Raw genomic sequence first — 114388 nt, 5'->3', positions numbered from 1 at the left:
CCTTCCAGCAGCGCCAGACCGAGCGTCTTGCATGAGCCTTCGTTCTGCCCGGCCGCGTTTTCCACGCCACCGTTGTTGAACGCCTGAGGCTGGTAGTCGTAGCCGGCGGCGATGAAGGACAAGGTGTCGGCAAAAACGTGTTCGCCGCTCTTGAGGCTGGCGCGCAGGGTGTTCAGATCACTCATGGGGTTTTCCTTTGGCGAACGCCGCTTGTTGTTCGGCGCTGGCTTCTTGCTGGTATTGGGCTTTCCACTCGGCGTACGGCATGCCGTAAACCACTTCGCGGGCGTCATCGAGGCTGACCTCGATCTGGCGCTCGTCGGCTTCGGCCTTGTACCACTTCGACAGGCAGTTGCGGCAGAAGCCGGCGAGGTTCATCAGGTCGATGTTCTGCACGTCCTTGCGGCTGTCCAGGTGGGCGACCAGTCGGCGGAAGGCGGCGGCTTCGAGTTCGAGGCGTTGTTGCTCGGTCATGGGAGTCTCTGCGAGACAGCTTCAAGCGACGAGCTTCAAGCTGCAGGATGGGTGGCGGTGATACGAAGTTTACAGCGTGCCGCTGGAAGCTTGAAGCTAGCGGCTCGCTGCAAGCGTTATGGACACCGATTCAGCAAAGCGCAGGGCGTGCGGCTTGTCCACCTCGACCTCGGCATAGAGCACCGAGGCGTTGCTCATCACCAGGTCCAGCAGCTCCTGGGTCAGGCGTTCGAGCAGCGCGAAGCGGTTGCCTTCGACGTGGGCGATGATCGCCTTGGTGATGGTGCGGTAGTTCAAGGCGTGATCGATGTCGTTGTCACGCACCGCTTCCTGCGCCGCGTACAGAATGGTCAGGTTGATCAGCACATCCTGCTTGTTGAGGATTTCGTCCTCGTTGATCCCGATAAAGGTGCGCAGGCGCAGATCCTTGACCCGGATGCGCGCCATTCCCGGTTGAAGTTGTGGCATTTACTTGCTCCGTCCAATCAATTGCAGGAACTCCTGGCGGGTGTTGCTCGACTCGCGGAAGGCGCCGAGCATGACCGAGGTGTTCATCGTCGAATTCTGTTTTTCGACACCGCGCATCATCATGCACATGTGTCGGGCTTCTATCACCACTGCCACGCCGGCGGCAGCGGTGACCTGCTGGACCGCCTCGGCGATCTGCCGGGTGAGGTTTTCCTGAATCTGCAGGCGTCTGGCGAACATGTCCACCAGCCGTGCGATCTTCGACAGCCCCAGCACCTTGCCCGTCGGAATATAAGCCACATGGGCCTTGCCGATGAAGGGCAGCAGGTGATGCTCGCACAACGAATACAACTCGATGTCGGCGACGATGATCATTTCATCACTGTCAGAGGCAAACAGCGCGCCATTGACGATCTCGTCGACGCTCTGCGCGTAGCCGTGACACAGGTATTGCATGGCCTTGGCCGCACGCAGCGGGGTGTCGAGCAAGCCCTCGCGGTCGGGATCTTCACCGAGGCCGATGAGGATCTGACGGTAGTTGTCGGGCAGGGACAGTGGCATGGCGCATCCTCGCGGGGCGGGGTTATTTGACGTGTCGCCCGCCGTTGACGGTCAGGGTAGTGCCGGTGACATAAGGGTTGTCGAGCAGATAACGCAGGCTCTGGTAGATCACTTCGCTGCCGGGCTCGATGCCCAGCGCGGATTTCGCCAGTGCCTTGGCGCGGTACGCCGCGTCGTCGTCGGGATTGAACAATAGCAGGGCCGGGGCGATGCCGTTGACCTTGATCGCCGGCGCATAGCGGGCGGCGAACGACAGGGTCAGGCTGTCGAGCCCGGCCTTGCTGGCGCAATAGCCGATATGCCGGCTGCTGCCCTTGCGCGTGACGTCGTCGCTGATATGAATGATGTCCGCGGGCGTCGAGCGCTGGAGCAGGTCGGCGCAGTGCAGGTTGATCAGGTACGGCGCGAGCATGTGCACGTTGAACATGCGCAAAAAGGCGTCGGCCTCGGTGTCCGCGGTTTCCGCCAGCCATTCGGAAGCATTGTGGACGATGGCGCGCAGGCTGTCGGTGTGGGTTTTCAGCTCATCGATGAAGGTGAGGATGCCGGCTTCGCTGGAAAAGTCCGCGAACACCGCGACAGCGCCCAGATCGCGCAGGGCTTGCACGCCCGGGCGTTCGCTGCGGTAGGTGAAGATGACCCGATGGCCGTCTTCAAGCAAACGCTGCGCGCAGTGCAGACCGACACGCTGGCCGGCACCGGTGATGAGGATCGGGGCGGAGGAAAGGGTCATGAACGGCTCGCGTCGCGGTGGGAGCAAAAACTATAACAGCGACGCGGCTTGCCCACCTATTACCGGCTCGCCCTGACAGGTGAAAGCGAGCCTGCTCGCGAAGGCGCACTGACAGCCAACAGGCATGTCGACCGGTGCCACGCGTTCGCGAGCAGGCTCCTTCCCCCGCGGGATTAGCGGTTTTGCGTAGAAGGCGTTGCAGGCAAGGGACGTGGCGCAACGCTGTTCAACCAACCCGCGAGCAACCGCGTCGACAGCGGAATAAAGAAGTACACCATCAGCGGCGTCAGGCATGCCGTGCTGATCAGCACCCGGGGCAGCAGACTCAACTCGCCGAGCCATGGCCCGAGGACGAAGTTGAACAGCAGCGACACCGGGAAAAACGCCAGCCAGATCGCCACGGCCTGTTTCCAGCGCGGTGGTCGCTGGCCGGCCGCGCCGAACCAGCCTTCGATGCCGCTGACCCGATGCTCCTTGGGGTGCGCGAACAGATCGCTGCCCCGCGCCAGCCACGCGGTGCGTGAGGCCGAGTGCTCCCAGGCGTGCAGGGTGTGCTCGTCGACGAAACGGAAGATGATCTGGAATTCATCGTCGCCGGGCGGTGGTGCGAGTACGCCGGAGCCGAGATAGCCGGGAAAGTCGGTGGCCAGTTGTTCGCCTTCGCGCAGCCAGGCGATCAGGTCCTGATAGCGGCCAGCAGCGACACGACGCGCAACCATCAGCGTGACGGGGGAAGTAGACATTGTGTATCTCCGAATTGCTTTGCGTTGCTCCGGGTAGGAGTTTCGCCAGACGCAGCGCCGGGGTAGTGGGCTGCGTTTATCGACAAGCAAGGATTATTCCTGATTATCGTGAATAAACCAGCGACATTCGTCGCAGTTCATCACTTGAATCGTCACCGGGCATCAGGAGTAGAATGGGATCCAACTACGCCACCGATGGACGTGTACACACCTATGCCAGTCATTGCAGATGTTCAGCCAGGTTCACCGACATCTGTTGCCCTTGAGCGCGAGGAGCTTTTTCCCATTCGCGAGGTTTCTCGGCTGACGGGTGTGAACCCGGTGACCCTGCGTGCCTGGGAACGCCGCTACGGCTTGATCCAGCCGACGCGCACCGAAAGTGGGCACCGCTTGTATTCGATGACCGATATCGAGCGTGTGCGCAGCATCGTCGACTGGATCGACCGCGGCGTGGCGGTGAGCAAGATCGGCAAGATCCTGGCCAAGACCGAGCCGCTGAAAGTGCTGGCGCACTTCATCTCCGACGACCAGGTGCAGGCCGATTACCAGCAATGGCAGGATCAGGTGCAGCGCGCGGTCAGCTCGTTCGATGACCAGGAGCTGGATCGCGTCTATGGCCAGATCTTCTCGTCCTACGCCTTGCCGGTGGTGTTCCAGGACATCCTGATGCCGTTGTGGCTGCGGATGCTGCAACGCCAGGACGCCTTCGGCCAGACCAGCGAATGGCTGTTTTTCGATGGGTTCCTGCGCGCGCGGGTGTTGCAGCGGATCGTCATGCTGCGCGGTTCACAGCCGCGCCGGGTGGTGGTCAGTGCCCTGGCCGGGCAGTGCCGCGAGCTGGAGCTGCTGGTGGCGGCGCTGTTTCTCAGTGGCAATGATGCCGGCGTGCGGGTGCTGACCAGCGGCCAGCCGTTCGATGAACTGACCCTGGTCTGCGAAAAGATCAAGCCGCAGGCGCTGGTGTTGTTTTCCAATCATGCGCCGAGCGCCGAATTGCCGCGGCGCCTCAACCGCCTGGCGCTGAGTCTCGATTGTCAGTTGATGCTGGCGGGGGATGCGGCCGATCTGGCCCAGGACAGCCTCGCCGGATCATCGGTCGCGTGCCTGGGCAATGAAGCGGTGACCATGCGCCAGCGGATGCTGCAGTTCATGGCGGGAACGCTGGATACCTGAAGACTCAGGTGTGCAGGGCAGGGTGGGTCAGGCGATGTTGCTGCAGGATGAACTGGCGCAGGCGCTCGGTTTCGTCGGCGTCGGTCTGACTCAGTTCATAGGCGAAGAATCCGCTTTCGGTCTCGCGTTCGAAATTGCCGCGCAGGGCAATCCGCTCATAGCCTGAAGGGCTGAACCACAAGGCAAAGTGCTTGGGTGGTTTGGTCTTGTTGCGCACTTCCAGCAGCACGCCTTTGTGCGACACCTCATGCACCCAGAACGTACCCGGCTGGCCCTTGGCGTTTTCCAGGGCGACCGGTTCTTCCAGGGTCAGGCGCCACGGGCGCACCATCGGCCCGTCTTCGTAGATGCTTGGCACCCCCAGACGCAAATGCAGGGCGTGGAATTCGTCCTCGACCAGGTGCAGCGGGAATGTCATCTGCTGGTTTTCGAAGTTTGCCTGGATCGTCACCTGTTCATGCGCGGCGAGGCGCGTGAGCAGGTCGCGGATCTGCGAACCGCCATTAACCAGCAGACTCGACGTCGCATCCCGCACATTGAGTTGCGGGTTGTGCTGCATGGTCTGGATGAAATCCAGCTCATCCTGAGTGAGGAGGGCGTCGCGTTGCATGGTTAACTCGTAAGAAATAGTTACAAAGTCATTGGTGATTGTAGTTACTGACACTTAGTTCGCAGTTTTGTTTGCGCCGTTCGTCGCTTTCAGCGCCGCGAGCTCTGCCTGCAGGGCGGCGACCTGGGCTTCGAGCTGCGTCACGCGTTGTTGCGCCTTGACCTGGACGCTGACGTCTTTCTGTACACCGATGAAATACGTCTGGCCATCTTCGGCATTTTTTATCGTCGATATCGACAGCTCGTTCCAGAACGGCGTGCCGTCCTTGCGGTAATTGCGCAGGATTTCGCGGCACGCACCACCGTCCCTCAGGACCTGGCGAATCCGCTCCAGGCTTTGCTGATCACGGTCACCGGCCTGCAGGAAGCGGCAGTCCTGATAGAGGATCTCTTCGCTGCTGTAACCGGTCAGGCGTTCGAACGCGGGGTTCACGTAGATCAGGATGGTGTCCTGGTCGCCTTCCTTTTCCGTCACCACGATGCCGTCGTTGGAGGCGTTGATCACCATTTGCAGCAGGCTGGCTTTGATCATCTCTGAATCCGTCCGGGGCTTTCGGTGGCTGGCATTCTAGAAGATCGCCCGCCGCTGTCTACTGGCCATCAAGGCCAAACGCGAGCCAATCGCAGCTTTGCGCTGGCGGCTGCTACTATCGTTGCTCTTTTTTTCAGTTTTCAGGATCAGATTGATGAAAGTCGCCATTCTTTCCGGCTCGGTCTACGGCACGGCCGAGGAAGTCGCTCGTCACGCCCAGAGCCTGTTGCAGGCCGCCGGTCACGAAACGTTCTACAGCCCGCGTGCAACCCTGGCCGATCTCCAGGGCTTCGCCCCCGAGGCGCTTCTGGCCGTGACGTCGACCACCGGCATGGGCGAACTGCCGGACAACCTGCAACCGCTGTACTCGACCATCCGCGATCAACTGCCCGCCGCCTGGCGCGGCCTGCCGGGTGCGGTCATCGCCCTGGGTGACGCCAGCTACGGCGACACATTCTGCGGCGGCGGCGAGCAGATGCGCGAACTGTTCGCCGAACTGGGCCTGCGCGAAGTGCAGCCGATGCTGCGTCTCGATGCCAGCGAAAGCGTCACCCCGGAAGCCGATGCCGAGCCTTGGCTGGCGCAACTGATTGACGCCCTCAAGGGCTGATCGGGCGTTCGCGCAGCAGGGCCAGCCAGGCCTGTGCAGCCTTCGACAGATAGGCGCCGTGGCGCCAGATGAACGCGATGTCCCAGCGCAAGTAATCCGGCGCCTGCAAGGTCAGGCGCACCACGCCCGGCCGCACCAGCCCGCGCGCGACCACACTCGGTAACAGCACCACGCCCTGTCCCGCCGCCACCAGTGCGGCGAGGAAATCCGCCTGCCCGCTGCGGCCGCCTTCCTTCGGCGTGAAGCCCATCTGTTGGCAGGCCTGGAGCAGGCGGTCGTTGAGCACGAAGCTGCGCTGATAAAGCAGGAAGGGCGTGTCCGCCAGTTCCCGCAGGCTGATCACGCCCCGGCCCGCCAGCGGATGATCCACCGGCAGCAGCGCATCCAGCGGTTCATCACAGAACGGCTGGCAGTCGAACTGCGGGTCTTTCGGCAACAGACTGCCGCCGAGTTCCAGTTCGCCACTGAGCACCGCCTGCTCGATGTTGCGACTGCCCCCCTCAAGCAACTGAATGCTGATATTCGGATAGCGTCGGCGGTACTCGGCGAACAGCCCGGCGAACAGCGCATCGCTGCCCAGCAGCGGCAGGCCGAGGCGCAACTCGCCGCGTGCCAGTTGGCTGAGGTCGTCGAGTTCGCTGAGCAATTCATTGCGCAAGCGCAACATGCCCTCGGCGCGTTGCAGGACCACGCTGCCGGCCGCGGTGAGACGCAGTTGCGAGCCAAGCCGTTCCAGCAGCGGCGTGCCCAGGCTCTGCTCCAGCTGGGCGACTTGCTTGCTCACGGCGGACTGGCTGATGTGCAGGGTTTTCGCAGCCTGCGTGAAGCCGCCCTGATGCATGACTTCGACGAAGCTGCGCAGTTGTCGGAATTCCATGGTGATGATTCCAGATTGGAATGGCTGCGAGTCTAACAATTCGCTTCGGAGATAGCAGGTCGCTTCGTAAAATGGACGCCTGTCTGGAGTCCGTAATGAAACCCTCAATGCTCAAACATCTGTCCCGCCTGTGCAGCGAACTGGCCGTGCTGCTCGGCCTGTATCTGTTCGGCTGCCAGCTGTCCGCGTGGCTGGCGTGGCCGATCCCCGGCGGGGTGATCGGCATGGCGCTGTTGTTGCTGGCGTTCGCCGCAGGCTGGGTCAAACCGGCAGCGTTGCAACTGGGCGCCGGACTGTTGATGGCGGAGATGCTGCTGTTCTTTATTCCGGCACTGATGAGCCTGCTGGATTACGGCGCGCTGCTGCGCAATGACGGCTGGCGGATCATGCTGGTGATCGCCGCCAGCACCCTGATGGTGATGCTGGTGACGGCGTTCACCGTGGAACTGGCGGTGCGCCTGAGGCGGTCCCGTGAAGCTTGAGCTGATGCCGATGTTCTGGCTGACCTTCACCCTCCTGGCGTACCTGTTCAGCCGCTGGTTGTACCGGCGCAGCGGGCGTTACTTGCTGTCGCCGCTGATCCTGGTGCCGGCGCTGCTGCTGGCCGTGGCGGTGCCGCTGCACACCGCCTACGCCGAATACGCGAGCAACACTCATTGGCTGATGCAGGTGCTGGGCCCGGTGACGGTGGCGTTTGCCGTTCCGATCTGGCAGCAGCGGCGCCTGCTGGTACGGCATTGGTCCGCGCTGCTGTTGGGCATGCTTGCCGGCAGCGCGGCGTCGGTTGGCACCTCGTTCGGCCTGGCCAGGCTGCTGGCGCTGGACAGCGCGGTGACGCTGTCGCTGCTGCCGCGCTCGATCACCACTCCGTTCGCCATGCCGCTGGCGCAGGATCTCGGCGGCGTGCCGGAACTGACCGCGGTGTTCGTGATGTTCACCGGGGTCTTCGGCGCCATGCTCGGTGGCGTCCTGCTCAAGTGGCTGCCGCTGCGCAGTGCCCTGGCGCGAGGTGCGTTGTTCGGTGTCGGCGCCCACGGTGCCGGGGTCAGCCGGGCCCATGAAGTCGGCGGCGAGGAGGGCTCGGTCGCGGGCCTGGTGATGGTGCTGACCGGGCTGCTCAACCTGTTTGCCGCGCCTTTGTTGGCGTCGATGCTTTGACATGGATCCAAAGAGTTTGCCCTGCTGACTCGTTCAGTCATCAAGCTGGCTGCCAATGCAACTACGTGAATTCCTGGGCCTGACTAGACTGCTGACACATGCCCAAGAACAAGAACGCAGAGGTGCATACAGTGAGCGTAGCCCCCGTCCAGTCGTCCCTCGATGTGAAAAACCAGGTCAGTGCCGCGGAGTGGCAGACCCGGGTCGATCTTGCCGCCTGTTATCGCCTGGTCGCGCTGCATGGCTGGGATGACCTGATCTTCACCCACATTTCCGCCAAGGTCCCCGGCACCGAGGATTTCCTGATCAATCCGTTCGGCCTGATGTTTCACGAGATCAGCGCTTCGAGCCTGGTCAAGGTCGATCAGGCCGGCAACAAGCTGATGGACAGTCCCTACGAGATCAACCCTGCCGGCTACACCATTCACAGTGCGGTGCACGAAGTGCGCCACGATGTGGCGTGTGTGCTGCACACCCATACCGCTTCCGGTGTCGCCGTGTCGGCGCAGAAACAGGGGGTGTTGCCGATCAGTCAGCAGTCGCTGTTCGTGCTGTCGAGCCTGGCCTATCACGCCTACGAAGGGGTGGCACTCAACCACGAGGAAAAGGCCCGCCTGCAGGCCGACCTCGGCGACTGCAATTTCCTCATGCTGCACAACCACGGTCTGCTGACCTGCGGCGGTACCATCGCCGACACGTTCCTGATGATGTTCACCTTCCAGCGGGCCTGCGACATCCAGGTGATGGCGCAAACCGGCGGTGCCGAACTCATCGCCATCGAACCGCAGATCCTGGCGGGCGCCAAGGCGATGATCGCCGGCGTCACCAAGAGTGCCCAGGGCATGGGCGGCGCGCTGGCCTGGCCGGCGCTGCTGCGCAAGCTCGATAAACAGGACGGGGGGTACAGACTCTAATGCCGCTCTCCGAGATTCCTCTGAGTGTCTGGCGCAAGCGCGGCCAGACGTTTGTCTTCCGTGGCCAGGCGATCCGCTACTGGACGGCCGGGCAGGGCGAGCCGCTGCTGCTGATCCATGGCTTCCCGACGGCCAGTTGGGACTGGCACTACCTGTGGCAGCCACTGGCGCAACGCTACCGGGTGATTGCCTGCGACATGCTCGGCTTCGGCGATTCGGCGAAACCGCTGAACCACGATTACAGCCTGCTCGAGCAGGCCGATCTGCAGCAGGCATTGCTCGCGCACCTGCAGGTCGAGCAGCCGCTGCATGTGCTGGCCCACGACTACGGCGACAGCGTCGCCCAGGAACTGCTCGCCCGGCACTACGACGGCCTGATCGATGTCGCCAGTTGCGTGTTCCTCAACGGCGGGCTGTTTCCCGAAACCCACCGTCCGGTGCTGACGCAGAAATTGTTGCTCAGCCCGCTGGGCTGGATGATCGGCCGCGCCTTCAGCCGCGATCGCCTGGTGAAAAGTTTCCGGCAGATTTTCGGCCCCGACACCGGTCCCAGCGAAAGTGAACTGGATGATTTCTGGAGCCTGATCGACAGCAACCGCGGACCTCGGATCCTGCACAAACTGATCGCCTACATCCCCGAGCGTCGGGTCCAGCGTGATCGCTGGGTCGCCGCGATGCAGCGCGGCGAAATTCCGCTGCGGGTCATCGATGGCGCGGTCGATCCGATTTCCGGCGTGCACATGGTCGAGCGTTATCGCGAACTGATTGCCGACGCCGATACCGTGCTGTTGCCAGGCATCGGCCACTATCCGCAGACCGAGGCGCCGGTGCAGGTGCTCAAGCATTATTTGCAGTTTCGCGATCAATTCGTGCTGCCACCGCGCAAGGTGGCCTGCTCCTGACACGATCGCCGCCTGCGGGCTGCGATCGTCGCCTGGGCCACTTCATCATCCCCCAGCCTTATCGCGCACCATTCAGCCTCAGCCGTGTTCGTTGTGACTGAAAGCGCCGTGCCTGACACTCCGAGCACTGTCCCTCAGGCCTGCTGGAGTTCCCCGATGAATGAGTCTGTGCGTTTCGAAGATAAAGTCGTGATCGTCACCGGAGCCGGCGGTGGTCTGGGCCGGGCCCATGCGCTGCTGTTCGCCCGGCATGGCGCCAGAGTGCTGGTCAACGACCTCGGCGGCTCGACTCAGGGCGAAGGCGCCAACGCCTCTGCCGCCGACCGCGTGGTCGCCGAAATTCGCGCCGCCGGCGGTATCGCCGAAGCCAACCACGACTCGGTCACCGACGGCGACAAACTGGTGCAGAACGCCCTCGATGCGTTCGGCCGGGTCGACGTGGTGGTCAACAACGCCGGGATCCTGCGCGACAAGACCTTCCACAAGATGGACGACGCCGACTGGGACCTGGTCTACCGGGTCCACGTCGAAGGTGCCTACAAAGTGACTCGCGCCGCCTGGCCGCACCTGCGGGAGCAGAACTACGGGCGGGTGATCTTTACTGCGTCGACCTCGGGCATCTACGGCAACTTCGGCCAGTCCAACTACGGCATGGCCAAGCTCGGTTTGTATGGCCTGACCCGCACCCTGGCCATCGAAGGACGCAAGAACAACATCCTGGTCAATGCCATCGCCCCCACGGGCGGCACGCGCATGACTGAAGGCCTGATCCCGCCGCAAGTCTTCGAGCAGCTGAAACCGGAACTGGTCAGCCCGCTGGTGGTGTATCTGGCCAGCGCGCAATGCGCGGAAACCGCGGGCCTGTTCGAAGTCGGTGGCGGCTGGATGGGCAAGGTGCGCTGGGAGCGCAGCCTCGGCGCCGGCTTCGATCCGCGCAGCGGTTTCAGCCCCGAAGATGTCGCGGCGCACTGGCAGCAGATCTGCGATTTCGACGGCGCGGCGCATCCGCAGGACAACATCGAAGCGCTCAAGGAAATGATGGCGAATCTGCAGAAGTATTCCTTGTGACGCCTTGCGGCAAAGTCAGCGGGCTGACTTTGCCTTGCAGGCTTCAGGGAAAGTATTTGCTGACCAGCGCAGCGAGATTCGCCGCCGTCTGTGCGTCCATCTCGCCGTCGTAATTCTCCGGGCGAAAGTGCAGCTGAAAGGCGCGTACCAACTGTCGATAGCCGGCATCGTCAGTGGCTTTCGAGGTGTCGTAGCCGTAGGCCTTGAACAGCTTCAGCAGTTCGCTGCGCGGCGGCATGCCGCAGGCGTTGTAGCCCTGCAACAACTCATCGCGAGTGGCGTCTTCATACCAGGCGCCAATGCCTTGCAGAGACAGCGCCTGCCAGGGAAACATCGGCCCGGGATCGCTCTTGCGGCCGATGGCGATATCCGAATGGCCGAGGACCTGGGTCGGGCCGATATCGGGATACCGCGCGAGGATGTTCAACGCCAGTTCGCCGATCACCCGGATCTGTTCGGGGTGATACGGCGGGAAGTTGAACACACCGTCCTTGAAGGTCGCCCGGTTGACGATTTCCACGCCGATGGACGTGTCGTTGAGGCTGTTGCGATTGCCCCACTGACTGACGCCCGCATGCCAGGCCCGTTGGGTTTCATCCACCAGGTTGAAGACTTCCTGCGCGGTATGACCGGCCTGTTGATAACTCGGATCGGAGATGTCCGGCACCAGGTAATGCGCGCTGGCGCTGGGGCCGGTGAGGGTCGCCAGCGAACCGGCAAATCCGCCGGCGGTGTAGTGGAAAATCAGAAAGCGCACGCGGCTGTTGAAGCTTTTGCTGGCGCGGTAAGGGGTGTAGTTGATGGTCTTCACGCGGTAATCCTTCCAATGGATAAAGTTCGAGCCGGCCCTGTGAGAGGGCTGGCCAGGCATCGATCCTAATGGACAGGTGACTTCGCAAAATTACAGAAGCGTGTAGGCGCATTCGGCAAGTTATGTAGGCCTGGAATTTGTTCGCCGGGCGTGCCGGTGCCGTGGTCGCTACCGCGCAGCCGGCCAGCGCCGCCGAATCGCGCCCATAAAAAAGGCCGCTGCAAACGCAGCGGCCAAGGTAAGACGTTGGATCAAGGAGCTACAAATCAACGTCAGTGAACAGCGGGGCGATAAACCGAACGCGTCGATTCATCCGAATCTTTGGCAACCGACTGCGAGGTTCAGCCGCCGTGCTTGCCTGTCTGACGGCGTGTGCCGTGACAGCCCGCTCAGAATAAGGGCTTGAGCCACAAGGAAAAATAGCGATTCCGGACATGCACTGTTACGGGGCATGTAACAGTGCGCTGCCCGGCGTGGCCATCATGCGCTGCGCTGATTGTCGTTCATCCAGCTGGTGCATGACCGGCGTCAGGCCCCGTACCGTGCGGGCATTCATCCTTTCGAGCGACAGCGCGAATACCTCCTTGGTGCGCTTATCGACCCGCGTCGGCGGCAGTAGGGTGGGGCCTTCTGTCACTCACCGGGGAAGACGCATGACAAAAACAACAATGCGCGCCATCTTCACACCGCAGGCGCTGGCGGCTGCCGTGGCCTTGGGTTGCTGTGCCCAGGCGCATGCGGTTGCGTTCAATATCGGCGAAATCGAAGGCACGTTCGATTCGTCACTGTCGGTCGGGGCCAGCTGGGGCATGCGCGATGCCGACAAGTCGCTGGTCGGCACGGTCAATGGCGGTACGGGCCAGTCTTCGACCGGTGATGACGGGCGCCTGAATTTCAAGAAGGGCGAGACGTTCTCGAAGATCTTCAAGGGTATCCACGACCTTGAATTGAAGTACGGCGACACCGGGGTGTTCGTGCGCGGCAAGTACTGGTACGACTTCGAACTCAAGGATGAAGACCGCGAGTTCAAGCCGATCAGCGACAAGGGCCGCAAGGAAGGTGCGAAGTCCTCCGGCGCGCAGATTCTCGACGCCTTCATCTATCACAACTACAACATCGCCGACCTGCCGGGCACCGTGCGCGCCGGCAAGCAAGTGGTCAGCTGGGGTGAAAGCACCTTCATCGGCAACTCGATCAACAGCATCAACCCGATCGACGTCTCGGCATTCCGCCGGCCCGGCGCGGAGATCAAGGAAGGCCTGATTCCGGTGAATATGCTGTTCGCCTCCCAGGGCCTGACCGATCAGTTGACCGTCGAGGGCTTCTATCAGCTGGAGTGGGACCAGACCGTTCTCGACAACTGCGGCACCTTCTTCGGCGTCGACGTGGCGGCGGACGGCTGCAACAACGGCTACACCGTCGGCAGCCCGGCGATTGCGCCGTTGGCACCGTTGGCGGCGGCGTTTGGCCAGCCGATCCAGGTGACGCGCGAAGGCGTCATCGTGCCCCGGGGCGGCGACCGCGATGCGCGGGATTCCGGCCAGTGGGGCACGGCGCTGCGCTGGCTCGGCGATGACACTGAGTACGGCCTGTACTTCATGAACTACCACAGCCGCACGCCGACGGTGGGCACCACCACGGCCGGCCTGTCGACCCTGGCGAGCCTGCCGGGCATGGTCGGTATTGCCAACGGCCTGGCCCCTGGCAGCGGTGCCGGGCTGGCGCAGAGCGTGATGCTCGGACGCGGCCAGTACTACCTCGAATACCCCGAAGACATTCGTCTGTACGGCGCCAGCTTCTCCACCACGCTGCCCACCGGCACCGCCTGGACCGGCGAAATCAGCTACCGGCCCAACGCTCCGGTGCAGGTCAACACCAACGACTTGACCCTGGCCCTGCTCAACCCGATCGCCGGCGGCGCGGCGTCGCCACTGGTGACCGCGCCCGGCGCCGACAACAAGGGCTACCGGCGCAAGGAAGTGACCCAGGTGCAGAGCACCCTCACGCACTTCTTCGACCAGGTGCTGGGTGCCGAACGCCTGACGGTGGTCGGTGAAGCGGCGGTGGTGCGGGTCGGTGGCCTGGAGTCGCGCAGCAAGCTGCGCTACGGCCGCGATTCGGTGTACGGCCAATACGGTTTCGGCGGTGACACCGACGGCTTCGTCACCTCGACCTCGTGGGGCTACCGCGCCCGGGCCATCCTCGATTACGCCAACGTGATCGGCGGGATCAACCTCAAGCCCAACCTGTCCTGGTCCCACGATGTCGCCGGCTACGGCCCCAACGGCCTGTTCAACGAAGGCGCCAAGGCGATCAGCGTCGGGGTCGATGCCGATTACCGCAATACCTACACCGCGAGCCTCAGCTACACCGACTTTTTCGGCGGCGACTACAACGTCCTCGAAGACCGTGACTTCGTCGCCCTGAGCTTCGGCGTGAACTTCTGATCTGCCCGAGAAGGATGCAACCAATGCGCAAAATGATTCTGCAATGCGGTGCCCTGGCCCTCAGCCTGCTGGCCGCCAACGTGATCGCGGCGGTGTCGCCGGAAGAAGCCAACAAGCTTGGCACCAGTCTCACGCCGCTGGGCGCGGAGAAGGCCGGCAATGCCGACGGCTCGATTCCGGCGTGGACCGGCGGCATCCCGAAAAATGCCGGGGCGGTGGACAGCAAGGGCTTCCTCGCCGACCCGTTCGCCAATGAAAAACCGCTGTTCACCATCACCGCGGCCAACGTCGACAAGTACAAGGACAAGCTCTCCGACGGCCAGGTGGCGATGTTCAAGCGCTACCCGGAAACCTACAAGATCCCGGTCTATCCGACCCACCGCACCGTCGCCGTACCCGCGGAAATCTACGAGTCGGCCAAGCGCAGCGCACTCAACGTGACCAGCATCAACGACGGCAACGGCCTGGCCAACTTCACCGGCAATCGCTACTACGCGTTCCCGATTCCGAAGAACGGCGTCGAGGTGCTGTGGAACCACATCACCCGCTATCACGGCGGCAATCTGCGCCGCATCATCACCCAGGTGACGCCGCAGACCAACGGCAGCTACACGCCGATCCGCTTCGAGGAAGAGATCGCCGTGCCGCAACTGATGAAGGATCTCGATCCGGAAAAAGCCGCCAACGTGCTGACGTTCTTCAAACAGTCGGTGACCGCGCCGGCCCGCCTGGCCGGCAACGTGCTGCTGGTCCACGAAACCCTCGACCAGGTCAAGGAACCGCGCCTGGCGTGGATCTACAACGCCGGCCAGCGCCGCGTGCGCCGCGCCCCGCAAGTGGCCTACGACGGCCCGGGCACCGCCGCCGACGGCCTGCGCACGTCGGACAACTTCGACATGTTCTCCGGTGCGCCGGATCGCTACGACTGGAAACTGATCGGCAAGAAGGAAATGTACATTCCGTACAACAGCTACAAGCTCGACTCGCCGAGCCTCAAGTACGACGACATCGTCAAGGCCGGGCACATCAACCAGGACCTGACCCGCTATGAACTGCACCGGGTCTGGGAGGTGGTCGGCACGGTCAAGCCGAGCGAGCGGCACATCTATGCCAAGCGGCACATGTACATCGACGAGGACAGCTGGCAGGTGGCGCTGGCTGACCACTACGACGGTCGCGGCCAGTTGTGGCGCGTCGCCGAGGGGCATGCCCAGTACTACTACGATCACCAGGCCCAGGCCTATACCCTCGAAGCGCTCTACGACATCATCGCCGGCCGCTACATCGCCCTGGGGATGAAAAACGAAGAGAAGCACAGCTTCGAATTCGGCTTCGAGGCCAAGGCGGCCGACTACACGCCGTCAGCGCTGCGCGCCGAGGGCGTTCGCTAAACGTCCGATGGCCCGGGCAAGACAAAAGGCGACCGCTCGGTCGCCTTTTTTATGGGCGTTGATCAGCGTGCTGAATACTCGTCAACAAGCCGCCTGCGCAGGGCTAGGGTGGACGCACAATGATAAAAAGGCCTCGCGCAATGACTGCCAAGCTGCCCTGTCCGGAACGCCCTTCATGCTTGCCCCGACTGTCCGCCCATCACCAGTTGCGTGGGCGTTTGAGTGAGCCGTTGCTGGCTTCGCCGGCGCGGGTGAAATTGCTCTGCGCACCCGCCGGCAGTGGCAAGAGCGCGCTGCTCGCCGAATGCCTGGCGCAGGCGCCGGCGCACGTTGCGGTGCATTGGCTGCCGCTTGGTGGAGCGTCCTTGACGGTTGCGCACTTGTGTCAGCGCCTGGCCCGGGCGCTGGCGCTGGAGGAGGCCAGCGAAGCGGCGCTGCTGGCGGCACTCGCCAGTCACAGCGCACCGACCTGGCTGTTTCTCGATGATTACTGCCGCCTGCCCGAGCCGGCGCTCGACGCCTTGCTCGATCGGCTGCTGGCGGTGAGCAATCCGGCGTTGATCTGGTGGCTGGGCACTCGCCGACGCCCGCAGTGCAACTGGCCACGGCTGTTGCTCGACGATGAACTGTACGAATGCGCAGCGTCGACGCTGGCGCTGGACGCCGCGGAAATCGCCCGGTTGTTGCAGCATCTGCCGGCGGAGCAGGCCGACAGCGTTGCCGGCCGCCTGCTGCGCGGCACGGGCGGTTGGTGCGCCGGCGTGCGCATGGCGCTGCTGCAAAAGTGCGACTGGTCGCAGAAGAACCAGCCCCAGCAGCGCGTCGACACGTTGCTCGATTACCTCGACCACGAACTGTTCGCCAGCCTGACTCCGGAACTGGCCGAGGTCTGGCGGGTGCTCGCGCACATGCCGCGTTTCAATGCCGAACTCTGCGAACACCTGTTCGGGGCCGGCGAAGGCGCGCAGCACCTGCGCCTGCTGCAGACCCTCGGCTGCTTCATCGAGCCCTGGCACGATTCGCCCGACTGGTTGCAGGTCTATCCGGCGCTGGCGCGGCTGATGCAGGACGAACACTGGCCGGTGGGTCGCTCCTGGCATCGGCGGGCTTGCCAGTGGTTCACCGTGCGCGAGGACTGGAAGTCGGCGTTCGAGCAGGCCTTGCTCGCCGAAGAATTCGAGGTGGCCGTCAGCCTGTTGCAGCATTTCAGCATCGAGCATCTGTTCGAGGATCAAATGGTGCTGCTGTTGCTGCGCCTGCATGAACAGCAGGGGGCGGAACTGACCCTCGGCTCGCCGCAGCGGGTCGGGCTGATTACGGCTGCGCTGTTGTTCGCCGGGCGTTTCGAGCAGGCGGCGACCTGCATCGAACAGCTGTCGCGGTTTTTTCCCCAGCCGTCGGCGCACCAGCAGCGGCAGTTGCTCGCCCGCTGGCAGGCGCAGCAGGGCTGGCTCTTGCATTTGCAGGGGCGGATGGCGCCGGCCTGCGAGCATTTCTGCCAGGCCCTGGCCGAACTGGATGGCGATGCCTGGCCGGTGCGCTTGCTGTGCCTGTCCGGGCAGACCCAGCAAGCGCTGCTGTGCGGCGACCTGGAACAGGCCCAGGCGATCAACCGCGAGGCGCTGTGCCTGGCCCGTGCTCGCGATTCGCTGCTGTTCGAAGGGCTGCTGGAACTCGATCATGCGCAACTGCTGGAACAGCGCGGTGCGCCCGCGCGCGCCGACGTGCTGCTGGCCGACATGCATGAGTTGTTGTGTCAGCGCGCCCACCGTCCGGTGCCACTGCTCGGCCGCATCGCCCTGCGGCGCGGACGGCTGGCGCTGAGCATGGGCCTGGAAGAACAGGCGACGAAGCTGTTTCAGCGCGGCCTCGATGAGTGCCTGCGCAGCCACGACAAACGCGTGTTGTACGGCTATTTGGGCCTGGCGCAACTGGCTGCCGGGCAGGACGATTATGCCCAGGCCTTCGTACGCCTGCGCGAGGCCGAGCGCCTGATGCAACAGCGGCAGATTCCGGACACGGTGTATCGCGGCGTGCTGTTGCAGGTCAGCAGTCAATTCTGGCTGCAACAGGGCCGCCCGGAGCTGGCGCAGGAAGCGTTGAGCCGGGTGCTCCGGCACTATCGCGGCCCGCAGGCGCGGCAAGCGCCACCGGCCACGCTGGAGTTGATTGCGCGGATCGAATATCTGCTGATCCTCGCGCAGATCCGTCTGGGCCAGGCGCAGCAGCCGTTGGAGCAGCTGCAGCAGTTGCTCGACCAGGCCCACGCCCGGCGCATGCTCAGCCTCGAGGCCGAGTTGCTGCTGGCGAGTGCCGAAGCCGCCGCACTGCTGAATGAGCAGGAGCGCGCCCGGCAATTCTTCAGTCGTGGCCAGGAGTTGGCGACGGCCTGCCATTTGCCGCTGTTGCTCAGGCAGTTTGCTAAAAGTTGCCCGACCCTTATCGGTGAGGCGGCAAATGAGGCGAGTGCCAAGACTGCAGAGGAACATTCGCTGAGTTTGCGCGAATCGCAAGTTCTGCAACTGGTGGCGTCGGGTAATTCCAATCAGCAAATAGCCGAGAAATTGTTCATCTCATTGCACACGGTTAAAACTCATGTCAGGCGAATTCATGCAAAGTTGGGCGTCGAACGCCGCACGCATGCCGTGGCACGGGCGAGAATGCTGGGGTTGTGCGGTTAATCTGGATTTAATAACTTTCGAAGTTGTTTTCCAGTTGGCCGATTTTTAATTTCTTGCAAAGGGTGGTGGGTGTTTTTATTGGTTTTTATCGCGCTAAGTTAATTGCACGTTTCAGGCGTTAATTAATGGCCTGATTTATCAAGTGTATTAATGGAAGTGTGTATGAATACCAAACAAACATTGTCGGTTCAGCGACAACTGGGCAAAGTCAGTGAAGGACTTGTTGCCCTGGAACAGGTGCTGAACGATACGCCGGCCTTCAAATCGATCGTGCAGGATATTCTGCTCGAAGAACTGCAGCGGATTGCGCCCCAGGCGTACATCAGCCGAACGTTCATCAATGCCCGCCAGCCCGCCATGGTCGATCCCGAGCCGACGGGCGCGTTGCTCGACGTGTTCATGCAGTGCCTGGCACGCGGCCGGGCACCGCAGTACGAGCCGAGCCTTTATGGCGTCTACGATTGGCGCGACTCCACGCAAGAGCAGGACCGTATCGCCGAACTGGATGTGGAAACGCTCGGTCTGTTGATTGGCGAAGTCATGGCTTCGCTGGCGCAACGTTACCCGCGAGTCATCGATCGCCACTGGGCGGCATCGCCCGGCAAGGATGCCCGCGGGCGTGAACTGGCGCCGCGAATCACTGCGTTGCGCCATGTCTACGCCGAGTTGTTCTGGCAGGAGTTGCGCGCCAAGGTACAAGTGCAGGGACTGATGGCCGCGGTCGAAGAAAGTTTTGAAGTGTTTGTCCGCGGTAAGTCCAGGGCACCGGCCTACCGTATCGAGTTGCAACTGGACAATGCACGCTTTGTTACTCTCGATGGTTGTTTTGTCATGCGTCTGAGCGGTCAATTCGATAATCAAATACGCCCGGACGAAGATGAATGGATGATTCTTTATACGCCGGCCAATGGCGTGGAAGTGTTTCGCACACCATTATTGTTACAGCGCGCTTTGCAACAGCGTTTGCGTGATCCGGACACTCGCGCCAAGTTGCTCAGTGCACTGGCCCTGGACGATGCCGAAGTGCTCGGCAGCGCGCCGCAGATTGCTTATCTGCCCAGCACAGGCGAACTGTTTCAGGTCTGCACCGACAGCCTGCTGCTGACACAACGGCGCGACCTCGCCGCACATCTGCGGCGGTTGCAGCAACCCGGCGCGAAGGCGCAGGACATCCTCGTGGCGGTCGCGGCGGTACAGCGCCTGCACGGCGTGAGCCGCGACGCCAGGGCGCGGATGGCCAGTCTGCTTGCACTGACGGCGCAGCACGCCCGCCCGCAATGGCTCAAGGACGCCTCGTCGACCCAGCAGGAAGTGTTCGCCTCGCTGGAGCGCGAATTGCTCAAGGGGCAGGTGGCCCTGCATGAGGCCATGGGCGGGTTGTCGTCCTTGCAGGAATACGCCCGCGGCGTGGTGGCCGAGCATCTGTCCGCTGGCGAGGCGCAGCCGGTCGACCCGGACAGCATCTGGGTCACGGTCAAGCACGTGGTGCCCATGGGCTCGCGGAAGATCGAGCATGTCGAGCGCAAGACCCTGACGCAGCTGTTCATGTACGGCGTGCATGACGATGGCGGGCGCTACACCCTGCAACTGGAAAACTTCCAGCACAACCCGCGACTGAGCGTGGCCAACATCGAGCGCGCGGTTCGCCAGTTCGATCTGCGCCTGAGCTTCGCCGCGCAGCGCAGCCAGCGCCTCGATACGGCGCTGGTCAAAGACGCCATGCGCGATGTGCTGGGACAGCAGATCGCCCTGAGCAATTACGCCGCGATTCTGCAGAAACACATCAGCCCGCGCGCCCAGGACATCGTCCAGCGTTACCTGTTTGGCGATTCGACCATGGAGGCCGGCAGCGTGGCGTTCCGCCAGGCGTACCGGCCACTCAAGGACATGATGGTCTTTCGTGCCAAAGCGGCGGCGGCCGATCATGCCTTCCACGTGCTCTACGCGCCGGGCGCGCCGACAGGGCAGCAGTGGTATGAATTTGCCGACCTCAACCTGCTCAAGCGGCAGTTCATCAAGTGGGGCTTCGAGCCGCAGGACCGGCAATTCCTGATCAGCCAGAGTCACGCCGGCGACCGCGCGGATCTGATTCAGGGTTATCTGTCGCTGACCGAGTCGCGCCCGGTGTTTGAAGAATCGTGGTGGGGCGGCGTGACCGCGCAGCCTTGGACGGGCGCGCCGTTGCTGGACGCCGTGCATAACCTGATCGACTGGGACATTGCCGAAGAGCAAGTGGTGACGCCTGACTGGTACCGCCAGGCGGCGCCAGTGGATCGCGAACGCTTCACTCGGCTGAACACTGAATTCAAGGCCATCGCCCAGGTGGCGAAAACGCCGCTGCATATTCCGACGTTGAGCGCGTTCTCCCGCGATCTGGTCATGCCGGCATTGAACGATTACCTGCTGCGCGCCGGGCCGCATCCGCATATCGACCCGGATCGGGTCAACGTCAAGTTGCCGGGTCACGACTGGATGACCCTGACCCAGTTGTTCATTCAGTGGCAACTGTGGAAGGCCAACGAGCCGGTGACGTTCGCGGCCATCGACCACGCGCCGCTGGGGCGCCTGAATGCCGCCGCTGTCACGGCGCTGATCAACCTGATGCCGGGGCTCAAGTACGAGGACTATCTGCGCAAGCATTTCCTCACCAGCAGCGATTACGCGCTCAAGGCCAAGCTCTACTGCAAGACCGTGCAGAACGAAATGCTCAGGGCCGCGTTGACGCAGAAGATGCAGGGTTCGCTGTCCGTCGAGCGTTTCAATTGGCTCAAGGGCCAGATCGAAGACCTGGACCATGAGCGTGCGCATCAGCCCGATCCGTTCCAGACCGGCAGCGCGCCGCAGGAGGGTATCCATACGCTGGTGCTGGAAGGCCAGCGCCTGGAAGGTGCCTACACCTTCGGCCGGCGTGTCGCGGGCCGGCTCGAACACCTGGTGTACATCCCGAAAGCGCCGGACGGCCTGGCCTTCCGGCCCCTGGAAACGCTGACCAGCGGCCTCAAGGCGTATGCACTGGGCGCGCATATCGTGCGGCTGGTCAGGCTGGCGAACCGGCCGCCGGTGCAGCGCTTCGTCGAGCGTTGCCGCAGTGCTTCCGGTGCCGCGCTGGCGACCCCGGTACTGCGCGACAGCTACGCGGTGAAGCACTTCCGCTTCGAGTACGAGAGCATGATCCTGCGCCTGCTGTACGACGTCGACCACCAGACCAGTACCCGCGGCGAGATCTTCTGGCGCCACGTGCTGGTCGGGGTGGAACTGCTGGTGGATGTGGTTTCGCTGTTGGTGCCGCCGGTTGGCGTGGTGGCCAGTATCGTGCGAATCACCGGGGCGATCGTGCAGGGCCTGATCGCCTATAGCCTGGGTGACGAAGACGCCGGCAAGGCGCACCTCGTCTCGGCGTGGCGAGGCGCGATCATCCTGTATGTGGGGGTTGTCGCGGGGGTTGGCACCTCGACGTCGGCGGTGGGCCTGCTGTCGCGAATCAAGGACATCGCCGACATCGTCTCGACCGCCAGCCAGGTGCCGGTCGGCGTCGGCTACATCACTGCACTGGCGACGCCGTTGCTGATCCAGGACAGCGACACCCGCATCAGCGAGTGAGCCTGACGGTTCAGGCGTTTTCGGGCTGATAGCCCATGCGCCAACTCACGGCCCGCGTCGCAGCGAGTAATCGTTGTGCCGCCGGGCCGTTTTCGTCGGCGTGGAACAGCGAAGTCGGGCCGACGATGGTCAGCACCGCCGCGATCTGCCCGACGGCGTTGAACACCGGTGCCGACAGGGCATCCACCCCGGGCATCAGCAAGCCATGCACATGATGCAGACCGCGTTCGCGGATCTGCTCGCACAGCGTCGTGTAGGCCTGCTCGTCCGCCAGCGGATGAGTGCCGACGGCCGTTTCCTGTTCACGCAATTCATCGGTTTCGCGGTGCGGCAGGTAGGCGCTGAACACCAGCCCGGTCGAGGAACTGAGCAGCGGCAGCACCGAACCCAGTTGCGTCACCACCGTCACCGCGCGAACGGCCGGCTCGATGTGCACCACGGTCGCGCCCTGATTGCCCCACACCGCGAGGAAACAGGTTTCGTTGAGTTCGTCGCGCAGCTCGGCCAGGGGCAGGGCGGCGACTTTCAGCACGTCCATACTGTTGAGTGCGGCCAGGCCCACGCGCAGCGCCTCACGGCCGAGGCCGTAATGGTTGGTCGCGGTGTTCTGCTCGGCGAAACCGGAAGCGATCAACGCTTGCAGGTAGCGGTGCACCTTGCTCGCCGGCATCTGTACGTGCTCGGCCAGGCGCGACAGCGAGGTGGAGGGCGACAATTCGGCCAGGGCCTTGAGGATGTCGGTGCCGACCTCGGCGGAGCGGACTTTCTGTTTGCCGTTGGCGTCGCTGGTTTTTTCCATGGTGCTGGCGTGTCCCGGAACGAATGGGCGTCTTTATAGCTTGACGCTGGATAGCGAGCAAATTACGTTATGCGTAATTGGATTACGATAAAAATAACCCCGGCGTGCCAAGACCTCTGTCGCAGAGCGTTCGGCCATGCCGACTCCCTGTTCAGGAGGCTCCATGAACCTCGATTCAACCGCGTCGGACCTGGTCTACCAGTCGGGTTTCGGCAACGAATTCAGCACTGAAGCGTTGCCCGGCGCCCTGCCGGTCGGCCAGAACTCCCCGCAGAAAGCCCCGTACGGCCTGTACACCGAATTGTTCTCCGGCACCGCGTTCACCATGGCCCGCAGCGAAGCGCGGCGCACCTGGATGTACCGCATCCAGCCGTCGGCCAATCACCCGGCGTTCGTCAAGCTGGAACGGCAACTGGCCGGCGGTCCGTTGGGTGACGTGACCCCCAACCGGCTGCGCTGGAACCCGCTGGAAATCCCTGGCGAACCGACCGATTTCATCGACGGTCTGGTCAGCATGGCGGCCAACGCCGGCGCCGATAAACCGGCCGGCATCAGTATTTACAACTACGTCGCCAACCGCTCGATGGAGCGGGTGTTCTTCAATGCCGACGGCGAGTGGCTGCTGGTGCCGCAACTCGGGCGCCTGCGTATCGCTACCGAACTGGGCGTGCTCGAAGTCGCGCCACTGGAAATCGCCGTGTTGCCGCGCGGTCTGAAATTCCGCGTCGAACTGCTCGATGCGCAGGCCCGCGGCTACCTCGCCGAGAACCATGGCGCGCCGCTGCGCCTGCCGGACCTGGGGCCGATCGGCAGCAATGGCCTAGCCAATCCGCGCGACTTCCTGACGCCGGTCGCCGCTTACGAAAACCTGCAGCAACCGACCACCCTGGTGCAGAAGTTCCTCGGCCAGTTGTGGGCCACCGAACTCAATCATTCGCCGCTCAATGTGGTCGCCTGGCACGGCAACAACGTGCCGTACAAATATGACCTGCGGCGGTTCAACACCCTCGGCACGGTCAGCTTCGATCACCCGGATCCGTCGATCTTCACTGTGCTGACCTCGCCGACCAGCGTCCACGGCCTGGCCAACCTCGACTTCGTGATCTTCCCGCCACGCTGGATGGTGGCCGAGAACACCTTCCGGCCGCCGTGGTTCCACCGCAACCTGATGAACGAATTCATGGGCCTGATCCAGGGCGAATACGACGCCAAGGCCGAAGGCTTCGTGCCCGGCGGCGCGTCCCTGCACAGCTGCATGAGCGCCCACGGCCCGGACGGCGAGACCTGCACCAGAGCGATCAACGCCGAGCTCAAACCGGCGAAGATCGACAACACCATGGCCTTCATGTTCGAGACCAGTCAGGTGCTGCGCCCGAGCCGCTTCGCCCTCGACTGTGCGCAACTGCAATCCAACTACGACGCCTGCTGGGCCACGCTGCCCGCCACGTTCGACCCGACCCGGAGATAATTCATGACGCAGACTTCCATCACCCGCAGCTGGGTTGCATCGGCCAACGGCCACGCGGACTTCCCGTTGCAGAACCTGCCGCTGGGCGTGTTCAGCATCGCCGGCTCGGCACCGCGTTGCGGCGTGGCCATCGGCGAGCACATTTTCGACCTGCAGGTGGCACTCGAAGCCGGCCTGTTCGACGGGGCCGCGCGCAGTGCCGTCGAGGCGACCCGCGACGGTCAGCTCAACGCCTTCTTCCAGCTCGGCAGTGCGGCCCGCGTGGCCTTGCGCGAGCGCCTGCTGGAACTGTTCAGCGAAGGCAGCACGCTGCGCGGCAACATCGAGGCCCAGGGCGCGAAACTGCTGCCGCTGGCCGCCGATTGCCAGATGCACCTGCCGGCGCGCATCAGTGACTACACCGACTTCTACGTCGGCATCGAGCACGCGCAGAACGTCGGCAAACTGTTCCGCCCCGACAATCCGCTGCTGCCCAACTACAAATACGTACCGATCGGCTACCACGGTCGCGCGTCCACCGTGCGCGCTTCCGGCACTGATGTGCGTCGGCCGCACGGCCAGACGTTGCCGGCCGGCGCCAGCGAGCCGACCTTCGGCCCGTGCGCGCGCCTGGACTACGAGCTGGAACTGGGTATCTGGATTGGCCAGGGCAATGCGTTGGGTGAGCCGATCGCGATTGGCGATGCCGCCGAACACATTGCCGGGTTCTGCCTGCTCAACGACTGGTCGGCGCGCGACATCCAGGCCTGGGAATACCAGCCATTGGGGCCGTTCCTGTCCAAGAGCTTCCTCACCAGCGTGTCGCCATGGGTGGTGACTGCCGAGGCGCTGGCGCCTTTCCGCGCCGCGCAAGCGCCGCGTCCTGAAGGTGATCCGCAGCCGCTGCCGTACCTGTTCGACCCGCGCGACCAGGCCGCTGGGGCCCTCGATATCGAGCTGGAAGTGCTGCTGCTCACCGAACGCATGCGCGAGCAGAACCTGCCGGCTCAACGCCTGACTCTGAGCAACACCCGCTACATGTACTGGACTGTCGCGCAAATGGTCGCGCACCACAGCGTCAACGGCTGCCAGTTGCAGGCGGGTGATCTGTTCGGTTCGGGCACCTTGTCCGGCCCGGAGAGCGGCCAGTTCGGCAGCCTCCTGGAAATCACCGAGGGCGGCAAAAAGCCGATCGAGCTGGCCTCCGGCGAAGTGCGCAAGTTCCTCGAGGACGGCGACGAAATCATCCTGCGCGCGCGGTGCGCCCGTGACGGTTACGCCTCGATCGGCTTCGGCGAATGCCGCGGCAAAGTGCTGGCGGCGCGCTGACAGGAGCGGCTCATGGACCTCTATACCTATTACCGCTCGACCTCGTCGTACCGCGTGCGCATCGCTCTGGCGCTGAAGGGCCTCGACTACCACGCGCTGCCGGTCAACCTGATCGCGCCGGCGGGTGGCGAGCATCGGCAGGCGGCCTACCTGGCGCTCAATCCGCAGGGCCGGGTGCCGGCACTGCGCACCGATGACGGCGCGTTGCTGATCCAGTCGCCGGCGATCATCGAGTACCTGGAGGAGCGTTATCCACAGCGGCCGCTGCTCCCCGCCGATCTGGTCGCGCGCGCCAGAGTGCGGGGCGTGGCGGCAGTAATCGGTTGCGACGTGCATCCGCTGCACAACGTCAGCGTGCTCAATCGTCTGCGCGAGACGGGCCAGGATGAAATGCAGGTGACGCAGTGGATCGGCCACTGGATCAGCCAGGGCCTGGCGACGGTGGAGCAGTTGATCGCAGACAGCGGCTTCTGCTTCGGCGCCGAGCCGGGGCTGGCCGATGCTTACTTGATCCCGCAGTTGTACGCAGCCGAGCGCTTCCACGTGAGCCTGGAGCCGTACCCACGGATTCGACGGGTGGCGGCGCTGGCGGCGGAACATCCGGCGTTCATCCAGGCGCATCCGGCAAATCAGCCCGATACCCCGTAATCGAGCGTTCCCGCGTGCTGCGTGGGAACGCCTGTCGCGACACCTGGCGTCGCAACGGACGCCAGGCGTTGTTGCCGGCGATCCTGCGGGGCGCGTGGCAACGATCACTGGCCGCCCGCACCGACAAACATAAAAACAAAACAGGTACCTTGCGATGCATAACCAGATTGCCAGCTTCCGTGCGGCACTCGACGCCCGTCCCGTGTCCCGATATCAGTGGTTGCTCTTGATCCTGCTCGCCCTGCTGCTGGTCACCGATGGCTACGACGCCCAGGTGCTCGGTTATGTGGTGCCGGCGCTGGCTCAGGACTGGGGCCTGGAAAAAGCCGCGTTCGGCCCGGTGTTCAGCGCCAACCTGCTCGGCCTGACGCTCGGCTCCCTTGCGGTGACACCGCTGGCCGATCGCTTCGGCGTGCGGCGCATCCTGCTCGCCTGCGTCCTGATCTACGCCAGCCTGACGGTGCTGATGGTGTTCGCCGACTCACTCAATACGCTGATGATCGCGCGCTTCATCTGCGGCATCGGCATGGGCGGGGCAATGCCCAGCGCCATGGCGTTGATGTCCGAGTATTCGCCGCCACGCCTGCGCACGCTGATGGTGACGCTGGCGGCATGCGGTTTCTCCTTCGGTGGCGCGGCGGGTGGTTTTGTCGCCGCCGGCTTCATCGACCGTTTCGGCTGGCAGGCAGTGTTCCTCGCCGGCGGCGTGACCCCGTTGCTGCTGTTCCCGTTTCTCTGCTGGCGCTTGCCGGAATCGCTGCCGCGCCTGCTGCGCGACGCGCCACCGTATGTGCGCTTGCGCAAAGTCACCGCGCGCATGCTGCCGGACTGGCAACCGCCGCCCGCCTCGGTCGCGCAGAACGAGCGCGAACAGGGCAGCCAGCTGACGGTGGTCGAGCTGTTTCGCCACGGCTACGCGAAGCCGACGCTGCTGATCTGGGCGACGTTTTTCGTCAGCCTGATTCTGTTGTATTTCATGATCAGCTGGCTGCCGTCGCTGCTGCTGGAAAGTGGTCTGCAGCTCAACGAAGCCAACCTGGTGACCTCGATGTTCCTCTTCGCCGGCACGCTCGGGGCAATCTGCATGGCCTGGTTCGCCGACCGTCTCAAGCGCAAGGTGCGCCTGCTCTGCGCAGTGCTCGCCGGGGCGGCGCTGTGTACCGTGCTGCTCGGTCTCAATCACGACAACCCGCGTTATCTGGTGGCCTGTGTGTTCGCCGCCGGGTTCTGCATCATCGGTGGGCAGCTGACGCTCAACGCGTTTGCCAGCAACTTCTACCCGGCGCACGTACGCGCCACCGGCACTGGTTGGGCGCTGGGCGTCGGCCGTTTCGGTTCGATTCTCGGGCCGCTGTTCGGCAGCCTGTTGCTGGCGATGCACCTTCCGGTCGAGCAGATTTTCTTCTTCTGCGCGATTCCGGCAGTGATTGCTGCGTTGTTGATCATTCAAGTGCGTGCACCGGGGGAATTGCAGGCGCCGACGCCGGTCGGGCAGACGCTGGAAAGTTGAGCGCTCAAGCAGCGGCGCGACGTTTCGCGGTCAATGAACGACCGAGTTGGGGGGCAGATGCCCCAGCCGCTCGGTCAGACGCAGGCGCTGGATCGGATCGTCGCTGAGCAGCAGGGCGTGTTCCAGATCGAAGCGCTCGGCGTTCGGGCAGTCGAGGCGCTGATACAGGCTGGCGCGGGCCAGGTAATCGGCGGCACTGGCGTTGCCCAGCTCGAGCACGCGTTCGGCGTCGATCAGGGCAGCGATGAAATCGTCGTGGCTCAGGTGCAGCTGGCGCAGGTTGCGCGACAGGCGCTGGAGCATCTGCACCGGGGTGGCGGTCAGCAGGTGTTCGGCGCTGAGTTTCATGTGATGGCCGTACTGGCGTTGCAGCAGCTCGCGCCAGTCGTTGGGGTACAGGCGCCGGCCGCCGCACGGGTCGAGCAGATGATCGGCGCCGGGCACGCGCAACAGGAAATGTCCGGGGAAGTTGACGCCGACCAGCGGGATCTCCAGGCGCCGGGCCAGCTCCAGGCTGATCAGCGCCAGGGTCAGCGGTTGCCCGCGGCGGGTGTGCAGAACCCTGTGCAGCAACGCCGCCTGCGGGCGCAGCGGGGTGAAATCGTCCTGGGCGAATCCCAGGTCGTTGAGCCGGCGCAGCAACGGTTGCGCCAGTTCGCTGACCGGCAGCATCGGCAAACCGTAGCTGACCTTCAATTGCAATTCCTTGAAGTCCTGCAGCAACGCTTGGGGATCGACCTCCTTGTCATGCTCGGCCGCCATCCACAGCGCGGCTTCGAACAGCGCGGAAGGGGAGCGGTGCAGACAGTCGAAAAAACGTTGGCGCGGGGTCATCGCAATCTCCGGGCAATGCCTCGTTTTTAGCCTTGTCTGGGGCATTCGTCCAGTGCGGCGCCGCGCTGCGCTCAGGTTATTCCCAAAGCGCTGGCGGGCGCGCGGACTTATTCCGGCGCGCTCCAGCAATTTTCAGGCGCAAGCCTATACTGGCGTCTACCAGAAGTGATTCGGGAGCCTGCCGATGTTCGCTCTCATGCAAAGCACTCGCCTGGAATCGCTGCACCTTAGCGTTGATCCGGTCACCGGATTGAAGGCGGTCATTGCCATTCATAACAGTCGCCTCGGGCCGGCCCTGGGCGGTTGCCGCTATCTTGCCTATCCGAACGACGAATCCGCGGTCGAGGACGCCATACGCCTGGCCCAGGGCATGAGCTACAAGGCGGCGTTGGCCGGTCTGGAGCAGGGCGGTGGCGTCGCGGTGATCGTTCGTCCGGCGCATGTCGAGAACCGCGCCGCGCTGTTCGAAGCGTTCGGCCGCTGCATCCAGCAACTCGACGGCCGCTACATCACCGCCATCGACAGCGGTACCTCGGTGGCGGACATGGATTGCATCGCCCAGCAGACCCAGCATGTCACCAGCACCACCTCCGCCGGCGACCCGGCGCCACATGCGGCGATGGGCGTGTTCACCGGCATTCGCGCCACCGCGATGGCGCGGCTGGGCAGCGATAATCTCGAAGGCCTGCGCGTGGCGATCCAGGGCCTGGGCAACGTCGGTTATGCCCTGGCCGAACAGCTGCACGCGGCGGGTGCGGAGCTGCTGGTCAGCGATATCGATCACGGCAAGGTGCAACTGGCGATGGAACAGCTCAATGCCCATCCGATTGCCAACGACGCCTTGCTCAGTACGCCCTGCGACATTCTTGCGCCGTGCGGTCTCGGTGGCGTGCTCAACAGCCACACCGTGACGCAACTGCGCTGCTCGGCGGTGGCCGGTTCGGCGAACAATCAACTGACCCACCTCGACGTCGCCGATCAGCTGGAGCGACGCGGCATCCTCTATGCACCGGATTACGTGATCAACGCCGGTGGCCTGATCTATGTGTCGCTCAAGCATCGCGGGGAGGAACTGGGGACGATCACGGCGCACCTGTCGAAGATCGCCTCGCGGCTGACCGAAGTGTTTGCCCATGCGCAGGCGGAAAAGCGCTCGCCGGCGCGGGTGGCGGATGAGCTGGCAGAGAAAGTGCTGTATCGCTGAAACGCAAAAGATCGCAGCCTGCGCCAGCTCCTGCATGGGAATGGATTTTCCCGCAAGCGCTGGCGCAGGCTGCGATCTTTTGATCAGGCGCTGCTTACTTGGCAGCCTTCGCCGCTTTGGCCGGTTTCACTGGTGCTTCTTCTTCCGCTTCAGCCGTTTCGGCTTTTTCGACTGCCTGGGCCGGTGCATTGATCAGCTCCGACAGCGCATCGGGCTGGCTCTTGAAGGCCTTGGCGAACACATCGCGGTTCTTCGCCATGTAGATCCCGACTTCTTCAACCTGCTGCTCGTTCAACGACGGCACGGCTTTTTGCAACACTTCGGACAGCATCTCGGCCAGTTCGAGCATTTTGTCATGACGGTCAGCTTCGGCTTTATCCATGAACAAGCGCTCCAGATCTCGGCTGCTGCGGTATACCACTTCGACGGCCATTCACCACCTCACATGCCTTCACATTAAGTTGTCTTCGCGACTACTGTATCTATATACAGCGAAAAGGATAAGCGAATCCCTGCGCTTTGGGTAGTGGCTTTTCAATGTAGACCGGATTCGGCATTTGTCAGATCGAGCGGCAGCGGTACCCCAGGCAACAGGCTGCGGCCAAACGCCACGGTGCGCCGTTCGGGGCCGCTCGCCATGATGGTGTGGCCTTCTTTCTGCATGGCCGAGTGCCGTGCAGGAAAACCGTCACGTCCAACATGCATCATCCGCTCGCATCGGGCTAAGGAAACTCATCGTGAAAATCAACTGGGCCGAGAAACTGCGGCAAAACGTGCATCAACTGGCCGAGTCCCTGGGCAACCTGTTCGTCGAGACGTTCCACTACCTGGCGCTGTTCGCCATTGGTGCGGTGACCGCATGGGCGGCGGTCATGGAGTTTCTCGGGATGCTCGAGGAAGGGCATATCAAGATCGATGACATTCTGTTGCTGTTCATCTATCTGGAACTGGGGGCGATGGTCGGGATTTACTTCAAGACCAATCACATGCCAGTGCGCTTCCTGATCTACGTGGCGATCACCGCACTGACGCGCCTGCTGATCTCCAACGTCTCGCACCATAATCCGCCGGACATGGGCATCATCTACCTGTGCGGCGGCATTCTGCTGCTGGCGTTCTCGATCCTGGTGGTGCGTTACGCCTCGTCGCAATTTCCCTCGGTGAAGATCGAGAAGCCGCAACGCAAGCTCGGCGCAGGCTCCGGGGAACACCCGGAGATCGAAAAGGGCGAGCTTTAAAGGCCCATCGCCGGCCGAGGCGAGTCTTTCTTCGCAAGCGGTGGCGGCGCGAAACCGTCGCCGCTGGTCATGGCTTCGAGGATGGCCATGGCACTGTGACCCTGTTCGATGGCAATGCCGAACTGAATGCTCTGCACCAGGCGTTTGAGGCGCTTGGGGTCGTTGCGCTGTTCGGCGCTGATCATCCGCTTGGCGACGATGCGGCCGCGGTCGGACAGCGTCAGCATGATGCTGCCATCCAGGCCCTGAATGCTCAGGTTGATCTGATAGTCCGGCGCGAAGGCATCGGTAATGATCTGAAAAGGATTGTCCATGATGCGTCACCGCCTGATTGAACGTGCAGTTGTTGACCGGCCGTGATCGGGTTGGTTCGCTTGACCGGATCATCGGCCATTCCGTGGCCTGTGTTGTTGCTTCATGTGGGCGCCTGTGCAGCGCCTAGTGGGGTGTAGCAAGGGGCATGCCGGGAAAATTGTTGGACAATGGATACGGCATGAAAAAGGCGAGCTCATGGCTCGCCTTGGTCATTTATGGGCCGTTTCAGGGCAGAACCGAGTAGATGATCGCTGACAGTGCAATCAGGCCGATCAGTACCACGAACACGTTGGACGCCTGGCCCGAATACTGGCGCAAGGCTGGCACGCGGCGGATTGAGTACATCGGCATCAGGAACAGCAGGCAGGCAATCACCGGCCCGCCCAGGGTTTCGATTATGCCGAGAATGCTCGGGTTGAAGGTGGCCACGGCCCAGCAACTGAGGATCATGAACAACGCCGTGGCGCGGTTCAGCCAGCTCGCCGACATCACCCGGCCGCGGCTGCGCAGGCTCTTGACGATCAGGCCCTGAAAACCTTCGCTGGCCCCGATGTAGTGGCCGAGGAAGGATTTGGTGATCGCCACCAGCGCAATCAGCGGCGCGGCGTAGGCGATGACCGGCGTCTGGAAGTGGTTGGCCAGGTACGACAGGATCGAGATGTTCTGCGCCTTCGCCGCCGCCAGGTCTGCCGGCGACAGGGCCAGTACGCAGCTGAAGCAGAAGAACATCACGGTCACCACCATCATGCCGTGGGCCATGGCGAGGATACCGCTGCTCTTGCGCTCGGCCTGGTCGCCGTAACGCTGTTTCTGTTCGACCGCGAAGGCCGAGATGATCGGCGAATGGTTGAACGAGAACACCATCACCGGAATCGCCAGCCACAAGGTCTTGAGGAACACCGACAGGGCCATCGGCTCCTGGGCGCTGGCGAAGAATGCGCCGTTCCAGTTCGGGATCAGACTCAGCCCCAGCAACAGCAGGGCGGCGACGAACGGGTAGACCAGCACGCTCATGGCCTTGACGATCACGCCCTGGCCGCAACGCACGATGGCCATCAGGCCGAGGATCAGCGCCAGTGACAGGATCGCCCGGGGCGGCGGGGCGATGTGCAACTGGTGTTCGAGAAAGCTGCTCAGGGTGTTGGTCAGCGCCACGCTGTACACCAGCAGGATCGGGAAAATCGCGAAAAAATACAGCAGGGTAATCAGTTTGCCGGCGCCGATGCCGAAGTGCTCCTCAACCACTTCGGTGATGTCCCCGCAACGTCCCGAAAGCACGAAGCGGGTCAGGCCACGGTGGGCGAAGAAGGTCATCGGGAAGGCCAGCAACGCCAGGATCAGCAGCGGCCAGAAGCCACCGACGCCGGCATTGATCGGCAGGAACAGGGTGCCGGCACCAATCGCCGTGCCGTACAGGCCGAGCATCCAGGTGGTGTCGAATTTGCTCCAGCCCTTGGCGGCGATTGCGGGTGTGCGGGTGCGATCTACAGCGGGATTTTCGGCAGCAGGTGTACGTACATCGGTCATCGTTTTTGCCTCGTTATTATTCTTGCTCGGGCTCACGGTTGACAGGCCGCCACGAACGGCCTGCCGGGGCAGTCAGGGCTGGCGCGTCAGCACTCCACCCAGTTCACGGCCAGGCCGCCCCGTGAAGTCTCTTTGTACTTGTCATGCATGTCGGCGCCGGTATCGCGCATGGTGCGGATCACCCGGTCGAGGGAAATGAAGTGCTTGCCGTCGCCGCGCAGGGCCATTTGCGTGGCGTTGATTGCTTTCACCGCAGCGATGGCATTGCGCTCGATGCACGGCACCTGCACCAGGCCGCCGACCGGGTCGCAGGTCAGGCCGAGGTTGTGTTCCAGGCCGATTTCGGCGGCGTTCTCCAATTGCTCCGGGCTGGCCCCGAGCACTTCGGCCAGGCCGGCGGCGGCCATCGCGCAGGCCGAACCGACTTCGCCCTGGCAGCCGACTTCGGCACCGGAGATCGAGGCGTTTTTCTTGCACAGGATGCCGACGGCGGCCGCGCCCATGAAGAACGCGATGACGTCGTCGTCGCACGCCTCGGGATTGAATTTCATGTAGTAGTGCAGGACGGCCGGAATGATCCCCGCCGCGCCGTTGGTCGGCGCGGTGACCATGCGCCCGCCGGCGGCATTTTCTTCGTTGACCGCGAGGGCGAACAGGTTGACCCACTCCATTGCCGACAGGGTCGAACTGATAACGTTGGGCTTGCCGATTTCCAGCAGGCTGCGGTGCAGTTTCGCCGCGCGGCGCGGCACATTCAGACCGCCGGGCAGGATGCCTTCATGGCGCAGGCCCTGCTCGACGCACTCGCGCATCACCGACCAGATGTGCAGCAGGCCCTGGCGGATGTCGGCGTCGCTGTGCCAGGCACGTTCGTTGGCCAGCATCAGTTCCGACACGCGCAAATTGTGCTGTTTGCACAGGCTCAGCAGTTCGGCGGCGCTGGAAAAATCGTACGGTAGCTGCACGTTGCCGGCGGGCGCTACAGCGGATTCGGCCTCGGCCGCTTCGATGATGAAACCGCCGCCAACCGAGTAGTACGTCTGCGTGAACAGCTCGGCACTTGCGCCGAAAGCTGTCAGCGACATGGCGTTGGGGTGGTAGGGCAGGCTCTCGTCCAGCAGCAGGAGATCGCGCTGCCAGTCGAAGGCAATCGTGCGCTGACCGGCGAGGGACAATTGCCCGTCTGCGCGCAGCTGCTCGATGCGTGGCTCGATGGTTGCCGGGTCGATGCGGTCCGGCCATTCGCCCATCAGGCCCATGACGCAGGCGCGGTCGGTGGCGTGGCCGACACCGGTGGCCGAGAGTGAGCCGTACAAACGGATTTCCACACGCTGCACATCGTTGAGCAAGCGCTGCTCGATCAGCGCCGCGGCGAAGGTCGCGGCGGCACGCATCGGGCCGACGGTGTGGGAACTGGACGGGCCGATGCCGACTTTGAAAAGATCGAAAACACTGATAGCCATGCTAAAGCCTTACAAGCGATGGAGTAGGAATCGCCGCCATTTTTTGTAGGACAAGCGCAATGTCGGCGATACTGCCTGCCTCGCTACAACGTGACTAACGAAACTTCCTAAGTAAGCCTTTAGCAGGACTAAACGATGAGCCGTCAATTGCATGCGCAGACTTATGTCTGGCTGCAGGTGTTTTCCTGTGCCGCGCGGCACCTGTCCTTCACCCGCTGTGCCGAGGAATTGCACATCACGCCCGGCGCGGTCAGCCAGCAGATCCGGCAACTGGAGGAGCGTCTGGGTTTTCGCCTGTTTCACCGCCGTGCACGCGGGGTCGAACTCAGCGCCGAGGGCCAGCGCCTGGCCATTACGGTCAATGAGGCGTACGGCAGCATCGACGCCGAACTGCGTCGTCTCGATGCCGGGATGATCAGCGGGACGCTGCGGCTGCGCTCGATTCCCTCGTTCCTCAGCAAATGGCTGACCCCGCGCCTGCCGCGCCTGCAGCAGCGCTACCCGGACATTCAGTTGCGCCTGGTGGCCGAGGACAGCAGCGTGCCGTTGCACGAAGGCGATTTCGACCTGGCCATCGACCTGAACGACGGCAGTTATCCGGGCCTGATGTCCACAGCCTTGCTCGACGAGCAGATTTTCCCGGTGTGCGCGCCGAGCCTGCTGCGCGGGCGCCCGCCGTTGCACGGGCCGGCGGATCTGGGCCACTTCCCGTTGTTGCATGACATCACCGCCTGGCGTGGCAGCTACGAGTACGCGGAATGGGAGTTCTATCTCAACGCCATCGGTTTCGAGGGCGCCGATGTCCGGCGCGGGCACACGTTCAATCGCAATCACCTGACCATCGAGGCGGCGATTGCCGGCATGGGCGTGGCGATTGCCCGGCGCACGTTGCTCAACGACGAGCTTGAGCGGGGCACGCTGATCGTGCCGTTCGGCCTGTCGGTGGCCAATCACAAACGTTATGTATTGCTTTACGCGCCGGGGGCGCTGAGCCATCCGGGCGTGCGCGCAGTGCATGACTGGCTGGTGGAAGAGGCGGGGATCTTTCGCAGTCTGCACCCGTTGAATGACGGGCAATTGTGAGCAAATTTTGCCGAATGGCGGGGCGACCCAACTCCCGACCTTACCAGTGCTTTACCCGGTTGTCCGGCTTTTTTTGCGAATGAATATTTATCTTTTTTCAGGGGTTGAAATGTTCGGCGGTCGGGCCGATTGTTGTAATCAAGAGGTCACGAAATCCTGTTCAAGGCCTCTTGCGAGCTAGCTGAAATAAGGGATGAACTATGCAAATCCAAGTCAACAGCGACAACCATATTCAAAGCAGTAAACGACTGGAGGAGTGGGTACGTACAACCATTGAGAGCACGCTCGACCGTTATGAGGAAGACCTGACCCGTGTCGAAGTCCACCTGAGCGACGAGAACGGTGACAAGCCTGGTCCCCATGACTTGCGCTGCCAGTTGGAGGCGCGGCCAAAAGGCCATCAACCGATTTCCGTGACCCATAAAGCCGATTCGCTGGAACAGGCGATCGATGGTGCGGCCGAAAAACTCGAACATGCGCTGGAACATCTGTTTGGCAAATTGCGCGGCAAGCCACGCGCCGCGATCGTGCCATTCGAGAGGAAAGCCAACGACCGGCTGCTGGAGGAAGAATTTCTCGAGAATGAACAGGCAGCCATCAACAGTTGATGCGCTGATCATTTAATTCACCCACTGAGAACGGGCCTGCAAATGCAGGCCCGTTTTTGTTTGTGGCTGGCAGAGAGAGTGCAGGGCCTGAGAGCCATTCCCTCACCCCAGCCCTCTCCCGGAGGGAGAGGGGGCCGACCGAGGTCGTCGTGCGCTATCCATCGACCTGAAACAACCCGTCGATTATGGATGCGAAGCAGCCATTACAGCTCGACGTCACCCTGCAGCATCAGTCCCCTGGAAGGTTAGGGTGAAGGGCTTTTAAACGTCAGAACGCCACGGAGGTCTGCACATACACCGTGCGCGGTTCACCCACGTATTTGCCTTTGTTGTTGTCATCGAACGAGCGCGTGAAGTATTGCGTGTTGAAGATGTTCTTCACGCCCACCGCGACATTCAGATCCGCCAGCTGCGGGCCGAAGTCATACCCGGCGCGACTGCTGAACAGCATGTAGCCAGGGATCTTGCCGGTGCTGCCGTCGGCGCTTTCGCGCGTGGTGTTGGCGTTGTCGGCGAACTGGTCGCTCTGGAAACTGCTGTCCAGATTGAGCTTCCACGGCCCCTCTGTGTAACCGACGCCAAGCGTACCTTTGTGCTTCGAAGAGAACGGCACCCGGTTGCCCTTGTTCGGTCCGTCCTCGCGGATGGTGGCGTCGACGTAGGCGTAAGTGGCGTACACATCGAAACCGGCCAGCGCCGGGCTCAAGTCGTCCAGTGCGTAGTTGACGCTGGTCTCGATGCCCTGATGGCGGGTTTCGCCACGGGCGATCACCGAGTCGTTGGTCTGGTTGCTTTCGTACTGGTTGTCGAAGTTGATCAGGAACGCACCGATCTCCGCACGCAACGTGCCGTTGTCATACCGGGTGCCGAGCTCCCAGGTGCGGGCCTTCTCCGGTTTCACTTCGCCGCTGGTCACGCGGTTGGGCATCTGGCTGTATTGCACGCTGCCGAACGAGCCTTCGGTGTTGGCGTACAGATTCCAGCTGTCGGTGAGGTGGTAGAGCACGTTCAACGCCGGCAGTGCGGTGTTGTAGTCGCCCTGGTATTTGACGTTGGTCAGGTTGTTGGTCTGTTGCGATTCGATCATCTCGTAGCGCACGCCCGGGGTGATCGTCCATTTGCCGATGTCGATGCGGTCGTCGACGAAGAACGCATTGGCTTCGGTGCCGCCCCGCGTGTCGCGGTCGTTGCGGCTGTCGGTGGTCGGGTATTGGTTGCTGGCGATGGGCGTGCGGTAGCGCAGTTCGTGGCCGGCCTCATTGATGTAGCGATAGCCGACGCCGACTTCGTGGCTCGTCGGGCCGAGGTCGAAGCCCTGGGCGAAACGGGTTTCGAAGCCGCGCACCCAATACTCGCGCGGTGACAGCGAGAGAAACGTGCCCTGATCGAGATAACCGCTGCGCAAGGTCTTGGTGAAGAAGGTGTTGGCGGTGAATTCGCGGCGATCCTCCTGGTAGCGATAGCCGAAGTTGAACATCGTCCGCCGCCCCCAGAACTGGTCTTTCGGCCGGGTCGACTGGTACGGATCGGCATCGTAGTCGGCCACGCTCAGGCCGCCGGGCATGTCGGCCTTGCCCTCGTAATACTGGGCCATGGCGTTGAAGCTGTTGGCCTCGTCGAGTTGATAGTTGCCCTTGAGGATCAGGTCGTCGATCTCGCTGTCGCTGTGTTCGCGCCAGTCGCCGCCACGGCTGCCGGAATACAGCAACGCGCCGCCCAGGCCATTGGCGTTGGTGCCACCGGCGAGCAGGTTGGCGCTGGTCTTGAAACCGTCGTGGCTCGACGACGGACTGGTTTCGGTCTGGAAACCACCCTTGACCGTCGGCTCATCGGGAATCGCCCGGGTCACGAAGTTGACCACGCCGCCGACGTTCTGCGGGCCATAACGCACCGCGCCGCCACCGCGCACCACGTCCACCGCATCCATGTTGCCCATGCTGATCGGGGCGAACGACAGCTGCGGCTGACCGTACGGCGCGAACGGCACCGGAATGCCGTCCATCAACACCGTCGAGCGTGCGGCCAGGCGCGGGTTGAGGCCGCGAATGCCGAAGTTCAGCGCCATGTCGTGGCTGCCGGTGCCGTTGTTATCCGGCGCGTTGACCCCGGGAATGCGATTGAGTACGTCGCGAGCCTGGGTCGCGCCCTGGCGTTCGAATGTTTCGCGGCGGATCACGTCGCGCGCACCGGGGTGTTCGAAGACGTTGACCTGCGCCGCATCGCCGAGCCAGTCGCCGACCACTTTCGAGGTGTCCAGCTCCAGCGCCGTGTCGCTCGCCGGTTGCAGGCTGAAGGCGTTGTTGCCCTCGGCGCGGGCTTGCAGGCCGGTGCCTTCGAGCAGGGCGTCGAGGCCTTGCGCGGCGCTGTAATTGCCTTCCAGGCCGCGGCTCTGCACGCCGCTGGTGACGTGCGAACCGAAGGAAATCAGCACGCCGGCTTCACGGCCGAACTGGTTGAGGGCGTTCTCCAGCGACGACGGGGCGATGTGGTAGGTCTTGCTGTCTGCGGCGTGCGCCAGGGGTAGCGCACTGAAGCTCAGGCTGGCGCCGAGGACAAGGTGGCGCAGGGCGCGGGCCAGGGGCGTGAGGCGGTTGGGGTGCATGGAGGACGGTCCTGAGAGGGTTGAATCAAGGGGGCTTTCCTTCTCTGTCACGCCAGATCTGAAAAACGGCTCATTTATTTTTTCCGGAGCAACCGATCGCCGGCGGCGGCGTCTCCCTTAGGCTGGACGCCTGGCCAACGCAGCGACCTTTTGCAGTGCTGTCAAACCCGCGCTTCGACGTTCACCCAATAGCGGGTAAAGCGCTTCACTTTCACTGGCAGGCTGATTTCCAGCAGGTCGAGGATCCGCTCGCTGTCGTCCAGGGGATAAGTCCCGGAGATCAGCAGGTCGGCGACTTTTGCGTCGCAACCGAGCTGCCCGCGTCGATAGCGTCCGAGCTCCTCGAGAAAATCCCCCAGGCGCATGTGCGCCGCCACCAGCATGCCGTCGACCCAGGCGCCGCTGTTGGCGTCCAGGGGCTGCGGTGGGCTGACCGTCGTGCTGGTGAAACTCAATTGCCGGGCCACCGGCAGCAGCATGCCCGCGTGGCCGTTACGCGTCAGTTCCACGCGGCCTGCAAACAGCGCCACCTGGGTGCGATCGGCAAACTGGCGGACGTTCAGGCGTGCGCCCTCGGTGCGCAGCGCGCCTTGTGCAGTCTGTACGGTGACCGCTTGCGGGGTGCTCAGGAGCATTTCGCCCTCGAGCAGGCGGATCAGTTTCTGCGCTCCTTGGTCTTGCACGTCCACCGCGCTGGCGCTGTTGAGCTGTAACTGGCCGCCGCTGCCCAGGTCAATCCGGCGCCGCTGGCCGAGCGGGCTGCGGTAGTCGGCGAGCAGCGCAGGGATCGGCGTATGCGCGCGCAATCCCCAGGTCACGGCCGACCCGGCACCGAGCAGCAGCAACAGCTTCAGCGCCTGGCGCCGGCTGGCGGCTTGCGGCGCGTTCAACGCGGCATGGGCCAGCGGCGAGGACAGACCGCGCAGGCGCGAATTGACCCGCTGAATGTGCTCCCAGGCCCGCCGGTGTTCGCTGTGGGCGTCGAGCCATTGTTGCCAGGCGTGTTGCTGGCGCGGGTTCAGCGGGCCTTGCTGCATTTCCAGCAGCCAGTGCACGGCTTGTTCGGCGACCTGCGCAGAAAAATCCATCGGCGCCGTCACAACGCGAAGTAGCAGCGCAGGGCCGCTTTGTTCAGATGACGTTTGACCGTGGCCACGGAGATGCCCAGTTCGGCGGCAATCTGTGGATAAGTCAGGCCGTCGACCTGCGCCAGCAGGAATGCGCGCTTGACCGGACGCGGCAGGCCGTCGAGCAATTGATCGAGCTCCATCAGGGTCTGCAGGATGATGGCCTTGTCTTCTTCGGAAGGGGCGAGCACTTGCGGCATCTGCGCCAGGGTTTCCTGGTAGGCGCGTTCCACATCCTGGCGTCGGTAGTGATTGCACAGCACGCGTTTGGCCAGGGTGGTGAGGAACGCGCGGGGCTCGACGATCACCGGCGGTTCTCGCGCCGTCAGCACACGGATGAAGGTGTCCTGAGCCAGGTCGGCGGCGCTGTGCGGGCAGCCGAGCTTGCGCCGCAGCCAGCCGGTGAGCCAGCTGTGGTGGGCCTGGTACAGCGATTCGACAGGGTGGGTGGGCGGCAACGGCATCACTCCGAGCGCAATCTGCATGCGTTAGAGAACAAGAATTGTTCGCATTGTAGGGGCGGTCGCAGGTTCCGGCAATCGGCTGCTTTTGCGTATGAGAATATTTATCATTAATATTGGCCGCCTGTAGCGCCGACATGTCAGTCGGACATTTCCGGTTTCAGGGTCGAAACATGAAAGCCAAACTTGCTGCACTGCCCTTGTCCTATCGTCTGGCCGTCACGTCGCGGGTGCTGGCAGCGGTCTTTGGTGGCTATCTGGTCGCCGCGCTGGCCAGCGTCACCCTGACCCTGTGGCTGCCACTGAGCCGCGCCGAAGCGGTGGTGACCGGCATGACGGTTTCGTTCCTGGTCTATCTGGTGGCGGTGCTCTGGTGTTTCGCCTGCCGAACGGCCTGGTCGGCGTGGGTCGGCCTGCTGGTGCCGAGTGTGATTCTGGCGACCGTCTCCGGCGCGGCGCGCGGCCTGGGCTACGCATGAAAGAGGGTTTTCGGCAGGCCATGGCGTGGCTGCATACCTGGGCGGGCCTGTTGTTCGGCTGGCTGTTGTTCGCGATTTTCCTGACCGGCACGCTGGCCTATTTCAAGGATGAAACCAGTCACTGGATGCAGCCGGAGATTACCGCGCGGCCGCTGAATGCCGAGGCCAGCCTGACCCTTGCCCAGCAGTATCTGCAACAGCACGCCCCTGATGCGTCGCGCTGGCTGATCGGCCTGCCCGACGCCCGCGATCCCGGTCTGAGCGTGCGCTGGCAGCAGAGTCCGGCGCAACCCGGTGAACGCGGCCAGTTCGTCAGCAAGACCCTCGATGCGCAGACCGGCGCCGAAGTGCAGGGCCGCGCGAGCATGGGCGGCGAGTTCTTCTACCGCTTCCACTTCCAGTTGCAGATGCCCTATCCGTGGGGGCGCTGGCTGGCGACGATGGCCGCCATGGTGATGTTCGTGGCACTGATCAGCGGCATCATCACCCACAAGAAAATCTTCAAGGACTTCTTCACCTTCCGCCCGCGCAAGGGCCAGCGATCCTGGCTCGACGGCCACAACGCGGTGGGTGTGCTGGTGCTGCCGTTTCATTTGATGATCACCTACAGCAGCCTGGTGATTTTCATGGCGATGGTCATGCCGGCGAGCATTCTGGCCTCCTACGGCAGTGACGTGCAGAGCTTCTACGACGACGTTTTCCCAGCGTCGAAGGTGCCGGCGAAAGCCCATCAGCCGGCCGCCCTGGCCCCGTTGGCAGCGCTGGTCGGCCAGGCCCGTGCGCAGTGGGGCGGCGGCAGCGTCGCGCGGGTCACGGTGAACAACCCGGGCGATGCCAATGCCTCGGTGGTGCTGACCCGCAGCGGTGCTGATCGGGTGGTGCACGATTTCGGCAGTGCCGTGACCTTCAACGGCGTCAATGGCCAGGTGCTCGACACCACGCCTGCACAACCATTGGCAATGGCGATCGGCGGCAGTTTCTACGGCCTGCACATGGGCCATTTCGCCGGCCCCGTGCTGCGCTGGCTGTACTTCATCTGCGGGCTGGCGGGCACGGCGATGATCGGCACCGGGCTGGTGATCTGGCTCGGCAAGCGCCAGCTCAAACACGCCAAAAGCGCGGTGCTGCCGTTCGAACTGCGTCTGGTCGAGGTGCTGAACATTGCCAGCATGGCCGGGCTGGTGGCGGCGGTGGCGGCGTTCTTCTGGGCCAATCGCCTGCTGCCGCTGGACCTCAGCGGGCGTGCCGACTGGGAGGTCAACGCCTTCTTCATCACCTGGGGCCTGAGTGTCCTCCATGCGCTACTGCGTCCGGGGCGTCAGGCCTGGGTCGAGCAACTGACACTGGCCGCTGCTCTGTTTGCCGCACTGCCGCTGCTCAATGCACTGACCACGCCGTATCACCTCGGCGTGACGCTGATCGAAGGTGACTGGGCGCTGGCCGGTTTTGACCTGACGTGCCTGGCCAGTGGCGTGTTCCTCGCCTGGACCGCGTGGAAAATGCAGCGTGCGGGCAACACCGTCAGGGTCAGACACGCCCGCCGCGAAACGCCGCGACCGGTCACGCTCGAGCAGGGGAGCCACTGATGCTGCTCGCGCTGCTGCTGTGTTACGCCGGCTTCACCGCACTGTGTCTGTCGCGGCCGCGGCACCACGAGGAACTGCTCGGGCACAAGCCGTCGCTGTCGCGCCAGCGCAGCCTGGGCGGCGCTGGCTGGCTGCTGCTCGGCCTGTCCCTGTGGGCCGCTGTGGCCGCCAATGGCTGGAGCTTCGGTCTGGTCGACTGGTTTGCCGTGTTGATGCTCAGCGCCCTGGCGCTGGTGATGCTGCTGCCGTACCGCCCGCGCCTGGCGCTGGCCTGCGCCGGACTGAGCCTGCTGGCCAGTCCGCTCGCTGCGTGGGCCGTGAACTGACATGTTGATCAGCCATCCGCCGGAATCGCGCGACGACGAACCCCACGGTGCGCGGGCGCATTTTCTCCAGGTGTTTCTCGCGCAACGTTCGCAGATGGAGGCGCTGGTCAGCCGCCGCGTCGGCTGCCGGGCGACGGCGGCGGATCTGGTGCAGGATCTGTTTCTGCGCTTCTGGCGTCGGCCACTGGTGCAGGTCGAGGAACTGAGCACCTATCTGTTGCGTTGCGCCGGCAACATTGCCATCGACCATTTGCGCAGCGAAGGCACGCGGGTGCGGGTCAACGAGGGCTGGCAGACCGAGGAGCCCGACAGCAGCGGCTGCGAACCGCAGGCGGCACTCGAAGCGGGCAATGATTTGCGCCATGTCGAAGCGGCGCTGCGCGCGTTGCCCGAGCGCACCCGGCAGATCTTTCTGCTCAATCGCATCCACGGGCGCAAGTACGCCGAGATCGCCAAGGCCATGGGCCTGTCCCAAAGCGCCGTGGAAAAACATATGATGCGCGCCCTCGAGGCCTGCAAGGCCAGTCTGCGCGAACCCGCGCCACGCCTGTCAGGGAAAGCACCGTGACTCAACCCGACCGCGTCATCCCGACACCCGCCCAGGAGCAGGCCGCACTGGCCTGGCTGAGCCTGCTGCACGACCGTCCCAGCACCGGCGATCAACTGACCTTCAGCCAATGGCTGCGCGCCGATCCCGCCCACGCCGAGGCCTACGCGCAGGCACAAGTCGTCTGGGAGTTGAGCGAGAGCCCGGCGCAGACGCTGGCCGATGAAGACGCCTGCGCCTTGCAGGGTTATCTCGAAGCAATGGATCGCCCGCGTCGCCCGGCGTTGTTGCGCGGGGCCGGGGCGCTGGCAATGGCGGCGTGTCTGCTGCTGATGGTCAGCCTCGGCATGGGCTGGCAACCGCAGCGCTGGATCGATGATCTGGGCGCCGATTACGTTTCGGCGCCGGGTGAGATCCGCACCGTGACGCTGGCCGATCAGTCGCAAGTCACGCTGGATGCCGACAGCGCCATTGCCGTGGATTTCAGCCACGGCGAGCGGCATGTGCAGCTGCGTCGCGGTGCCGGTTTTTTCAGCGTGACGCACACCGGTGATCCGTTTGTCGTGGCGGCGGGACAAGGTCAAGCGCGGGTGCTCGGCACGCAATTCGAAGTGCGCCTGCAGCCGCGCGGGGCGCAGGTCACGGTGCTGTCCGGACGCGTCGGGGTGAAGGCCGATCGCCAAGGCCCACAGCAGATTCTCACCGCGGGGCAGCAGGTGGCTTACGCTGACGGATTGGCGGAACAACTGCACGCCGTCGACAGCGAGGCGCAACTGGCCTGGCGCCAGGGCTGGCTGACTTACTACAAGTCGACGCTGGCGGATGTCGTGGAGGATCTGCGGCGCTATTACCCGGGGCGCATCGTGCTGCTCAACGATGAATTGGCGGCGCGCAGGGTCAGCGGCAGTTTTCCGAGCAAGGACCCGCAGGCTGTGCTGAATTCTCTGCAGGGGGTGTTAGGGTTCGAGCAGCATCAGGTGCTGGGGCAGTTGATTATTTTGCGCTGAGGCTGATGGCCTTTTCGCGAGCAGGCTCGCTCCCACAGTGGGTCTGTGGATCGACAAAAACACCCTGTGGGAGCGAGCCTGCTCGCGAAGGCGTCAGCCCCGACAACACGACGTTTCAAATATTTTCCGCTCAAGGGTGAGGTAAACCCGAACGCCATCCGTGTAGTGACTGAAACTGCGAGTCATTCGCATCCGTTGCGGTTCTACACAGGTCATTGAGCAATGAAGTCCAGGGCAAGTTCGGGTTCGGTCAAACAGTGGTTGGGCGTGTCGGCGTTGAGTTTTTCCGCGCTGGCGTTGTCGCCGATGAGCGTGGCGCTCGCCGCGCAAGCGGGCAGCAGTCAGACGCAAAAGCAGTTCACTTTCGCCTTGGCCGCCAAACCGCTGCCGCAAGCCCTCAGCGACTTCAGCCGCGTCACCGGGCAAAGCGTGGTCTACACCGATGAGGCGCCGTACGGTCTGACGGCGCCGGCAGTCAGCGGCCAGATGAGCGCCGAACAGGCGCTGCAACGCCTGCTCGGCGGATCCGGGCTGACTTTCCGCCGCACCGACAGCCACACCCTGGCGCTCGAGCCGCAACCCACGGAAGGCGCGCTGAACCTCGGTGCAACCAACATCACCTCGGTGCTCGACCAACCGCTGAGCTACCAGCCGCCGCAAACCAGTTCGGTGATGCGCTCCGCGGCCTCGCTGCAGGAGGTTGCACAGACCGTCAACGTCATCCCGGCCCAGGTCATTCGCGATCAGGCGCCGCGCAATCTCGACGATGCGCTGGCCAATGTCAGCGGCATCACCCAGGGCAACACCCTCGGCAGCACCCAGGACTCGGTGATGACCCGTGGCTTCGGCGACAACCGCAACGGCTCGATCATGCGCGACGGCATGCCGGTGGTGCAGGGCCGCGGCATGAACGCGACGGTCGAGCGCGTCGAAGTGCTCAAGGGCCCGGCGTCTTTGCTGTACGGGATTCAGGACCCGGGCGGGGTGGTCAACATGGTCAGCAAGAAACCTGAGCTGACCGCGTACAACGCGCTGACCCTGCGCGGCTCGACCTACGGCGACGGCAAGAACGGCAGCGGCGGCAGCTTCGACAGCACCGGAGCCTTGGGGGAATCCGGGCTGGCGTACCGGCTGGTGCTGGACCACGAAGACGAAGATTACTGGCGCAATTTCGGCACCCACCGTGAAACCCTGATTGCGCCGTCGCTGGCCTGGTACGGCGAACGCACCAAGCTGTCGTTCGGCTACGAGCATCGCGAATTCCTCACGCCGTTCGACCGTGGCACGCTGATCGATCCGCGCACCAACCATCCGCTGGACATCTCGCGCAACGAGCGCCTGGATGAACCGTTCAACGACATGGAAGGGCGTTCGGACCTCTACCATTTCGAGGCCGACCATGAACTCAACGACGACTGGAAAGCCCACTTCGGCTACAGCTGGAACCGCGAGACCTACGATGCCAGCCAGGTGCGCGTGACCGCCATCGACACCAAAAAAGGCACCCTGACCCGCAGCATGGACGGCACCCACGGCGCGATCAGCACCGACCGTTTCACCACCGCCAGCCTCGAAGGCAAGGTCAATGTGCTGGGCATGCAGCATGACCTGGTGTTCGGCGTCGATGACGAGTACCGCAAGATTTACCGCGCCGACCTGATCCGGCAGAAAAGCCTGAGCACCTTCAGCTACGTCAATCCGGTGTATGGCCGCGAAGTCGAAGGCACCACGGTCAGCCCGGCCGACAGTGCGCAGACCGACCTGCTGCGCAGCGATTCGGTGTTCCTGCAGGACTCGATCCACCTCGACGATCAGTGGATTCTGGTCGCCGGCGGACGCTTCCAGGAGTACGACCAGTACGCCGGCAAGGGCGTGCCGTTCAAGGCCAACACCGACAGCAACGGACAGAAATTCGTCCCCCGCGCCGGCCTGGTGTATCGCTACACCGATCAGCTGTCGTTCTACGGCAGCTACACCGAATCGTTCAAACCGAACTCGACCATCGCCCCGCTCAGCGGCAGCAGCACCGTGCTCGATGGCAGCATTGCGCCGGAAGAGGCCAAGTCCTGGGAGCTGGGCGCGCGCCTGGATATCCCGGGGCGCGTCACCGCCAACGTCGCCCTGTTCGACATCAAGAAGCGCAACGTGCTGGTGGCCAACGCCGAAGGCCCGACGACGATTTACAGTGCCGCCGGCGAAGTGCGCTCACGCGGCCTGGAGCTGGACCTGAGCGGCCAGCTCAGCGACCGCTGGAGCCTGATCGGCAGCTATGCCTACACCGATGCCGAGGTCACCGAAGACCCCGACTACAAAGGCAATCGCCTGCAAAACGTGGCGAAGAACAGCGGCTCGCTGTCGGCGGTGTATGACTTCGGCAGCGTGCTCGGTGGCGATCAGTTGCGGGTCGGCGCGGGGGCGCGTTATGTCGGTGAGCGGGCGGGCAACGCGGTGAACGACTTCGACTTGCCGAGCTATACCGTGGCGGATGCGTTTGCCACTTATGACACCCAGGTCGAGGGGCAGAAGGTCAAGTTCCAGCTCAACGTGAAGAACCTGTTCGACCGCACTTACTACACCTCGGCGGCGAGCCGCTTCTTTGTGTCGATGGGCGATTCGCGGCAGATCTCGCTGTCCAGCACATTGGAGTTTTGACACCGAGACAAAGGCTTCCCCTCAGCCCAGTGAGGGGAAGCGGCCTGGCGCCAATGCCAGCCGATACTCGCCCGGCGTTGCCCCCAGCACCTGGCGAAAGCGGTTGGTGAAGTGACTGGCACTGGCAAACCCGCACGCCAGGGCAATGTCTCCCAGCGGCAGTGCCGTCGCGCGCAGCAACTGCCGCGCCCGGCTCAAGCGGCGTGCCAGCACGTACTGGTGGGGCGGCAGGCCGAAACTGGTGCGGAACATCCGCGCAAAGTGATATTCCGACAACGCGCACAACCCGGCCAATTGCCCGAGGCTGATCGGCTCTGCCAGCTGACTGTCGACGAACTCCACCAATTGCCGGCGCTGATGGGCCGCCAGCCCGCCCTTGAGGCGCAGGCCCTGGCGCACGCCGACCTGGCTGAGCAAGGTATGACTGAGCAGTTCATGCGCCAGGCTGCTGGTCAGCAGGCGTTCGGCCGGTTCGTCCCAGTTGAGTGTCAGCAACTGGCGAAAGCGTTGCGCCTGCTGCGGGTCTTCGAGAAAGGTCTGCTCGCGCAACTGCAACTCGCGTGGTTCGCGATCGAGCAGCGTCACGCAGCCGAGGGCGAATTGTTCGGCGCTGAAATACAGGTGGGCGAGGCGGATATCGCCGTTGATGACCCAACCGGACTGGTGATCGGCCGGCAGGATGCACAGCTTGTCCGGTCCGCCCTTGTGGCCCGGTTGGCCACGGCGAAAGGTGCCGGTGCCGCCGGCGATGTAGCACGACAGGGTGTGATGGCTCGGCGCTTCGTATTCCTGGGCGTCGTGGTGGTTGGTCCACAGCGCCGCAGACAAGCCGTCACCGAGCTCGGCGCTGTGCACCAGGCGTGCATTCGGCGAGCGGTTGAGGGCTTGAAAGACTTGCAGGGTATCGATAGCGGCCATGTTCGGTTCTCTCCAACGCCTTGCATCCTACTCCGTCGATGCCCTGCTGCCAGCCAGCGCGCCGACAAATGCGCAAGATTTTGCAAGCGCGCCAATCTCGGGGACAGCACTCTGAACGCCTGAGCAAACCTGTGGCGAGGGCACTCTTCGCAGCAAGGCGCTGGCGTGTGCGGCGCCGTCCTTGTGGGCAACCCGGCACTGCGGCTGCCTCGCGGTGCGGCGCCAGCGCGTCGCTCGCCACAGAGGTGCCCGGCATTACCCTTCAGGAGTTTCTTGTCATGAACCTTTCGCTGTATCTGCTGACCGTGCTGATCTGGGGCACCACCTGGATTGCCTTGAAGTGGCAACTGGGGGTGGTGGCGATTGCGGTGTCGATCGTCTATCGCTTCGGCCTCGCCGCGCTGGTGCTGTTCGCGCTGTTGCTGCTCAGTCGTCGTCTGCAACCGATGAACCGTCGCGGACACCTGATCTGTGTGGCGCAGGGGGTGTGCCTGTTCTGCGTCAACTTCATGTGCTTCCTCACCGCCAGCCAGTGGATCCCCAGCGGCCTGGTCGCCGTGGTGTTTTCCACCGCCACGCTGTGGAATGCGCTGAATGCGCGGGTGTTCTTCGGCCAACGGATTGCGCGCAACGTGCTGCTGGGCGGCGCGCTCGGCCTGAGCGGCCTGGGGCTGCTGTTCTGGCCGGAGCTGGCCGGGCACCAGGCCAGTCCGCAGACCCTGCTCGGCCTCGGGCTGGCGTTGTGCGGCACCCTGTGTTTCTCGGCGGGCAACATGCTCTCGAGCCTGCAGCAGAAGGCCGGTCTCAAACCGCTGACCACCAATGCCTGGGGCATGGCCTACGGTGCGGCAATGCTCTCGGTGTGGTGTGTGGTGAAGGGCATCCCCTTCGACATGGACTGGACGCCGCGTTACATCGGCGCGCTGCTGTACCTGGTGATTCCCGGCTCGGTGATCGGCTTCACCGCGTACCTGACCCTGGTCGGGCGTATGGGCCCGGAGCGCGCCGCCTATTGCACGGTGCTGTTCCCGGTGGTGGCGCTGAACGTCTCGGCGTTTGCCGAGGGCTATCAGTGGACCGCGCCCGCGCTGGTCGGGCTGGTGCTGGTGATGCTGGGCAACGTGCTGGTGTTCCGCAAACCCAAGGTGGCGGCGATGCCGCCGCACGGCAAGCTGGCCTGAGCGCCAGGGATCAACAGGGCGCAGACGTCAAACGACGTCTGCGCCTAGTGTTCAGCCTTTCCAGACCTGCGGATTGACCAGGTCCTGCGGCCGCTCGCCGAGCAGGGCGCTGCGCAGGTTGGCCAGCGCGCGATTGGCCATGGCCTCACGGGTTTCATGGGTGGCCGAGCCGATGTGCGGCAGGGTCACGGCGTTTTTCAGCTGGAACAGTGGCGACTCGGCCAGCGGTTCCTTTTCGTAGACATCGAGGCCGGCGCCGCGAATGCGGTTGTTCTGCAGGGCTTCGATCAGCGCCGGTTCGTCGACCACCGGGCCACGGGAAATGTTGACGAGGATCGCGCTCGGCTTCATCAGCGCCAGTTCGCGCTGGCTGATCAGGTGGCGAGTGTTGTCGCTGAGCGGCACCACCAGGCAGACGAAATCGGCTTCGGCCAGCAGCTGGTCAAGGCTGCGCCACTGTGCGCCGAGCTCCTGTTCCAGTGCGGTCTTGCGGCTGTTGCCGCTGTAGATGATCGGCATGTTGAAACCGAATCTGCCGCGGCGGGCGACGGCGGCGCCGATGTTGCCCAGGCCGACGATGCCGAGGGTCTTGCCGTGCACATCGCTGCCGAACAATGGCGCGCCGACGCTGGCCTGCCACTGGCCGGCCTTGGTCCAGGCGTCGAGTTCGGCGACACGGCGGGCGCTGCTCATGATCAGTGCGAAGGCGAGGTCGGCGGTGCTTTCGGTGAGCACGTCCGGGGTGTTGGTGAGCATGATCCCGCGTTCGTTGAAGTAGGCGACGTCGTAATTGTCGTAGCCGACCGAGACGCTGGAGACCACTTCGAGTTTCGCCGCGTTTTCCAGTTGTGCCCGACCGAGTTTGCGACCGACGCCGATCAGGCCGTGGGCGTGAGGCAGCGCTTCGTTGAACTGGGCGTTGATGTCACCGTTCTTCGGGTTGGGGACGATGACCTCGAACTCTTCTTGCAGGCGTTCGATCATGGGCGGCGTGATGCGGCTGAAGGCCAGGACGGTTTTTTTCATTGGCTTTGGGCTCGGCGGCTGGGCTGGATTGCCAAGCAAGCTAACATTTCTGCCTTGGCTTGTCTTGGCGGCCGCCGGGTCGGCCAGGTTGGCGCGGGGTGGCTGAATAGCGGTTTTTTGCGCCGCTGCGGTTGGCGTGAGTCCCTCTCCCGCGCGAGAGGGGCTCGCGCCGCGACGGGCTGTTCAGACCACGATCTGCAGTTCCGTCAGGTCAATGTCGAAAACCACTTGGTGCAGCCTGCCACTTTCATGGTCGGCAAAGGAAAAATTGCCGCTGGCCCTGAAGCTTCCCGCCTCGAGGTTGAAGTGTTCGACAGTGATATGGCCTTCGTCCGGCCGGGAAGCGTAGTTGGTGACGTCGCCGCCACGAATGAGCGCCAGTCCGGGAGGTTGAGGCGCGCCGGATTGCCCGAAGAAGAGGGTTTTGTGCGCAATGCTCACGGGAAATCTCAAGATGAACCTGAGTTCGGAGGTGCCACCGGTCGGTCCGCCGACCTGTATATAGACGTCCTGGCGGTTGCTGACGAAGTCCAGCGGGGTGCAGGTGAAATGTTCATCCCGGTAGCCTGGAATCGACGCCAGCCAAGTGCCGGATCCCGATTGTTGTGCGCGCGCTTGCCCATTGTTGTCAGTCATGATGCTTCTCTGCGGGAACCTGTTGGTGGTTGGGGGGAAAGCGCTGCAGAGTCAGCCAAGCAGGGCCGCTCGTGCCTCGCCCGCTCTCAGGCGTTCAAGACCTGCGACATCGATGCTTCCGATGACCTGATGCAGGGTGCGTTCGTGAAAGTCTTCAAAGGTGAAGTTGAATGAAGCTCCGAGCACACCTTTGTCGATGTCGATTCCTCGATGTCGATGTGCCCGGCATTGCTTTTGCTGCTATAGGCAATACCGTAGGTATCCGCCGTGATGGGGTCGAAGCGGGTCAATGAAAACGAAGGAGGGCGGGGGGGCGATGGAATGTCCTCATGGAATTCATAACGCTTGTTTTCGATGCTGGCGAAGAAGTTGAAACTGATGTTCATCCAGGTATTCAGGTCTTCCATGTGTTTCGTCTGCAGGGCGACCAACTCGCCGTTGGTGACGAAAACGAAGGGCGTTCCGCAATAGTTGGCGTAGAGATAGTTGTTATGGATCTTCGCGGTCAGGCTGCCAGTACCTGAGTCGATTTTGTCTTTGGTTTTCGGAAAGTAAGTGAACATGTTTTCGCTCCCCGCAAAGGCCCGTGTTGACGTAGTCAATCTTTGTCTTCGAAGGAGGTGACGTCTACTGTCAGAACTGACAGGTCGGAGTGGTTTTTTTATACCGATTGGCTATCGATTCAACGCGTCAGGCAATCCTTTGCCTTTAAACAATCTGCGCCTTCTAGGTTGCCACCCGCGCCCCGGCCAGGCTGCCACTGAGCTCGTACGCCGCCAGTTCCGACTGGTGCGCGGCGAGGATTTCCGGCAGCGAGCCGCGCAGGTACTCGACCCAGGTCTTGATCTTCGCGTCGAGGTACTGGCGCGACGGGTAGATCGCGTACAGGTTGAGTTCCTGCGAGCGGTAGTTGGGCATGACGCGCACCAGGGTGCCGTTGCGCAGGCCCTCGATGGCGGCGTACACCGGCAGGACGCCGACGCCCATGCCGCTGGTGATCGCGGTTTTCATCGCGTCGGCGGAGTTGACCAGGAACGGCGAGCTGTTGATGGTGACCATTTCCTGGCCTTCGGGGCCGTCGAAGGCCCATTTTTCCAGGGGGATCACCGGGCTCACCAGGCGCAGGCAGGCGTGGTTGAGCAGGTCGCTGGGTTTCTGCGCGCAGCCGTTGGCTTTCACGTAGGCCGGGGAGGCGCAGACGATGCTGTAGGTGATGCCCAGGCGTTGCGAGACGAAGCCGGAGTCCGGCAGTTCGCGGGCCAGCACGATGGACACGTCGTAGCCCTCGTCGAGCAGGTCGGGCACGCGGTTGGCCATGGTCAGGTCGAAGGTCACGTCCGGGTGCGTCTTGCGATAACGGGCGATTGCGTCGATGACGAAGTGCTGGCCGATGCCGGTCATGGTGTGCACTTTCAGTTGCCCGGCCGGGCGCGCGTGGGCTTCGCTGGCTTCGGCTTCGGCCTCTTCGACGTAGGCGAGGATCTGCTCGCAGCGCAGCAGGTAGCGCTTGCCGGCCTCGGTCAGGGCGATGCGCCGGGTGGTGCGATTGAGCAGGCGGGTTTGCAGGTGGGCTTCCAGATTGGAGACCGCGCGCGAGACGTTGGCCGTGGTGGTGTCGAGTTGCACGGCGGCAGCGGTGAAGCTGCCGGCTTCGGCCACACAACTGAAGGCGCGCATGTTTTGCAATGTGTCCATGGGGTGCTCTCAAGGGAGATGGCAAATTGTGACACGAAGTTTCGGGGGCTGAGACCCCCGACCAACGGATTATCTCGTTAACCGTAACAAAGATTCACAGAATTCCCAGCTTATCGCCGTTCAGAGCGCCCCCTAGAATTGCGCCGATCCCGGTAGGTGCAGCCTTCGGCCGCGCCTCACACGTCCTCGCCATATCCCCTTCTCAGGAATTCGCAGCAGTGCCGCGTCGCATCAACAGAGCGCTTTTGCCGCTCAGTGTTCTGGCTTTCTCCCTGGCAATCAGCGGCTGCATCGGAACCGGAGGAATTGCTCCGCAGGGCAAGGCGCTGGAGGCCAACGAACTGGCCACCGACGACGCCATCGCCCACGCCGCCCGTGACGCCCGCTGGCCCACCGCGCAATGGTGGCAGGCCTACGGCGACCCGCAACTCAATCGCTGGATCGACCTCGCCGTGCAAGGCAGCCCGACGATGGCCATGGCCGCCGCACGGGTGCGCCAGGCCAAGGCGCTGGCCGGGGTCGCCGAAGCCGCCGAATCGCTGCAGATCAATGGCGAGTCGACCCTCAAGCGCCACAACTGGCCGACCGATCAGTTCTACGGGCCGGGCGAGCTGGCCAACACCACCACCTGGGACAACAACGCCGCGCTGGGCTTCAGTTACGCCCTCGACCTCTGGGGCCGCGAAAGCAACGCCAGCGAGCGCGCGGTGGACCTGGCGCACATGACGGCGGCCGAGGCGCGGCTGGCGCAGCTCGAGTTGCAGAACAACATGGTCCGCGCCTACATCGAACTGTCGCTGCATTACGCCCAGCGCGACATCGTCGCCGCGATGCTCAAGCAGCAACAGCAGATTCTCGACCTGGCGCAGAAACGCCTGAACGGCGGCATCGGTACCCACTTCGAAGTCAGCCAGGCCGAAACCCCGCTGCCGGAAACCCACCGGCAACTGGATGCACTGGACGAAGCCATCGCGCTGAGCCGCAACCAGATCGCCGCCCTCGCCGGCAAGGGGCCGGGTGCCGGCGCGCAGTTGCAGCGGCCGACGCTGGCCCTCGGCGCCGCGCTGCAACTGCCGTCGGCGTTGCCCGCCGAATTGCTCGGCCAGCGCCCGGACGTGGTCGCCAGCCGCTGGCAGGTGGCGGCGCAGGCACGCGGGATCGACGTCGCGCACGCCGGGTTCTACCCCAACGTCGACCTGGTCGGCAGCCTCGGCTACATGGCCACCGGCGGCGGGGCGCTGGAGTTTCTCACCGGCAAGAAGCTCAACTACAACGTCGGCCCGGCCATCTCCTTGCCGATCTTCGACGGCGGCCGCCTGCGTGCCGAACTCGGTGAAGCCGCGGCGGGCTACGACATCGCCGTGGCGCATTACAACCAGACCCTGGTCAATGCGCTGAAGAACATCTCCGACCAGTTGATCCGCCGCGAGTCGATGGACAAGCAGCAGGCGTTCGCCGCCGAGTCCGTGGCCACTGCGCAGAAGACCTACGACATCGCGATGATCGCCTATCAGCGTGGCCTTACCGACTACCTCAATGTGCTCAACGCGCAGACCTTGCTGTTCAAGCAGCAGCAAGTGCAGCAGCAGGTGCAGGCGGCGCGGTTGAGTGCGCATGCCGAGCTGGTGACGGCGTTGGGCGGTGACCTGGGAGCTGGCAATGACGTGCCCACTGCCGAACAGACAGCAGCCCCGAAAACCCCGACCCTCCTGCGGTGAACACCAACCCTGCGGGAGCGAGCTTGCTCGCGAAGAGGGAATGTCAGCCAACACATATGTCAGCTGATATACCGCATTCGCGAGCAGGCTCGCTCCCACAGGTTCTGCGACAAGATCGAATCTCATTGAGCACAATTGAATGACTCCCTTGCCCGCACCTTTACGCTGGCTCTACTCCCTGGAATGGCGCCGGGGCTTCTTCGACTGGGCGCGCAGCGACGGCGTGACCTGGGTCTACATCTTCAAGGTGCTGCTCGCCGCGTTCCTCACGCTGTGGCTGGCGATGCGCCTGGAACTGCCGCAGCCACGCACGGCGATGATCACCGTGTTCATCGTCATGCAGCCGCAGAGCGGCCAGGTATTCGCCAAGAGTTTCTATCGCTTTCTCGGCACCCTGGCCGGCTCGGCGATGATGGTCACGCTGATCGCGCTGTTCGCACAGAACACCGAACTGTTCCTCGGTTCGCTGGCGATCTGGGTCGGTATCTGCACAGCCGGTGCCACGCGCTGCCGCAACTTTCGCGCCTACGGTTTTGTCCTCGCCGGTTACACCGCCGCGATGGTCGGCCTGCCGGCGCTGGCGCATCCCGACGGTGCGTTCATGGCGGCGGTGTGGCGGGTGCTGGAAATCTCGCTGGGGATTCTCTGCTCCACGGTGGTCAGCGCCGCGATCCTGCCGCAGACCGCCAGCGCCGCCATGCGCAACGCCTTGTACCAGCGATTCGGGGTGTTTGCCTTGTTCGTCACCGATGGCCTGCGCGGGCGCAGCAAACCCGAGGCTTTCGAGGCCAGCAACGTGCGCTTCATCGCCGAAGCGGTGGGCCTGGAAGGCCTGCGCAGCGTGACCGTGTTCGAAGACCCGCACATGCGTCGGCGCAACGGTCGCCTGAGTCGCCTGAACAGCGAATTCATGAGCATCACCACCCGGTTCAACGCCTTGCATCAGCTGCTTGAACGCCTGCGCGGCAATGACGAGGAACACGTGGTGGCGGCGATCAAACCAGGCTTGCAGGACCTCGCCGAAGTGCTCGACGGCTTCAGCGGCCGGGCCCTGACCAGCCCCGACGCGGCACGCCTGGCCACGGCATTGGCGAGCTACAAGGACGGCCTGCCGGCACGCGTGCGCAGCCTGCGGGCCATCTTCCAGGAGCGCGCGCCGAGCGAGGCCGAGCAACTGGATTTTCACACCGCCTACGAATTGCTCTATCGCTTCGTCGACGACCTGCACAGTTATGCCCAGACCCACGCCTCGCTGGCCGATCACCGCCACGAACGCGAGCGCTGGGACGAGCCGTTCACCCCGCAGACCAGCTGGTGGGCGGCAGCCGCCTCGGGGATTCGCGCCTCGTTCATCCTTATCGTGCTCGGCAGTTACTGGGTCGCCACCGCTTGGCCGAGCGGCGCCACCATGACCCTGATCGCCGCCGCGACCGTGGGCTTGTCCGCGGCGACGCCGAACCCCAAGCGCATGGCCTTCCAGATGGCCTGCGGCACGCTGCTCGGCGCGTTGATCGGCTTCGTCGAGATGTTTTTCATCTTCCCGTGGATCGATGGTTTTCCATTGCTCTGCGTGATGCTCGCGCCGGTGATCGTGCTCGGTTCGTTCCTCACGTCGCGGCCGCAATACGTCGGGGTCGGCCTCGGCCTGCTGATCTTTTTCAGCACCGGTTCGGTGCCGGACAACCTGACCATCTACAACCCCTACACCTTTATCAACGATTACATCGCCATGGTCATGGGCATGCTCGTCTGTGCGGCGGCCGGGGCAATCATTCTGCCGCCGAACAGTCGCTGGCTGTGGCGTCGGCTCGAGCAGGATCTGCGCGGCCAGGTGGTGTACGCGATCAGCGCCAGGCTCAAGGGCCTCGCCTCGAGTTTCGAAAGCCGCACCCGCGACCTGCTGCACCAGGCCTACGGCCTGGCGGCCGGTCAGCCGGCGGTGCAGAAAAACCTCCTGCGCTGGATGTTCGTGGTGCTGGAAGTCGGCCACGCGATCATCGAGCTGCGCAAAGAGCAGGCGATCCTCCCGGTGCACCCGGCCTATGCCGAATCGCAGCCGTGGCGTCAGGCGATTCGCGTCATGGGGCGGGCGCTGGTGCGGCTGTTCCTGCAACCGAATGCGAGCAACCTCGAGCGCGCGCTGGTTGCGGTCGACCACGCGATCAGCCGGGTCGCCGCCACCGACGAGCCGTTCGCGCCGCACTTCGATACCTCGGCGCTGCGCCGGGTGAAGAGTTACCTGCACTTCATCCGCACCTCGCTGCTCGACCCGCAGTCGCCACTCGCCGCCTACGCCAAGCCCGAAGGACTTGCCCATGCCTCGTGAAATCGCCTTCCACGGCGTGTACATGCCGACCATGACCCTGATGTTTTTCATCGCCGCGGCCCTGGCCTGGGCGTTGGACCGGTTCCTCTCGGGGTTCGACCTGTACCGTTTTTTCTGGCACCCGGCGCTGTTGCGCCTGAGTCTGTTTACCTGTCTGTTCGGCGCGATGGCGCTGACCGTCTACCGTTGAGAACGTCCCGATGAAAAAGTTTTTCAGCCTGCTCGCGACCCTGCTGGTGCTGGCCCTGGCGCTGTGGATCGGCCGGACCCTGTGGGTGCATTACATGAACACGCCGTGGACCCGTGACGGCCGCGTACGCGCCGACATCATCAACGTTGCGGCCGACGTCACCGGTGAAGTCATCGATGTGCCGGTGCGTGACAACCAGCTGGTGAAGAAGGGCGATCTGCTGATGCAGATCGACCCCGAGCACTATCGCCTCGCGGTGAAACAGGCGCAGTCGCTGGTGGCTTCACGCAAGGCCACCTGGGAGATGCGCAAGGTCAATGCGCATCGCCGCGCCGATCTCGACAACCTGGTGATCTCCAAGGAAAACCGCGACGACGCCAGCAACATCGCCGACTCGGCGCTGGCCGACTACCAGCACGCCCAGGCACAACTGGAAGCCGCCGAACTCAACCTCAAGCGCACCGAAGTGCGCGCGGCGGTGGACGGCTACGTGACCAACCTCAACGTGCATCGCGGTGACTACGCGCGCATCGGCGAGGCGAAAATGGCCGTGGTCGACATGAATTCGTTCTGGGTCTATGGCTTCTTTGAAGAAACCAAACTGCCGCATGTGCGCGTGGGCGACCAGGCCGACATGCAACTGATGAGCGGCGAAACCCTCAAGGGCCACGTGGAAAGCATCTCGCGCGGCATCTACGACCGCGACAACCCGGAAAGCCGCGAGCTGATCGCCGACGTCAACCCGACGTTCAACTGGGTGCGCCTGGCGCAACGGGTGCCGGTGCGCATTCACATCGATGAAGTGCCCGAGGGGGTGCTGCTGGCAGCGGGGATCACCTGCACGGTGGTGGTCCGCGAGGACGCCCGCTGACCGCGCTGAGTCGGCTGCCACCTGGGCGAACAAAAAGGCCAGGGCGCAATGCCCTGGCCTGGTCACTGGCGGCCGCTGTTACAGCTGCGGCTGGTCGAGAATGCCCCGGGCCTTGTCTACGGCCTCGGCCACTTGCAGTTCCTTGTCGCTGAGCAGCGCCAGCAATTGCGGATTGTGCAGCACATCGCTATCGCCACCTTTGAGCTGCACCTGACGCGAAATGATCACGTAGGCGTACAACTGCGCCCGGGTGCCGAACTCGGGGCGCGCGCTCACCGTGGCCAGTGCCTGCGCCATGACGTCGTGCCGCTGCGCTGGCGACAGGCCGCTGAAGGTTTCGGGCGATTGCATATGGATGTTGGCCGCGTACACGGCGAGGTTTTCCTCGCGAGCGTCCTGGCGTACACGCTCCTTGCTGGTGACATCCTTGCTCAATTGCTCGTAGACCTTCTCGCCATCGCTGATTTGCTGCGGGTTCATGCGTTGTTTCAGTTCGGCGATGCCGGCCGTGTCATCGAGGATTCTGGCCCAGCCGTAGGCGAGCGCCAGTTCATCCTTGCCGCTGTGAAAACGCATCAGGGTCTGCTGGGAATCCGGGTCGCCGTGGCGGGCGGAACGCTCCAGCCAACGCAGGCCGAGGGCGCTGTCGGCGGTCTGCCCGCGCATGCCGTAGGTGAAGTTCTGGAACATGCCGAACTCGGCGCACGAATCGTTCTTCTGCGCCGAATAGGCCATGTAGCCGAAGGCTTCGCGGTCGCGTTGGGCGCTGTCCTTGCTGGTGTCCTGTTCGGCGATGCTCGCCAGATAGCACAGGGCGCGGTCGTGGGTCGGGGCCGCCATGATCAGACAGCTGCGCGCCTGCTCGGGCTGACCATCGTTGTACAACTGGTAGCCGATGCCATACAGCAGGTCGCTGTCCAGAGCGCTGTTGCAATGCTCGTTGGCTTCGGCCGGCGGCAGCAGCTCGCTGAGACTGACGTGTGGCAGGGTGGCATTCAGCGCCTCATCGGGCGAGGGCTCGCCACAGCCGCAGAGAACAGTGAGTAATGCCACGGGCAGCAGGTTTCTGAATTTCAATGGATATTCCCTTATCGCGAACGAATGGCGCCCGCAGGGACGCCCATCGGTTTTACGCGCACGGTCGCGCGTGTTTTTTCAGTAGCACGTGCCGCCGTTCCGCAGTCCGCCAGCCAAGGCGAGCGTCATTACTGAGAGCGTGCAACAGTGGTTCCCGAGCTGAATGCAAGCGCGTGAGCCGGGCGCGCGTCAGGCAGGCCAGCAAAGCAGCGGCTGTTCCACGCCGGAACAGTCCGAGGGGAGGGGCGATCGGTATGAGCAGTTCCCTTGCCTGGATGCGTGCGTCAGCGACTCCGTGCGCTTTCGTGTGCACATGCAGCGGCGCACGCTGCACGTGCGGCGCATTCTACGTGAGTCGCGCGGTTTGGCAATTTCACCGCGGCGGATCAGAGCGGCCCGCGCAGGCCGAAGCGCTTCATCAGGCTCGACTCGAGCAAACCCTTGGGCAACAGGCTGGCCAGCAGCGGCAAGGCACGGCTGCCGTTGCCGATGCGGACCAGCCGGGGTGGCTGGCTCTGCTGCACCGCTTTGAGCAGTTCGGCGGCGAAGTCGCTGGCCGGCGTCGGTTTGTCCTGGGAAGCCTTGGCCCGTGCACGAATGCCTTCGCGCAGCGGGAACCACGGCGATTGTTCGTTGATCAGTTGCTCGGCTTCGTGCCCGGCGTTCTTGGCGAAGCTCGATTGAATCGCCCCCGGCTGGACTTCCATCACGCGAATGCCGAACGGCGCCAGCTCCATGCGCAAGGCATCGCTCAAGGCGTGCACCGCCGCTTTCGAGGCGCAATAGGCGCCGGCGAACGGCGTCACCAGCACGCCCGACACGCTGCCGATATTCACCACCAGGCCCTTGGCCCGGCGCAGTACCGGGAACAGCGCGCGGGTCACGCCGACAATCGCGAACACGTTGGTTTCGAACTGGCGTTGCATGGCCGCTACGCCACCGTCGAGCAGCGGGCCCATGGCGCCATAACCGGCGTTGTTGATCAGCACGTCGAGGCCGCCGTGCTGCTGGTTGATTCGCTCGGCGAGGTGTTCCAGCGCGGGGCCGTCATTCACATCGAGCTGGACGGCGGTGAATCCGGCGGCCGCCAGTGCCGTGACATCCTGCGCCTTGCGTGCGCTGGCCCAGACCTGGAAACCGGCGGCTTTGAACGCATCGGCGAGGGCGCGGCCGATGCCGCTGGAACATCCGGTAATCAACGCAACGGGCATGGCGCATTCCTTGGGCAAAAACAGTGGGGAAAGGGATCAGTCGGAAAAACTGCCCTGCAGGCGCTCGGCGCGAAACTCCAGGGTTTGCGGGCGATAGCCGGGGCGCAATGGCGGCAGCGGCAGGCAGTCTTCCCAGTTGCCGCCGGCCTGCAATTCGCCGGGGCCGCGATAGCGCGGGGCGGTGTACTGGTTGTCGGCGAGATTGACGCTGTCGCCGGGGGCGTAGGCCGCAATGCGCCAGCGCAGTTCGGTCAGCGGCACGTCGTTGCCGTTGTTCAGTTTCAGTTGCAGCGGCCGGTCTGCCGGGCAGTGCTGCGGAGCGTAGGCGATGCGCAGTTCCAGGCGCGCCAGTTGCTTGACCTCGCGGTTGTCCAGCCACACCACCCACATCGCGACCAGTCCGAGGCCGACTGCGGCGGCCAGCGACACCGGCAGGGCCTTGGCCGGATAGCGCAACAACAGGATCAGCCAGGTGATGACCAGCAGGACACCGATGAACATGTGCGAACGCTCCTTGAACTCGTGGCTCCCATCCTACCGAAGGCCCGCGGGAATGGATATTCGCCGTGCGGGGCGGCGTACCGCTGGTCTGAACTGTAATTTCTGACAGTGGCCGGCGCCGCGCTGTGCCTGTTCTGATGTCCGTGGGGACGCAGGCCCGGGTCAGCAGGGGAGCACAGCATGAGCGTACACAGCCAGACGCCGAGCGTGTCGGTGAGCGACCCGCGCGGCTTGACCGTGCGCAGCGTCGGCTATTGGCGGGTGCTGGCCACGCAGCCGCTGGAAACCCGCGTGCAGCGCACGGCGCGCGATGCAGCCGGGCGAGCGGTCAAGGAGTGGGACCCGCGGTTGTGGGCGCAGCAGGCGCCGCCCAGCCAGGCCAGTGTCTGGTCGCTGGCCGCCACCCTGCTTGGCACGCACAGCGTGGATGCCGGCCGGCAGCTGCGGCTGCCGGATCCCGGCGGACAGCCGGTGATGACGTGGGATGCGCGCCAGACCCGAACCGCCATCGACTACGACCTGCTGCGTCGTCCGCTGGTAATCTTCCGCCAGGGTCTGGATGAGCCGCGCCGGTGTATCGAACGCTTTCTCTATGGCGATCCGCACCAGGGCGCCGCGGCGTGCAATCAGCTTGGGCGCTTGTTGCGCCATGACGATCCGGCCGGCAGCGTGTTGTTCCAGGCCTATGCGTTGAGCGGCCCATGCAGCACAGCGGTGCGCCATTTCAGCCGCGAGCCGATCACCCCCGACTGGCCGCAGCCGATCGACGAGCGCCAGGCGTTGCTGGAACCGGGGGCGGGCGCGATCTCGCGCTGGCGCTACGGGGCGCTGGGCGATGTGCTGGAGCAGGTCGATGCTCGGGACAACCGGCACGTGTTGGCGCTGACCGTCGACGGGCGCTTGCGTGAGCGGCAGCTGCAGTTGCACGGTCAGCCGGCGCGAATGCTGTACAGCGCGATGGCCTACACCGCCGAGGGTAGCGTCGCGCGCGTTGTCGCCGGCAATGGCGTGCAGACCACGTTCAGCTATCAGGCGCAAACCGGGCGCTTGCAGGTGCGCCACGCCACCGCGGCCGATGGTCGCGTGCTGCAACACCTGGTCTACGCCTACGATCGAACCGGCAACGTCCTCAGCATCGAGGATCAGGCGCTGCCGATCCGCTACTTCGCCAATCAGCGCATCGAACCGGTCAGCCGTTACGCCTATGACAGCCTCTACCAGTTGGCCGAAGCGAGCGGTTGGGAGGCCGGCAGTGCCAGTCAGGGGCCAGCGTCGCGTGGGCGCGTCGATCCCGCCGCGCTGAGCAACTACCGGCAGACCTATGACTACGACGCCAGCGGCAATCTGCTGAAACTGACGCATGTCGGTGCGCAGAGCCACGGCCGCAATCTGCGCCCGGCGCGCCACAGCAACCGCGCCTTGCCCTACGACGACACGCCGCCGAGCGAGGCGCAGATCGCCGCGGCGTTCGATGCCTGCGGCAATCTGCTGCAACTCGATACGCGAACCCTGCGCTGGAACCTGGCCAATCAACTGCAAGCGGTGACGCCGGTGGAACGATCCTCGGGGCAGGACGATTGCGAGCTTTATCTGTACGACGGTGGCGGCCGGCGTGTGCGCAAGCTGCGCTCGTTACAGGCGCAGGGGCGCACGCTGCAGAGCGAAGTGCGCTACCTGCCGGGGCTGGAACTGCGCACCGACAGTGCCCGCGGCGAAGTGCTGCAGGTCATCGACGCCGACAGCGTGCGCGTGCTGCACTGGGAAAGTCCGCCGCCGTCGGGCGGCAACGATCAATACCGCTACAGCCTCGCCGATCACCTGGGCTCGGTCAGCCTGGAGCTTGCCGGCGATGCGCGGCTGATCAGCCACGAAGTGTTCTTTCCGTTCGGCGAAACGGCGTACCTGGCCGGTGCGGATGCGATCGAAGTGGCCTACAAAACCGTGCGCTATTCGGGCAAGGAGCGCGACGCGACCGGCCTCTACGCCTTCGGTTGGCGCTACTACATCCCGTGGCTGCAGCGCTGGGCCAGTACCGATCCGGCCGGGCATGCCGACGGCGCGAACCTGTACCGCATGGTGCATAACAACCCGCTCACCTTTACCGACGGCGAGGGGACGCTGACCCGCAGAAAACAGGCCAACGGCCTGTGGGAACCGCTGATCGCCACGGGCGACGCGCGCGTGCTCGCCGGCGCGGTACAGGTCGACCGTGGCCATCCTCTGCGCAGCGTGCCGGCGACCGGCAAGCCCGGCAACATTGCCCAGGCGCTGGAGGCGCGCGAGTTCGGTCGCACGCCGATCAGCAGTCAGTTTCTCGACCCGGTGCCCGGACGCTACTCGAGTGACACCGTTGCCCAGTTGAGCCGGCGCCACGGCGGCGGCGAGATGATTTTCAGTGTCGATCGCCTGAGCTACTCCGGCGCCAGCAAGGGCGAGTTCAATGCCCTGCGCATCGTCGATATTGCCAAGGGCGAGATTCCCGACAAGCACAACGCCGTGGCCGGCTACTGGGCGCCGCAGGGCGGTCATGTGGATATCCCGCTGCACCCGACGGGGACCCAGCCGGATCACGTGTTCACCCCCAGTTTCAGCGGCTGTTCGCTGACCGTGGATCAGCTGAGCGACAACGTGCTGCGGGTGCGGCATGTCGAGGGCGGCAAGGAAAATGCGCAATACAACGATCTGCCGGCGCGTGAGCACGGCATGGGTCAGGCGGCGGCCATGGAGTTCGCCGATTACGGCTATGCCGAGGACGAGAAAGGCCGCCTTGAAACCCTGACCACCGGTTTCGCCTTCATGAAATATGACCGCAAGCAGCAGGCCTGGAACATTCATTACCAGACCATCCAGGGCGCCAGCGGCATCGAGCGCTATACGCCGGGCAGCAGCGGCCTGTTCAAGCGCACGAATGCCTCGGTGTCGGTGTATGCCCAGAGTCGGGTGCGCAAGGCCATGGCCAGGAAGGTCGAGGTCAGCCAGCGGCGCACCACTGGATGAGCGCTCCCGACCAGCGCCGGCACGCTGGTCGGGCCTGCCGTTTGTGCCGCTAGCCGGGTCATCGCCCGGCTGCCCGGATCGCGGGCAGAAAGGATGCCGATCGCCTGGGAGCACGTGCCATGGGTGTACACAGCCACACGCCAAAGGTTTCGGTGGTCGATCCGCGCGGCTTGCCATTGCGCACGGTCGACTATTGGCGTGCCGCGGCCGATGCGCCGGCCGCGACCCGGATCAACCGCACGCTGCGCGATGCGTCGGGGCGGGCGCGTCAGCAATGGGACCCGCGCCTGTGGGCGCAGCAAGCACTCGATCCGCTGACCCCGGCCAACCTGAGCCAGGTGTTCACGCTGGGCGCGCAGCTGATCCGCAGCGACAGCGTGGATGGCGGGACACGCCTCGAACTGGTGGGCCCCGATGCGCAACCGGCAACAGTCTGGGACAGTCGTGGCACTTGTCGCGCGTTCACCTACGACGCCTTGCGGCGCCCGCTGGCGATCGACGAAACCGCGGCGGGTGAGCCCCGGCGTTGCGTCGAGCGGATGACCTACGGCCATCCCGGCGCGGGCGATGCAGGGTCTAATCAGTTTGCCCGGTTGATCCGCCATGACCACCCGGCCGGCAGCGTGCTGTACGCGCGCTTTGCCTTGGGCGGCCGGTGCAGCGAGGACACCCGATACTTCACCCGCGAGCCGACGACGCCCGACTGGCCGGAAGCGGTGGAGGCGCGGCAGGCGTTGCTCGAGCCAGGCGCCGGGGCGACGTCTCGTTGGCTCGTCGGCGCATTGGGCGATGTGCTGGTGCAGACCGATGCCAGCGGCAACCGCCACAGGTTCCGGCTGACGTGCGACGGCCGCCTGCGCGAGCAGCATCTGCAGCTCACCGATCAGCCCGGCGAGCAGACCCTGGTCAGCGCCATCGCCTACAACGCCCAGGGCAATATCGAGCGTGAGACGGCCGGCAACGGCGTGCAGACCTGCCTGATCTACCGGCCCGAGGACGGTCGCCTGAGTCGGCGCCGCGCCGTGGATGCCGACGGTCGCGTGCTGCAACAGCTGCTGTACCAGTACGACGCCATGGGCAACGTGCTCAGCATCGAAGACCAGGCGCTGCCAGTGCGCCATTTCGCCAACCAGCGGATCGACCCGGTCAGCCGCTTCAGCTACGACAGTCTCTATCAGTTGCGCGAGGCGACGGGTTGGGAGGCGGGCAGTCTCGGCAAGGGGCCGCATGGTCATGTCGATGCAGCGGCGCTGAGCAACTACCGGCAGCACTATGAGTACGATGCCGGCGGTAACCTGGTGCGACTGATTCACTTCGGTGCCCAGCGCCATGGGCGCACGCTGCAGGTCGCCCGTTACAGCAATCGCGCCGTGCCCTACGACACGACGCCGCCCGACGAAGCGCAGATCGCTGCCGCGTTCGACGGCAACGGCAATCTGCTCGCGCTCGATGCGGGCCGGCGGCTGCAGTGGAATCCGCGCAATCAGCTGCAATCGCTGAGCCCGGTGGAGCGTGCGTCGGCCGACAATGACGACGAGGTTTATCTCTACGACGCCAGCGGCCAGCGCGTGCGCAAGATTCGCTCGTTGCACACGTGCACGCGCCGAGTGGTGGCCGAGGTGCGTTATCTGCCGGGGCTGGAATTACGCAGCGACAGTGGCAGCGGCGAACGCCTGCAAGTGGTCAACGTCGAGGGTGGGCTGAACCGCATTCGGCTCCTGCACTGGGACAGTCCGCCGCCATCGGGCGGTAACGATCAGCTGCGCTACAGCCTCTGCGATGATCTGCGTTCGGTGTGCCTGGAACTGGCGGGCGACGGCCGCCTGCTCACCCGGGAAAACTATTACCCGTTCGGCGAAACGGCGTACCAGACCGCCGCCGACGGCGCCGAGCTGAATGACAAGACCCTGCGCTATTCGGGCAAGGAGCGCGATGCCTCCGGACTTTGCGACTTCGGCTTGCGCTACTACATCCCCTGGCTGCAACGCTGGGCCAGTGCCGACCCGGCGGGGTTCGTCGACGGGCCGAACCTGTACGCCATGGTCGGCAACAACCCGCTGACGTTTCACGACGCCCATGGCCTGGAGAAAACCGGCAAGTACGAGATCGAGGTCGGCCTGAAGAATCGCCTGAAGTTCCTGGCGGCCACGCTCGCCAGCCGGATCGCGGTGTTCCGCGAAGCCACGGGCAAGTTCAAGGAGGTCAACGACTTCGAGGTGGTGGAAGTGGGCGGGTTCAGCGACTACCTGGTGGGCGGCGACGAGTTGAAGCAGGCGCTGCGACATTACCGCCAGCGCTACAAGCAACTGGCCCGCGAAGAGTCGGCGCCGCGGGTGGCCGGGCAACCGTCGAACTTCGCCCTGGGGGCGAACATTGCCGGGTACATGTTGCGCAGTGCCAACGACAAGTTCTTTGACGACAGCAGCATCGACCCGGAAAACCGCCACCCAGACTTCGTCGTCGAGCGGCGCTTCTTCGCGGTGATGAACAAGGCCGACAAATTCATGCTGCCCGAGCAGCGGCAGATCTATGGCCTGTCGGAGTTGAACACGTTTACCGAGAAGGGCAAGACCGAGGTGGACGTGGTGCAAGTGGTGGTGCACCCGCAGACTCAGCCAGGCGGGCGCCTGGCCAATGCCGACGGGGCTCCCCTGCCGTTGCTGCGTGGCGTCGGCACGTTCCTCACCGTGCACTCGGTCAAGGCAGTGGCGAAAGGCACGCAGGTGCACAGAATCCGCACCGACGCGGTCAATCCGCGCTCGGCGCGAATCGCCAGGAAATTCGACGCCCGGCTCGTCGCCAACCGATAAAAAAAGCCCCCGCCCAAACCACTGCGGATGGGGAACGCAGCGGGCTGGACGGGGGCTTCTTGCCCTAGCGGGCGATCACTGGGCGATGGTTTTCACCGACACGCCACGCTCGACCGGAGTGGAGCGACCGTAGATGTCTTCGAAGCGCTCGATATCGTCCTCGCCGAGGTAGCTGCCCGATTGCACTTCGATGATTTCCAGCGGGATCTTGCCCGGGTTGCGCAGGCGATGCACCGAGGCGATCGGGATGTAGGTCGACTGGTTCTCGCAGAGCAGGAACACGTTGTCGTCGCAGGTCACTTCAGCGGTGCCGCTGACCACGATCCAGTGCTCGGCGCGGTGGTGGTGCATCTGCAGCGACAGGCAGGCGCCTGGCTTCACCGAGATGTGCTTGACCTGGAAGCGTCCGCCCATGTCAACCGAATCGTAGGAACCCCACGGACGATAGACCTCGCAGTGGTTCTGGGTTTCGCTGCGGCCCTGTTCGTTGAGGGTGTTGACCATCTGCTTGACGCCCTGAACCTTGTCCTTGTGGGCGATCATCATGGCGTCCTTGGTTTCCACCACGACGATGTTTTCCAGGCCGATCACCGACACCAGTTTGCCGTTGCCGTGGATCATGCAGTTCTTGCTGTCCTGGATCACCACGTCGCCCTTGCTGACGTTGCCGTTGGCGTCTTTCTCGTTGACTTCCCACAGCGACGACCAGCAACCGACATCGCTCCAGCCGGCGGTCAGCGGCACCACGCAGGCGCGCTGGGTCTTTTCCATCACCGAGTAGTCGATGGAGTTGTCCGGGCAGCAGGCGAAGGTGGCTTCGTCCAGCGTCACGGTGTCGGCGTCCTGCTGGCTGCGCTCGAGGGTCAGCAGGCAGGTGTCGTAGATGTCCGGATCGTGCTTTTTCAGCTCTTCGAGGAAACGGCTGGCGCGGAACAGGAACATGCCGCTGTTCCAGTAGTAGCCGCCGGACTCGACGTATTCGGTGGCGCGTTTGACGTCAGGTTTTTCGACGAAGTGCGAGACGCGGCTGACGCCTTCGGGCAGCAGCGAATCGTTGGCCGACTTGATGTAGCCATAGCCGGTTTCCGGTTTGGTCGCCGGCACGCCGAACAGCACCATCTCGCCGTTTTCGGCGGCGACGGTGGCCAGGGCGAGGGCACGTTGCAGGGCTTTCTGGTCTTCCAGCACGTGGTCGGCCGGCAGCACCAGCATCAGCTCGTCGCGGCCTTCATTGACCAGCATCATCGCGGTCAGCGCCACCGCCGGCGCGGTGTTGCGGCCGAACGGCTCCATCAGGATGCGCTGGCAATCCAGATTGCGGCTGGCCAACTGCTCGTTGACGATGAAACGGTGATCCTTGTTGCAGACCACGATCGGCGTGTCCATGCCTTCGAACACCAGGCGTTCCAGGGTTTGCTGGAACAGTGTGTGTTCACCGGTCAGGGCCAGGAATTGTTTAGGGAATTGCTTACGCGACAGCGGCCAGAGACGAGAACCGCTACCACCTGACAAGATCACCGGAATCATATTGTTTACTCCTTAAAATGCAGTTGAGAGCTGCAAGCTGCAAGCGGCGAGTTGGAAGCACTTACTTGCAGCTTGAGGCTTGTAGCTGATAGCTCGAGCGATTAGCGGGTCGACACCGGGCGTTTCACCCAGACTGGCGACAGGTTGCTGCCGTTGCCGGTGACGTACAGCACTGCTGCCTCACCACGCTCCAGCGCGACCGGTTTCACGTCGCCGACTTTCTTGTCACCTTCGTACAGCGCCAGGCTGACTTTCACCGGGTTGATTTCGCGCTCGCCACGGCCCTTGGCCGCGACGTTCGGCACCACTTCGGTCTTGCCGTCGGCGGTTTTCAGGGTCAGCGGCTTGTCGCTGAGGTTCTGCACGCGCACCAGGGATTTCTGCTTGTTCTTGAACGGCGGTTCTTCGATCAGCTGCGGCGCGCCGGAAGCGTTGTTGACCAGGGTGTAATAGTGGTCACCGGCGAGTTTCACCGGCAGGGTCTGGCTGCCGATCTTGGCGCTGTAGTCGCCGCCCGGCATGAAGCTGAAGTCGCTGCTGGCCAGTGGCGCAACGTCGCTGAGGTTGGTGCTGCCGACGGTGGCGCTGACTTCGGCATTGCTGGCGTTGTAAACGCGCACGAAGGTCGAGCCTTTCGGGGCGGTCGGGCCGTACAGCGCGGCGTCGCCACCGGCAAATGCAGGCACGGACAGCACGCTGAGGCCAGCGACCAGTGCGAAGCTTTTAGCGAGACGACGAGGAGTAGTAGTGAAAGTCATGGTGTTACCTCTCTTTCAGTTTTGCGCCCGATCGGGCGTCTCGGATTTAGTGTTGATGGCTACGTTTTGTTGGCGAGCACCGGCTTGTTTGAGCTCTGCGACCCACTGCGGGTCGGCGTCGCCGATTTCGTTGTTCACAGGCAGATATCGTTCAGGAAACTCCCAGATCAGCACCTGCGGCGGGCTGTTCTTGAAGTCATCGCTTTTCAGGTAGCTGAGCATCGGCAGGATCGGGCCGTGACCGTCTTCGGCGTAGTTGACGACGTCGCTGTGCAGCGCTTGTTTGAGCGCACCGACGAAGTTCCAGTTGGGGTTGGCGCTGTAGCTGGTACCGATCAGCGCGACCGGCACTTCGCTGTTGGCGAACAGAGCGTCGTCACCGGCAGGCTGCTCGGCGGCCACGGTGTTGCGTTTCTGCAGCGGCTCCTGCGCCGGCATCAGGTTTTCGAACAGCGGATCCAGTGGCAGGAACAGACGCAGGTCGCCCTTGTGCGTGACTTTCTCCGCCGGCGTGGTGACAAAACGCTGCGGCTCGCCGCTGAGCGGGAATTTGTCGGCAATGGTTTTCGCCAGGGTGTTGGCAGCGATCTCGGCACCTTCCGGAGTCCAGTGGGTGTCGGTGCGCAGGAACACTTGCTGACCGTTCTGCTTGGCCTGTTGCAGCGGGCCGAGCAGGTCGGGGGCGAGGATCCTGTCGGCCGCGACACGGGCGTGGAAGTCCTGGTAGAGGTTGGCGTGGATGCTCGCCGGTTTCACTTCACCGAGGTGTTCGGGGTACAGGCGCGCCTTGGCCGGGACGATCGCCATCACCAGTTTCACGCCTTTCTCCTTGAGGGTCTGGCGCACGCCTTCGACCAGCGCGTAGTTGCCTTGCAGGTTGAGCTCTTCGTTGACGATCGGGTTGAATTCCTCGTCGCTGTACAGCCATTGATCGCGACCGAGCACCACGCCCGGACGCCCTTCGTTGAACAGTTTGAAATCCAGCGCGGCCCAGAGGTTGGTGCCCAGGCGCTTGATCGGGAACTCGTCGTCGTAGTGGGTTTCCACGGCTTTGGTCCAGCGCCCGTTGAGCACGGTGGCGTCGGCGTTGGTGCTGAAGCCGAAGAAGCTGCGCACCGACCACAGACCGAGCACCAGCAGGGTCACCAGGAACAGGGCGATGTAGAGGATGCGTAATGAGCGGGTCATGGCAGATCCCTCAGAACTGGAAGTAAAGGAACGGCGAGAAGCTTTGCGCCGAGAGTTTGAGAATCGAGGCGATGAACAGCAGCAGAATCAGGCCGCGCATCACGTAGCGCGACCAGTCCGCCGTCCAGTACGCCGGTTGCACCTGGGCTTCGACGCCGACGGTGTAGCCAGGCTCGTGGATGCTCGCCGGGTTTTCGCCAGGCGCTGCCTTGATCAGGCCTGGTTGAGCGCCTGCAGGGCCGTCGCTTTCGACGTTGACCGCAGGTTTGCTCTTGACCGGGGCCTGGTTGGTGTACAGATCACGCAGACCGAAGAAGGCCAGCGTGGCGTACGCCACTACCAGGGTGGCCACTTGCAGACCGGTGAGGCTGGCGCGGTTGAGTTCCGACAGCGACCAGTCGCCGAAGCTGAACATTGCGCCGTACATGCGCCCGGCGACGTGCAGGTTCTCGGCACGGAAGATCACCCAGCCCATGACCACCAGCAGGAAGGTCAGCGCCCAGCGGATCGGGTTGAGGCGGCGCGGCGAGGTGTTGATGCCGAGCATTTTCTCGATCGCCAGCCACATGCCGTGCCAGGCACCCCAGACGATGTAAGTGATGTTCGCGCCGTGCCACAGACCACCCAGGAGCATGGTCAGGAACAGGTTGCGATAGGTCATCAGCGTGCCTTTGCGGTTACCGCCGAGGGTGATGTACAGGTAGTCACGCAGCCAGGTCGACAGGCTGATGTGCCAGCGCCGCCAGAACTCGGTGATCGACTGGCTGATGTACGGCTGCTTGAAGTTTTCCATGAAGCGGAAACCCATCATCAGGCCCAGACCGATGGCCATGTCGCTGTAGCCGGAGAAGTCGAAATACAACTGCGCGGTGTAGGCCAGCGCGCCGAGCCAGGCATCCCCCGTGGTCGGATTCTGCAGGGCGAAGCAGTGGTCGGCCACGACGGCGAGGGTGTCGGCGATGAACACCTTCTTGATGAAACCCTGCATGAACCGCGTGCAGCCCTCGGAGAACTTGTCGAGGGTGTGGGTGCGGTTGTTGAACTGGTCGGCGAGGTCGCGGAAACGCAGGACCGGGCCGGCAATCAGGTGCGGGAAGATCGCCACGAACGCGGCAAAGTCGATCAGGTTGCGCGTGGCCGGGGTGTCGCCACGGTACACATCGATGATGTAGCTGATCGATTCGAAGATGTAGAACGAGATACCGATCGGCAGCAGCACGTGGGTCAGGATGAACGGCTCCAGGCCGAACGAGGTCATGATCGCGTTGATGCTGTCGACGCCGAAATTGGCGTACTTGAAGTAGCCGAGGATGCACAGGTCGACCGCCACACCGAGCAGCAGCCAGCGCTGGGCCGGTTTGCTGCGCACACCGGCGGCGCCGACTTTCAGGCCGATCCAGTAGTTCCACAGGGTGACGCCGGCGAACAGCGCCAGGAAGTCCACCCGCCACCACGCGTAGAACACGTAGCTGGCGATCAGCAGCAGCAGGTTGCGATAGCGTTGCCCGCTCAGGTAGTACAAGCCGAGAAAGATCGGCAAGAACAGAAACAGGAACACGTTGGATGAAAATACCATCCCGATCTCTCCATGTTTGAACCAACAGTCAAGGGCCAAAGCCCCCCCAAACCCCCCGCTGAAAACTGGAGAGCTACGATCGTTCCCACGCTCTGCGTGGGAATGCCTCAATGGACGCTCTGCGTCCGCTTCGGCATGGGACGCGGAGCGTCCCGGGCTGCATTCCCACGCAGAGCGTGGGAACGATCAGCGGTCAGTGTCAGGAACCTTTGTTGCCCTTTTCATGGGAAGGGTCGTAGACCTTGGTCAGGTCGCCGCCGAGGCGGAAGGTCTTGAACGGCTGCATCCCGTGTTTCTTCTCCAGCACATCCGCCGAGCAGGTGTAGAGGGTGCAGAACGGTTCGAGCCAGGCGAATTTCATGTCCTCTTTCAGGTCCGTCATGTCCTGTTTCTTGCCGTTCTTCTTCTCGAATTCCTCCGGGTCTTTCACCCCGGCCAGCACGCGATCACCCAGGCGTTTGAGCGCGCCGTTGTTTTCCTGACGCAGATCGACACCGTTGACCTGGGCAAAACTGGCGATCATCGCCAGCGGCGGCAGGGCGTAGTTGTGATAGGCGAGGGCGCGTTGCTGGCGCTTGAGTTCGTTGGGCAGGAAGCCATCGGCATCGATCTGGTTGGCGCCGACCTTGTATTCCTTGACCGCCCAATCGAACAGGTCGCGGCGGTTGGTGGCGACGGCAGTGGCCATCACCGACCAGGCGGCCCAGTACGAGTGGTTGTTGGTTTTTTCCAGCGGCAGGTTGTCCCAGTCGCTGACCACCTGGTCGGCCATTTTGCTGAACCAGGCTTCGATCTGCTGCGCTTGCTGTTGATGCTGGGCCAGCGGATGCGAGTCGGAGAACTTCAGGCGAATGTACGAAGAGGCCATGCTGCCCAGCGCCCATTTGCGCATCGACTTGCCGGTGTGGTTGAAGTCCTTCGACATCAGCGCATCGGCCTGGGCCCATGCGGTCAGCCAGTTGAGCGTGCAATCGAGCTGTTCCGGGCGACCGTCGCGCATGAACTGCATCACGCGTTTGGCGGTACCGCGTTCCAGCGTGGTGATGTCTTTGGTGGTGTCGCGGAAAGCTTTTTCCGACTGCACGTTCAGCGTCGCGCGGGCCTTGTCCGAGCCTTCGTACTTGCTGCGAAATTGCAGCGGGCCGGTGTAGGGCGTCGGCATGGCGTCGCAGCCTTCGCTGTTGTCGCCGGTCTTGAATTTATCCACCGCGGCGAAGTAGCCCTGTGGTGGACGCAGGGGAGCGGCAGCCTGAGTCGCGCCGGCGAACATCGCCAGGCTTAACAGAGTGGGCGCCAGAAAAGCTGTCAGTTTCGGATTTCGCATAGCAGACCTCATTGCCCGACCTGGGCGGTTTGTGGCCCAGCGCCCGGGAATACGTTGCGTTTGCAGATTTTCGCTTCGACTTTCTGTGGCGCGGTACCCGCTTCCGGGCCCTGGACTTCGACTGCCAGCAGGTTTTGCGAGGCCCAGTCTTCGTCCGTGCGCAGCTCAAAGGCGAAACGACCGTCGGTGTCGGAGGTTTCCGGTTTCTCGATCTTGATGTCCTCGTGGCGACCGTTCATGTACCAGAGGGTGGCTTGCAGGGTTTTCACCGACGTGTCGGCGAAGCGGATGTCGACCTGGTGACTGCTGTTCTGCAGATTCAGGTTCTTGCTGTTGACCAGCAGTTCTTGTTTGCCGCCCGGTTTCAGCGTGGTGCTGGCGCTCATCTGCGCGTCTTTGCCTTCGCAGCCGTTATCCAGCAGGGCCATCATCTGGCGATAGATGGTCTCCTGGTCGAGGCGGTACAGCGGCGAGAATTCCCAGATGAGAATCTTCGGCGGAGTCTTCTGGAATTCGTCGCTGCCGAGGTACTGCAGCATCGAACCTTCCAGGCCACCGCCGGGGAACGCGACGTTGAGGATGTCGGCGCCGATGGCTTCTTCGAGGAAACCGGCGAAGTTGTAGTTTTTGCCGCTGTGCGAGGTGCCGACCAGGGTGATCTGCGGGTTGCCGGAATCACCGAACAGGTCGCCGTCACCGGCCTCGCCCTTGGGCTCGGTGGTGAACTGGTCCATGTACTGGATCGCGTAACTGGTGCCGCACAGTTGCCCGGCCATGTTGTGCAGGGTGCCGGTCTTGCCCATGCGCCCGGAGCGCTTGGTTTCGAATTCACGCTTGGGAATGTCGGCGAAGGCCGGGATCTGCTTGACCTTCTCGGCAACGATTTTTGCCGTGCGCTGGGCACCGTACGGGGTCCAGTGCTGGTCGCCACGGAAGTAGAAATCGTGGGCGGGCAGGGTGTCCGGCAGTGATTCGTTGGTCAGCGGCGACAGGTCCGGAACCACGTAGCCCATCTGCGCAAAACGCCCGAGCATGGTCTTGTAGTTCTTCAGCGCCTTGTCGTAATCGAACGCGGCTTTTTCCTGCGGGTTGAGCTTGTTGCGGTTCACCAGGCCACGGGTCGGCTGATAGACGATCACCAGTTCGACGCCCTTGGCCTTGAACGCATCGTGCAGCTGTTGCAGGCGCTTGTAGCCGGCAGCGGTGGTGTTGAACTCGGTACGCAGGTCTTCCTGGGTACGGAACAACCAGTCGCCCTGCGCCTGCACCAGGGTGGTGAAGTTCTGTTGGTAGCGGGTGGTGTAGTTCTTCGCGTCGTGGGCTTCCGGGCACAGGTTGCAGCACGGTTCGGCGGTGAATGTCGGCGCTTGCGCCTCGTCCGCCCGGGCCGCATTGGCGGCCGCCAGAATGCCCACGGTCAGGGCCGACAGGCTGAGTAATTTGATCAAGTGTGGGTGCATGGAATTATCCTCAGTCCTGCATTTCGGTCTGGCGTTCGACAGGGTCGATCAGCACGGCTTTCTGCTGGCGCACCAGCAGGTCGAGAATTTCATCCTGGCGCTCGCCGAGGATGCCGTTGAAGCTGATGCCGCTGGATTTGGTCGGCGCCAGCATCGACACGCGGTACAGCTCCACGCTCAATGGCGAGTCGATGGCCATCGGGCCGCTGCCGTTGGCCGCCAGTTCACCGCCGACCACGATCAGCGACACCTGGGCATCGAACGGGTCGAGCTTGATGTCACGGTCGGTATCGGTCAGGTCCTTGATGTGGCCGTAGACGCCGGTCAGACCGTTGGCCATGGCCACGTTTTCGTAGAGGCGGATGTTCACGCTGTTACGAATGCGGATGCCGTGGCGCTTGTTGCTGATGACCTTGTTGCCCCACAGCAGGTTGTCGGCGGACTCGTAGAGGGTGATGCCGTCGGTGTGGTTCTTGTAGATCTCGTTGTAGGCAATGATGTTGTTGACGCTGTTGCGGTCGATCACCAGGCCCGAGAGGTGGTTGTCGTAGCTCTTGTTGTTGAAGATGAAGCTGTCGTTCACTTCACGGGAAATGATGATGCCGTGCTTCTTCTTCGTACCGTGGACGGTGTTCTCGGCAATGATCAGACCGTGGGAACGGTCGTGCGGGTCGATGCCGTAGACGATGTTGTCCTTGTAGGTGTTGCCCTTGACCACGAAGTCGCGGGTCTCGTAGCAGTAGAAGCCGTACCACATGTCGGAGAACTCGGAACCGACGATCCAGCCGGTCGGCTCGGGACGCTTGAGCACCTTGGCCATGTTCGGCGTGTACTGGGAAATACTCACCCCGTACGACTTACTGTTGGCATAGCCGAAGCTGGCCATCTTGCTGTTGACGATGTAGGTCTCGGTGCCACCCCAGGCGAGCAGGAACGGTCGGAACTCCTTCGGCGAACGGAAGGTGGCCGGGCCGTTGTCCTTCTCGCGCCAGCCAGTGACCTTGGTGTCACGCACGAACAGCTGGCCGTCGTTGACCAGGAACGAACCGGCCTCCTGGGACAGGCGCAACTCCTGGGTCTGGCCGTCGATTTCGAGGATGCCCTTGCGGCCGACCACGATCGGCAGCTTGGCCAGGTACACACCGGGTGCGGTTTCGCTGAAGTACTGCTTGGGCAGCTTCTGCGCCAGCTCCTTGAGGTTCATGTAGCCGTCGTCGACGAAGATCGCCTGCGGGATACCGTGCTGACGCACCACCCATTCGGCCATCTTGTTGTCGCCGCCGATGAAGTCCTTCAGGGCGTCTTCCTGCATCATCCGGCGCACGCTGATCTTGCCCGGTTTGCTGCGCACGATTTTCGCGGCGGCGGCCTCGGCGGTGAAGCCGGTGAGGTCGGGCAGTTTCGGCTTGGCCAGTTCCAGCGCCTCGGTCGGCGCGCTGCTGACGGTGTAGGTCTTGGCCTGTTGCAGCTCTTTGGCGGTGGTCACCGGCTTGGCCGGCTCCACTGTGGCGAAGGCGCCGGCCGAGGCCAGCAGCATTGCGCCGGCCAACAGGCTGAGCGAGCCTTTCCTTGCGTTGTTCATGTCGGGCACTCCCTTCGCGGTTTGCATCAGAAGCGCCAGATCACGTCGATGAACGCGCGGTGCATGTACGAGTCGACCTGGCTGCCGTAGGCGTCGCCGGGCTTGAACACGCCGCCACGGAAGCGCACCAGCGCCGACGGCTCGTCGATCGACTGGCTCAACGCGGCCGGCAACAACCCTTGCTTGAAGTACTTGGTGACCACCAGATCCATTTCCTGGCCCAGATCCTTGTTGCCATCCTGCAGCGGCAGCGAGGTGCTGGAGAGTATCGCGCCGGTGACGTCGTCGGTGTTGTTTTCCACGGCGTTGATGCCGTTGCTGCCCACCGGCTTGTTGCCGTCCACGCGCCAGAACTTGTGGTAGATCAGGCTGGCGTCGTACTGGTCGTTGAGCATCCACGAACCGAACAGGGTGGCGGTCTGCATGTTGTTCATTTCGCCACGGAAGGCTTCACCGAAGCGGTGTACACGCGAGCGGGTGCCGGTGTAGTTGGAGCGGTTGCTTTCCAGGCCGTTCTGTTCGTAATCGGCGCTGGCGCGGGCATACGCGGCGCCGACCTGCCATTGCGGGTCGAGGCGCAGGCGCACACCGATGTCGGTGGCCCAGCCGTTGACGTCATCGCTGCGCTTGGCCTGGGCCGGAGCGCTGCCGTCGGCGTTCAACGGATTGACCGTGTCGCGGTCGCCGCTCATGCCGGTGATGCTGCCCCAGTAGTTGACGGTGTTGGTGTTGCGCCAGTTGTAGGCGTCGCTGTCGGCGGTCAGGCCGAGCCAGCTGATGTCGCCGTTCTCGGTCTTGTCCAGCGAATCGCGGGGCACGCCCGGTTCGGCGTAGTCGAGCTTGCCGTCATCGTGGGTGTGGTGGCCGCGGATGCCGACCCACTGGCCCGGCGTCCACTGGTACGCAGCGTCGGCATAGGCGTGCAGGCGATCCTTGTCTTTCGGTGCCAGCTCCTTGAGGTCGGTGCGGTATTCGCTGAAGCGTTCGGCGACACCGGCGTTGGCGCGCAGCAGGGTGGTGTCGAAGGTCCAGTTCAGTGCTTCGATGTTGGTATCGCGCCACTGGCCGTCGTCGTTACGCAGACGCTGGCGACCGAATTTGAGCATCTCGCCAGGGTAGGGCGTCAGGCCGCTGTAGCCGACCCAGAACTCGCGCATCGCCAGGTAGTTTTTCTTGGTCTTGCGGTCGCCGTTGTCGGTGCTCTGCGTGCCGTCGCTGTCGGACTGCTGCAGGGTGTCGGTCTCGATGATATCGGTCGAGGTCACGGCCTGGCCCATGGCGTAGGCGCTCCACGCGCCGCTTTCGCCGTAGACCCACGGACGCAGATCGAGGCCCAGGCCATTGACGTCGCCGCCACGGGCAGTGCCGAGGTCGCGGTCGTCTTCGGACTGGCCGGTGATTTTCACTTCAAGGCCGAAATTCTTGCTTTCGGTCATCGCGGCCAGTGTCGGGCAAGACCAGATCAGCGCGAAGGTCAGGCCGATACCGGCCTTCACAAAGGGATTCAACTTCATAGGGATTCCTCGCCGTCTTCTTCTTGCAGGGCGTGCAGTTGCAGCGTGTTCTGGTTCAGGGCGCCACGGCTGGCCTGTTCCTGTTGCAGCAGGCGCTGGGCTTCGGCCAGGCGCTCGGGCGGCAACTGCGCGGCCAGGGTGGTCGCCAGCTCATCGGCCTGCGGAGTGTTCTGCGCCTTGGCCAACTGGCTGAAGACGTAGGCGTTGACTGGGTCGGGCTTGGTGCCCTTGCCTTGGGAAAACAGTTGGGCGATGGCGAAGTCGGCGCTGTTCTGGCCGTTGCGCGCAGCGGTCAGCAGATGATCGAGGGCCTTCTGCGGATAGACCTTGCCCAGGTAACCGCGGCGATAGATCTGGCCGAGGTAGTAATCGGCGGCGACTTCGCGGCCGACGGCTTTCTGGAAATGTTCCTCGGCGACCTTGGCATCGGCCGGGACCATTTTCCCTTCGTAGTAGAGCTTGCCCAGCAACAGCTCGGCGCGCGGCTGGTCGGCGGCGCGGCCGTTGTCCAGGTACTTCATCATCTGATCGACGTCACCCAGTTCCGGGAAGTCGTAGAGCAGTTGTGCGAGGGTCACCCACGATGCCGGATAGCCCGGGGCGATCGGTTCGAGCAGCGATTGTGCGGTTTTCTCGTCGGTCTTGCCGAGGGTCGAATCGGCCAGCACGCGGGCAACGGAATCCACCCGTTGCGCGCTGACGGTGCCACGGCTGTAACCGGCCTGCAGCTGCTTGATCAGCTCGGCCTGTTGCTCCGGCTGCGCACGCTTCTGATAGACCGTGGCCAGTTCGACGTAGCAGATGTCGGTGCTGTTGAGCGCGGCCTTGCAGATTTTTTCCACGTCATCCAGGTGCTGGTCGTAAGTGCCCTGGGTGCGATACAGCAGCACTTGCGCCAGGCCTGCTTCCGGGTAACCGGATTTGCGCCATTGGTCGATCTGCTGCTGGGCGTTGATGTTGGGGAAGCTGTGCGGGTATTGCAGGTACAGCATCGCCAGCGGAATCAGGGTGTTGCCTTCACCGTTGGCAGCGGCTTTTTTCAACAGGCTTTCGGCTTCCTGGTGCTCGGCTTCGGTGGAACCGGGCTTGGCCACCAGCAGGCGACCGAGGCGCGCCTGCGCCCGCGGCGAAACACTGGCCGCTGCGCGGTAGGTGGCTTCGGCCTGTTTCATCTGTTCCGGGTCACGGCTGTCGACCTGAATATCGGCGAGCCCGACCTGGGCCTCGCTGTAACCCAGGTCGGCCAGCGCACGGTAATTCTGCGCGGCAGTCGCGGTGTCGCCGCGCTTGAGCGCTTCATTGGCCAGGCGCTGGTCGGGCAGGCCGGCGCAACCGGCCAGACTCACCGCCAGTGCCAAGGCACACACTGAACCCATGTGGGAGCGCGCTTGCTCGCGAAAGCGGTGTGTCAGTCGGCACTGAGGCTGAATGTCAGAGTGCATTCGCGAGCAAGCTCGCTCCCATAGGGTTTGTGGTGTGCTCGAGATGGGTGGAGTAGTCACAGGCATGTCCTCGACTTAAAGACCGGCAGCCATGGCTTTGTCGATCAGCCAGTTGAGGTTCGGGCCACGGTCGCTGTTCACTTCCACCGGGCGCCCGGCGAAGCTGCTGTCCAGAGGCTCGTCCGGCTGGATCTGCACGCGGATGTCGGAGGACAGGTCGGCGCTCTTCAGGCTGGTGCTGCTGACGATCTTGCCGGTACGGGTCTGGTCTTCGCCGGCGATCTGGAAGCTCACCGGGGTGCCCGGACGGACATCACCGAACTGGCGATAGGAGAAGCGCGCATCGACAGTGGCCTGGGTGTTGCGCGGAACCAGGGTGAAGATCACGTCGCCCTTGCTCGCGTATTGCCCGTCGGCCACCAGTTGCTGGGCCACGGTGCAATCGCACGGCGAGGTCAGGGTGCCGGTCATCTGCTTGCCGAACAGTTCTTCAACCTTGGCCGGCTGCAGTTGGTCTTCGTCCAGATGGCCCTTGAGCACATCGAGCATGCTGGTGCTGAACGTCGCCAGCGGTGCGCCCTTGGCGGCGACGCCGTCGGACTTGACCAGGCTCTGCACGGTGCCGTCGCGCGGCATGGTGATGTTCATCCCCGGCACGCTGACCAGGCCGGCCTGGGCGTGGCTGACGAAGTACATGCCGTACACCGATTTGAAAATGAAACCCGCCGCCACCAGGCCGACCGCGAAAATCCCGGCGCTGAACGTGACCGCTTTCAGCCGCCCGAACGGAGTCATGCCGCTGCCGCCGTCCTTGACCTTGCGCGCCTTGGTGAAGTTGTCGCGCTGCAGGGTCGCCAGCACTTCACCCATGCTGACGATGTCGCCGGCCAGGTGCGAAGTGATCAGGTGGCGCAGGGTGGAAATATCCTGCGGCTCGAGATTCTGGAACTGGCAACCGGCGCGGCCGGTCTGGCGGTCGTAGGAGCGGATCTGCAACTCGACGTCCATGGCCAGGCCGAGGTTGTCGATGACGAATTGCAGGCGCGCCTTGTGCACCTCGCCGATGGTCAGCGGCATCTGCCCGGCGTTGAACGCCAGGCCACCGGCGGACAGGTCGAGGACCCGTGCTTCGAGCGGCGTGCGGTCGTGGCCGAAGAACCGCAGCTTGGCCGGGATTTTCACCCGGGCGTGCTGGCGCTGGGCTTCGGATTCATGCACTACGTTGACGTTGACGGCGGTATTCATAGGGGCGATTTCCTTGTTAATTCAAGAGGGGCGGGTCAGACCATCATCAGCAGCACGGCGACGAAAATGCTGCCGGCGGAGAAGGTCATGGTCCGAGACGACCAGGTGTTGAACCAACGTTGAAAGCTGGCGAGGTCACGGGTCAGGGAAGTGGGTTGGCGAGTCCAGGATTGTTGGTCGAGGCGGAAGAACACGTAGATCTTCACCAGCGCGCCGACGATCTGGTTGTAATAGAGAATCAACGGGTAGGCCGGGCCGATCCGGTGACCGGAGCAGGACAGCAGCAGGGTCAGAATCAGGCGCGTGATACCGATCCACAGCAGGTAGGCGAGAATGAACGCGCCGCCGTACTTGAAGCTGGCGATGATGGCCACGGTCAGGCCGAGCAACGACGTCCACATCGATACGCGCTGGTCGAACAGCACCACCGAGGTGAAGGCGCCGAGGCGTTTCACGCCCAGGCCCAGCGCTCGCGAGTTCTGCCGCAGGTTGTTGCCGTACCAGCGGAACATCAGCTTGCGGCTGGCCTTGATGAAGCTCTTTTCCGGCGGGTGTTCAACGGTGTTGATCGCCGCGTCCGGGACGTAGAAGGTGTCGTAACCCAGGCGCATCAGGCTGAACCAGCTCGATTTGTCGTCACCGGTCAAAAACTTGAAACGGCCCAGGCGCCAGTGTTGCAGCGAATCGCTTTCGACGTCGGCGATGAAATCCGGGTTGGTCACCACCGAGGCTTTGAAAACCGACATCCGGCCAGTCATGGTCAGTACGCGCTTGGACAGGGCCATCGAGCACATGTTGATGTGACGCTGGGCGAAACGCAGCTTGTGCCATTCGCTCATGATGTAGCCGCCGCGCACTTCGCAGAATTCGTTGGTGGTCAGGCCGCCGACGTTGTCGAACAGCTGGAACCACGGCACGGTCTTGCGTACGACGCCTTCGCCGAGCACGGTGTCGCCGTCGATCACGGCCACGACGGCACGGTCGTCCGGCAGGTGGCGGGAGATCGCGCGGAAACCGAACGCCAGGCCATCACGCTTGCCGGTGCCGGGAATGCGCACGAAGTCGAGCTTCACGCGTTCCGGCGGATTCATCCGCGCCCACAGGGCCTTGACCAGCAGTTCATCGGACATTTCGACGATCGAGCAGACCACGGTGGTCGGCAGTTCGCAGTCGATGGCTTCGCGGATCACCGAGCTGTAGACCTGCGCCGTGGTCAGCGCGTCGATACGGAAACTGGTGACCATCAGGAACACATGCGACGGATCCGCCGCTTTACCCAGCTTGCGCACTTTGCGGCGCAGGTGCGGGTAAACGATGTAGAGAAAAATCATCCCGCGCACAAAGTGCGTGGCACCCATCGAGTAGCGCCAGATACCCACGGCGCCAATCAGGAAAATAAAGTCCTTCGACTCGGAGTCGAATGTGGACGTGGGCAGCATCAAGGCCAGGCCCATCAACAGGCTTAGAAACAACAGCCAGCCGGCGGATTGCAGAAAGAAATGTTTGAGCTTGGTCATCGACGTCATCCAAGGTAAGAGAGGCTTCGAGCTGCAAGCGTCAAGCTGCAAGCGAAACGCTTTGGCTTGCAGCTCGAGGCTTGTCGCTTGGCGCTGCTTTACCAGCAGATACCTTCGGTGCGGCTACCGGCGCTGGTGGCTTTGGACATGAAGCCGACCAGGTCGATGACTTGTTTGCCCTGTGGGGCTTCCTGGGCCAGTGCGCGGAACTTCTCGTCGCGGTTGCCGAGGATGATCACGTCGGAGTTGTCGATCACCGAATCGAAGTCCGCGTTGAGCAGGGACGATACGTGCGGGATTTTCGACTCGATGTAGTCCTTGTTCGCGCCGTGGACACGGGCGTACTCGACGTTGCTGTCGTAGATGCTCAGGTCGTAGCCCTTGCCGATCAGCATTTCCGCCAGTTCCACCAGCGGACTTTCGCGCAGGTCGTCGGTACCGGCCTTGAAGCTCAGGCCGAGCAGGGCGACTTTGCGTTTGTCGTGGCTTTCAACGATGTCGAAGGCGTTCTGCACTTGCGATTCGTTACTGCGCATCAGCGAGTTGAGCAGCGGTGCTTCGACGTCCAGCGAGCCGGCGCGGTAGGTCAGGGCACGCACGTCTTTCGGCAGGCACGAACCGCCGAAGGCGAAGCCCGGGCGCATGTAGTACTGGGACAGGTTGAGGGTCTTGTCCTGGCAGACCACGTCCATCACTTCACGGCCATCGACGCCGACGGCCTTGGCGATGTTGCCGATCTCGTTGGCGAAGGTCACCTTGGTGGCGTGCCAGACGTTGCAGGTGTACTTGATCATCTCGGCGACGGCGATGTCCTTGCGGATGATCGGCGCGTCGAGTTCTTCGTACAGCGATTGCAGAACGTCGCCCGAAGCCTTGTCGAACTCGCCGATGACGGTCATCGGCGGCAGGTCGTAGTCCTTGATCGCGGTGGATTCGCGCAGGAACTCAGGGTTGACCGCCACGCCGAAATCGACGCCGGCCTTCTTGCCCGAGCAGTCTTCGAGGATCGGGATCACCACGTTGGCCACGGTGCCCGGCAGGACGGTGCTGCGCACGACGATGGTGTGGCGGGTGGTCTTCTCGCGCAGCACGAAACCGATCTCGCGGCATACCGCTTCGATGTAGTTCAGTTCCAGGTCGCCGTTCTTTTTGCTCGGCGTGCCGACGCAGATCATCGACAGGTCAGTGTCGCGAATCGCCTCGGCGAAGTTGGTCGTACCGCGCAGACGACCGGTTTCGATACCTTGCGCCAGCAACTCGCCCAGGCCCGGTTCAACAATCGGGGATTTGCCCGCGTTGATCATATCGATCTTGTCTTTGGCGACATCGACGCCAACCACGTCATGGCCCCGTGCAGACAGGCAACCGGCACAGACTGCGCCGACGTAACCCAAACCAAATATGCTGATGCGCATCGCAATTACCTCTGTTTTATCTGGCCGTTAGATGGCCGGAGTTAATGGTGTTCAGCGGTCATAGTGCACTCGAAAGTGCGGCTTACAGGCGCCACAATGCCGTGTGCAGGCATACTAAGTTCCGAGTGTCTAAATAAGTGCACTCAAGATGTGCGCAACTAGGCCTTATTGTTATGACTTGCCCTGTTATGCAGCCGAACCTCTGTCGAGAAGAAGTCCGTGCAATCGTATTGCGCGCTCGATGCGGGCGGAAAAGCCCGTAGATCAAGCGGTTGGGTGCTCAGGCGAGCACGTTTATAGGGGCGCGGCCTTGGCCTTGTAGGGGATATTAATGGTGCGTATCTCCTGTCCTTCAGTTTGTTTCCAGACCCGTTAGTCATTCATGCAAGTTGCTGTGACAACTTGGTTACATGGCTAATTGCTCTGCGTAAGTTATCTCGCACAAAGTCGGCGAAAATCGTTACCGGTGGTATGAGCTACGCATTTGGACATAGTTCCAGTCCGCCCATCGCGAAATCTGAAATTTCTTGAAATATTGACAAAGATGGCACTGCTCTCAAATTGATAGCACTTGGCATTTCGTCCTTTATTGACAGGGATAGAATCGGCTTAGATGTTTTTGTGCCACTACTGCAAAAAATTTTTCGTGCCACTACTGAAAAAAACGGCAACTGTCGAATGAAACTAAAGTTAGGAAAAGGGCTGATGTTTTTATGGCGCCAATAAGTCGGCGAAAAGGCGGGAGGGTTTTTTGACGTCGTGCGAGGTGCACGACTCCGCGCTTGCAGAGTCGTGCAATGGGCATGCTTTATTCCGGTGCGTGGTCGCGCAGGAACACCAGATTTTCGGGTTTTGACTGCTCGGCGCTGAAGCGGTAACCCTGCACATCGAACTGTTTGAGGGCAGCCGGATCGTTGATGCGTTCCTGGATCACGAAGCGGCTCATCAGGCCACGGGCCTTCTTGGCGTAGAAGCTGATGATCTTGTACTGGCCGTTCTTCAGGTCCTTGAACTCGGTATTGATGATCCGCGCGTTCAGGGCGCTGCGTTTCACCGCCGAGAAGTACTCGTTCGAGGCCAGGTTGAGCAGCACGCCGTCGCCCTGATCGGCCAGCGCTTCGTTGAGCCATTCGCTGATGCGCGTGCCCCAGAATGCGTAGAGATCCTTGCCACGGGCGTTGGCCAGTTTGGTGCCCATCTCCAGGCGATAGGCCTGCATCAGGTCCAGCGGACGCAGCAGGCCGTACAGGCCGGAGAGCATGCGCAGGTGCTGTTGCGCGTAGTCGAAATCGGCTTCGCTGAAGGACTGGGCGTCGAGCCCGGTATAGACGTCACCCTTGAAGGCCAGCAGCGCCTGCTTGGCGTTGTCCGGGGTGAAGGCCGGCGTCCAGCTGCCGAAGCGCGCGGCGTTGAGACCGCCGATCTTGTCGGAAACGTGCATCAGTTCGCTGATCTGCGCCGGCGTCAGCTCGCGCAATTGCTGGATCAGCTCCTGGGAATGGTCGAGGTATTGCGGCTGGGTAAAGCGCTGGGTCGCCGGCGGTGTTTCGTAGTCGAGGGTCTTGGCGGGGGAAATCACCATCAGCATGAAGTCGTCTCCTGTAATCGTGGGGGCGATTCTAGGGGGTTGGCGGGGATGACTCCAGCTATCAAGTCCATAGGTGATCGACGGCTTAACTCAAACCCCCTGTGGGAGCGAGCCTGCTCGCGAAAGCGGATTCAGATTCACATAAATGTCGACCGATACACTGCATTCGCGAGCGGGCTCGCTCCCACAGGAGATCGGCATTGCTGCGGGGAATCGCCCGGGATCGGCTATAGTGCCGCGCGGGTTTTGTGATGGAGACACCCCTTTGCGCATTGTTCTTTTATTCACCGCGTGGCTGTTGAGCTGCGGCGCCATGGCGGCACCGGGCGATGTGGCGACGCTGGATCGCAGTACCTGGCCGGAGCAGCTGAGCAATCCGACCCTGTTCGACGTCGCCTCGCGGGCGGAAATCCTCATGTTCGCCCGTGGCCTGCTCGGCACCGAGTCCATCGATGAAGCGGCCATGGCGCAGCGCCTGGGCCTGCGCACGATTAATCTGGAGGCGATCAACAGCCTGCGCGAGCGCCTGTGGCAGCGCCTGCTGGTCAACTACAACTTCGCCCAGCAGAGCTGCGATCAGGACGCCTCGTTCTGCTTCCTCGTCGAAGACCTGCCGACCCTGCGCGAACAGGCCGGCAAGTTCCAGGTCAGCGACGACAGCTATTACATCAAGTGGGCCGAGCCGAGCCGGATCTTCCATCTGCAGTACCTCGACGAACTGTTGCGCAAAGCCGCGCTGTCACCGCAGACCAGCAGCGAAATCGATCATTTCGGCGACTACGAACGCAACGGCGACGAGATGCACGACCGCTTGTTTCTGCTGACGTTCGACAGCGCCGCCAATCTGCAGCCGGACAATACCGAATGGCTGGCCGAGTACCTGCGCAAGGCCAACCTGAGCGCCACGTTCTTCATGCTGGGCAAGGATATCCAGGCGCGGCTGGGCGAACGCCCGGTGAGCAGCCTGCAAGCGGCGTTCTCGCGCCAGTGCGTCGGCGTGCAGGGCTGGGAGTTCCGTTCCCACAGCCACTGGCAGGACTGGCAGGACTCGGTGCGGCGCAGTGCCGACCTGGTGAAGAACAAACTGCCGGAAAACTACGTGCCGCTGTTCCGTCCGCCCGATGGCCAGCGGCGCAGTGATGCCCAGGCGTTCTTCAACAACCAGGGCCTGCAGGTGGCGTTGTGGGATATCGATGCCCAGGACGGCGCCGGCAAGCTCAAGGGCAATCCGAGCGCGCAGCGGGTGCTGACCCTGATGCTGTTGTGGCGTCACGGGGTGATCAATTTCAACATGAAGCAGGATGCGGTGAAGACCGCGTTGCCGTGGCTGATCACGCAAACCGCGCAAAGCGGAATCGGCTGGGAAGACTGTCAGGACGGGTTTCGCTGAGAAACCGCAAAAGCCCGGAAACATTGGGCTTGGGGCGAATTTTACGAAAAATTCGAAGCAGGCGGACTTCCGACTTTAGCGGGGTCTGGACAGTCCGCCAAGGGCTATTCGTCACTCTGCAAAATAAACTTAAAAAAACCGTCAAAGTGCTTTTTTATGTCATGGGTTTTGGAGTATTACGAAGACAGACCGCCGAAACCTGCAACACAGGTGGCGTCTTCCAAGACCCGTTTGTTTGCAGTCACTTGAATCTCCGCAGGTGAGATTTCGGCAGTCACTTCGAGGCGCAGCACCGTCAAGGTATTGCGTCCACTGGCTCTGACATAGGTGACCGAGTATGGATGATCACGGACGTAGCCCTTCCTCCAACCAGCCAATCCTGTATGTACTCGATACCAACGTACTGATTCACGATCCAAACGCTCTGCTCAATTTCGAAGAACACCACGTCGCGATCCCGATGACCGTGCTTGAAGAGCTGGACAAGCTCAAGAGCGGGCATCACAGCGTGGCCGCCGAATGCCGCCAGGCCATCCGGCTGATCGACAAGACCCTGGGCGATGCCTCGCCGGAAGACGTCGAACTGGGCGTGCCGATCCAGCGCGGCAAGGGCGGGCCGAAGGGCTTGCTGTCAATTCTGATGAGCAAGCACGCCGAGCCGAACCTGATTCTGCCCGAGCATCTGAACGACAACAAAATCATCAACCAACTGATCGATCTGCACACCCGCGATCCGAAGAAACCCGTGGTGCTGGTCACCAAAGACATCAACATGCGCCTGAAAGCGCGCGCCTGCGGGATTGCGGCCGAGGACTACAGCACCGACCAACTGGTCGACGACGTGTCGCTGCTGCCCAACGGCTATCACAACATGAGCGGCTCCTTCTGGGACCGCGTGAGCAAGGTCGAAACCCGTCAGGACCACGGCCGCACCTGGCATCAGGTACAGCTGATCGACAACTTGCCGGCCGTGCACATCAACGAGTTCATCATCGACGAACAAGGCTTCGTCGGCTGGATCAAGGAAATCCAGGAAGACAAGCTGCTGATTCTCGACCTGCACCAGGAGCCGTTGCTGCACCAGGAAGCCTGGGGCCTCAAGCCGCGCGACATCTACCAGAGCCTGGCGCTGTATGCGCTGCTCGATCCGGACATTCATCTGGTCAACCTGTCCGGTGCCGCCGGCTCGGGTAAAACCATTCTGGCGCTGGCCGCTGCCATCGAGCAGACCATGGTCAGCAAACGCTACCGGCGCATCATCGCCACCCGCAGCGTGCAGGGGCTGGATCAGGAAATCGGTTTCCTGCCCGGCACCGAAGCGGAAAAAATGGAGCCGTGGCTGGGCGCCATCACCGACAACCTCGAAGCCTTGCACATGGATGACGAAAACACCCATGGCAGCGTCGACTACATCCTCAGCAAAGTGCCGTTGCAGTTCAAATCGCTCAACTACATTCGCGGTCGCAGCTTCCAGCAGAGCCTGATCCTGATCGACGAATGCCAGAACCTCACGCCGCACCAGATGAAAACCATCATCACCCGTGCCGGCGCCGGTTCGAAAGTGGTGTGCCTGGGCAACCTGGCGCAGATCGACACCCCTTACCTGTCCGCGACCAGCTCCGGGCTGACCTACCTGACCGAACGCTTCAAGGATTTCCCCAACGGTGTGCACATCACCCTGCAAGGGGTGCCGCGCTCGATTCTGGCCGAATACGCCGAATCGCATTTGTAACCCTTCACCCAAAACCGGGCGGCCTGACAGCTGCCCGGTTTTTTTATGGATAGATACACAACCCAATGTGGGAGCGAGCTTGCTCGCGAATGCGGTGTGTCAGTCACCATCGATGTAGCCTGATGCACCGCCTTCGCGAGCAAGCTCGCTCCCACAGGGGCAACGGTGATTTCATAATCAGTGATGCGGAAATTTGACCCACAGGTTTACAATCCCTGCTCCTGATCAGGAGTAATCCCGTGCTGACTCATCTCGATTCCCAAGGTCGCGCCAACATGGTCGACGTCACCGAAAAAGCCGTGACGTTCCGTGAGGCGACGGCCCAAGCGCTGGTGCGCATGCTGCCCGACACCCTGCAGATGATCGTCAGCGGCGGCCATCCCAAGGGTGACGTGTTCGCCGTGGCGCGCATTGCCGGCATCCAGGCGGCGAAAAAGACCAGTGACCTGATTCCCCTGTGCCACCCACTGATGCTCACCGGGGTCAAAGTCGAACTCAGTGCCGAAGGTGACGACAGCGTGCGCATCGTCGCCCGCTGCAAGCTGTCCGGGCAGACCGGCGTCGAGATGGAAGCGCTGACCGCTGCCAGCGTCGCCGCGCTGACCATCTACGACATGTGCAAGGCCGTCGACCGCGGCATGACCATCGAAAGCGTGCGCCTGCTGGAGAAAGTCGGCGGCAAGAGCGGCCACTTCCAGGCGGAGCAGCCATGAACCTGACGGTGAAGTTTTTTGCTCGTTACCGTGAAGCGCTGGGCGTCGACTCGGTAACGGTCGAGGGCGATTTCGCCACCGTCGATGACGTGCGTGCGCTGCTCGCGCAACGTGACGGCGCCGCAGTGCTCAGCGAGCAGAACCTGATGTGCGCGCGTAACGAAGACCTGTGCCAGCTCGACGAGCCGGTCAGCGACGGTGACGAAGTGGCGTTTTTCCCTACTGTGACCGGAGGCTGAGCCATGGCGATCCGCGTGCAATCCACGCCTTTCGATCCCGGCGCCGAAGTCAACGCGATGCACGCGGCGAATGTCGGCGTCGGCGCGGTGGTGAGTTTTGTCGGCTACGTGCGGGATTTCAACGATGGCCTGGATGTCGCCGGGATGTTCCTCGAGCACTACCCGGGCATGACCGAAAAGGCCCTCGGCAAGATCGCCGTCGAGGCCGAACAGCGCTGGCCGCTGTTGAAGCTGGAAGTGCTGCACCGCATCGGCGCACTCGAGCCGGGTGAGCCGATCGTCTTCGTCGGCGCTGCCAGCGCCCATCGCCAGGCCGCGTTCGATGCCTGCGCCTTCGTCATGGACTACCTGAAAACCCGCGCACCGTTCTGGAAGAAAGAGAACACCAGCGATGGCCCGCGCTGGGTCGAGGGGCGGGACAGCGACCACGCTGCGGCGGATCGCTGGAAGCCGTAATTCCTCCGTCGACTCAGAGTCAGTCTTCGCCAGCAAGCTCGCTGCCACAGGTTTTCGATGATCCTTGTGGGAGCGAGCTTGCTCGCGAAGAGGCCAGCCGAATCACCAATTCCCTCAGGGTTACCTCACCGACCGTCGGCCAGAAATGATCGGTCTCGCCCAATTGACGGTTTGTACATAAAAGTCCAGTATGGATTTACAAGTACAAAACTCTCGTTCCAGCTGTTTTTCTTCTGTCTTGCCAAACCAACAACAACCCGCGAGAAAACGACCATGAAGAAACGTTCCCTCATCACCGCTCTGGCGTTGAGCCTGTTGGCGTGCAGCAGCACGTTCGCCGCCGAGAAAACCCTGCGTATCGGCATCGAGGCCGCTTATCCACCGTTCGCCTCGAAGACCGACAAGGGTGAAATCGTCGGTTTCGACTACGACATCGGCAATGCCCTGTGCGCGCAGATGCAGGTCAAGTGCGTGTGGGTCGAGGGTGAGTTCGACGGTCTGATTCCTTCCCTGAAGGTGAAGAAAATCGACATGGCGCTGTCGTCCATGACCATCAACGAAGACCGCAAGAAGTCGGTGGACTTCACCCACAAATACTATTTCACCTCCTCGCGGCTGGTGATGAAGGAAGGCGCCACGGTCGATGACCAGTACGCCAGCCTCAAGGGCAAGACTGTCGGCGTGCAGCGCGCCACCACCACCGATCGCTACGCCACCGAGGTGTTCGAACCCAAGGGCATCAACGTCAAGCGTTATGGCAACAACGAAGAGATCTACATGGACCTGGCGGCCGGGCGTCTCGATGCGATTTTTGCCGACACCATTCCCCTGAGCGACTTCCTGGCGATGCCGCGGGGCAAGGGTTACGCCTTTGTCGGGCCGGAGCTCAAGGATCCGAAGTACGTCGGCGAGGGCGCCGGGATTGCCGTGCGCAAGGGCAATACCGAGCTGGTCAGCCAGTTGAACAGCGCCATTGACGGTATTCGCGCCAGTGGCGAGTACCAGAAGATTTCCCAGAAGTACTTCAAGTCCGACATCTACGGCGACTGATAGCCCGCTTTCGCTGGCAAGCCAGCTCCCACGGTGATCGAGTCGTGCACAGATTTTGTGTACACCCAAAAACTGTGGGAGCTGGCAAGCCAGCTCCCACAGCGATCGAGTCGTGCACAGATTTTGTGTACACCCAAAAAACTGTGGGAGCTGGCAAGCCAGCCCCCACAGTGATCGAGTCGTGCACAGATTTTGTGTACACCCAAAAAACTGTGGGAGCTGGCAAGCCAGCTCCCACAGTGATCGAGTCGTGCACAGACTTTGTGTACACCCAAAAACTGTGGGAGCTGGCTTGCCAGCGAAGAGGCCGGAACCGTCAATGAAGGTCTTCAGATCTTCAGATCTTCAGATCTTCAGTTCCTTCAAATGCTTGTACACCGTCGCCCGGCCCATGTTCAGCACATTGGCCACGTAGTTCGAGGCGCTCTTGCCCTTGAACGCGCCCTCGGCGTGCAGCGCCAGCACCAGTTCGCGTTTGTGGTCGCGGGTCAGCAGATTCAGGCTCAATTGCCGCTCGCGCAGCCAGTTGTGCAGGAAGGTGTTGATGCGCTCCTGCCAGTCATCGCGAAACAGCGAGTCCGGTTGCGGGATCAGTTTGCTTGGCGAGAGGAACAGGTCCAGCGCCGCCTTGGCATTCTCGAACAGTGAAATATTCAGGTTGATGCACAGCACCGCCAGCGGATGGCCGCCACTGTCGCGCAGCACGGTGCTCAGGCTGCGAATCTTCTGACCGTCCCAGTTGAGCTTTTCGTACGGGCCGATGTTGCGCTCGCTGACGTCGTCGCTGAGCATGTCCTCCAGCGCCGAGTCATCGCCGATTTCGCGCTTGGACAGGTTGTTGGCGATGTAGTCGACCTTCTGCGTGCGCAGGTCGTGCAGCACCACTTCGGCGTGGGGAAAGAACAGCGTGGCGATGGCATCGGCGATGGCGCGAAAGTTGTCCAGCGCGGCGTCGTGCAGCGCGGTAGCGGATTCGGAGGCGGTCATGACAGTGGAGCTCCAGGCAGCGTCAATGCCCCCGTGTTCCGGGGGCGTTGCGAGTGTGCCGCAATCCGTTGGGCGCGTCATCCGGGGCGAGCCTCAGGCGAGGCGGGCAGGGGACAGCATGGCAGCGTCGAGGCCGAATTGTTCGAGGTGTTCGGGCAGCGGCAGGCCACGCACCAGCGCCGCACTGGCCTGGCCCATCGCCGGTGACGTCTGGATGCCGTAGCCGCCCTGGGCCGCAACCCAGAACAGCCCCGGCACCTGCGGGTCGAAACCGGCCAGCAGGTCACCGTCGGCGACAAAGCTGCGCAGGCCGGCCCAGGTGCGGGTCGGACGGCGGATGGTCAGGGTGGTGGCCTCTTCGATCTGGTAGATGCCCATGGCGATGTCGAGTTCTTCCGGCTGCACGTCGTGCGGTTCGACCGGGTCGGCGTTGGCCGGCGAGCCGAGGAACATGCCGGCATCGGGTTTCATGTAGAACGATTCGTCGAGGCTCACCAGCATCGGCCAGTGGTGGATGTCGACGCCTTCGGGACCGGCGAAAATGAACGCGGCGCGGCGTTTCGGTTGCAGGCCCAGTGGCCGGGCGCCCGCCAGTTCGCCGATCTTGTCGGCCCAGGCGCCGGCAGCGTTGATCACCACGGGGGCGCTGAAGGTCTGGCCGTTGGTTTGCACCTGCCACAGGCCCTCGGCGTCGCGGTTCAGACTCAGCACCTCGCAATCGGTGTGGACTTCGCCGGCGTTACGGCGGATACCGCGCAAGTAGCCCTGGTGCAGCGCGTCGGTGTCGATGTCGCTGGCGGACGGGTCGTAGATCGCGCCGTGGACCTTTTCCCGGCGCAGGATCGGCAGGCGTGCGCAGGCTTCGTCGGCGCTGAGCAGTTGCATCTGCGGCACCGTGGCCTTGGCGCTGAGGTACTGATTGTTCAGCTCGGCGGCATCACCATTGAAATCCACGGTCATTTCGCCGCGCGGGGTCAGCAGCGGATGTTCGCAGAATCCGCTCGGCGGATGGTCGAAAAAGGCGCGGCTGGCCTGGGTCAGGGCGCGCACCTGCGGCGTGCCGTAGGCGGCGGTGAACAGTGCGGCCGAGCGGCCGGTGGAGTGGTAGGCGGGGTGCGACTCGCGTTCGAGGACAATCACCTTGCCGTGGGGCGACAGCCAGAAACCGGTGGAAGCGCCGGCAATCCCGCCGCCGATGATGATGAAATCTGCCTGGCTCATGAAAACTCCCAATTTATCGAGAATCCTGCAGGCGCTGTCGAGTGAAACAAGGCTGCGATCTTTGCTCTTGCTTGGAAACGCAAAAGTCAAAGGATCGCTGCCTCCGGCAGCCATTACAGGAATGTGTGTAATCAGTTCTGAAGGTGATAAACCGCATTGGCCAGCGCAATGTCTTCCAGGCCGAGGCCGATCGAGCGGAAAAACACGTGGCGGTCATATTCCGGGCGCGGCACTTTTTCGCTGAGCAGGTCGGCGAGGTCGCCGACAATGGCCGCCTTGTCCCAGCCATGCTGCTCGCCGGCGATGAGCATCTCGCCCGCCGAGCCCGGCGTGGTCAGACGATAGTCGCAGAACACCTGCATGTCGTTGAGGCTGCGCGGCGGCACTTCGTGGGCGCGCGGGGCGTTGGTGCTGATCGAGGTGATGAGCGCCGGTTTGCTCAAGGTCGCCGGGTCGATCACCGGGCCGGCGGACGAAGTGCAGAGCATGATCACGTCGGCCTCGGCGATGGCGGCTTCGCGGCTGTCGGCGATGCTCAGGCGCGGGTCCAGCGTTTGCAGCAGGCTGGCGGTTTGCCGGTCTTCGCCCAGGTTCGGCGCATAGATACGGATGCTCTGCCATTCACGCAGGGTTTTCACGTAATGCAGGTGGGCCTGGGCAACCTTGCCGCTGCCGATGATCGCCAGCCGTGTGGCATTCAGCGGGGCGAGAGCATCGACGGCCACGGCCGTGGTCGCCGCGGTACGTGCGGTGGTCAGCTCGCCGGCATCGCAGAGCAGCAGCGGCTGGCCGCTGTGCATCGACATCAGCAGCGTCCACGCGGTCACCAGCGGACCTTGTTCGCGGACGATGTACGGCGACGTCTTGACCCCGTACACGCCGTCCTCGGCCAGCACCCCCAGATAGTTGATGAAGTCGCCGCCACCCTGTGGAAATTCCACCAGTTGCTGCGCGGGCTGCACGGCCTGGCCGTTCGCCAGGTCGCGGAACAGTTTGCGCATGATCTGCGGGACATCGATCTGCGCGAGCAACGCACGGGCCTGGGTCTGGTCGATCACGTAGGGCGTAGCGGACATGGCGGACTCCGGGAGCGGAAATTAAACTAATTTGTCCATTATGGACTTTATAATATTTACGGCAAGCACCTGTTGAAAAAGCCGGGCGAAAAAAAAGCGCAGTCCGTTGCCGGCTGCGCTTTTTCTGTTGCTTGTCGGTTACTGCGGACGCTTGCGCTCCACCGCGCGCAACAGATGCGTCGGCGGCGTTTCACAGCTGATCTTGCGGCCCAGCTTCTCTTCGATGGATGGCAGCTGGTAGGAGTCGTCCTCGCCGGCGAAGCTGATCGACACGCCGTCGGCACCGGCGCGACCGGTACGGCCAATGCGGTGAACGTAGTCGTCCGGGACTTCCGGCAGGGTGAAGTTGATCACGTGGCTGATGCCGTCGATGTGAATGCCGCGCCCGGCGACATCGGTGGCCACCAGCACGCGGATCTTGCCTTCACGGAAGCCTTCGAGGGTCTTGATCCGCTTGTGTTGCGGCACGTCGCCCGACAACTGCGCGGCGTTGATGCCGTCACGCACCAGGCGTTCTTCGATACGGCGCACTTCGTCCTTGCGGTTGGCGAAGACGATCACCCGTTCCCAGCCGTTGTCGTTGACCAGGTTGTAGAGCAGCTTGTACTTGTCGGCAGCGGCGACCGCATAGATGTGCTGCTCGACGTTTTCGTTGGCGACGTTGGTGACTTCGATCTCGACGATGGCCGGATCGGTGGTCCATTGCTTGGCCAGGTTCATCACGTCGTCGGTGAAGGTCGCGGAGAACAGCAGGGTCTGGCGTTCGCTTTTCGGCGGGGTCTGGCGAATGATCTGCCGCACCTGCGGAATGAAACCCATGTCGAGCATGCGGTCGGCTTCGTCCAGCACCATCACCTCGACCATGTCCAGGTGCACGTCGCCGCGCTGATTGAAGTCGAGCAGGCGGCCCGGCGTGGCGACGAGGATGTCGCAGTGGCGCGCCTCGAGGTGCTTGAGCTGCTTGTCGAAGTCCATGCCGCCGACGAACGTCATCACGTTGAGACCGGTGTATTTGGTCAGGTCGGCGGCGTCCTTGGCGATCTGCACCACCAGCTCACGGGTCGGCGCGATGATCAACGCTCGCGGTTCGCCCATGTAACGCTCTTTTGGCGGCGGGGTTTGCAGCAGCTGAGTGATGATCGAGATGAGGAACGCGGCGGTCTTGCCGGTGCCGGTCTGCGCGCGGCCGATGGCGTCTTTGCCGGCGAGGGTGAAACCCAGCACCTGCGCCTGGATCGGTGTGCAGTACGGGAAGCCCAGGTCCTGGATGGCGTGCATCAGTTCCGGAGCGAGTTTGAAATCGTGGAAGCGGGTCTTGCCTTCCTGCGGTTCGACGACGAAGTCCTCGAGTTTCCAGGGAATGACCGGAGCCTTGGGCTTCGGTTCGCGGCGTGGCCGGGGTGGTTTCGGTGTTTCGTTGCGGGCCGGTGCGGGCGCTGCAGCGGCGGGGGCGCTCACGGCCGGGGCGGGGGCCGGTTCACGCTTCGCTGCCGGGGCGGGCGCCTGGCGCTCGGCCGGTCTGGCCTCGCTGCGAGGGCCGGGGGCGTGCGACGGCGCACTGGGAGCTGGCGCGAGCTGCTCAGCCTCGCTTTTACCGAACATTTTCTTGAGTGCTTTGAGCACGGTCATCTCATCAATTGGTTAAGGAATGTACGCCGGCCAGTGTAATGCAAGAATCGGGCGCGGCGTAGTGGGAGGGATTAAAGGGCGCTTTTCAACCGCCGGGTCAACGCAGGCGTTCACCCAGCCACACACCAATGTCGCGAATTTCTTCGGGTAACACTTCGTGCTCCATTGGGTATTCCTGCCATGTCACGGTGACACCATGCTTCTTCAAATGCTCATAGGCGCTGCGGCCCATGGCGTTCTGCACCACGTTGTCGAACTGGCCGTGCAGCGAAAGCACCGGAATCCGCTGCTGGCTGGCGGACAGCTCCAGCTCGTCGCTGAACGTCGGTGCATAGGTCGACAGCGCCAACACGCCGCCCAACGGTCCCTGCCAGCGCAGAAACGCCGTGTGCAGGACGACAGCACCGCCCTGGGAAAAACCCGCGAGGAAAATCCGCGAGGCGTCTATTCCGCTGGCGCGCTGCGTTTCGATCAATTCGATGACGCGCTCGGCGGACGCTTCCAGCTCATCGCGATCGATCGCCCGGGCCGGGCTCATGGCCTTGATGTCGTACCAGCTCGGCATGGCATATCCGCCATTTATCGTCACCGGACGCGTTGGTGCCTGGGGCAGGACGAAGCGCGTGCTCAGCAGGCTTTCCTGCAGGGCTTCCGCCACCGGCAGAAAGTCGTAGCGGTCGGCGCCGAGGCCGTGCAGCCAGATCACGCAGGCGTCTGCGGGCTTAACGGGCTGAAGAATCAAGGGCTCGGTCATGGCTGCTCCAATTGTGTGCGGGCGCTCTCATTGAGTGCGTGATTCGGGTGCGCGCCCGGTCGATTCGTTAAGAAGATGTCGCAAGGGTACAAGTTTTGCTCTTGACCTGCCGCTCAATCGCTTCAGCGGCCGGTGTGGTACGGGCTTTGCTATGGAGGAATCTGTAAGAAGCATCCCCGGCCTGGCGGTAACACTATCAGTGTACGTTTCGCGAGGGGATAGCAACGAATCCGGTGATGGATGTTCGCCAATGGCCGCTACGGGCTCAGCGAACGTGAAAGGGCTACAGCCCGTTCGGCCGAATGGTGAGAAGTGAGTTGTCCATGATGTGGATTTTCTCCTACTAGACTCATAGCGAAGGTCCTACGTCGGTTGACCCCAAAAAAAGCCAACACGGGTCAACAACGCCTCAAAAGGGTGCGACTGGACTCAAGCTCCGACACAACAAGAGCAAAACTGGAGGTTTGAATGAAGATGTTGAAATCCACTCTGGCGGTCGTGACTGCTGCAGCAGTACTCGGCGTCAGCGGGTTCGCTCAGGCGGGTGCAACCCTGGATGCCGTGCAGAAGAAAGGTTTCGTGCAGTGTGGCGTGAGCGACGGTCTGCCGGGTTTCTCGGTTCCGGACGCTACCGGCAAGATCCTCGGCATCGATGCTGACGTCTGCCGCGCTGTGGCCGCCGCCGTATTCGGCGACGCGACCAAGGTCAAGTTCAGCCAGTTGAACGCCAAGGAGCGCTTCACCGCGCTGCAGTCCGGCGAGATCGACATCCTGTCGCGCAACACCACCATGACCAGCTCGCGTGACGCCGGCATGGGCCTGAAATTCCCTGGCTTCATCACTTACTACGACGGCGTGGGCTTCCTGGCCAACAACAAGCTGGGCGTGAAAAGTGCCAAGGAACTGGATGGCGCGACCATCTGCATCCAGGCCGGTACCACCACCGAACTGAACGTCTCCGACTACTTCCGCGCCAATGGCCTGAAGTACACCCCGATCACTTTCGACACCTCCGATGAAAGCGCCAAGTCGCTGGAATCCGGCCGTTGCGACGTGCTGACCTCCGACAAGTCCCAGCTGTTCGCCCAGCGCAGCAAGCTGGCCTCGCCGAAGGACTACGTGGTGCTGCCGGAAACCATTTCCAAGGAGCCGCTGGGTCCGGTCGTGCGTAACGGCGACGACGAGTGGCTGGCGATCGTGCGCTGGGTCGGCTACGCGCTGCTCAACGCCGAAGAAGCCGGCGTGACTTCGAAAAACGTCCTGGACGAAGCCAAGTCCACCAAGAACCCGGACGTCGCCCGTCTGCTGGGTGCTGACGGTGAATACGGCAAGGACCTGAAACTGCCGAAGGACTGGGTGGTGAAAATCGTTTCCCAGGTCGGTAACTACGGCGAAATCTTCGAGAAAAACCTCGGCAAGAGCACTCCGCTGGAAATCGACCGTGGCCTGAACGCGCTGTGGAACAACGGCGGCATTCAGTACGCACCACCAGTGCGCTAATGGTTCTATCACCCGGCGGGCCAACCGCCGGGTGATGTTCTGTTCCATTTCTTCCGGGGCACTTCATGCAAAATTCAATCGGCGCACCAAAGCAGAGGCTCAGCCTCAGCGATCCACGTGTGCGTGCGTGGCTGTTTCAGATCATCACCGTTGTGGCGGTGGTCGCCATGGGCTGGTATCTGTTCGACAACACCCAGACCAACCTTCAACATCGGGGCATCACCTCCGGTTTCGACTTTCTCGAGCGCAGTGCCGGGTTCGGCATCGCTCAACACCTGATCGCCTACACCGAAGCGGACAGCTATGCCCGCGTGTTCGTGATCGGTCTGCTCAACACCTTGCTGGTGACCTTCATCGGCGTGATCCTGGCGACCCTGCTGGGTTTCATCATCGGTGTCGCGCGGCTGTCGCCGAACTGGATCATCAGCAAACTGGCGACCGTGTATGTGGAAGTGTTCCGCAACATTCCGCCGCTGCTGCAAATCCTGTTCTGGTACTTCGCGGTGTTCCTGACCATGCCGGGACCGCGCAACAGCCACAACTTCGGTGACACCTTCTTCGTCAGCAGCCGCGGCCTGAACATGCCGGCGGCGCTGATGGCCGACGGCTTCTGGGCGTTCGCGATCAGCATCGTGGTGGCCATCGTCGCGGTCGTGCTGATGTGCCGCTGGGCCAACAAGCGCTTCGAGGACACCGGTGTACCGTTCCACAAGTTCTGGACCGGCCTGGCGCTCCTGCTGGTGATCCCGACCTTGTGCGCGCTGATCTTCGGCGCGCCGCTGCATTGGGAAATGCCGCAGCTCAAAGGCTTCAACTTCGTCGGCGGCTGGGTGCTGATCCCGGAACTGCTGGCGTTGACCCTGGCCCTGACCGTGTACACCGCGGCGTTCATCGCCGAAATCGTGCGTTCCGGGATCAAGTCGGTCAGCCATGGCCAGACGGAAGCTGCCCGCTCCCTCGGCCTGCGCAACGGCCCGACCCTGCGCAAGGTGATCATTCCGCAAGCCTTGCGGGTGATCATTCCGCCGCTGACCAGCCAATACCTGAACCTGGCGAAGAACTCCTCGCTGGCGGCCGGTATCGGTTACCCGGAAATGGTTTCGCTGTTCGCCGGCACCGTGCTCAACCAGACCGGCCAGGCCATCGAAGTCATTGCCATCACCATGAGCGTGTACCTGGCGATCAGTATCAGCATTTCCCTGCTGATGAACTGGTACAACAAGCGCATTGCGCTGATCGAGCGGTAAGGAAAAGCGCATGAGTACTCATACTTTCAAACCCGACATGCCTCCACCGAGCAGCAGCATCGGCGTGGTGGCGTGGATGCGCGCGAACATGTTCTCCAGCTGGCTCAACACCCTGCTGACCCTGTTTGCGTTCTACCTGATCTACCTGGTGGTCCCACCGATCCTCAGCTGGGCGATTCTCGATGCCAACTGGGTCGGCACCACGCGCGCCGACTGCACCAAGGACGGCGCCTGCTGGGTGTTCATCCAGCAGCGTTTCGGCCAGTTCATGTACGGCTACTACCCGGCGGACCTGCGCTGGCGCGTCGACCTGACCGTGTGGCTGGCGGTCATCGGCGTGGCACCGCTGTTCATCTCGCGCTTCCCGCGTAAAGCGGTGTACGGGCTGAGCTTCCTGGTGGTCTACCCGATCGTTGCCTGGTGCCTGCTGCATGGCGGCGTATTCGGCCTGAGCGCCGTGGCGACCAGCCAGTGGGGCGGCCTGATGCTGACCCTGGTGATTGCCACCGTGGGCATTGCCGGCGCCTTGCCGCTGGGGATCATCCTGGCACTGGGCCGGCGTTCGAACATGCCGGCGATCCGCGTGGTCTGCGTGACCTTCATCGAGTTCTGGCGCGGCGTGCCGCTGATCACCGTGCTGTTCATGTCGTCGGTGATGCTGCCGCTGTTCCTGCCCGAAGGCATGAACTTCGACAAGCTGCTGCGGGCGCTGATCGGCGTGATCCTGTTCCAGTCGGCCTATGTCGCCGAAGTGGTGCGCGGCGGTCTGCAAGCGATCCCCAAAGGTCAGTACGAAGCCGCCGCCGCGATGGGCCTCGGTTACTGGCGCGCCATGGGCCTGGTGATTCTGCCGCAAGCCCTGAAGCTGGTGATTCCCGGCATCGTCAACACCTTCATTGCGCTGTTCAAGGACACCAGCCTGGTGATCATCATCGGCCTCTTCGACCTGCTCAACAGTGTCAAGCAAGCCGCTGCCGATCCGAAATGGCTGGGCATGGCCACCGAAGGCTACGTGTTCGCCGCCCTGGTGTTCTGGATTTTCTGTTTTGGTATGTCGCGCTATTCCATGCACCTGGAACGCAAGCTCGACACTGGCCACAAGCGTTAGGAGTTCTCTGTAAATGAGCGAAGCAATCAAAAAGCCTGTGGGCCCTGAAGGCATCATCCAGATGCAGGGCGTGAACAAATGGTACGGCCAGTTCCACGTGCTCAAAGACATCAACCTCAACGTCAAGCAGGGCGAGCGTATCGTCCTGTGTGGCCCGTCGGGTTCCGGCAAATCGACCACCATCCGCTGCCTCAACCGTCTGGAAGAACACCAGCAGGGCCGCATCGTGGTCGACGGCGTGGAGCTGACCAACGACCTCAAGCAGATCGAAGCGATCCGCCGTGAAGTCGGCATGGTGTTCCAGCACTTCAACTTGTTCCCGCACCTGACCATCCTGCAGAACTGCACCCTGGCGCCGATGTGGGTGCGCAAGATGCCCAAGCGCAAGGCCGAGGAAATCGCCATGCATTACCTGGAGCGCGTACGCATTCCGGAGCAGGCGCACAAGTTCCCGGGGCAACTGTCCGGCGGCCAGCAGCAGCGTGTGGCGATTGCCCGCGCGCTGTGCATGAAACCGAAAATCATGCTGTTCGACGAACCGACCTCGGCGCTCGACCCGGAGATGGTCAAAGAGGTGCTGGACACCATGATCGGCCTTGCCGAAGACGGCATGACCATGCTCTGCGTGACCCACGAAATGGGCTTCGCCCGCACCGTGGCCAACCGCGTGATCTTCATGGACAAAGGCGAAATCGTCGAACAGGCGGCACCGAACGACTTCTTCGACAATCCGCAGAATGACCGCACCAAGCTGTTCCTGAGCCAGATCCTGCATTGATTGCGTGAAAGCTGAGTGAACGATAAAGCCCCGCCGGACACCCGGCGGGGCTTTTTTCATGGTGCGAGTGAACCGGCGTTGGCTTTGAGCTCCAGGGCGATTTGCACCGCCCGCAATGCATTGAGGCGCCCATGCCCGTAATAGTGGCTATGGCCTTTTTCATCGTATTGACCGAGTGGCCCGTCGTCGGTGTGACCGATCTTGTCGCAGCAATCGGCAAGTATCTTCCGTACCGCAGAGCGATCAAGGTCGGGGTTGACTCCGAGCACTAGTGCAGCGATGCCCGCGGCGCCGGGGCAGGCGCTGGAGGTGCCGCTGAAGGAGTCGATGTAAGCCGGCAATGTTGCTGCGGCAAACTTTGCGCTCAAGTCGGTGGTTCGGATACCCCGGGTCTGCGGGATCGAGGTTGCAGGTTTGAACTTCGGATCGGGGTGTTGCTGATCTCCGCTGGGAAAGCAGCACCAGAGTGATTTGCCGTAATCGCTGTAGGCACTGCGCCGGTTCTGATCATTGCAGGCACCTACCGCAATCACGTGGGGGTGGCTGGAGTAGCCATCGTTATCGGCGCATTCGTTACCGTTTCCCGCGCCAAAGAAAATTACACAGCCTTTGCCGTTGCGGCCCTTGGTGGCGGCGTATTCGATTGCCAGCCGTGTGCTGGCAGCCAGTGGAAACACCTGCGTATGACGCGGGTCGGCCGGGTCGGCCCAATGACCTTCAGCTGGCCCCCAACTGCAGGAGATGATGTCGGCCCCCTGATCGGCAGCCCAGAAAAAGGCGTCGGCCTCCGCGCGTGCTCCCAAGGGTTTGGTGAGCTTCAACGGCATCAGGCTGGCTTTGGGGGCGACGCCGCTGGCGCCATCCGCACCATTGGCGCAAGCCACTCCGGCAGCGGCCGTACCGTGGCGTTCCTGGGCGTTCAGTGGGCGCGGGCCCCCTTTGGCGTTACGTCGGTCAAAGTTCTTTGCACCGACAACTTTGCCTTCTCCGGAAAATTCGGGATGGTCAATATCGAACGCGTCATCGATAACGGCGATGACGATGCCTTCGCCCTGCGCGAGTTCATGGGCGGCTTCGACGTTGGCGCTCGCATCGATTTCAACCTGATAGGTCACGGTGGTTTTCTTCAGGTGCCACTGATTGGCATGGATCGCTCGGCGTTGACCCTGTCGCAGCAATTCCGGGTGGCAGTACTCGATCTCGTCGCGTTCCAGCCATTTCCCTGTGAGGGAGCAGGTAGCGATGCCATGAGTGCCGGGGTGATGGACAAAAAAGGCATTTTTCGCATAAGGCACTTGTTGTTTGATCATCAGGCCCAGCTCTTCAAGTATGACCATGCATTCAGTGGCTTTCAGCGAATCGATGAACTTCAAAAAGATATTTTCGGTATAGAGGACCGGCTCCTGAGTCATGGGGTCCACCAGCACACTGCCTGCGAAGCGCACGTCAGGCAATTCGCGTAACAGCGTCTTGCGTTGCGCTGCGTCCGAGTGCCGAGGCAGTTTGAAAACCTGCACATCAGCGTCCTCGACATGCAGCAACAGCTCGCAACCTTCCAGCGCTGCGTGAGCGGATTCGCAGCAAAGCGTTTGGGCCAGCTGCTTTCCCGCGTGGCTGCGGACGGCCAGTAACTGGCGATTTTTCTCCAGGACAAATGGACGGTCCTGCTGCTTGCCGAAATTGACTTCTACCATGAGCTTTGCATCTTCCTTTGGATAATGACGGGACAAAACGCCCTCAATTCAATTTCCGAAGTCTGCAGTCCAGCGTCCGCCAGTGATGTCGGTTGTTGTTACTGCCCATTGTGGGAAATTACGGCGGCTTTCAGCGGTTTTCACCGTTTGGTAAGTAGGATTGATATCTCTGCTTGTGCGCGGGGTTGTAGGGGGCGCCTCAGCTGACTAAGATGTCAGGAAATTCATCCTATGATTGGATGATAGGGCGAATCCTATGTCAGAAATCTCTCCACTGGTTAAGCGATCCCTGGTCGATCAGGCCCTGGATCAGTTGCGTCAGCGCATTACCGATGGCGTGTGGCAGGTCGGCCAGCGACTGCCGACCGAACCCGAGCTGAGCGCCGAACTCGGTATCAGCCGCAACACCGTGCGGGAAGCCATGCGCGTGCTGGCGTTCTCCGGGTTGATCGAAATCCGCCAGGGCGATGGCAGTTATCTGCGCGCGGTGGTCGATCCGCTGGACACGCTCAAGGCGTTGTCCCGCTGCTCGCTGGAGCAGGCGCGCGAGACCCGGCACATCCTCGAAGTCGAAGCGATCGGCCTGGCCGCGCTGCGGCGCACCGATGAGGATCTGCTCGCCCTGCGCGAAGCGCTGGGCACCAGCGGCAGTCATTACCACGGCGATCTCGACACCTACATCGCCTGTGATCTGGTGTTCCATCGCCGTCTGGTGGACGCCGCGCACAACCCGACGCTCAGCGAGCTGTATCGCTATTTCTCCAGCATTGTCGGCGCGCAATTGCGCCAGACCCTGAACATCGTCCCGCGCCGTCAGGAAGTGTTCGATCTGCACATCGAGTTGCTCGATGCGGTCGAACAACGCGACCCGGAGCGGGCCAAAGCCCTATCGAGACAGTTGATCAATGAACCTTGAACGCGAAAAAAACCTGACCACCTCCAAAAGAGTTGCCGAACTTGAAGAACTGCTGATCGACGCCGAGGCCGACGACGAGCAAGTGCAGCAGAGCCAGCCGCTGGTACGCCGGCCGTGGCTGTTGCTGCTGGGGCTGATTCTGGTGGCACTGAACCTGCGCCCGGCGCTGTCGAGCATGGCGCCGCTGCTCAGCGAGGTGTCGAAAAGCCTTGGCCTGTCGGCTGCCCAGGCCGGACTGCTGACCACGCTGCCGGTGCTGTGCCTTGGGCTGTTCGCGCCGCTGGCGCCGATCCTGGCGCGGCGGTTTGGCGCTGAAAGGGTGGTGCTCGGCATCCTCCTGACCCTGGCGGGCGGCATCATTCTGCGCAGCCATTTCGCTGAAATCGGCCTGTTCGCCGGCAGCATTCTCGGGGGCGCGAGCATCGGCATCATCGGTGTGTTGCTGCCGGGGATCGTCAAGCGCGACTTCGCCAGGCACGCCGGAACCATGACCGGCGTCTACACCATGGCCCTGTGCCTGGGCGCGGCGATGGCCGCGGGTTCGACCGTGCCGTTGAGCGAGCACTTCGACCACAGTTGGGCCATGGGCCTGGGTTTCTGGGTGATTCCGGCGCTGGTGGCGGCGCTGTTCTGGCTGCCGCAGGTCGGGCAGAAACACGGCGCGCACAATGTCGCCTACCGGGTGCGCGGTCTGCTGCGCGATCCGCTGGCTTGGCAGGTGACGCTGTACATGGGCCTGCAATCGTCGCTGGCCTACATCGTCTTTGGCTGGTTGCCGTCGATCCTGATCGGGCGCGGACTGACCCCGACCCAGGCCGGTCTGGTGTTGTCCGGTTCGGTGATCATCCAGCTCGCCAGTTCGCTGGCGGCACCCTGGCTGGCGACCCGTGGCAAGGATCAGCGTCTGGCAATCGTGGTGGTGATGGCGCTGACCCTGGGCGGGTTGTTCGGTTGCCTGTATGCACCGATTGAAGGGCTGTGGGGCTGGGCGATTCTGTTGGGGCTGGGGCAGGGCGGTACCTTCAGCCTGGCGTTGACCCTGATCGTGCTGCGCTCGCGGGATTCGCATGTCGCGGCCAACCTGTCGAGCATGTCCCAGGGTTTCGGTTATACCCTGGCCTCGATGGGGCCGTTTGCGGTCGGCGTGGTGCATGACTGGACCGGAGGCTGGAACGCCGTGGGCTGGATTTTCGGCATCATCGGCACCGGTGCGATCATTGCCGGGCTAGGTGCCGGCCGGGCGCTGTACGTGCAAGTGCAAAGCGAAAAGATCTGACGAAACATGGGAGCGAGCTTGCTCGCGAAAGCCGTGGGTCAGTCAAGATTGAGGGCGACTGATTCACCGCTTTCGCGAGCAAGCTCGCTCCCACAGGTTTCAGAGTGTTTGCCGCTCTTGTTTGGTATTTGTTGCGCGAATGCCGATAGTGTTTCTGCGATTTGCAGCTTATCGTGCTGGCAATCTGTCCATTTTCTGGAGTTTGCCCATGAGTGAAGCCCACGCCGCGTTGATCACCCGCTTCTACCAGGCCTTCCAGCGCCTCGACGCCGAGGCCATGGCCGCCTGCTACACCGACGACGTGGTGTTCAGCGATCCGGCCTTCGGCGAGCTGCGCGGACGTGATGCCGGCGACATGTGGCGCATGCTCACCACGCGGGCCAAGGATTTCTCCCTGACATTCGACAATGTCCGCGCCGACGAGCGCAGCGGCGGTGTGCACTGGGTGGCGACTTACCTGTTCAGCCAGACCGGCAACGTGGTGATCAACGATATCCAGGCACGTTTCGTATTCCGTGATGGCAAGATCTGCGAACACCATGACCATTTCGACCTATGGCGCTGGTCGCGTCAGGCCCTGGGTTTCAAGGGCTTGTTGCTCGGCTGGACGCCGCTGGTGCGCAACGCCGTGCGCGCCCAGGCCTTGAAAGGGCTGAAGGCATTTCAGGCAAGTCGCTGATAAGATCGCGGCCTGTTTCCTACGCACCCTGATCATCAAGTGACCAGCCCCAGCGAAAAACCTCTCGATGCCGACGTTCCAGCGAGCAAGTCCTGGTTCGTCTACCTCGTGCGTGCCGCCAACGGTTCGCTGTACTGCGGGATCAGCGATGATCCCGTGCGGCGCTTCGCCAAGCACCAGAGCGGCAAGGGCGCACGCTTCTTTCTGTCCAGTCCGGCCATGGCCCTGGTCTACACCGAACGCTGCCGCGACAAAAGCGATGCGCTGCGCCAGGAGCGGCTGATCAAAAAGCTCAGGAAGAGTGCCAAGGAATGCCTGGTGGCGTCTTATCAATCTGACTGATCGGTTCCCATCAGGCAGATCTGTAGGCTGCTATGCAAATGCACGCTAAGCTGCGGGCTCACTTTCTGTGCGGCGGAGCCGAGCATGTCCGAGTTGATCCTGCACCACTATCCGACTTCTCCCTTTGCCGAAAAGGCCCGGCTGCTGTTGGGCTTCAAAGGCTTGTCCTGGCGCTCGGTGCATATCTCGCCGGTGATGCCCAAGCCTGACCTGACCGCCCTGACCGGTGGCTACCGCAAGACCCCGGTGCTGCAGATCGGCGCCGACATCTATTGCGACACTGCACTGATCGCCCGCCGTCTGGAGCAGGAGAAAGCGCAGCCGGCGTTCTTCCCGGAAGGTCAGGAAATGATCGTCGCCAGTTTCGCCGCGTGGGCCGATTCGGTGGTGTTCCAGCATGCGGTCAGTCTGGTGTTTCAACCGGAATCCGTTGCTGTGCGTTTCGGCAAATTGCCGCCGGAGGCGATCAAGGCCTTTCTGGCCGACCGTGCCGGGCTGTTCAGTGGTGGGAGTGCCACGCGGTTGTCGGCCGAGCAGGCCAAGCATCAATGGCCGACGATCATGGCGCGCCTGGAGCTGCAATTGCAGCGCGAACAGGGCGACTTCCTGTTCGGCGAACCCTCGATTGCCGACTTCGCCCTGGCCCACCCGCTGTGGTTCCTCAAGGCTACGCCGGTGACGGCGCCGCTGGTCGACGCCTATCCGGCGGTGGCGGCATGGCTGGCGCGCGTGCTCGGTTTCGGACACGGTGCGGCGAGCGAGATGTCGGCGGAGGAGGCGCTGCAGGTCGCGCGTCAGTCGACACCGGCGGCGTTGCCGGAGGAGTCGTTTGTCGAACCCAACGGCTTCCAGGCGGGTAAGCAGGTGGCGATTGCCGCGACGGACTACGGGGTTGATCCGGTGGTCGGCGAGTTGCTGTTTGCCGGCAGCGAGGAGCTGATCCTGCGTCGCGAAGACGAGCGTGGCGGTGTGGTGCATGTGCACTTCCCGCGCTTTGGTTTCCGCATCGAAGCACGCTGAAAGCACAAGCTCGTCGCCTGCACTGATCTTTTGCAGGCGGCGAGCTGCTGATCGGGCTGTTACTTCAAGGCCGCCAGGATCTCATCCGGGTCAAACCCGCGAATCAACGTGCCATTCACGTCGATCAACGGAATCCCGCGTCCACCCAGCGCCTCATACGCCTTGCGCGCCTCGGCATCCTTCTCGATATCGAACTCCTTGAACGCAATCCCCTTGCTGTCGAGAAAACGTTTGGTCTGCTTGCAGTAGCCGCACCAGTCGGTGGCGTAGAGCACGACATTGGCGTTGGCGCGAACCTGCTCGGCCACCATCTGCGCCGGGTTGAACAGCCGCTCGATCTTGCCCCAGTTCTGATAGACGACAACCACCAGCAGCACCAGGGCAACTTTTTTCAGCACATTGCCGAGCATCAGTTGCGGCGCTTCAACTGATCGGTGAGCGAGGTCGGCAGACCCTTGATGATCAAGGTGCCGGCCTCTTCGTCATACTCGATCTTCGAGCCCAGCAAGTGCGCTTCAAAGCTGATCGACAGGCCTTCGGCGCGGCCGGTGAAGCGGCGGAACTGGTTGAGCGTGCGCTTGTCCGCCGGGATCTCCGGCGACAGGCCGTAGTCCTTGTTGCGGATGTGATCGTAGAAGGCTTTCGGCCGATCTTCGTCGATCAGTTCCGAGAGTTCTTCCAGGCCCATCGGCTCGCCGAGCTTGGCCTGGCTGCTGGCGTAGTCGACCAGGGTCTTGGTTTTCTCGCGGGCGGAGTCTTCCGGCAGGTCCTCGCTTTCGACGAAGTCGCTGAAGGCCTTGAGCAGGGTGCGCGTCTCGCCGGGGCCGTCGACGCCTTCCTGGCAGCCGATGAAGTCGCGGAAGTATTCCGAGACCTTCTTGCCGTTCTTGCCCTTGATGAACGAGATGTACTGCTTGGACTGCTTGTTGTTCTGCCACTCGGAAACGTTGATCCGCGCCGCCAGGTGCAACTGGCCGAGGTCGAGGTGGCGCGACGGGGTGACGTCGAGCTCGTCGGTCACCGCGACGCCTTCGCTGTGGTGCAGCAGGGCGATCGCCAGGTAGTCGGTCATGCCTTGCTGGTAATGGGCGAACAGCACGTGGCCGCCCACCGACAGGTTGGATTCTTCCATCAGTTTTTGCAGGTGCTCGACCGCCACCCGGCTGAACGCGGTGAAATCCTGGCCACCGTCGAGATAGTCCTTCAGCCAGCCGCTGAACGGAAACGCCCCGGACTCCGGATGAAACAGGCCCCAGGCCTTGCCCTGCTTGGCGTTATAGCTTTCGTTGAGGTCGGCGAGCATGTTCTCGATAGCCGCGGACTCCGCCAGTTCGGAGTCACGGGCGTGCAGAACCGCGGGGCTGCCGTCGGGTTTTTTGTCGATCAGGTGGACGATGCAATGACGGATCGGCATGGGCTTCTCGGCTGGTGGCAGGGAGGAGGGCGCGCTCCCCCGAAAAAGCGCCCAGTGTACCGCAATCTCCGGGCGAGGCTCGCTGCAGGCGCTGCCCGAGGCTGCGATCTTTTGACTGCGATTTTGCAAAACCAGATCAAAAGCGCCTCTGATCGAAGCCTGAGCCTTCGGCCGCTGCTGAATAGATGACGCGGCTGGAAATTCCCGCCTGCGCCAGCGTAATTACGGGGTTGAAGGGCGAATTCGCGGCAAGAGCCCGGCCTTATGCATTTATTTACCGATTTAGCGCAATAAACCTGACCATTTGGCTAGCTAGAGGCGGATATTTCCTTGTCTCTGTGCTAGTTTTGCCCGGTCTTACGCGAAGTCACTGCGTTAAGCGTGCAATCAGCATTTGTCAGGTCGAACCAAACCCTGATTTCGGCATCTATAACCCGACTCGTCGTGGTTATCGCCGAGGGTGCCAGATCCAGAAGATCGGGCTCGATGGCTGACACTGCACTCTGCAATCCATATGAATTTGATAGGGAAGGAACACTACATGGCTCTTACTAAAGACCAACTGATCTCCGACATCGCTGAAGCTATCGACGCGCCGAAAACCACCGCGCGTAACGCTCTGGAGCAACTGGGCCAAATCGTTGCCGATCAGCTGGAAAACGGTGCCGAAATCACCTTGCCAGGTATCGGCAAGTTGAAAGTGACCGAGCGTCCTGCCCGTACTGGCCGTAACCCATCGACTGGCGCTGCCATCGAAATCGCTGCCAAGAAAGTGGTCAAGTTCGTTCCAGCCAAAGTGCTGAGCGACAGCATCAACAAGTAAGAACAGCAAAAAAAACCGTGCGCCGGAGTGATCCGGGCACGGTTTTTTTGTGCCTGCGATTTGGCAATTGGCCCTTACCCCTTGTGGGAGCGAGCCTGCTCGCGAAAGCGGTAGGTCGGTCAATATCGAAGGTGACTGATCCAACGCTTTCACGAGCAGGCTCGCGCCCCACAGGGGATCAGCAGTGTCTCAGCGCACCCAGCGCTCGCGCCGCCAGATCTGCTGCTCGGACTTGGTCTGGAAGGTCCACGCCACGAAACGGCTCTGTTTCTGTCCCTGAGACATCTCCACCACCTGGCTTTCCAGGACACCGGCCTTCTTCAGCGCGGTTTCTATGGCGGGCAGGTTCGAGGCTTTCGACACCAGCGTGCTGAACCACAGCACTTTGTGCGCAAAGTTCGCACTCTCGGCGATCAGTTGCGTGACGAAACGTGCTTCGCCGCCCTCGCACCACAGCTCGGCGGACTGGCCACCGAAGTTGAGCACCGGCAGTTTGCGTTTCGGATCGGCCTTGCCCAGCGCGCGCCACTTGCGCTCGCTGCCCTTGGTGGCCTCTTCCATCGAAGCGTGGAACGGCGGGTTGCACATGGTCAGGTCGAAGCGCTCGCCCGGCTCCAGCAAGCCGATCAGGATGTGCTTGCGGTTTTCCTGCTGGCGCAGCTGGATCACCTTGTTCAGACCGTTGGACTGGACGATGGCCCGGGCGGCGGCCACGGCCGTCGGGTCGATTTCCGAACCGAGGAAGTGCCAGCGGTATTCGCTGTTGCCGATCAGCGGGTAAACGCAGTTGGCGCCCATGCCGATGTCCAGCACGTTGACGATGGCGCCGCGCGGAACCACGCCGTCGTTGTGGCTGGCCAGCAGGTCAGCCAGGAAGTGGATGTAGTCGGCACGGCCCGGCACCGGCGGGCACAGATAATCGGCCGGGATGTCCCAATGCTGGATACCGTAGAACGCCTTGAGCAACGCCCGGTTGAACACGCGCACCGCGTCGGGGCTGGCGAAGTCGATGCTTTCCTTGCCGTACGGGTTGGTGATCACGAACTTCGCCAGTTCCGGTGTGGTTTTGATCAGCGCCGGGAAGTCATAGCGACCCTGATGGCGATTGCGCGGGTGCAGGCTGGCCTTTTCACGCGGCTCGGCGGCTTTGGCCGGGGTCGCGGCATCAGGCTTCTTGCGCGCAGGTTTCGGTGTGCGGGGGGCGTTCATGGCTGTGTTCGATTCGGGTATGGCTGAAAGTGGCGGCCATTGTCCCACATCTGACGGCAACACTGTGGGAGCGAGCCTGCTCGCGAAGACGGTTACACATCCGGCAGATCAGTCGACTGACACAGCGCTTTCGCGAGCAGGCTCGCTCCCACAGGGAATTCGTGGGGATTCTGGAATGAAAAAGGGAGGCCACTTGGCCTCCCTCTTTGATTGCGGCTTGCCCTTACAGGCTGGAAATCCGCGCGTGCTGCTCGGCCAGTTTGCCCAGGGCCTGTTCAGCCTCGGCCAGTTTGGCGCGTTCCTTGTCGATGACTTCGGCCGGCGCCTTGTCGACGAAACCGGCGTTGGACAGCTTGCCGCCCACCCGCTGGACTTCGCCCTGCAGACGCAGGATTTCCTTGTCCAGGCGCGCCAGTTCGGCACCCTTGTCGATCAGCCCGGCCATCGGCACCAGCACTTCCATCTCGCCCACCAGCGCGGTGGCGGACAGCGGTGCTTCTTCGCCGGCCGCCAGCACGGTGATCGATTCCAGACGCGCCAGTTTCTTCAGCAGCGCTTCGTTCTCGGTCAGGCGACGCTGGTCTTCGGCGCTGACGTTCTTCAGGTAGATCGGCAGCGGCTTGCCCGGGCCGATGTTCATCTCGCCACGGATGTTGCGCGTGCCGAGCATCAGGCCCTTGAGCCATTCGATGTCGTCTTCGGCCGCCGGATCGATGCGCTCTTCGTTGGCCACCGGCCACGGTTGCAGCATGATCGTCTTGCCCTGAATACCGGCCAGCGGCGCGATGCGCTGCCAGATTTCTTCAGTGATGAACGGCATGAACGGGTGCGCCAGACGCAGCGCCACTTCCAGCACGCGCACCAGGGTGCGACGGGTGCCACGCTGACGCTCGACCGGCGCGTTCTCGTCCCACAGCACGGGTTTGGACAGTTCCAGGTACCAGTCGCAGTACTGGTTCCAGATGAACTCGTACAGCGCCTGTGCCGCCAGGTCGAAGCGGAACTGATCGAGTTGGCGGGTCACTTCGGCTTCGGTGCGCTGCAGCTGCGAGATGATCCAGCGATCGGCCAGCGACAGCTCGTAGGCTTCACCGTTCTGGCCGCAGTCTTCGCCCTTGTCCAGAACATAGCGCGCAGCGTTCCAGATCTTGTTGCAGAAGTTGCGGTAGCCCTCGACGCGGCCCATGTCGAACTTGATGTCGCGGCCGGTGGAAGCCAGCGAGCAGAAGGTGAAGCGCAGGGCGTCGGTGCCGTAGCTGGCGATGCCGTCGGCGAACTCGTCGCGGGTCTGCTTCTCGATTTTCTTCGCCAGTTTCGGCTGCATCATGCCGGAGGTGCGTTTCTGCACCAGGGCTTCGAGCTCGATGCCGTCGATGATGTCCAGCGGGTCAAGGACGTTGCCCTTGGACTTGGACATCTTCTGACCCTGGCCATCACGCACCAGACCGTGCACGTAAACGGTCTTGAACGGCACCTGCGGGGTGCCGTCCTCGTTCTTGATCAGGTGCATCGTCAGCATGATCATCCGGGCAACCCAGAAGAAAATGATGTCGAAACCGGTGACCAGCACGTCGGTGGAGTGGAATTTCTTCAGGAACTCGGTCTGTTCCGGCCAGCCCAGGGTGGAGAACGTCCACAGGCCCGAGCTGAACCAGGTGTCGAGCACGTCGTTGTCCTGCTGCAGCGCGACGTCCGCGCCGAGGTTGTGCTTGGCACGCACTTCGGCTTCGTCGCGACCGACGTAGACCTTGCCCGACTCGTCATACCAGGCCGGGATGCGGTGGCCCCACCACAGCTGACGGCTGATGCACCAGTCCTGGATGTCGCGCATCCACGAGAAGTACATGTTTTCGTACTGTTTCGGCACGAACTGGATGCGGCCGTCTTCCACGGCAGCAATCGCCGGCTCGGCCAGCGGCTTGGTGGAGACGTACCACTGGTCGGTCAGCCACGGCTCGATGACGGTGCCGGAGCGGTCGCCTTTCGGCACTTTCAGGTTGTGATCGTCGACGCTGACCAGCAGGCCGGCGGCGTCGAACGCGGCCACGATCTGCTTGCGTGCTTCAAAGCGCTCCAGCCCGGCGTACTCGGCCGGGATCTTGCCGTCGATGCTGTCGTTCAGCGTGCCGTCGAGGTTGAACACCTGCGCTGCCGGCAGCACGTTGGCGTTCTTGTCGAAGATGTTCAGCAGCGGCAGGTTGTGGCGCTTGCCGACTTCGTAGTCGTTGAAATCGTGGGCCGGGGTGATCTTCACGCAGCCGGTGCCGAATTCCGGATCGCAGTAATCGTCGGCGATGATCGGGATGCGGCGGCCCACCAGGGGCAGCTCGACGAACTTGCCGATCAGGGCCTTGTAGCGCTCATCGTTCGGGTTAACGGCCACGGCGGAGTCGCCGAGCATGGTTTCCGGACGGGTGGTGGCGACGATCAGGAAGTCGTTGCCTTCAGCGGTCTTGGCGCCGTCGGCCAGCGGGTATTTCAGGTTCCACAGGAAGCCTTTCTCGTCGTGGTTCTCCACTTCGAGGTCGGAAATCGCCGTGTGCAGTTTGGTGTCCCAGTTGACCAGGCGCTTGCCGCGGTAGATCAGGCCGTCTTCGTGCAGGCGTACGAAGGCTTCCTTGACCGCTTCCGAGAGGCCGTCGTCCATGGTGAAGCGCTCGCGGCTCCAGTCGACGGACGAGCCGAGACGGCGGATCTGCCGGCTGATGTTGCCGCCGGACTGATCCTTCCACTCCCAGACTTTCTCGAGGAATTTTTCCCGGCCCAGGTCGTGGCGATTCTGGCCCTGGGCTTCGAGTTGGCGTTCCACCAGCATCTGCGTGGCGATACCGGCGTGGTCGGTACCCGGTTGCCACAGGGTGTTGCGCCCCTGCATACGGCGGAAACGGATCAGCGCGTCCATGATCGCGTTGTTGAAACCGTGACCCATGTGCAGGCTGCCGGTGACGTTCGGCGGCGGGATCATGATGGTGTAGGAGTCGCCCGCGCCTTGCGGGGCGAAGTAGTTCTCGGACTCCCAGGTGTTGTACCAGGAAGTTTCAATGGCGTGCGGCTGGTAGGTCTTATCCATGCGCGGCGGGACCCTATTGGCATTTATTCAGGAAAAGCCGGGAAGTATAGCCGTGGGGGCCGCTGCAAGCTACAAGCCACAAGCTGCAAGAAGCGAGTGGCCGCCATGTTTTCGCGCTGGCTTGCAGCTTAAGGCTTGCCGCTCGTAGCGGCGGCGAGGAGCCGTTCCATGCGCGCCTCGAGGCGGCGCTTGATTTCGGTTTCGATGTGCGGAGCAAAGTCGTCGATCACATCCTGCATGATCAATTGCGCGGCGGCGCGCAGTTCGGCGTCCAGGTGCAGCAAGGCATCCGGGCCTTTGTCCACCGGCGCGGCAGGTTGTGCGGCGGGCGTCGGGGCGGGTGCGGGTGGCGCTGCGATGGCTGGCGGCTCATGGCCGACGGCTTCGAACAGCATGGGAATCTGTTCCTGTTCGCCATCATCGACCGTATCGGTCAGCAGCGGCGGTTGCAGGTTGTCATCGCCGAGCAACTGGCGGATCGACTCCAGGTCGTCCAGCAGGTGCACAGGCTTTTGCAGCGGTTTTGGAGTGTCCATCGGCGTACTCAGAGTCGCTGTAAACGGTGGTCTTGCAGAGGATAGCCCTGTTCCCGGTAGAAACGAAAACTCTCCCGTGCGGCCTGACGGATTGCCGGGTCTTCGACGACCACTTCCGCCACCCGGGCGAAGCGGCTGGCAAAGGCCGGCACTTTCAGGTCAAGGTTGACCAGCAGATCCTGGTGCTGGCCGCAGTCTTCGCCCAGACCCAGGACGATCGTGCCGTCCGGTTCGCTGTCGGCGGGGCCGTGGGGCACGAAGCTTTCGCCCTTGAAGGCCCACAGGCGTGCATCGAGGTCGTCGCGCTGGGCGGCATCGCTGCAATGCAGGTAGATGCGGTGGCCCATGCGCCAGGCCTTTTCGGTGAGCTTGCAGGCGAAGTCCAGCCGTGCGGCAGGATCGGCGCTGGGCAGGATATAGAAGTCGACTTTGGTCATTGCGGTTCCTGAGCCTCGAGCGGCGCCAGCGAAAGGCGGCGCCGCCCAGGTTCATCGGTTTCAGGCCTTGGCGCGGTCCAGCAGGTATTGGGTCAGCAGTGGCACCGGACGGCCGGTGGCGCCCTTGTCCTTGCCGCCGCTGGTCCAGGCGGTGCCGGCGATGTCCAGGTGCGCCCAGTTGAGGTTTTTGGTGAAGCGCGACAGGAAGCACGCGGCGGTGATGGTGCCGGCCTTCGGCCCGCCGATGTTGGCGATGTCGGCGAACGGGCTGTCCAGTTGTTCCTGGTATTCGTCGAACAGCGGCAGCTGCCAGGCGCGGTCGTCGGCAGCCTGGCCGGCGCTCAGCAGTTGGCCGATCAGTTCGTCGTTGTTGCCCAGCAGGCCGGAGGTGTGTGCACCCAGGGCAACCACGCAGGCGCCGGTCAGGGTGGCGATGTCGATCACCGCTTGCGGCTTGAAGCGCTCGGCGTAGGTCAGCGCATCGCACAGCACCAGACGGCCTTCGGCGTCGGTGTTGAGGATTTCGACGGTCTGGCCGCTCATGGTGGTGACGATGTCGCCCGGACGCGAAGCGTGGCCGCTCGGCATGTTCTCGGCGCAGGCGAGGATGCACACCAGGTTGATCGGCAACTTCAGCTCGAGCACCGCACGCAGGGTGCCGAACACGCTGGCAGCGCCGCCCATGTCGTACTTCATTTCATCCATGCCGGCGCCAGGCTTGAGGCTGATGCCGCCGGTGTCGAAAGTGATGCCCTTGCCGACCAGCGCATACGGCTTCTCAGACTTCTTGCCGCCGTTGTATTGCATGACGATCAGGCGCGGCGGCTGGGCGCTGCCCTGGCCGACAGCGTAGAACGAACCCATGCCCAGGGCCTTGATCTTCTTCTCGTCGAGGACTTCGACCTTGAGGTCCTTGAATTCCTTGCCGAGGTTCTTCGCCTGCTCGCCGAGGAAGGTCGGGTGGCAGATGTTCGGTGGCAGGTTGCCCAGGTCGCGGGTGAACGCCATGCCGTTGGCGATCGCCGTGGCGTGGGTCACGGCACGCTGCACTTCGGCTTGGGCGGCCTTGATGGTCGGCAGGGTGATTTTCTTCAGGGCGCGCGGTTCGGCCTTCTGGCTCTTGAACCGGTCGAAGGTGTAGCCGCCATCGACCAGGGTTTCGGCCAGCAGGCGGGTCTTGCCGTAGCTGTCGCGGCCCTTGACGATGATTTCATCCAGCGCCAGCACGGCATCGCTGCCGCCCAGGCCCTTGAGG

The 114388-nt window shown here is 62.9% G+C and carries 101 protein-coding genes and 1 pseudogene (2 of these 102 only partly in view); 48 read left to right on the top strand and 54 right to left on the bottom strand.

The annotated features are described in order from the left end of the window. The 6 genes from QRN70_RS11165 to QRN70_RS11140 all read right to left on the bottom strand — a co-directional run. On the bottom strand, positions 1 to 185 hold the 5' portion of the coding sequence (locus QRN70_RS11165) for a HopJ type III effector protein (protein WP_011332495.1). Its footprint begins 154 nt before the window's first position; the window shows 185 of its 339 coding nt (coding positions 1-185); its start codon is at positions 183 to 185; its stop codon lies beyond the left edge, outside the window. Beyond that, a complete protein-coding gene (locus QRN70_RS11160; protein ID WP_285417702.1) occupies positions 178 to 474 on the bottom strand; it encodes a DUF1244 domain-containing protein in 297 nt (98 codons plus the stop codon). Before QRN70_RS11160 ends, QRN70_RS11165 begins: the two co-directional genes overlap by 8 nt. Before the next feature lie 96 nt (positions 475 to 570). Further along, positions 571 to 942: a dihydroneopterin triphosphate 2'-epimerase gene (gene folX / locus QRN70_RS11155; protein ID WP_285417701.1), complete on the bottom strand. Its 372-nt coding sequence runs from the start codon at positions 940 to 942 to the stop codon at positions 571 to 573. Beyond that, positions 943 to 1503 (bottom strand): GTP cyclohydrolase I FolE, encoded by a 561-nt coding sequence (gene folE, locus QRN70_RS11150; RefSeq protein ID WP_285417700.1) that lies wholly within the window; start codon positions 1501 to 1503, stop codon positions 943 to 945. 22 nt (positions 1504 to 1525) lie between these two features. Beyond that, entirely contained in the window at positions 1526 to 2236 is a 711-nt protein-coding gene (folM, locus tag QRN70_RS11145; RefSeq protein ID WP_285417698.1) for a dihydromonapterin reductase, read from the bottom strand. A gap of 173 nt (positions 2237 to 2409) precedes the next feature. After that, positions 2410 to 2979 (bottom strand): antibiotic biosynthesis monooxygenase, encoded by a 570-nt coding sequence (locus tag QRN70_RS11140; protein ID WP_285417696.1) that lies wholly within the window; start codon positions 2977 to 2979, stop codon positions 2410 to 2412. 213 nt (positions 2980 to 3192) lie between these two features. Between QRN70_RS11140 and QRN70_RS11135 the strand changes: the two genes are divergently transcribed. Beyond that, positions 3193 to 4152, top strand: coding sequence for a MerR family transcriptional regulator (locus QRN70_RS11135; RefSeq protein WP_502941558.1), 960 nt, complete (start codon positions 3193 to 3195; stop codon positions 4150 to 4152). Between the two features lie 4 nt (positions 4153 to 4156). On the opposite strand, the gene QRN70_RS11130 is transcribed toward QRN70_RS11135, so the two are convergent. Both QRN70_RS11130 and QRN70_RS11125 read right to left on the bottom strand, forming a co-directional pair. Next, positions 4157 to 4762: a hypothetical protein gene (locus QRN70_RS11130; protein WP_285417692.1), complete on the bottom strand. Its 606-nt coding sequence runs from the start codon at positions 4760 to 4762 to the stop codon at positions 4157 to 4159. A gap of 54 nt (positions 4763 to 4816) precedes the next feature. Beyond that, positions 4817 to 5293, bottom strand: coding sequence for a PAS domain-containing protein (locus QRN70_RS11125; RefSeq protein ID WP_285417690.1), 477 nt, complete (start codon positions 5291 to 5293; stop codon positions 4817 to 4819). Positions 5294 to 5447: 154 nt separating this feature from the next. Between QRN70_RS11125 and QRN70_RS11120 the strand changes: the two genes are divergently transcribed. Continuing rightward, on the top strand, positions 5448 to 5903 hold the full coding sequence (locus QRN70_RS11120; RefSeq protein ID WP_285417688.1) for a flavodoxin: 456 nt from the start codon (positions 5448 to 5450) through the stop codon (positions 5901 to 5903). On the opposite strand, the gene QRN70_RS11115 is transcribed toward QRN70_RS11120, so the two are convergent. Continuing rightward, positions 5893 to 6780, bottom strand: a complete 888-nt coding sequence (locus QRN70_RS11115) for a LysR family transcriptional regulator (RefSeq protein ID WP_285417686.1) — start codon at positions 6778 to 6780, stop codon at positions 5893 to 5895. The genes QRN70_RS11120 and QRN70_RS11115 overlap by 11 nt on opposite strands. Positions 6781 to 6875: 95 nt before the next feature. On the opposite strand from QRN70_RS11115, the gene QRN70_RS11110 reads away from it, so the two are divergent. From QRN70_RS11110 to QRN70_RS11090, 5 genes are all read left to right on the top strand, one after another. Continuing rightward, positions 6876 to 7262 carry a CidA/LrgA family protein gene (locus QRN70_RS11110; protein WP_285417684.1) on the top strand — a complete coding sequence of 129 codons (387 nt, stop codon included), beginning with the start codon at positions 6876 to 6878 and terminating at the stop codon, positions 7260 to 7262. Beyond that, entirely contained in the window at positions 7252 to 7938 is a 687-nt protein-coding gene (locus tag QRN70_RS11105; RefSeq protein ID WP_285417682.1) for an LrgB family protein, read from the top strand. The genes QRN70_RS11110 and QRN70_RS11105 overlap by 11 nt, the downstream gene beginning before the upstream one ends. A 131-nt stretch (positions 7939 to 8069) precedes the next feature. Further along, positions 8070 to 8852: a class II aldolase/adducin family protein gene (locus tag QRN70_RS11100; protein ID WP_285417680.1), complete on the top strand. Its 783-nt coding sequence runs from the start codon at positions 8070 to 8072 to the stop codon at positions 8850 to 8852. Continuing rightward, positions 8852 to 9754 (top strand): alpha/beta fold hydrolase, encoded by a 903-nt coding sequence (locus QRN70_RS11095; RefSeq protein ID WP_285417678.1) that lies wholly within the window; start codon positions 8852 to 8854, stop codon positions 9752 to 9754. Before QRN70_RS11100 ends, QRN70_RS11095 begins: the two co-directional genes overlap by 1 nt. A gap of 156 nt (positions 9755 to 9910) precedes the next feature. Then, positions 9911 to 10822, top strand: coding sequence for an SDR family oxidoreductase (locus QRN70_RS11090; protein WP_285417676.1), 912 nt, complete (start codon positions 9911 to 9913; stop codon positions 10820 to 10822). A gap of 43 nt (positions 10823 to 10865) precedes the next feature. Here the strand turns inward: QRN70_RS11090 and QRN70_RS11085 are convergent, their stop codons facing one another. Beyond that, complete coding sequence (locus QRN70_RS11085) at positions 10866 to 11633, bottom strand: N-acetylmuramoyl-L-alanine amidase (RefSeq protein WP_285417674.1); 768 nt, start codon at positions 11631 to 11633, stop codon at positions 10866 to 10868. Between the two features lie 653 nt (positions 11634 to 12286). Here QRN70_RS11085 and QRN70_RS11080 point away from each other — a divergent pair. From QRN70_RS11080 to QRN70_RS11065, 4 genes are all read left to right on the top strand, one after another. Next, positions 12287 to 14080, top strand: a complete 1794-nt coding sequence (locus tag QRN70_RS11080) for a DUF1302 domain-containing protein (protein WP_285417672.1) — start codon at positions 12287 to 12289, stop codon at positions 14078 to 14080. 23 nt (positions 14081 to 14103) lie between these two features. Next, on the top strand, positions 14104 to 15471 hold the full coding sequence (locus QRN70_RS11075) for a DUF1329 domain-containing protein (protein WP_285417670.1): 1368 nt from the start codon (positions 14104 to 14106) through the stop codon (positions 15469 to 15471). A 140-nt stretch (positions 15472 to 15611) separates the two neighbouring features. Next, on the top strand, positions 15612 to 18152 hold the full coding sequence (locus tag QRN70_RS11070; RefSeq protein ID WP_285417669.1) for a LuxR C-terminal-related transcriptional regulator: 2541 nt from the start codon (positions 15612 to 15614) through the stop codon (positions 18150 to 18152). Between the two features lie 162 nt (positions 18153 to 18314). Further along, positions 18315 to 21752, top strand: coding sequence for a dermonecrotic toxin domain-containing protein (locus QRN70_RS11065; RefSeq protein WP_285417667.1), 3438 nt, complete (start codon positions 18315 to 18317; stop codon positions 21750 to 21752). Between the two features lie 10 nt (positions 21753 to 21762). On the opposite strand, the gene QRN70_RS11060 is transcribed toward QRN70_RS11065, so the two are convergent. Next, positions 21763 to 22551, bottom strand: coding sequence for an IclR family transcriptional regulator (locus tag QRN70_RS11060; protein WP_285417665.1), 789 nt, complete (start codon positions 22549 to 22551; stop codon positions 21763 to 21765). Positions 22552 to 22714: 163 nt separating this feature from the next. Here QRN70_RS11060 and hmgA point away from each other — a divergent pair, with 163 nt between their 5' ends. The 4 genes from hmgA to QRN70_RS11040 all read left to right on the top strand — a co-directional run bounded on the left by hmgA (position 22715) and on the right by QRN70_RS11040 (position 27485). Next, positions 22715 to 24019 (top strand): homogentisate 1,2-dioxygenase, encoded by a 1305-nt coding sequence (hmgA, locus tag QRN70_RS11055; protein WP_285417663.1) that lies wholly within the window; start codon positions 22715 to 22717, stop codon positions 24017 to 24019. Positions 24020 to 24022: 3 nt separating this feature from the next. Beyond that, the gene (gene fahA, locus QRN70_RS11050) at positions 24023 to 25327 is read left to right on the top strand and encodes a fumarylacetoacetase (protein ID WP_285417662.1); all 1305 of its coding nucleotides are present in this window, start codon (positions 24023 to 24025) and stop codon (positions 25325 to 25327) included. Between the two features lie 12 nt (positions 25328 to 25339). Then, complete coding sequence (maiA, locus tag QRN70_RS11045; RefSeq protein ID WP_285417660.1) at positions 25340 to 25975, top strand: maleylacetoacetate isomerase; 636 nt, start codon at positions 25340 to 25342, stop codon at positions 25973 to 25975. A 154-nt stretch (positions 25976 to 26129) separates the two neighbouring features. After that, entirely contained in the window at positions 26130 to 27485 is a 1356-nt protein-coding gene (locus QRN70_RS11040) for an MFS transporter (protein ID WP_285417658.1), read from the top strand. Between the two features lie 30 nt (positions 27486 to 27515). Here the strand turns inward: QRN70_RS11040 and QRN70_RS11035 are convergent, their stop codons facing one another. Beyond that, positions 27516 to 28319 carry a SirB1 family protein gene (locus tag QRN70_RS11035; RefSeq protein WP_285417656.1) on the bottom strand — a complete coding sequence of 268 codons (804 nt, stop codon included), beginning with the start codon at positions 28317 to 28319 and terminating at the stop codon, positions 27516 to 27518. A gap of 184 nt (positions 28320 to 28503) precedes the next feature. On the opposite strand from QRN70_RS11035, the gene QRN70_RS11030 reads away from it, so the two are divergent. After that, a complete protein-coding gene (locus QRN70_RS11030) occupies positions 28504 to 29523 on the top strand; it encodes a Glu/Leu/Phe/Val dehydrogenase family protein (RefSeq protein ID WP_285417655.1) in 1020 nt (339 codons plus the stop codon). A 178-nt stretch (positions 29524 to 29701) separates the two neighbouring features. On the opposite strand, the pseudogene QRN70_RS11025 reads toward QRN70_RS11030, so the two are convergent. Both QRN70_RS11025 and QRN70_RS11020 read right to left on the bottom strand, forming a co-directional pair. Beyond that, positions 29702 to 29956, bottom strand: a pseudogene (locus tag QRN70_RS11025) (YebG family protein); the annotation flags it as partial. Between the two features lie 101 nt (positions 29957 to 30057). Next, positions 30058 to 30186: a hypothetical protein gene (locus tag QRN70_RS11020; RefSeq protein ID WP_285417653.1), complete on the bottom strand. Its 129-nt coding sequence runs from the start codon at positions 30184 to 30186 to the stop codon at positions 30058 to 30060. A 74-nt stretch (positions 30187 to 30260) separates the two neighbouring features. Here QRN70_RS11020 and QRN70_RS11015 point away from each other — a divergent pair, with 74 nt between their 5' ends. Next, positions 30261 to 30761 (top strand): phosphate-starvation-inducible protein PsiE, encoded by a 501-nt coding sequence (locus QRN70_RS11015; protein WP_003221775.1) that lies wholly within the window; start codon positions 30261 to 30263, stop codon positions 30759 to 30761. Here the strand turns inward: QRN70_RS11015 and QRN70_RS11010 are convergent. From QRN70_RS11010 to QRN70_RS11000, 3 genes are all read right to left on the bottom strand, one after another. Beyond that, positions 30758 to 31075, bottom strand: coding sequence for a DUF3509 domain-containing protein (locus QRN70_RS11010; RefSeq protein WP_285417651.1), 318 nt, complete (start codon positions 31073 to 31075; stop codon positions 30758 to 30760). The genes QRN70_RS11015 and QRN70_RS11010 overlap by 4 nt on opposite strands. A 226-nt stretch (positions 31076 to 31301) precedes the next feature. Continuing rightward, complete coding sequence (locus QRN70_RS11005) at positions 31302 to 32603, bottom strand: serine/threonine transporter (protein WP_285417650.1); 1302 nt, start codon at positions 32601 to 32603, stop codon at positions 31302 to 31304. An 86-nt stretch (positions 32604 to 32689) separates the two neighbouring features. Beyond that, a complete protein-coding gene (locus QRN70_RS11000) occupies positions 32690 to 34066 on the bottom strand; it encodes an L-serine ammonia-lyase (protein WP_285417649.1) in 1377 nt (458 codons plus the stop codon). A 135-nt stretch (positions 34067 to 34201) separates the two neighbouring features. Here QRN70_RS11000 and QRN70_RS10995 point away from each other — a divergent pair, with 135 nt between their 5' ends. Together QRN70_RS10995 and QRN70_RS10990 are read left to right on the top strand one after the other, a co-directional pair. Next, positions 34202 to 35149: a LysR substrate-binding domain-containing protein gene (locus QRN70_RS10995; RefSeq protein WP_285417647.1), complete on the top strand. Its 948-nt coding sequence runs from the start codon at positions 34202 to 34204 to the stop codon at positions 35147 to 35149. Positions 35150 to 35349: 200 nt separating this feature from the next. Continuing rightward, the gene (locus tag QRN70_RS10990) at positions 35350 to 35757 is read left to right on the top strand and encodes an HPF/RaiA family ribosome-associated protein (protein ID WP_285417645.1); all 408 of its coding nucleotides are present in this window, start codon (positions 35350 to 35352) and stop codon (positions 35755 to 35757) included. 268 nt (positions 35758 to 36025) lie between these two features. On the opposite strand, the gene fecA is transcribed toward QRN70_RS10990, so the two are convergent. The 3 genes from fecA to QRN70_RS10975 all read right to left on the bottom strand — a co-directional run bounded on the left by fecA (position 36026) and on the right by QRN70_RS10975 (position 39950). Continuing rightward, positions 36026 to 38359 (bottom strand): TonB-dependent Fe(3+) dicitrate receptor FecA, encoded by a 2334-nt coding sequence (fecA, locus tag QRN70_RS10985; protein WP_285417644.1) that lies wholly within the window; start codon positions 38357 to 38359, stop codon positions 36026 to 36028. 161 nt (positions 38360 to 38520) lie between these two features. Then, positions 38521 to 39447 (bottom strand): DUF4880 domain-containing protein, encoded by a 927-nt coding sequence (locus QRN70_RS10980; protein ID WP_285417642.1) that lies wholly within the window; start codon positions 39445 to 39447, stop codon positions 38521 to 38523. An 8-nt stretch (positions 39448 to 39455) separates the two neighbouring features. Next, complete coding sequence (locus QRN70_RS10975) at positions 39456 to 39950, bottom strand: sigma-70 family RNA polymerase sigma factor (RefSeq protein WP_285417641.1); 495 nt, start codon at positions 39948 to 39950, stop codon at positions 39456 to 39458. 170 nt (positions 39951 to 40120) lie between these two features. Between QRN70_RS10975 and QRN70_RS10970 the strand changes: the two genes are divergently transcribed. The 6 genes from QRN70_RS10970 (at position 40121) to QRN70_RS10945 (ending at position 46544) form a co-directional block, all read left to right on the top strand. Beyond that, on the top strand, positions 40121 to 40426 hold the full coding sequence (locus QRN70_RS10970; RefSeq protein ID WP_285417640.1) for a DUF3649 domain-containing protein: 306 nt from the start codon (positions 40121 to 40123) through the stop codon (positions 40424 to 40426). Next, entirely contained in the window at positions 40423 to 42012 is a 1590-nt protein-coding gene (locus QRN70_RS10965; protein WP_285417638.1) for a PepSY-associated TM helix domain-containing protein, read from the top strand. The genes QRN70_RS10970 and QRN70_RS10965 overlap by 4 nt, the downstream gene beginning before the upstream one ends. Further along, positions 42012 to 42338 (top strand): DUF3325 domain-containing protein, encoded by a 327-nt coding sequence (locus QRN70_RS10960; protein WP_285417636.1) that lies wholly within the window; start codon positions 42012 to 42014, stop codon positions 42336 to 42338. The genes QRN70_RS10965 and QRN70_RS10960 overlap by 1 nt, the downstream gene beginning before the upstream one ends. A 1-nt stretch (position 42339) precedes the next feature. Then, positions 42340 to 42906 (top strand): RNA polymerase sigma factor, encoded by a 567-nt coding sequence (locus QRN70_RS10955; RefSeq protein ID WP_285417635.1) that lies wholly within the window; start codon positions 42340 to 42342, stop codon positions 42904 to 42906. Further along, on the top strand, positions 42903 to 43892 hold the full coding sequence (locus QRN70_RS10950) for a FecR family protein (protein WP_285417634.1): 990 nt from the start codon (positions 42903 to 42905) through the stop codon (positions 43890 to 43892). Before QRN70_RS10955 ends, QRN70_RS10950 begins: the two co-directional genes overlap by 4 nt. Positions 43893 to 44114: 222 nt before the next feature. Further along, a complete protein-coding gene (locus QRN70_RS10945; RefSeq protein ID WP_285417632.1) occupies positions 44115 to 46544 on the top strand; it encodes a TonB-dependent siderophore receptor in 2430 nt (809 codons plus the stop codon). A gap of 21 nt (positions 46545 to 46565) precedes the next feature. On the opposite strand, the gene QRN70_RS10940 is transcribed toward QRN70_RS10945, so the two are convergent. Beyond that, positions 46566 to 47462 carry a helix-turn-helix transcriptional regulator gene (locus tag QRN70_RS10940; protein WP_285417630.1) on the bottom strand — a complete coding sequence of 299 codons (897 nt, stop codon included), beginning with the start codon at positions 47460 to 47462 and terminating at the stop codon, positions 46566 to 46568. A gap of 278 nt (positions 47463 to 47740) precedes the next feature. Here QRN70_RS10940 and QRN70_RS10935 point away from each other — a divergent pair, with 278 nt between their 5' ends. Further along, entirely contained in the window at positions 47741 to 48643 is a 903-nt protein-coding gene (locus QRN70_RS10935; protein ID WP_285417629.1) for a DMT family transporter, read from the top strand. Positions 48644 to 48694: 51 nt separating this feature from the next. Here the strand turns inward: QRN70_RS10935 and QRN70_RS10930 are convergent, their stop codons facing one another. The 4 genes from QRN70_RS10930 to QRN70_RS10915 all read right to left on the bottom strand — a co-directional run bounded on the left by QRN70_RS10930 (position 48695) and on the right by QRN70_RS10915 (position 52000). After that, positions 48695 to 49669, bottom strand: coding sequence for a 2-hydroxyacid dehydrogenase (locus QRN70_RS10930; RefSeq protein WP_285417627.1), 975 nt, complete (start codon positions 49667 to 49669; stop codon positions 48695 to 48697). 183 nt (positions 49670 to 49852) lie between these two features. Beyond that, positions 49853 to 50305: a hypothetical protein gene (locus tag QRN70_RS10925; RefSeq protein ID WP_285417624.1), complete on the bottom strand. Its 453-nt coding sequence runs from the start codon at positions 50303 to 50305 to the stop codon at positions 49853 to 49855. An 86-nt stretch (positions 50306 to 50391) separates the two neighbouring features. Then, a complete protein-coding gene (locus tag QRN70_RS10920) occupies positions 50392 to 50868 on the bottom strand; it encodes a hypothetical protein (RefSeq protein ID WP_285417623.1) in 477 nt (158 codons plus the stop codon). A 163-nt stretch (positions 50869 to 51031) separates the two neighbouring features. Beyond that, entirely contained in the window at positions 51032 to 52000 is a 969-nt protein-coding gene (locus QRN70_RS10915; RefSeq protein WP_285417621.1) for a LysR family transcriptional regulator, read from the bottom strand. 218 nt (positions 52001 to 52218) lie between these two features. Here QRN70_RS10915 and QRN70_RS10910 point away from each other — a divergent pair, with 218 nt between their 5' ends. From QRN70_RS10910 to QRN70_RS10895, 4 genes are all read left to right on the top strand, one after another. Further along, positions 52219 to 53718, top strand: a complete 1500-nt coding sequence (locus QRN70_RS10910; protein ID WP_285417619.1) for an efflux transporter outer membrane subunit — start codon at positions 52219 to 52221, stop codon at positions 53716 to 53718. A 139-nt stretch (positions 53719 to 53857) separates the two neighbouring features. After that, on the top strand, positions 53858 to 56044 hold the full coding sequence (locus QRN70_RS10905) for an FUSC family protein (RefSeq protein ID WP_285417618.1): 2187 nt from the start codon (positions 53858 to 53860) through the stop codon (positions 56042 to 56044). Next, positions 56034 to 56234: a DUF1656 domain-containing protein gene (locus QRN70_RS10900; protein ID WP_015096751.1), complete on the top strand. Its 201-nt coding sequence runs from the start codon at positions 56034 to 56036 to the stop codon at positions 56232 to 56234. The genes QRN70_RS10905 and QRN70_RS10900 overlap by 11 nt, the downstream gene beginning before the upstream one ends. Positions 56235 to 56244: 10 nt before the next feature. Next, positions 56245 to 57105: an efflux RND transporter periplasmic adaptor subunit gene (locus QRN70_RS10895; RefSeq protein WP_285417615.1), complete on the top strand. Its 861-nt coding sequence runs from the start codon at positions 56245 to 56247 to the stop codon at positions 57103 to 57105. Between the two features lie 78 nt (positions 57106 to 57183). Here the strand turns inward: QRN70_RS10895 and QRN70_RS10890 are convergent, their stop codons facing one another. From QRN70_RS10890 to QRN70_RS10880, 3 genes are all read right to left on the bottom strand, one after another. Next, positions 57184 to 58182: a hypothetical protein gene (locus QRN70_RS10890; protein ID WP_285417614.1), complete on the bottom strand. Its 999-nt coding sequence runs from the start codon at positions 58180 to 58182 to the stop codon at positions 57184 to 57186. Positions 58183 to 58568: 386 nt separating this feature from the next. Further along, a complete protein-coding gene (locus QRN70_RS10885; RefSeq protein WP_285417613.1) occupies positions 58569 to 59393 on the bottom strand; it encodes an SDR family oxidoreductase in 825 nt (274 codons plus the stop codon). 36 nt (positions 59394 to 59429) lie between these two features. Continuing rightward, positions 59430 to 59894, bottom strand: a complete 465-nt coding sequence (locus QRN70_RS10880; RefSeq protein WP_285417612.1) for a multidrug transporter — start codon at positions 59892 to 59894, stop codon at positions 59430 to 59432. A gap of 180 nt (positions 59895 to 60074) precedes the next feature. Between QRN70_RS10880 and QRN70_RS10875 the strand changes: the two genes are divergently transcribed. Together QRN70_RS10875 and QRN70_RS10870 are read left to right on the top strand one after the other, a co-directional pair. After that, a complete protein-coding gene (locus tag QRN70_RS10875) occupies positions 60075 to 62891 on the top strand; it encodes an RHS repeat-associated core domain-containing protein (protein WP_285417611.1) in 2817 nt (938 codons plus the stop codon). A 119-nt stretch (positions 62892 to 63010) separates the two neighbouring features. Next, positions 63011 to 65701, top strand: coding sequence for an RHS repeat domain-containing protein (locus QRN70_RS10870; RefSeq protein ID WP_285417609.1), 2691 nt, complete (start codon positions 63011 to 63013; stop codon positions 65699 to 65701). A 75-nt stretch (positions 65702 to 65776) separates the two neighbouring features. Here the strand turns inward: QRN70_RS10870 and QRN70_RS10865 are convergent, their stop codons facing one another. From QRN70_RS10865 to yaaA, 13 genes are all read right to left on the bottom strand, one after another. Further along, positions 65777 to 67228: a mannose-1-phosphate guanylyltransferase/mannose-6-phosphate isomerase gene (locus QRN70_RS10865; protein ID WP_285417608.1), complete on the bottom strand. Its 1452-nt coding sequence runs from the start codon at positions 67226 to 67228 to the stop codon at positions 65777 to 65779. A 101-nt stretch (positions 67229 to 67329) separates the two neighbouring features. Further along, on the bottom strand, positions 67330 to 67986 hold the full coding sequence (locus QRN70_RS10860; protein ID WP_285417606.1) for an alginate O-acetyltransferase AlgF: 657 nt from the start codon (positions 67984 to 67986) through the stop codon (positions 67330 to 67332). Positions 67987 to 68001: 15 nt separating this feature from the next. Next, complete coding sequence (locus QRN70_RS10855; protein ID WP_285417605.1) at positions 68002 to 69174, bottom strand: alginate O-acetyltransferase; 1173 nt, start codon at positions 69172 to 69174, stop codon at positions 68002 to 68004. Positions 69175 to 69184: 10 nt separating this feature from the next. Then, positions 69185 to 70750: an MBOAT family O-acyltransferase gene (locus tag QRN70_RS10850; protein WP_285417604.1), complete on the bottom strand. Its 1566-nt coding sequence runs from the start codon at positions 70748 to 70750 to the stop codon at positions 69185 to 69187. 199 nt (positions 70751 to 70949) lie between these two features. Continuing rightward, on the bottom strand, positions 70950 to 72074 hold the full coding sequence (locus QRN70_RS10845) for a mannuronate-specific alginate lyase (RefSeq protein WP_285417602.1): 1125 nt from the start codon (positions 72072 to 72074) through the stop codon (positions 70950 to 70952). A gap of 8 nt (positions 72075 to 72082) precedes the next feature. Beyond that, on the bottom strand, positions 72083 to 73534 hold the full coding sequence (locus tag QRN70_RS10840; protein WP_285417600.1) for an alginate O-acetyltransferase: 1452 nt from the start codon (positions 73532 to 73534) through the stop codon (positions 72083 to 72085). A gap of 10 nt (positions 73535 to 73544) precedes the next feature. Next, on the bottom strand, positions 73545 to 75116 hold the full coding sequence (gene algG / locus QRN70_RS10835) for a mannuronan 5-epimerase AlgG (RefSeq protein ID WP_285417598.1): 1572 nt from the start codon (positions 75114 to 75116) through the stop codon (positions 73545 to 73547). A gap of 26 nt (positions 75117 to 75142) precedes the next feature. After that, a complete protein-coding gene (locus tag QRN70_RS10830) occupies positions 75143 to 76630 on the bottom strand; it encodes an alginate export family protein (RefSeq protein WP_285417596.1) in 1488 nt (495 codons plus the stop codon). Beyond that, complete coding sequence (gene algK / locus QRN70_RS10825) at positions 76627 to 78138, bottom strand: alginate biosynthesis TPR repeat lipoprotein AlgK (RefSeq protein ID WP_502941557.1); 1512 nt, start codon at positions 78136 to 78138, stop codon at positions 76627 to 76629. The genes QRN70_RS10830 and algK overlap by 4 nt, the downstream gene beginning before the upstream one ends. A gap of 9 nt (positions 78139 to 78147) precedes the next feature. Further along, entirely contained in the window at positions 78148 to 79317 is a 1170-nt protein-coding gene (locus QRN70_RS10820; protein WP_285417594.1) for an alginate biosynthesis protein Alg44, read from the bottom strand. 35 nt (positions 79318 to 79352) lie between these two features. After that, positions 79353 to 80834: a mannuronan synthase gene (gene alg8, locus QRN70_RS10815; protein ID WP_285417592.1), complete on the bottom strand. Its 1482-nt coding sequence runs from the start codon at positions 80832 to 80834 to the stop codon at positions 79353 to 79355. 98 nt (positions 80835 to 80932) lie between these two features. Continuing rightward, positions 80933 to 82249, bottom strand: coding sequence for a nucleotide sugar dehydrogenase (locus QRN70_RS10810; RefSeq protein ID WP_285417590.1), 1317 nt, complete (start codon positions 82247 to 82249; stop codon positions 80933 to 80935). Positions 82250 to 83057: 808 nt separating this feature from the next. Then, the gene (gene yaaA, locus QRN70_RS10805; RefSeq protein ID WP_285417588.1) at positions 83058 to 83837 is read right to left on the bottom strand and encodes a peroxide stress protein YaaA; all 780 of its coding nucleotides are present in this window, start codon (positions 83835 to 83837) and stop codon (positions 83058 to 83060) included. Positions 83838 to 84150: 313 nt separating this feature from the next. On the opposite strand from yaaA, the gene QRN70_RS10800 reads away from it, so the two are divergent. From QRN70_RS10800 to aotJ, 6 genes are all read left to right on the top strand, one after another. Further along, complete coding sequence (locus QRN70_RS10800) at positions 84151 to 85227, top strand: polysaccharide deacetylase family protein (RefSeq protein WP_502941572.1); 1077 nt, start codon at positions 84151 to 84153, stop codon at positions 85225 to 85227. 337 nt (positions 85228 to 85564) lie between these two features. Beyond that, positions 85565 to 86959: a PhoH family protein gene (locus tag QRN70_RS10795; RefSeq protein ID WP_285417584.1), complete on the top strand. Its 1395-nt coding sequence runs from the start codon at positions 85565 to 85567 to the stop codon at positions 86957 to 86959. Between the two features lie 239 nt (positions 86960 to 87198). Continuing rightward, positions 87199 to 87672 carry a cyclic pyranopterin monophosphate synthase MoaC gene (gene moaC, locus QRN70_RS10790; RefSeq protein ID WP_285417582.1) on the top strand — a complete coding sequence of 158 codons (474 nt, stop codon included), beginning with the start codon at positions 87199 to 87201 and terminating at the stop codon, positions 87670 to 87672. After that, the gene (moaD, locus tag QRN70_RS10785; protein WP_285417581.1) at positions 87669 to 87911 is read left to right on the top strand and encodes a molybdopterin converting factor subunit 1; all 243 of its coding nucleotides are present in this window, start codon (positions 87669 to 87671) and stop codon (positions 87909 to 87911) included. Before moaC ends, moaD begins: the two co-directional genes overlap by 4 nt. Positions 87912 to 87914: 3 nt before the next feature. Further along, complete coding sequence (moaE, locus tag QRN70_RS10780) at positions 87915 to 88367, top strand: molybdopterin synthase catalytic subunit MoaE (RefSeq protein ID WP_285417579.1); 453 nt, start codon at positions 87915 to 87917, stop codon at positions 88365 to 88367. A 273-nt stretch (positions 88368 to 88640) separates the two neighbouring features. Next, positions 88641 to 89417 (top strand): L-arginine-binding protein AotJ, encoded by a 777-nt coding sequence (gene aotJ, locus QRN70_RS10775; RefSeq protein WP_285417577.1) that lies wholly within the window; start codon positions 88641 to 88643, stop codon positions 89415 to 89417. Positions 89418 to 89762: 345 nt separating this feature from the next. Here the strand turns inward: aotJ and QRN70_RS10770 are convergent, their stop codons facing one another. From QRN70_RS10770 to QRN70_RS10750, 5 genes are all read right to left on the bottom strand, one after another. Beyond that, on the bottom strand, positions 89763 to 90404 hold the full coding sequence (locus QRN70_RS10770; protein ID WP_285417575.1) for a helix-turn-helix transcriptional regulator: 642 nt from the start codon (positions 90402 to 90404) through the stop codon (positions 89763 to 89765). 93 nt (positions 90405 to 90497) lie between these two features. Continuing rightward, positions 90498 to 91625 carry an NAD(P)/FAD-dependent oxidoreductase gene (locus tag QRN70_RS10765; RefSeq protein ID WP_285417573.1) on the bottom strand — a complete coding sequence of 376 codons (1128 nt, stop codon included), beginning with the start codon at positions 91623 to 91625 and terminating at the stop codon, positions 90498 to 90500. Between the two features lie 131 nt (positions 91626 to 91756). Further along, positions 91757 to 92701, bottom strand: a complete 945-nt coding sequence (locus QRN70_RS10760) for an ornithine cyclodeaminase family protein (RefSeq protein ID WP_285417572.1) — start codon at positions 92699 to 92701, stop codon at positions 91757 to 91759. Between the two features lie 138 nt (positions 92702 to 92839). Further along, positions 92840 to 94330, bottom strand: coding sequence for an ATP-dependent RNA helicase RhlB (gene rhlB / locus QRN70_RS10755; RefSeq protein WP_285417570.1), 1491 nt, complete (start codon positions 94328 to 94330; stop codon positions 92840 to 92842). Positions 94331 to 94427: 97 nt separating this feature from the next. Continuing rightward, complete coding sequence (locus QRN70_RS10750) at positions 94428 to 95084, bottom strand: alpha/beta hydrolase (protein ID WP_285417569.1); 657 nt, start codon at positions 95082 to 95084, stop codon at positions 94428 to 94430. A gap of 468 nt (positions 95085 to 95552) precedes the next feature. Between QRN70_RS10750 and QRN70_RS10745 the strand changes: the two genes are divergently transcribed. The 4 genes from QRN70_RS10745 to QRN70_RS10730 all read left to right on the top strand — a co-directional run bounded on the left by QRN70_RS10745 (position 95553) and on the right by QRN70_RS10730 (position 99717). Further along, positions 95553 to 96584 (top strand): amino acid ABC transporter substrate-binding protein, encoded by a 1032-nt coding sequence (locus tag QRN70_RS10745; protein WP_285417568.1) that lies wholly within the window; start codon positions 95553 to 95555, stop codon positions 96582 to 96584. A 65-nt stretch (positions 96585 to 96649) separates the two neighbouring features. Beyond that, positions 96650 to 97831 (top strand): amino acid ABC transporter permease, encoded by a 1182-nt coding sequence (locus QRN70_RS10740; protein WP_285417567.1) that lies wholly within the window; start codon positions 96650 to 96652, stop codon positions 97829 to 97831. A gap of 10 nt (positions 97832 to 97841) precedes the next feature. Further along, positions 97842 to 98939, top strand: a complete 1098-nt coding sequence (locus QRN70_RS10735; RefSeq protein ID WP_285417565.1) for an amino acid ABC transporter permease — start codon at positions 97842 to 97844, stop codon at positions 98937 to 98939. Between the two features lie 13 nt (positions 98940 to 98952). Further along, entirely contained in the window at positions 98953 to 99717 is a 765-nt protein-coding gene (locus QRN70_RS10730) for an amino acid ABC transporter ATP-binding protein (protein ID WP_003221897.1), read from the top strand. A gap of 56 nt (positions 99718 to 99773) precedes the next feature. On the opposite strand, the gene QRN70_RS10725 is transcribed toward QRN70_RS10730, so the two are convergent. Further along, positions 99774 to 101411, bottom strand: a complete 1638-nt coding sequence (locus QRN70_RS10725; protein WP_285417564.1) for a S8 family peptidase — start codon at positions 101409 to 101411, stop codon at positions 99774 to 99776. A gap of 256 nt (positions 101412 to 101667) precedes the next feature. On the opposite strand from QRN70_RS10725, the gene QRN70_RS10720 reads away from it, so the two are divergent. The 5 genes from QRN70_RS10720 to QRN70_RS10700 all read left to right on the top strand — a co-directional run bounded on the left by QRN70_RS10720 (position 101668) and on the right by QRN70_RS10700 (position 105644). Next, positions 101668 to 102327, top strand: a complete 660-nt coding sequence (locus QRN70_RS10720) for a FadR/GntR family transcriptional regulator (protein WP_285417562.1) — start codon at positions 101668 to 101670, stop codon at positions 102325 to 102327. Next, complete coding sequence (locus tag QRN70_RS10715; protein WP_285417561.1) at positions 102317 to 103603, top strand: CynX/NimT family MFS transporter; 1287 nt, start codon at positions 102317 to 102319, stop codon at positions 103601 to 103603. Before QRN70_RS10720 ends, QRN70_RS10715 begins: the two co-directional genes overlap by 11 nt. A gap of 208 nt (positions 103604 to 103811) precedes the next feature. Then, positions 103812 to 104282 (top strand): nuclear transport factor 2 family protein, encoded by a 471-nt coding sequence (locus QRN70_RS10710; RefSeq protein ID WP_285417560.1) that lies wholly within the window; start codon positions 103812 to 103814, stop codon positions 104280 to 104282. A 39-nt stretch (positions 104283 to 104321) separates the two neighbouring features. Beyond that, positions 104322 to 104624: a GIY-YIG nuclease family protein gene (locus tag QRN70_RS10705; RefSeq protein ID WP_285417559.1), complete on the top strand. Its 303-nt coding sequence runs from the start codon at positions 104322 to 104324 to the stop codon at positions 104622 to 104624. An 84-nt stretch (positions 104625 to 104708) separates the two neighbouring features. Then, positions 104709 to 105644 (top strand): glutathione S-transferase family protein, encoded by a 936-nt coding sequence (locus QRN70_RS10700; RefSeq protein ID WP_285417558.1) that lies wholly within the window; start codon positions 104709 to 104711, stop codon positions 105642 to 105644. A gap of 59 nt (positions 105645 to 105703) precedes the next feature. Here the strand turns inward: QRN70_RS10700 and QRN70_RS10695 are convergent, their stop codons facing one another. Together QRN70_RS10695 and yejK are read right to left on the bottom strand one after the other, a co-directional pair. Further along, positions 105704 to 106054, bottom strand: a complete 351-nt coding sequence (locus QRN70_RS10695) for a glutaredoxin family protein (protein WP_285417557.1) — start codon at positions 106052 to 106054, stop codon at positions 105704 to 105706. Then, on the bottom strand, positions 106054 to 107058 hold the full coding sequence (yejK, locus tag QRN70_RS10690) for a nucleoid-associated protein YejK (RefSeq protein ID WP_285417556.1): 1005 nt from the start codon (positions 107056 to 107058) through the stop codon (positions 106054 to 106056). The genes QRN70_RS10695 and yejK overlap by 1 nt, the downstream gene beginning before the upstream one ends. Positions 107059 to 107599: 541 nt before the next feature. On the opposite strand from yejK, the gene QRN70_RS10685 reads away from it, so the two are divergent. Continuing rightward, the gene (locus tag QRN70_RS10685) at positions 107600 to 107881 is read left to right on the top strand and encodes an HU family DNA-binding protein (RefSeq protein ID WP_285417555.1); all 282 of its coding nucleotides are present in this window, start codon (positions 107600 to 107602) and stop codon (positions 107879 to 107881) included. Positions 107882 to 108070: 189 nt separating this feature from the next. On the opposite strand, the gene rlmF is transcribed toward QRN70_RS10685, so the two are convergent. From rlmF to QRN70_RS10660, 5 genes are all read right to left on the bottom strand, one after another. Continuing rightward, positions 108071 to 109090 carry a 23S rRNA (adenine(1618)-N(6))-methyltransferase RlmF gene (gene rlmF / locus QRN70_RS10680; RefSeq protein WP_285417553.1) on the bottom strand — a complete coding sequence of 340 codons (1020 nt, stop codon included), beginning with the start codon at positions 109088 to 109090 and terminating at the stop codon, positions 108071 to 108073. Between the two features lie 223 nt (positions 109091 to 109313). After that, positions 109314 to 112160 (bottom strand): valine--tRNA ligase, encoded by a 2847-nt coding sequence (locus QRN70_RS10675; RefSeq protein ID WP_285417552.1) that lies wholly within the window; start codon positions 112158 to 112160, stop codon positions 109314 to 109316. A 128-nt stretch (positions 112161 to 112288) separates the two neighbouring features. After that, positions 112289 to 112696 (bottom strand): DNA polymerase III subunit chi, encoded by a 408-nt coding sequence (locus QRN70_RS10670; RefSeq protein ID WP_285417550.1) that lies wholly within the window; start codon positions 112694 to 112696, stop codon positions 112289 to 112291. A gap of 8 nt (positions 112697 to 112704) precedes the next feature. Next, positions 112705 to 113133, bottom strand: coding sequence for a DNA polymerase III subunit chi (locus QRN70_RS10665; protein ID WP_285417548.1), 429 nt, complete (start codon positions 113131 to 113133; stop codon positions 112705 to 112707). A 60-nt stretch (positions 113134 to 113193) separates the two neighbouring features. Further along, on the bottom strand, positions 113194 to 114388 hold the 3' portion of the coding sequence (locus QRN70_RS10660; RefSeq protein WP_285417547.1) for a leucyl aminopeptidase. It continues 296 nt past the right edge of the window; 1195 of the gene's 1491 nt are visible here — the last part of the coding sequence; its start codon lies beyond the right edge, outside the window; its stop codon occupies positions 113194 to 113196.

This window comes from Pseudomonas sp. efr-133-TYG-5 (assembly GCF_030209175.1).
Taxonomy (GTDB): domain Bacteria; phylum Pseudomonadota; class Gammaproteobacteria; order Pseudomonadales; family Pseudomonadaceae; genus Aquipseudomonas.
Note: the sequence above shows the minus strand (reverse complement) of the source record. Positions and strands in the feature narration are given on the sequence as shown.

Coding starts and splice junctions, on each gene's coding strand:
- QRN70_RS10720 (WP_285417562.1), top strand. CDS start 101,668: ATGTCAGAAATCTCTCCACTGGTTAAGCGATCCCTGGTCGATCAGGCC.
- rhlB (WP_285417570.1), bottom strand. CDS start 94,330: ATGACCGTGCTCAAAGCACTCAAGAAAATGTTCGGTAAAAGCGAGGCT.
- QRN70_RS10760 (WP_285417572.1), bottom strand. CDS start 92,701: ATGTCCGCTACGCCCTACGTGATCGACCAGACCCAGGCCCGTGCGTTG.
- QRN70_RS10930 (WP_285417627.1), bottom strand. CDS start 49,669: ATGAAAAAAACCGTCCTGGCCTTCAGCCGCATCACGCCGCCCATGATC.
- QRN70_RS11060 (WP_285417665.1), bottom strand. CDS start 22,551: ATGGAAAAAACCAGCGACGCCAACGGCAAACAGAAAGTCCGCTCCGCC.
- QRN70_RS10870 (WP_285417609.1), top strand. CDS start 63,011: ATGGGTGTACACAGCCACACGCCAAAGGTTTCGGTGGTCGATCCGCGC.
- QRN70_RS10940 (WP_285417630.1), bottom strand. CDS start 47,462: ATGGCCGCTATCGATACCCTGCAAGTCTTTCAAGCCCTCAACCGCTCG.
- folE (WP_285417700.1), bottom strand. CDS start 1,503: ATGCCACTGTCCCTGCCCGACAACTACCGTCAGATCCTCATCGGCCTC.
- QRN70_RS10995 (WP_285417647.1), top strand. CDS start 34,202: ATGAGCCGTCAATTGCATGCGCAGACTTATGTCTGGCTGCAGGTGTTT.
- QRN70_RS10810 (WP_285417590.1), bottom strand. CDS start 82,249: ATGCGCATCAGCATATTTGGTTTGGGTTACGTCGGCGCAGTCTGTGCC.
- QRN70_RS11125 (WP_285417690.1), bottom strand. CDS start 5,293: ATGATCAAAGCCAGCCTGCTGCAAATGGTGATCAACGCCTCCAACGAC.
- QRN70_RS10740 (WP_285417567.1), top strand. CDS start 96,650: ATGCAAAATTCAATCGGCGCACCAAAGCAGAGGCTCAGCCTCAGCGAT.
- maiA (WP_285417660.1), top strand. CDS start 25,340: ATGGACCTCTATACCTATTACCGCTCGACCTCGTCGTACCGCGTGCGC.
- QRN70_RS10685 (WP_285417555.1), top strand. CDS start 107,600: ATGGCTCTTACTAAAGACCAACTGATCTCCGACATCGCTGAAGCTATC.
- QRN70_RS11080 (WP_285417672.1), top strand. CDS start 12,287: ATGACAAAAACAACAATGCGCGCCATCTTCACACCGCAGGCGCTGGCG.
- QRN70_RS11000 (WP_285417649.1), bottom strand. CDS start 34,066: ATGGCTATCAGTGTTTTCGATCTTTTCAAAGTCGGCATCGGCCCGTCC.
- QRN70_RS10860 (WP_285417606.1), bottom strand. CDS start 67,986: ATGACTTTCACTACTACTCCTCGTCGTCTCGCTAAAAGCTTCGCACTG.
- QRN70_RS10920 (WP_285417623.1), bottom strand. CDS start 50,868: ATGTTCACTTACTTTCCGAAAACCAAAGACAAAATCGACTCAGGTACT.
- QRN70_RS10725 (WP_285417564.1), bottom strand. CDS start 101,411: ATGGTAGAAGTCAATTTCGGCAAGCAGCAGGACCGTCCATTTGTCCTG.
- QRN70_RS10800 (WP_502941572.1), top strand. CDS start 84,151: ATGGCGGCACCGGGCGATGTGGCGACGCTGGATCGCAGTACCTGGCCG.
- QRN70_RS10795 (WP_285417584.1), top strand. CDS start 85,565: ATGGATGATCACGGACGTAGCCCTTCCTCCAACCAGCCAATCCTGTAT.
- QRN70_RS10885 (WP_285417613.1), bottom strand. CDS start 59,393: ATGCCCGTTGCGTTGATTACCGGATGTTCCAGCGGCATCGGCCGCGCC.
- QRN70_RS10665 (WP_285417548.1), bottom strand. CDS start 113,133: ATGACCAAAGTCGACTTCTATATCCTGCCCAGCGCCGATCCTGCCGCA.
- QRN70_RS10970 (WP_285417640.1), top strand. CDS start 40,121: ATGAAAGCCAAACTTGCTGCACTGCCCTTGTCCTATCGTCTGGCCGTC.
- QRN70_RS10960 (WP_285417636.1), top strand. CDS start 42,012: ATGCTGCTCGCGCTGCTGCTGTGTTACGCCGGCTTCACCGCACTGTGT.
- QRN70_RS10820 (WP_285417594.1), bottom strand. CDS start 79,317: ATGAATACCGCCGTCAACGTCAACGTAGTGCATGAATCCGAAGCCCAG.
- QRN70_RS10900 (WP_015096751.1), top strand. CDS start 56,034: ATGCCTCGTGAAATCGCCTTCCACGGCGTGTACATGCCGACCATGACC.
- QRN70_RS11035 (WP_285417656.1), bottom strand. CDS start 28,319: ATGACCCCGCGCCAACGTTTTTTCGACTGTCTGCACCGCTCCCCTTCC.
- QRN70_RS10670 (WP_285417550.1), bottom strand. CDS start 112,696: ATGGACACTCCAAAACCGCTGCAAAAGCCTGTGCACCTGCTGGACGAC.
- QRN70_RS10895 (WP_285417615.1), top strand. CDS start 56,245: ATGAAAAAGTTTTTCAGCCTGCTCGCGACCCTGCTGGTGCTGGCCCTG.
- QRN70_RS10695 (WP_285417557.1), bottom strand. CDS start 106,054: ATGCTCGGCAATGTGCTGAAAAAAGTTGCCCTGGTGCTGCTGGTGGTT.
- QRN70_RS11095 (WP_285417678.1), top strand. CDS start 8,852: ATGCCGCTCTCCGAGATTCCTCTGAGTGTCTGGCGCAAGCGCGGCCAG.
- QRN70_RS10850 (WP_285417604.1), bottom strand. CDS start 70,750: ATGGTATTTTCATCCAACGTGTTCCTGTTTCTGTTCTTGCCGATCTTT.
- QRN70_RS11115 (WP_285417686.1), bottom strand. CDS start 6,780: ATGGAATTCCGACAACTGCGCAGCTTCGTCGAAGTCATGCATCAGGGC.
- QRN70_RS10945 (WP_285417632.1), top strand. CDS start 44,115: ATGAAGTCCAGGGCAAGTTCGGGTTCGGTCAAACAGTGGTTGGGCGTG.
- QRN70_RS11160 (WP_285417702.1), bottom strand. CDS start 474: ATGACCGAGCAACAACGCCTCGAACTCGAAGCCGCCGCCTTCCGCCGA.
- QRN70_RS11040 (WP_285417658.1), top strand. CDS start 26,130: ATGCATAACCAGATTGCCAGCTTCCGTGCGGCACTCGACGCCCGTCCC.
- QRN70_RS10955 (WP_285417635.1), top strand. CDS start 42,340: ATGTTGATCAGCCATCCGCCGGAATCGCGCGACGACGAACCCCACGGT.
- QRN70_RS10765 (WP_285417573.1), bottom strand. CDS start 91,625: ATGAGCCAGGCAGATTTCATCATCATCGGCGGCGGGATTGCCGGCGCT.
- algG (WP_285417598.1), bottom strand. CDS start 75,116: ATGAACAACGCAAGGAAAGGCTCGCTCAGCCTGTTGGCCGGCGCAATG.
- alg8 (WP_285417592.1), bottom strand. CDS start 80,834: ATGACCAAGCTCAAACATTTCTTTCTGCAATCCGCCGGCTGGCTGTTG.
- QRN70_RS10865 (WP_285417608.1), bottom strand. CDS start 67,228: ATGATTCCGGTGATCTTGTCAGGTGGTAGCGGTTCTCGTCTCTGGCCG.
- QRN70_RS10715 (WP_285417561.1), top strand. CDS start 102,317: ATGAACCTTGAACGCGAAAAAAACCTGACCACCTCCAAAAGAGTTGCC.
- QRN70_RS10855 (WP_285417605.1), bottom strand. CDS start 69,174: ATGACCCGCTCATTACGCATCCTCTACATCGCCCTGTTCCTGGTGACC.
- yaaA (WP_285417588.1), bottom strand. CDS start 83,837: ATGCTGATGGTGATTTCCCCCGCCAAGACCCTCGACTACGAAACACCG.
- QRN70_RS11120 (WP_285417688.1), top strand. CDS start 5,448: ATGAAAGTCGCCATTCTTTCCGGCTCGGTCTACGGCACGGCCGAGGAA.
- QRN70_RS11110 (WP_285417684.1), top strand. CDS start 6,876: ATGAAACCCTCAATGCTCAAACATCTGTCCCGCCTGTGCAGCGAACTG.
- folM (WP_285417698.1), bottom strand. CDS start 2,236: ATGACCCTTTCCTCCGCCCCGATCCTCATCACCGGTGCCGGCCAGCGT.
- QRN70_RS10745 (WP_285417568.1), top strand. CDS start 95,553: ATGAAGATGTTGAAATCCACTCTGGCGGTCGTGACTGCTGCAGCAGTA.
- QRN70_RS10965 (WP_285417638.1), top strand. CDS start 40,423: ATGAAAGAGGGTTTTCGGCAGGCCATGGCGTGGCTGCATACCTGGGCG.
- folX (WP_285417701.1), bottom strand. CDS start 942: ATGCCACAACTTCAACCGGGAATGGCGCGCATCCGGGTCAAGGATCTG.
- QRN70_RS10925 (WP_285417624.1), bottom strand. CDS start 50,305: ATGACTGACAACAATGGGCAAGCGCGCGCACAACAATCGGGATCCGGC.
- rlmF (WP_285417553.1), bottom strand. CDS start 109,090: ATGAACGCCCCCCGCACACCGAAACCTGCGCGCAAGAAGCCTGATGCC.
- hmgA (WP_285417663.1), top strand. CDS start 22,715: ATGAACCTCGATTCAACCGCGTCGGACCTGGTCTACCAGTCGGGTTTC.
- QRN70_RS10770 (WP_285417575.1), bottom strand. CDS start 90,404: ATGACCGCCTCCGAATCCGCTACCGCGCTGCACGACGCCGCGCTGGAC.
- QRN70_RS10875 (WP_285417611.1), top strand. CDS start 60,075: ATGAGCGTACACAGCCAGACGCCGAGCGTGTCGGTGAGCGACCCGCGC.
- QRN70_RS10935 (WP_285417629.1), top strand. CDS start 47,741: ATGAACCTTTCGCTGTATCTGCTGACCGTGCTGATCTGGGGCACCACC.
- QRN70_RS10730 (WP_003221897.1), top strand. CDS start 98,953: ATGAGCGAAGCAATCAAAAAGCCTGTGGGCCCTGAAGGCATCATCCAG.
- QRN70_RS10700 (WP_285417558.1), top strand. CDS start 104,709: ATGTCCGAGTTGATCCTGCACCACTATCCGACTTCTCCCTTTGCCGAA.
- QRN70_RS11005 (WP_285417650.1), bottom strand. CDS start 32,603: ATGACCGATGTACGTACACCTGCTGCCGAAAATCCCGCTGTAGATCGC.
- QRN70_RS11010 (WP_285417651.1), bottom strand. CDS start 31,075: ATGGACAATCCTTTTCAGATCATTACCGATGCCTTCGCGCCGGACTAT.
- moaE (WP_285417579.1), top strand. CDS start 87,915: ATGGCGATCCGCGTGCAATCCACGCCTTTCGATCCCGGCGCCGAAGTC.
- moaD (WP_285417581.1), top strand. CDS start 87,669: ATGAACCTGACGGTGAAGTTTTTTGCTCGTTACCGTGAAGCGCTGGGC.
- QRN70_RS10990 (WP_285417645.1), top strand. CDS start 35,350: ATGCAAATCCAAGTCAACAGCGACAACCATATTCAAAGCAGTAAACGA.
- QRN70_RS10980 (WP_285417642.1), bottom strand. CDS start 39,447: ATGGATTTTTCTGCGCAGGTCGCCGAACAAGCCGTGCACTGGCTGCTG.
- QRN70_RS11130 (WP_285417692.1), bottom strand. CDS start 4,762: ATGCAACGCGACGCCCTCCTCACTCAGGATGAGCTGGATTTCATCCAG.
- QRN70_RS10830 (WP_285417596.1), bottom strand. CDS start 76,630: ATGAAGTTGAATCCCTTTGTGAAGGCCGGTATCGGCCTGACCTTCGCG.
- QRN70_RS11140 (WP_285417696.1), bottom strand. CDS start 2,979: ATGTCTACTTCCCCCGTCACGCTGATGGTTGCGCGTCGTGTCGCTGCT.
- QRN70_RS11135 (WP_502941558.1), top strand. CDS start 3,193: ATGCCAGTCATTGCAGATGTTCAGCCAGGTTCACCGACATCTGTTGCC.
- QRN70_RS10750 (WP_285417569.1), bottom strand. CDS start 95,084: ATGACCGAGCCCTTGATTCTTCAGCCCGTTAAGCCCGCAGACGCCTGC.
- QRN70_RS11070 (WP_285417669.1), top strand. CDS start 15,612: ATGACTGCCAAGCTGCCCTGTCCGGAACGCCCTTCATGCTTGCCCCGA.
- algK (WP_502941557.1), bottom strand. CDS start 78,138: ATGCCTGTGACTACTCCACCCATCTCGAGCACACCACAAACCCTATGG.
- QRN70_RS10840 (WP_285417600.1), bottom strand. CDS start 73,534: ATGCACCCACACTTGATCAAATTACTCAGCCTGTCGGCCCTGACCGTG.
- QRN70_RS10710 (WP_285417560.1), top strand. CDS start 103,812: ATGAGTGAAGCCCACGCCGCGTTGATCACCCGCTTCTACCAGGCCTTC.
- QRN70_RS10735 (WP_285417565.1), top strand. CDS start 97,842: ATGAGTACTCATACTTTCAAACCCGACATGCCTCCACCGAGCAGCAGC.
- QRN70_RS10880 (WP_285417612.1), bottom strand. CDS start 59,894: ATGTTCATCGGTGTCCTGCTGGTCATCACCTGGCTGATCCTGTTGTTG.
- QRN70_RS11030 (WP_285417655.1), top strand. CDS start 28,504: ATGTTCGCTCTCATGCAAAGCACTCGCCTGGAATCGCTGCACCTTAGC.
- QRN70_RS10975 (WP_285417641.1), bottom strand. CDS start 39,950: ATGCCGTTGCCGCCCACCCACCCTGTCGAATCGCTGTACCAGGCCCAC.
- fecA (WP_285417644.1), bottom strand. CDS start 38,359: ATGCACCCCAACCGCCTCACGCCCCTGGCCCGCGCCCTGCGCCACCTT.
- fahA (WP_285417662.1), top strand. CDS start 24,023: ATGACGCAGACTTCCATCACCCGCAGCTGGGTTGCATCGGCCAACGGC.
- yejK (WP_285417556.1), bottom strand. CDS start 107,058: ATGCCGATCCGTCATTGCATCGTCCACCTGATCGACAAAAAACCCGAC.
- QRN70_RS10845 (WP_285417602.1), bottom strand. CDS start 72,074: ATGCGAAATCCGAAACTGACAGCTTTTCTGGCGCCCACTCTGTTAAGC.
- QRN70_RS11020 (WP_285417653.1), bottom strand. CDS start 30,186: ATGCAGAAAGAAGGCCACACCATCATGGCGAGCGGCCCCGAACGGCGC.
- QRN70_RS11075 (WP_285417670.1), top strand. CDS start 14,104: ATGCGCAAAATGATTCTGCAATGCGGTGCCCTGGCCCTCAGCCTGCTG.
- QRN70_RS10905 (WP_285417618.1), top strand. CDS start 53,858: ATGACTCCCTTGCCCGCACCTTTACGCTGGCTCTACTCCCTGGAATGG.
- QRN70_RS11090 (WP_285417676.1), top strand. CDS start 9,911: ATGAATGAGTCTGTGCGTTTCGAAGATAAAGTCGTGATCGTCACCGGA.
- QRN70_RS10675 (WP_285417552.1), bottom strand. CDS start 112,160: ATGGATAAGACCTACCAGCCGCACGCCATTGAAACTTCCTGGTACAAC.
- QRN70_RS10915 (WP_285417621.1), bottom strand. CDS start 52,000: ATGGACACATTGCAAAACATGCGCGCCTTCAGTTGTGTGGCCGAAGCC.
- aotJ (WP_285417577.1), top strand. CDS start 88,641: ATGAAGAAACGTTCCCTCATCACCGCTCTGGCGTTGAGCCTGTTGGCG.
- QRN70_RS11065 (WP_285417667.1), top strand. CDS start 18,315: ATGAATACCAAACAAACATTGTCGGTTCAGCGACAACTGGGCAAAGTC.